The 111,949-nt window shown below is 72.5% G+C and carries 104 protein-coding genes (2 of these 104 cut by a window edge); 52 read left to right on the forward strand and 52 right to left on the reverse strand.

All coding sequences use genetic code 11. The features are described 5' to 3' along the window. The 5 genes from FXF51_RS00805 to FXF51_RS00825 form a co-directional block, all read left to right on the forward strand. Nucleotides 1-756: the 3' portion of an ABC transporter ATP-binding protein gene (locus tag FXF51_RS00805; RefSeq protein ID WP_148432248.1), read on the forward strand. 18 nt of this gene lie to the left of the window's left edge; only the last 756 of its 774 coding nucleotides appear in the window; its start codon lies off the left edge, out of view; its stop codon occupies nucleotides 754-756. After that, the gene (locus FXF51_RS00810; RefSeq protein WP_148432249.1) at nucleotides 753-1,664 is read left to right on the forward strand and encodes an ABC transporter ATP-binding protein; all 912 of its coding nucleotides are present in this window, start codon (nucleotides 753-755) and stop codon (nucleotides 1,662-1,664) included. Before FXF51_RS00805 ends, FXF51_RS00810 begins: the two co-directional genes overlap by 4 nt. Then, a complete protein-coding gene (locus FXF51_RS00815) occupies nucleotides 1,661-2,680 on the forward strand; it encodes a M24 family metallopeptidase (RefSeq protein WP_262379230.1) in 1,020 nt (339 codons plus the stop codon). The genes FXF51_RS00810 and FXF51_RS00815 overlap by 4 nt, the downstream gene beginning before the upstream one ends. A gap of 172 nt (nucleotides 2,681-2,852) precedes the next feature. Continuing rightward, complete coding sequence (locus tag FXF51_RS00820; RefSeq protein WP_148432250.1) at nucleotides 2,853-4,136, forward strand: alpha/beta hydrolase family protein; 1,284 nt, start codon at nucleotides 2,853-2,855, stop codon at nucleotides 4,134-4,136. 98 nt (nucleotides 4,137-4,234) lie between these two features. Beyond that, nucleotides 4,235-4,591 carry a hypothetical protein gene (locus FXF51_RS00825; protein ID WP_148432251.1) on the forward strand — a complete coding sequence of 119 codons (357 nt, stop codon included), beginning with the start codon at nucleotides 4,235-4,237 and terminating at the stop codon, nucleotides 4,589-4,591. 115 nt (nucleotides 4,592-4,706) lie between these two features. Here FXF51_RS00825 and FXF51_RS00830 read toward each other — a convergent pair whose 3' ends face one another. The 4 genes from FXF51_RS00830 to FXF51_RS00845 are packed head-to-tail and all read right to left on the reverse strand — an operon-like array spanning nucleotide 4,707 to nucleotide 8,179. Further along, nucleotides 4,707-5,453 (reverse strand): amino acid ABC transporter ATP-binding protein, encoded by a 747-nt coding sequence (locus FXF51_RS00830; RefSeq protein WP_148432252.1) that lies wholly within the window; start codon nucleotides 5,451-5,453, stop codon nucleotides 4,707-4,709. Then, nucleotides 5,450-6,538 (reverse strand): amino acid ABC transporter permease, encoded by a 1,089-nt coding sequence (locus FXF51_RS00835; protein ID WP_187414083.1) that lies wholly within the window; start codon nucleotides 6,536-6,538, stop codon nucleotides 5,450-5,452. Before FXF51_RS00835 ends, FXF51_RS00830 begins: the two co-directional genes overlap by 4 nt. Further along, a complete protein-coding gene (locus FXF51_RS00840) occupies nucleotides 6,523-7,407 on the reverse strand; it encodes an ABC transporter substrate-binding protein (RefSeq protein ID WP_148432254.1) in 885 nt (294 codons plus the stop codon). The genes FXF51_RS00835 and FXF51_RS00840 overlap by 16 nt, the downstream gene beginning before the upstream one ends. A gap of 31 nt (nucleotides 7,408-7,438) precedes the next feature. Next, a complete protein-coding gene (locus FXF51_RS00845; protein WP_187414084.1) occupies nucleotides 7,439-8,179 on the reverse strand; it encodes an acetoacetate decarboxylase family protein in 741 nt (246 codons plus the stop codon). 170 nt (nucleotides 8,180-8,349) lie between these two features. On the opposite strand from FXF51_RS00845, the gene FXF51_RS00850 reads away from it, so the two are divergent. Continuing rightward, nucleotides 8,350-8,994 carry a TetR/AcrR family transcriptional regulator gene (locus FXF51_RS00850; protein ID WP_148432256.1) on the forward strand — a complete coding sequence of 215 codons (645 nt, stop codon included), beginning with the start codon at nucleotides 8,350-8,352 and terminating at the stop codon, nucleotides 8,992-8,994. A gap of 5 nt (nucleotides 8,995-8,999) precedes the next feature. On the opposite strand, the gene FXF51_RS00855 is transcribed toward FXF51_RS00850, so the two are convergent. Then, nucleotides 9,000-10,982, reverse strand: coding sequence for a SpoIIE family protein phosphatase (locus FXF51_RS00855; protein ID WP_148432257.1), 1,983 nt, complete (start codon nucleotides 10,980-10,982; stop codon nucleotides 9,000-9,002). A gap of 93 nt (nucleotides 10,983-11,075) precedes the next feature. Here FXF51_RS00855 and FXF51_RS00860 point away from each other — a divergent pair, with 93 nt between their 5' ends. The 8 genes from FXF51_RS00860 (at nucleotide 11,076) to FXF51_RS00895 (ending at nucleotide 19,920) form a co-directional block, all read left to right on the forward strand. Beyond that, nucleotides 11,076-11,630 (forward strand): hydantoinase B/oxoprolinase family protein, encoded by a 555-nt coding sequence (locus FXF51_RS00860; protein ID WP_187414085.1) that lies wholly within the window; start codon nucleotides 11,076-11,078, stop codon nucleotides 11,628-11,630. Then, the gene (locus FXF51_RS00865) at nucleotides 11,584-12,834 is read left to right on the forward strand and encodes an amidohydrolase (RefSeq protein WP_148432259.1); all 1,251 of its coding nucleotides are present in this window, start codon (nucleotides 11,584-11,586) and stop codon (nucleotides 12,832-12,834) included. The genes FXF51_RS00860 and FXF51_RS00865 overlap by 47 nt, the downstream gene beginning before the upstream one ends. A 221-nt stretch (nucleotides 12,835-13,055) precedes the next feature. After that, nucleotides 13,056-13,271 (forward strand): MbtH family protein, encoded by a 216-nt coding sequence (locus tag FXF51_RS00870; protein ID WP_148432260.1) that lies wholly within the window; start codon nucleotides 13,056-13,058, stop codon nucleotides 13,269-13,271. A 35-nt stretch (nucleotides 13,272-13,306) separates the two neighbouring features. After that, complete coding sequence (locus tag FXF51_RS00875; RefSeq protein ID WP_148432261.1) at nucleotides 13,307-14,674, forward strand: cation:proton antiporter; 1,368 nt, start codon at nucleotides 13,307-13,309, stop codon at nucleotides 14,672-14,674. A gap of 100 nt (nucleotides 14,675-14,774) precedes the next feature. Beyond that, nucleotides 14,775-15,863 (forward strand): class I SAM-dependent methyltransferase, encoded by a 1,089-nt coding sequence (locus FXF51_RS00880; protein ID WP_148432262.1) that lies wholly within the window; start codon nucleotides 14,775-14,777, stop codon nucleotides 15,861-15,863. A gap of 281 nt (nucleotides 15,864-16,144) precedes the next feature. Further along, on the forward strand, nucleotides 16,145-17,395 hold the full coding sequence (locus tag FXF51_RS00885) for a cytochrome P450 (protein ID WP_187414086.1): 1,251 nt from the start codon (nucleotides 16,145-16,147) through the stop codon (nucleotides 17,393-17,395). 31 nt (nucleotides 17,396-17,426) lie between these two features. Continuing rightward, nucleotides 17,427-18,593 carry a tryptophan 7-halogenase gene (locus tag FXF51_RS00890; protein WP_148432264.1) on the forward strand — a complete coding sequence of 389 codons (1,167 nt, stop codon included), beginning with the start codon at nucleotides 17,427-17,429 and terminating at the stop codon, nucleotides 18,591-18,593. A gap of 214 nt (nucleotides 18,594-18,807) precedes the next feature. Then, complete coding sequence (locus FXF51_RS00895) at nucleotides 18,808-19,920, forward strand: acyl-CoA dehydrogenase family protein (RefSeq protein WP_148432265.1); 1,113 nt, start codon at nucleotides 18,808-18,810, stop codon at nucleotides 19,918-19,920. Nucleotides 19,921-20,074: 154 nt separating this feature from the next. Here the strand turns inward: FXF51_RS00895 and FXF51_RS00900 are convergent, their stop codons facing one another. After that, complete coding sequence (locus tag FXF51_RS00900) at nucleotides 20,075-20,761, reverse strand: cytidylate kinase family protein (protein WP_148432266.1); 687 nt, start codon at nucleotides 20,759-20,761, stop codon at nucleotides 20,075-20,077. Between the two features lie 248 nt (nucleotides 20,762-21,009). On the opposite strand from FXF51_RS00900, the gene FXF51_RS00905 reads away from it, so the two are divergent. Further along, nucleotides 21,010-21,633: a hypothetical protein gene (locus FXF51_RS00905; protein ID WP_148432267.1), complete on the forward strand. Its 624-nt coding sequence runs from the start codon at nucleotides 21,010-21,012 to the stop codon at nucleotides 21,631-21,633. Nucleotides 21,634-21,752: 119 nt separating this feature from the next. Here the strand turns inward: FXF51_RS00905 and FXF51_RS60340 are convergent, their stop codons facing one another. Then, a complete protein-coding gene (locus tag FXF51_RS60340) occupies nucleotides 21,753-21,929 on the reverse strand; it encodes a hypothetical protein (protein WP_187414087.1) in 177 nt (58 codons plus the stop codon). Nucleotides 21,930-22,093: 164 nt separating this feature from the next. Beyond that, complete coding sequence (locus tag FXF51_RS00910; protein ID WP_148432268.1) at nucleotides 22,094-22,402, reverse strand: hypothetical protein; 309 nt, start codon at nucleotides 22,400-22,402, stop codon at nucleotides 22,094-22,096. 292 nt (nucleotides 22,403-22,694) lie between these two features. Between FXF51_RS00910 and FXF51_RS63635 the strand changes: the two genes are divergently transcribed. After that, entirely contained in the window at nucleotides 22,695-23,117 is a 423-nt protein-coding gene (locus tag FXF51_RS63635) for a hypothetical protein (protein ID WP_187414088.1), read from the forward strand. Here the strand turns inward: FXF51_RS63635 and FXF51_RS00920 are convergent. Continuing rightward, entirely contained in the window at nucleotides 23,088-23,399 is a 312-nt protein-coding gene (locus FXF51_RS00920) for a hypothetical protein (protein ID WP_148432269.1), read from the reverse strand. The genes FXF51_RS63635 and FXF51_RS00920 overlap by 30 nt on opposite strands. A gap of 190 nt (nucleotides 23,400-23,589) precedes the next feature. On the opposite strand from FXF51_RS00920, the gene FXF51_RS60350 reads away from it, so the two are divergent. Further along, the gene (locus FXF51_RS60350) at nucleotides 23,590-23,742 is read left to right on the forward strand and encodes a hypothetical protein (RefSeq protein ID WP_187414089.1); all 153 of its coding nucleotides are present in this window, start codon (nucleotides 23,590-23,592) and stop codon (nucleotides 23,740-23,742) included. 104 nt (nucleotides 23,743-23,846) lie between these two features. Beyond that, nucleotides 23,847-26,837: a BTAD domain-containing putative transcriptional regulator gene (locus tag FXF51_RS00925; RefSeq protein WP_187414090.1), complete on the forward strand. Its 2,991-nt coding sequence runs from the start codon at nucleotides 23,847-23,849 to the stop codon at nucleotides 26,835-26,837. A 210-nt stretch (nucleotides 26,838-27,047) separates the two neighbouring features. On the opposite strand, the gene FXF51_RS00930 is transcribed toward FXF51_RS00925, so the two are convergent. From FXF51_RS00930 to FXF51_RS00955, 6 genes are all read right to left on the reverse strand, one after another. Next, nucleotides 27,048-28,172 (reverse strand): hypothetical protein, encoded by a 1,125-nt coding sequence (locus tag FXF51_RS00930; RefSeq protein WP_148432271.1) that lies wholly within the window; start codon nucleotides 28,170-28,172, stop codon nucleotides 27,048-27,050. 73 nt (nucleotides 28,173-28,245) lie between these two features. Continuing rightward, nucleotides 28,246-29,175: a glycoside hydrolase gene (locus FXF51_RS00935; RefSeq protein WP_148432272.1), complete on the reverse strand. Its 930-nt coding sequence runs from the start codon at nucleotides 29,173-29,175 to the stop codon at nucleotides 28,246-28,248. 178 nt (nucleotides 29,176-29,353) lie between these two features. Then, entirely contained in the window at nucleotides 29,354-32,578 is a 3,225-nt protein-coding gene (locus FXF51_RS00940) for an AfsR/SARP family transcriptional regulator (protein WP_148432273.1), read from the reverse strand. A gap of 331 nt (nucleotides 32,579-32,909) precedes the next feature. Then, nucleotides 32,910-33,386 (reverse strand): hypothetical protein, encoded by a 477-nt coding sequence (locus FXF51_RS00945; RefSeq protein WP_148432274.1) that lies wholly within the window; start codon nucleotides 33,384-33,386, stop codon nucleotides 32,910-32,912. A 26-nt stretch (nucleotides 33,387-33,412) separates the two neighbouring features. Continuing rightward, nucleotides 33,413-33,622, reverse strand: a complete 210-nt coding sequence (locus tag FXF51_RS00950) for a hypothetical protein (protein ID WP_148432275.1) — start codon at nucleotides 33,620-33,622, stop codon at nucleotides 33,413-33,415. A gap of 43 nt (nucleotides 33,623-33,665) precedes the next feature. Continuing rightward, a complete protein-coding gene (locus tag FXF51_RS00955) occupies nucleotides 33,666-34,301 on the reverse strand; it encodes a TetR/AcrR family transcriptional regulator (protein WP_262379231.1) in 636 nt (211 codons plus the stop codon). A gap of 71 nt (nucleotides 34,302-34,372) precedes the next feature. Here FXF51_RS00955 and FXF51_RS00960 point away from each other — a divergent pair, with 71 nt between their 5' ends. Further along, nucleotides 34,373-35,197, forward strand: a complete 825-nt coding sequence (locus FXF51_RS00960; RefSeq protein WP_148432277.1) for an SDR family oxidoreductase — start codon at nucleotides 34,373-34,375, stop codon at nucleotides 35,195-35,197. Nucleotides 35,198-35,398: 201 nt separating this feature from the next. Further along, nucleotides 35,399-36,064 carry a maleylpyruvate isomerase family mycothiol-dependent enzyme gene (locus tag FXF51_RS00965; RefSeq protein ID WP_148432278.1) on the forward strand — a complete coding sequence of 222 codons (666 nt, stop codon included), beginning with the start codon at nucleotides 35,399-35,401 and terminating at the stop codon, nucleotides 36,062-36,064. Nucleotides 36,065-36,188: 124 nt separating this feature from the next. Here the strand turns inward: FXF51_RS00965 and FXF51_RS00970 are convergent, their stop codons facing one another. Next, on the reverse strand, nucleotides 36,189-37,076 hold the full coding sequence (locus tag FXF51_RS00970; RefSeq protein WP_148432279.1) for a sigma-70 family RNA polymerase sigma factor: 888 nt from the start codon (nucleotides 37,074-37,076) through the stop codon (nucleotides 36,189-36,191). Between the two features lie 137 nt (nucleotides 37,077-37,213). Here FXF51_RS00970 and FXF51_RS61725 point away from each other — a divergent pair, with 137 nt between their 5' ends. From FXF51_RS61725 to FXF51_RS60355, 5 genes are all read left to right on the forward strand, one after another. Continuing rightward, a complete protein-coding gene (locus FXF51_RS61725) occupies nucleotides 37,214-37,552 on the forward strand; it encodes a serine hydrolase domain-containing protein (RefSeq protein WP_222871062.1) in 339 nt (112 codons plus the stop codon). 9 nt (nucleotides 37,553-37,561) lie between these two features. Beyond that, nucleotides 37,562-38,266, forward strand: a complete 705-nt coding sequence (locus FXF51_RS00975; RefSeq protein WP_222871063.1) for a serine hydrolase — start codon at nucleotides 37,562-37,564, stop codon at nucleotides 38,264-38,266. 11 nt (nucleotides 38,267-38,277) lie between these two features. Next, nucleotides 38,278-39,252 (forward strand): MFS transporter, encoded by a 975-nt coding sequence (locus FXF51_RS00980; protein WP_148432280.1) that lies wholly within the window; start codon nucleotides 38,278-38,280, stop codon nucleotides 39,250-39,252. Nucleotides 39,253-39,499: 247 nt separating this feature from the next. After that, nucleotides 39,500-40,705, forward strand: a complete 1,206-nt coding sequence (locus FXF51_RS00985) for a cytochrome P450 (protein WP_148432281.1) — start codon at nucleotides 39,500-39,502, stop codon at nucleotides 40,703-40,705. A 916-nt stretch (nucleotides 40,706-41,621) separates the two neighbouring features. Then, nucleotides 41,622-41,771 (forward strand): hypothetical protein, encoded by a 150-nt coding sequence (locus tag FXF51_RS60355; RefSeq protein WP_187414092.1) that lies wholly within the window; start codon nucleotides 41,622-41,624, stop codon nucleotides 41,769-41,771. Nucleotides 41,772-41,872: 101 nt separating this feature from the next. On the opposite strand, the gene FXF51_RS00990 is transcribed toward FXF51_RS60355, so the two are convergent. Next, nucleotides 41,873-42,970, reverse strand: a complete 1,098-nt coding sequence (locus FXF51_RS00990; protein WP_148432282.1) for a hypothetical protein — start codon at nucleotides 42,968-42,970, stop codon at nucleotides 41,873-41,875. 636 nt (nucleotides 42,971-43,606) lie between these two features. Here FXF51_RS00990 and FXF51_RS01000 point away from each other — a divergent pair. Genes FXF51_RS01000 through FXF51_RS01015 form a run of 4 tightly spaced genes read left to right on the forward strand, consistent with a single transcriptional unit; the run spans nucleotide 43,607 to nucleotide 45,482 of the window. Further along, nucleotides 43,607-43,984 (forward strand): DUF2089 domain-containing protein, encoded by a 378-nt coding sequence (locus FXF51_RS01000; protein ID WP_222871064.1) that lies wholly within the window; start codon nucleotides 43,607-43,609, stop codon nucleotides 43,982-43,984. After that, nucleotides 43,981-44,241 carry a hypothetical protein gene (locus FXF51_RS01005; protein ID WP_148432283.1) on the forward strand — a complete coding sequence of 87 codons (261 nt, stop codon included), beginning with the start codon at nucleotides 43,981-43,983 and terminating at the stop codon, nucleotides 44,239-44,241. Before FXF51_RS01000 ends, FXF51_RS01005 begins: the two co-directional genes overlap by 4 nt. A gap of 11 nt (nucleotides 44,242-44,252) precedes the next feature. Then, the gene (locus FXF51_RS01010; protein ID WP_148432284.1) at nucleotides 44,253-44,675 is read left to right on the forward strand and encodes an SHOCT-like domain-containing protein; all 423 of its coding nucleotides are present in this window, start codon (nucleotides 44,253-44,255) and stop codon (nucleotides 44,673-44,675) included. Between the two features lie 9 nt (nucleotides 44,676-44,684). Then, a complete protein-coding gene (locus FXF51_RS01015) occupies nucleotides 44,685-45,482 on the forward strand; it encodes an alpha/beta fold hydrolase (protein ID WP_148432285.1) in 798 nt (265 codons plus the stop codon). Between the two features lie 144 nt (nucleotides 45,483-45,626). Here the strand turns inward: FXF51_RS01015 and FXF51_RS01020 are convergent, their stop codons facing one another. Then, nucleotides 45,627-46,430 (reverse strand): DUF899 family protein, encoded by an 804-nt coding sequence (locus FXF51_RS01020; RefSeq protein ID WP_148432286.1) that lies wholly within the window; start codon nucleotides 46,428-46,430, stop codon nucleotides 45,627-45,629. Beyond that, a complete protein-coding gene (locus tag FXF51_RS01025; RefSeq protein WP_222871065.1) occupies nucleotides 46,427-47,845 on the reverse strand; it encodes an FAD-binding oxidoreductase in 1,419 nt (472 codons plus the stop codon). The genes FXF51_RS01020 and FXF51_RS01025 overlap by 4 nt, the downstream gene beginning before the upstream one ends. 90 nt (nucleotides 47,846-47,935) lie before the next feature. Between FXF51_RS01025 and FXF51_RS01030 the strand changes: the two genes are divergently transcribed. Then, complete coding sequence (locus FXF51_RS01030) at nucleotides 47,936-48,469, forward strand: Lrp/AsnC family transcriptional regulator (protein WP_148432288.1); 534 nt, start codon at nucleotides 47,936-47,938, stop codon at nucleotides 48,467-48,469. 49 nt (nucleotides 48,470-48,518) lie between these two features. On the opposite strand, the gene FXF51_RS01035 is transcribed toward FXF51_RS01030, so the two are convergent. The 3 genes from FXF51_RS01035 to FXF51_RS01045 form a co-directional block, all read right to left on the reverse strand. Further along, a complete protein-coding gene (locus tag FXF51_RS01035; RefSeq protein WP_148432289.1) occupies nucleotides 48,519-52,040 on the reverse strand; it encodes a serine/threonine-protein kinase in 3,522 nt (1,173 codons plus the stop codon). A 315-nt stretch (nucleotides 52,041-52,355) separates the two neighbouring features. Then, the gene (locus tag FXF51_RS01040; protein ID WP_148432290.1) at nucleotides 52,356-53,003 is read right to left on the reverse strand and encodes a carboxymuconolactone decarboxylase family protein; all 648 of its coding nucleotides are present in this window, start codon (nucleotides 53,001-53,003) and stop codon (nucleotides 52,356-52,358) included. A gap of 15 nt (nucleotides 53,004-53,018) precedes the next feature. After that, complete coding sequence (locus FXF51_RS01045; RefSeq protein ID WP_148432291.1) at nucleotides 53,019-53,837, reverse strand: SDR family oxidoreductase; 819 nt, start codon at nucleotides 53,835-53,837, stop codon at nucleotides 53,019-53,021. A 279-nt stretch (nucleotides 53,838-54,116) separates the two neighbouring features. Between FXF51_RS01045 and FXF51_RS60360 the strand changes: the two genes are divergently transcribed. After that, on the forward strand, nucleotides 54,117-54,260 hold the full coding sequence (locus FXF51_RS60360; RefSeq protein WP_187414093.1) for a hypothetical protein: 144 nt from the start codon (nucleotides 54,117-54,119) through the stop codon (nucleotides 54,258-54,260). A gap of 162 nt (nucleotides 54,261-54,422) precedes the next feature. Here FXF51_RS60360 and FXF51_RS01055 read toward each other — a convergent pair whose 3' ends face one another. Further along, entirely contained in the window at nucleotides 54,423-54,923 is a 501-nt protein-coding gene (locus tag FXF51_RS01055) for a cupin domain-containing protein (RefSeq protein ID WP_148432293.1), read from the reverse strand. Continuing rightward, nucleotides 54,923-55,822, reverse strand: coding sequence for a LysR family transcriptional regulator (locus FXF51_RS01060; protein ID WP_148432294.1), 900 nt, complete (start codon nucleotides 55,820-55,822; stop codon nucleotides 54,923-54,925). Before FXF51_RS01060 ends, FXF51_RS01055 begins: the two co-directional genes overlap by 1 nt. A 235-nt stretch (nucleotides 55,823-56,057) precedes the next feature. On the opposite strand from FXF51_RS01060, the gene FXF51_RS01065 reads away from it, so the two are divergent. The 7 genes from FXF51_RS01065 to FXF51_RS01095 are packed head-to-tail and all read left to right on the forward strand — an operon-like array spanning nucleotide 56,058 to nucleotide 63,190. Continuing rightward, the gene (locus FXF51_RS01065; RefSeq protein WP_187414094.1) at nucleotides 56,058-57,164 is read left to right on the forward strand and encodes an LLM class flavin-dependent oxidoreductase; all 1,107 of its coding nucleotides are present in this window, start codon (nucleotides 56,058-56,060) and stop codon (nucleotides 57,162-57,164) included. A gap of 2 nt (nucleotides 57,165-57,166) precedes the next feature. Continuing rightward, entirely contained in the window at nucleotides 57,167-58,684 is a 1,518-nt protein-coding gene (locus FXF51_RS01070) for an ABC transporter substrate-binding protein (RefSeq protein WP_187414095.1), read from the forward strand. Beyond that, a complete protein-coding gene (locus FXF51_RS01075) occupies nucleotides 58,681-59,682 on the forward strand; it encodes an ABC transporter permease (RefSeq protein WP_148432296.1) in 1,002 nt (333 codons plus the stop codon). The genes FXF51_RS01070 and FXF51_RS01075 overlap by 4 nt, the downstream gene beginning before the upstream one ends. After that, nucleotides 59,679-60,545, forward strand: a complete 867-nt coding sequence (locus tag FXF51_RS01080; RefSeq protein ID WP_148432297.1) for an ABC transporter permease — start codon at nucleotides 59,679-59,681, stop codon at nucleotides 60,543-60,545. The genes FXF51_RS01075 and FXF51_RS01080 overlap by 4 nt, the downstream gene beginning before the upstream one ends. Further along, nucleotides 60,529-61,395: an ABC transporter ATP-binding protein gene (locus FXF51_RS01085; RefSeq protein ID WP_262379232.1), complete on the forward strand. Its 867-nt coding sequence runs from the start codon at nucleotides 60,529-60,531 to the stop codon at nucleotides 61,393-61,395. Before FXF51_RS01080 ends, FXF51_RS01085 begins: the two co-directional genes overlap by 17 nt. Next, nucleotides 61,392-62,300, forward strand: a complete 909-nt coding sequence (locus tag FXF51_RS01090; protein WP_148432298.1) for an ABC transporter ATP-binding protein — start codon at nucleotides 61,392-61,394, stop codon at nucleotides 62,298-62,300. The genes FXF51_RS01085 and FXF51_RS01090 overlap by 4 nt, the downstream gene beginning before the upstream one ends. After that, complete coding sequence (locus FXF51_RS01095; RefSeq protein WP_148432299.1) at nucleotides 62,297-63,190, forward strand: serine aminopeptidase domain-containing protein; 894 nt, start codon at nucleotides 62,297-62,299, stop codon at nucleotides 63,188-63,190. The genes FXF51_RS01090 and FXF51_RS01095 overlap by 4 nt, the downstream gene beginning before the upstream one ends. Before the next feature lie 333 nt (nucleotides 63,191-63,523). On the opposite strand, the gene FXF51_RS01100 is transcribed toward FXF51_RS01095, so the two are convergent. Continuing rightward, a complete protein-coding gene (locus FXF51_RS01100; protein ID WP_148432300.1) occupies nucleotides 63,524-64,111 on the reverse strand; it encodes a TetR/AcrR family transcriptional regulator in 588 nt (195 codons plus the stop codon). A 55-nt stretch (nucleotides 64,112-64,166) separates the two neighbouring features. On the opposite strand from FXF51_RS01100, the gene FXF51_RS01105 reads away from it, so the two are divergent. Then, complete coding sequence (locus FXF51_RS01105; RefSeq protein WP_222871066.1) at nucleotides 64,167-65,390, forward strand: glycosyltransferase; 1,224 nt, start codon at nucleotides 64,167-64,169, stop codon at nucleotides 65,388-65,390. 27 nt (nucleotides 65,391-65,417) lie between these two features. Here FXF51_RS01105 and FXF51_RS01110 read toward each other — a convergent pair whose 3' ends face one another. The 3 genes from FXF51_RS01110 to FXF51_RS01120 all read right to left on the reverse strand — a co-directional run bounded on the left by FXF51_RS01110 (nucleotide 65,418) and on the right by FXF51_RS01120 (nucleotide 70,650). After that, the gene (locus FXF51_RS01110; protein WP_148432301.1) at nucleotides 65,418-66,968 is read right to left on the reverse strand and encodes an ABC transporter permease; all 1,551 of its coding nucleotides are present in this window, start codon (nucleotides 66,966-66,968) and stop codon (nucleotides 65,418-65,420) included. 50 nt (nucleotides 66,969-67,018) lie between these two features. Continuing rightward, complete coding sequence (locus FXF51_RS01115; protein ID WP_148432302.1) at nucleotides 67,019-67,915, reverse strand: ABC transporter ATP-binding protein; 897 nt, start codon at nucleotides 67,913-67,915, stop codon at nucleotides 67,019-67,021. A gap of 77 nt (nucleotides 67,916-67,992) precedes the next feature. After that, nucleotides 67,993-70,650 (reverse strand): helix-turn-helix transcriptional regulator, encoded by a 2,658-nt coding sequence (locus FXF51_RS01120; RefSeq protein WP_148432303.1) that lies wholly within the window; start codon nucleotides 70,648-70,650, stop codon nucleotides 67,993-67,995. Nucleotides 70,651-70,799: 149 nt separating this feature from the next. Between FXF51_RS01120 and FXF51_RS01125 the strand changes: the two genes are divergently transcribed. Next, nucleotides 70,800-71,063, forward strand: coding sequence for an SAV_915 family protein (locus tag FXF51_RS01125; protein ID WP_148432304.1), 264 nt, complete (start codon nucleotides 70,800-70,802; stop codon nucleotides 71,061-71,063). Nucleotides 71,064-71,113: 50 nt separating this feature from the next. Here the strand turns inward: FXF51_RS01125 and FXF51_RS01130 are convergent, their stop codons facing one another. The 3 genes from FXF51_RS01130 to FXF51_RS01140 form a co-directional block, all read right to left on the reverse strand. Then, nucleotides 71,114-71,836 (reverse strand): VOC family protein, encoded by a 723-nt coding sequence (locus FXF51_RS01130; RefSeq protein WP_148432305.1) that lies wholly within the window; start codon nucleotides 71,834-71,836, stop codon nucleotides 71,114-71,116. A gap of 11 nt (nucleotides 71,837-71,847) precedes the next feature. After that, on the reverse strand, nucleotides 71,848-72,423 hold the full coding sequence (locus tag FXF51_RS01135; protein ID WP_148432306.1) for a PadR family transcriptional regulator: 576 nt from the start codon (nucleotides 72,421-72,423) through the stop codon (nucleotides 71,848-71,850). A gap of 74 nt (nucleotides 72,424-72,497) precedes the next feature. Then, nucleotides 72,498-73,541 carry a helix-turn-helix domain-containing protein gene (locus FXF51_RS01140; protein WP_222871067.1) on the reverse strand — a complete coding sequence of 348 codons (1,044 nt, stop codon included), beginning with the start codon at nucleotides 73,539-73,541 and terminating at the stop codon, nucleotides 72,498-72,500. 211 nt (nucleotides 73,542-73,752) lie between these two features. Here FXF51_RS01140 and FXF51_RS01145 point away from each other — a divergent pair, with 211 nt between their 5' ends. After that, entirely contained in the window at nucleotides 73,753-73,944 is a 192-nt protein-coding gene (locus FXF51_RS01145; protein ID WP_148432307.1) for a hypothetical protein, read from the forward strand. Here FXF51_RS01145 and FXF51_RS01150 read toward each other — a convergent pair. Both FXF51_RS01150 and FXF51_RS01155 read right to left on the reverse strand, forming a co-directional pair. Beyond that, nucleotides 73,941-75,182: a hypothetical protein gene (locus FXF51_RS01150; protein WP_148432308.1), complete on the reverse strand. Its 1,242-nt coding sequence runs from the start codon at nucleotides 75,180-75,182 to the stop codon at nucleotides 73,941-73,943. The two genes, FXF51_RS01145 and FXF51_RS01150, sit on opposite strands and share 4 nt — an antisense overlap. Continuing rightward, nucleotides 75,182-76,279, reverse strand: coding sequence for a HesA/MoeB/ThiF family protein (locus tag FXF51_RS01155; protein WP_148432309.1), 1,098 nt, complete (start codon nucleotides 76,277-76,279; stop codon nucleotides 75,182-75,184). The genes FXF51_RS01150 and FXF51_RS01155 overlap by 1 nt, the downstream gene beginning before the upstream one ends. Before the next feature lie 333 nt (nucleotides 76,280-76,612). Between FXF51_RS01155 and FXF51_RS01160 the strand changes: the two genes are divergently transcribed. Together FXF51_RS01160 and FXF51_RS01165 are read left to right on the forward strand one after the other, a co-directional pair. After that, on the forward strand, nucleotides 76,613-79,423 hold the full coding sequence (locus tag FXF51_RS01160; RefSeq protein WP_148432310.1) for an AfsR/SARP family transcriptional regulator: 2,811 nt from the start codon (nucleotides 76,613-76,615) through the stop codon (nucleotides 79,421-79,423). A 101-nt stretch (nucleotides 79,424-79,524) separates the two neighbouring features. Beyond that, nucleotides 79,525-81,060, forward strand: a complete 1,536-nt coding sequence (locus FXF51_RS01165) for an FAD-dependent monooxygenase (RefSeq protein ID WP_148432311.1) — start codon at nucleotides 79,525-79,527, stop codon at nucleotides 81,058-81,060. Between the two features lie 60 nt (nucleotides 81,061-81,120). Here the strand turns inward: FXF51_RS01165 and FXF51_RS01170 are convergent, their stop codons facing one another. Next, nucleotides 81,121-81,540, reverse strand: a complete 420-nt coding sequence (locus tag FXF51_RS01170; protein ID WP_148432312.1) for a DUF1048 domain-containing protein — start codon at nucleotides 81,538-81,540, stop codon at nucleotides 81,121-81,123. A 150-nt stretch (nucleotides 81,541-81,690) separates the two neighbouring features. On the opposite strand from FXF51_RS01170, the gene FXF51_RS01175 reads away from it, so the two are divergent. The 3 genes from FXF51_RS01175 to FXF51_RS01185 all read left to right on the forward strand — a co-directional run bounded on the left by FXF51_RS01175 (nucleotide 81,691) and on the right by FXF51_RS01185 (nucleotide 84,654). Further along, nucleotides 81,691-83,118, forward strand: coding sequence for a serine hydrolase domain-containing protein (locus tag FXF51_RS01175; protein WP_148432313.1), 1,428 nt, complete (start codon nucleotides 81,691-81,693; stop codon nucleotides 83,116-83,118). Nucleotides 83,119-83,142: 24 nt separating this feature from the next. Further along, nucleotides 83,143-83,883, forward strand: a complete 741-nt coding sequence (locus FXF51_RS01180) for a MerR family transcriptional regulator (RefSeq protein ID WP_148432314.1) — start codon at nucleotides 83,143-83,145, stop codon at nucleotides 83,881-83,883. 183 nt (nucleotides 83,884-84,066) lie between these two features. Then, complete coding sequence (locus FXF51_RS01185; protein WP_187414096.1) at nucleotides 84,067-84,654, forward strand: class I SAM-dependent methyltransferase; 588 nt, start codon at nucleotides 84,067-84,069, stop codon at nucleotides 84,652-84,654. A gap of 17 nt (nucleotides 84,655-84,671) precedes the next feature. Here the strand turns inward: FXF51_RS01185 and FXF51_RS01190 are convergent, their stop codons facing one another. Beyond that, nucleotides 84,672-85,808: a serine hydrolase domain-containing protein gene (locus FXF51_RS01190; protein ID WP_148432316.1), complete on the reverse strand. Its 1,137-nt coding sequence runs from the start codon at nucleotides 85,806-85,808 to the stop codon at nucleotides 84,672-84,674. A 177-nt stretch (nucleotides 85,809-85,985) separates the two neighbouring features. On the opposite strand from FXF51_RS01190, the gene FXF51_RS01195 reads away from it, so the two are divergent. Then, nucleotides 85,986-86,396: an Imm7 family immunity protein gene (locus tag FXF51_RS01195; protein ID WP_148432317.1), complete on the forward strand. Its 411-nt coding sequence runs from the start codon at nucleotides 85,986-85,988 to the stop codon at nucleotides 86,394-86,396. Nucleotides 86,397-86,405: 9 nt separating this feature from the next. Here the strand turns inward: FXF51_RS01195 and FXF51_RS01200 are convergent, their stop codons facing one another. From FXF51_RS01200 to FXF51_RS01210, 3 genes are all read right to left on the reverse strand, one after another. Continuing rightward, on the reverse strand, nucleotides 86,406-88,355 hold the full coding sequence (locus tag FXF51_RS01200) for an endo-1,3-alpha-glucanase family glycosylhydrolase (RefSeq protein WP_148432318.1): 1,950 nt from the start codon (nucleotides 88,353-88,355) through the stop codon (nucleotides 86,406-86,408). Between the two features lie 122 nt (nucleotides 88,356-88,477). After that, the gene (locus tag FXF51_RS01205; RefSeq protein ID WP_148432319.1) at nucleotides 88,478-88,900 is read right to left on the reverse strand and encodes a tautomerase family protein; all 423 of its coding nucleotides are present in this window, start codon (nucleotides 88,898-88,900) and stop codon (nucleotides 88,478-88,480) included. An 11-nt stretch (nucleotides 88,901-88,911) separates the two neighbouring features. Continuing rightward, nucleotides 88,912-89,607: an SDR family oxidoreductase gene (locus tag FXF51_RS01210; RefSeq protein WP_148432320.1), complete on the reverse strand. Its 696-nt coding sequence runs from the start codon at nucleotides 89,605-89,607 to the stop codon at nucleotides 88,912-88,914. 64 nt (nucleotides 89,608-89,671) lie between these two features. Between FXF51_RS01210 and FXF51_RS01215 the strand changes: the two genes are divergently transcribed. After that, nucleotides 89,672-90,256 carry a TetR/AcrR family transcriptional regulator gene (locus tag FXF51_RS01215; protein ID WP_148432321.1) on the forward strand — a complete coding sequence of 195 codons (585 nt, stop codon included), beginning with the start codon at nucleotides 89,672-89,674 and terminating at the stop codon, nucleotides 90,254-90,256. 70 nt (nucleotides 90,257-90,326) lie between these two features. Then, nucleotides 90,327-92,372, forward strand: coding sequence for a SpoIIE family protein phosphatase (locus FXF51_RS01220; protein ID WP_148432322.1), 2,046 nt, complete (start codon nucleotides 90,327-90,329; stop codon nucleotides 92,370-92,372). 5 nt (nucleotides 92,373-92,377) lie between these two features. On the opposite strand, the gene FXF51_RS01225 is transcribed toward FXF51_RS01220, so the two are convergent. Further along, nucleotides 92,378-93,331 (reverse strand): TetR/AcrR family transcriptional regulator, encoded by a 954-nt coding sequence (locus tag FXF51_RS01225; RefSeq protein ID WP_148432323.1) that lies wholly within the window; start codon nucleotides 93,329-93,331, stop codon nucleotides 92,378-92,380. Between FXF51_RS01225 and FXF51_RS01230 the strand changes: the two genes are divergently transcribed. After that, nucleotides 93,330-93,800, forward strand: coding sequence for an FAD-dependent oxidoreductase (locus FXF51_RS01230; protein WP_148432324.1), 471 nt, complete (start codon nucleotides 93,330-93,332; stop codon nucleotides 93,798-93,800). The genes FXF51_RS01225 and FXF51_RS01230 overlap by 2 nt on opposite strands. Nucleotides 93,801-93,858: 58 nt before the next feature. On the opposite strand, the gene FXF51_RS01235 is transcribed toward FXF51_RS01230, so the two are convergent. Genes FXF51_RS01235 through FXF51_RS01255 form a run of 5 tightly spaced genes read right to left on the reverse strand, consistent with a single transcriptional unit; the run spans nucleotide 93,859 to nucleotide 101,679 of the window. Then, nucleotides 93,859-96,054 carry a beta-glucosidase gene (locus FXF51_RS01235; protein ID WP_148432325.1) on the reverse strand — a complete coding sequence of 732 codons (2,196 nt, stop codon included), beginning with the start codon at nucleotides 96,052-96,054 and terminating at the stop codon, nucleotides 93,859-93,861. A 12-nt stretch (nucleotides 96,055-96,066) separates the two neighbouring features. Then, nucleotides 96,067-98,631, reverse strand: coding sequence for a glycoside hydrolase family 78 protein (locus FXF51_RS01240; RefSeq protein WP_148432326.1), 2,565 nt, complete (start codon nucleotides 98,629-98,631; stop codon nucleotides 96,067-96,069). Between the two features lie 8 nt (nucleotides 98,632-98,639). Next, nucleotides 98,640-99,467, reverse strand: a complete 828-nt coding sequence (locus FXF51_RS01245) for a carbohydrate ABC transporter permease (RefSeq protein WP_148432327.1) — start codon at nucleotides 99,465-99,467, stop codon at nucleotides 98,640-98,642. After that, the gene (locus FXF51_RS01250) at nucleotides 99,464-100,390 is read right to left on the reverse strand and encodes a carbohydrate ABC transporter permease (RefSeq protein ID WP_222871068.1); all 927 of its coding nucleotides are present in this window, start codon (nucleotides 100,388-100,390) and stop codon (nucleotides 99,464-99,466) included. Before FXF51_RS01250 ends, FXF51_RS01245 begins: the two co-directional genes overlap by 4 nt. Next, entirely contained in the window at nucleotides 100,387-101,679 is a 1,293-nt protein-coding gene (locus FXF51_RS01255; RefSeq protein ID WP_148432328.1) for an ABC transporter substrate-binding protein, read from the reverse strand. Before FXF51_RS01255 ends, FXF51_RS01250 begins: the two co-directional genes overlap by 4 nt. Nucleotides 101,680-101,928: 249 nt before the next feature. Between FXF51_RS01255 and FXF51_RS01260 the strand changes: the two genes are divergently transcribed. Continuing rightward, on the forward strand, nucleotides 101,929-102,963 hold the full coding sequence (locus tag FXF51_RS01260; protein WP_148432329.1) for a LacI family DNA-binding transcriptional regulator: 1,035 nt from the start codon (nucleotides 101,929-101,931) through the stop codon (nucleotides 102,961-102,963). A gap of 27 nt (nucleotides 102,964-102,990) precedes the next feature. Here the strand turns inward: FXF51_RS01260 and FXF51_RS01265 are convergent, their stop codons facing one another. The 7 genes from FXF51_RS01265 to FXF51_RS01295 form a co-directional block, all read right to left on the reverse strand. Beyond that, on the reverse strand, nucleotides 102,991-103,761 hold the full coding sequence (locus tag FXF51_RS01265; RefSeq protein WP_148432330.1) for an SDR family NAD(P)-dependent oxidoreductase: 771 nt from the start codon (nucleotides 103,759-103,761) through the stop codon (nucleotides 102,991-102,993). 58 nt (nucleotides 103,762-103,819) lie between these two features. Beyond that, nucleotides 103,820-105,022, reverse strand: a complete 1,203-nt coding sequence (locus FXF51_RS01270; protein WP_148432331.1) for a cytochrome P450 — start codon at nucleotides 105,020-105,022, stop codon at nucleotides 103,820-103,822. Nucleotides 105,023-105,107: 85 nt separating this feature from the next. Further along, entirely contained in the window at nucleotides 105,108-105,812 is a 705-nt protein-coding gene (locus FXF51_RS01275) for an ABC transporter ATP-binding protein (RefSeq protein WP_222871069.1), read from the reverse strand. Then, on the reverse strand, nucleotides 105,812-106,600 hold the full coding sequence (locus tag FXF51_RS01280) for an ABC transporter ATP-binding protein (protein ID WP_148432332.1): 789 nt from the start codon (nucleotides 106,598-106,600) through the stop codon (nucleotides 105,812-105,814). Before FXF51_RS01280 ends, FXF51_RS01275 begins: the two co-directional genes overlap by 1 nt. Continuing rightward, nucleotides 106,597-107,607, reverse strand: a complete 1,011-nt coding sequence (locus tag FXF51_RS01285; RefSeq protein ID WP_148432333.1) for a branched-chain amino acid ABC transporter permease — start codon at nucleotides 107,605-107,607, stop codon at nucleotides 106,597-106,599. The genes FXF51_RS01280 and FXF51_RS01285 overlap by 4 nt, the downstream gene beginning before the upstream one ends. 13 nt (nucleotides 107,608-107,620) lie before the next feature. Further along, on the reverse strand, nucleotides 107,621-108,493 hold the full coding sequence (locus FXF51_RS01290; protein WP_148432334.1) for a branched-chain amino acid ABC transporter permease: 873 nt from the start codon (nucleotides 108,491-108,493) through the stop codon (nucleotides 107,621-107,623). Continuing rightward, the gene (locus FXF51_RS01295; RefSeq protein WP_148432335.1) at nucleotides 108,493-109,662 is read right to left on the reverse strand and encodes an ABC transporter substrate-binding protein; all 1,170 of its coding nucleotides are present in this window, start codon (nucleotides 109,660-109,662) and stop codon (nucleotides 108,493-108,495) included. The genes FXF51_RS01290 and FXF51_RS01295 overlap by 1 nt, the downstream gene beginning before the upstream one ends. Before the next feature lie 190 nt (nucleotides 109,663-109,852). Between FXF51_RS01295 and boxB the strand changes: the two genes are divergently transcribed. Then, nucleotides 109,853-111,337: a benzoyl-CoA 2,3-epoxidase subunit BoxB gene (gene boxB, locus FXF51_RS01300; RefSeq protein ID WP_222871070.1), complete on the forward strand. Its 1,485-nt coding sequence runs from the start codon at nucleotides 109,853-109,855 to the stop codon at nucleotides 111,335-111,337. On the opposite strand, the gene FXF51_RS01305 is transcribed toward boxB, so the two are convergent. Next, nucleotides 111,334-111,949 carry the 3' portion of a PaaX family transcriptional regulator C-terminal domain-containing protein gene (locus tag FXF51_RS01305; protein WP_148432336.1) on the reverse strand. The gene runs 230 nt beyond the window's last position, so only the last 616 of its 846 coding nucleotides appear in the window; the start codon falls outside the window, past its right edge — the gene reads right to left on this strand; it ends in the stop codon at nucleotides 111,334-111,336. The genes boxB and FXF51_RS01305 overlap by 4 nt on opposite strands.

The raw sequence follows: 111,949 nt of genomic DNA on the forward strand, positions 1-111,949 counted from the left end.
GGCCTGCACGTCTCCATCGGCGGCAAGGAGATCCTGCGCGGCGTGGACCTGCGGCTGGCGGCCGGCCGCGTGCACGGCCTGGCCGGCGAGAGCGGGTCGGGCAAGACGATGACCGGCCTGGCCGCGCTCGGGCTGCTGCCGCACGGCGCCCGCGTGACCGGCTCGATCCGGCTCGGCGAGCGCGAGCTGCTGACGCTGCCGCCCAAGGAGCTGAACCGGGTGCGCGGCGGCGAGATCGCCATGGTCTTCCAGGACCCGGCCACCAGCCTGCACCCCATGCTGACCATCGGCAAGCAGCTCACCGAGCACATGCGCCACCACCTCCGGCTGGGCAAGGCCGAGGCGACGGCGCGGGCCGTGCAACTGCTGGCCAAGGTCCGCATCCCCGGGCCGGAGGAGGCGTACGGGCGCTACCCGCATCAGTTCTCCGGCGGCATGCGGCAGCGGATCGCCATCGCCATCGCGCTGGCCTGCTCGCCGAAGGTGCTCATCGCCGACGAGCCCACGACGGCGCTGGACGTGACCGTGCAGGCCGGCGTGCTGCGGCTGCTGCGCGGCCTGTGCGACGAGCTGGGCCTGGCGGTGCTGCTGGTCACGCACGACCTGGGCGTCATGTCGGCGGTGGCCGACGAGGTGAGCGTGATGAAGGACGGCCTGGTGGTGGAGTCGGGGCCGCGCGGCCGGGTGCTGCGCGAGCCCGGGCATGCCTACACGCGCGCCCTGCTGGACTCCCTGCCCGATGCGGAGCTGCGATGAACGACCTGCTCACCATCGACGACCTGGTCGTCGAGCACCGCTCCCCAGGACGTCCCGTCGTGCGGGCCGTGGCCGGGGCCAGCCTCAGCGTGCGGCCAGGCGAGGTCGTCGGGCTCGTCGGCGAGTCCGGATGCGGCAAGTCGACGCTGGCCCGCGCGGTCTGCGGGCTGAACCCGATCACCGCCGGCTCCATCGACTTCGACGGGCAGCCGGTCACGCCGCTCGGGCTGCGCCGCCGCAGGCTCACCGGGATCCAGATGGTGTTCCAGGACCCGTACGCGTCGCTGAACCCGCGCCGGCGCGTCGGCGACCAGATCGCCGACGGCCTGCGCACCGCGGGCGACACCGCCGCGTCCCCCGCCGACCTGCTGGAACGCGTCGGGCTGCCGCGCGACTTCGCCGGACGGCACCCGCACGAGTTCTCCGGCGGGCAGCGGCAGCGCATCGCCATCGCGCGGGCGCTGGCGGCGCGGCCCCGGCTGCTGATCGGCGACGAGCCGATCTCCGCGCTGGACGCCTCAGCGCAGGCCCAGGTGGCGCGGCTGATGCGGGACCTCGCGGTCGAGTCGGGGGCCGGGCTGCTGTTCATCAGCCACGACCTGTCGGTGGTGCGGCTGATCGCGGACCGGATCGCGGTCATGTACCTCGGCAAGATCGTCGAAGTGGGCGACACGGCGGAGGTGTGGGCGAACCCCCGGCACCCGTACACCAGGGCGCTGCTGGCGGCCATCCCGCAGCCGGACGGGCTCGGGGTGCTGCCGGAGGAACTGCCCGGCGACGTGCCGGACCCGGCCAGCCCGCCGTCCGGCTGCCGGTTCAGCCCGCGCTGCCCGCTGGTGATGGACGTGTGCCGCGACAAGGAACCGGACTTCGGGCCGGTCGCCTGCTGGCTGCACGAGCCGCAGTGAACCCCCGGCCCCCCGCCACCCCCGACCCGGCGTTCGCGCCCGGGGCGGTGGCTGCGGCGCGGGTCGCGGGGGCGCGGGCGGCCATGGTGGAGGCCGGGATCGACGCGCTCGTGCTGCGGCCGTCGCCCGACTTCCGCTTCCTCGGCGGCGCGCAAGGGCCGTTCCTCGTCCTCACCCAGGACGGCCTGGCCGAGACCGCGGACCCGGCCGCGCTGGTGCCGCAGGAGGCGCGGCGGGTCGGGGTGGACCCCGAGATGCGGGTGCGCGAGCTGTTCGGGCTGGCGATCGAGGCCGAGCTGGTCCCCGCCACCCCCGTGCTCGCCCCGCTGCGCCTGCGCAAGGAACCGTACGAGGTCGAGGCACTGCGGCGCGCCGTCGCGGCGGCGGAAGGCGTGCTGGAACGGGTGCCGGAGCTGGCCTGGTTCGGGGAGAGCGAGCGGGCGATGGCCGCGCGGCTGCGCCCGCTGCTGCTGGAGTCCGGGTGCGAGGAGCTGCTGTCGCTGCGCGTCGCCGCCGGCGAGCACACCGCGCGGCCCGCGCACCTGCCCACGCGACGCGTGATCAACCCGGGGGACGCGCTGGGCGTGTCGGTGTGCGGCCGGTGGGACGGCTACTGCGCGGAGGCGGCCCGCGTCTTCGTGGTGGCCGAGCCGCCGGAGGACTTCGAGGCCATGTACTCGGTGGTGCTCGCCGCCCACCGGGCGGGCCTGGCGGCGCTGCGGCCCGGCGTCCCGGCCGGCGAGGTCGCCAGGGCGGTGGCCGAGGTGATCGACGGCAGCGGGTACGGGCGGTTCGCCGCGGCGCGCACCGGCCGGGGCGTCGGCCTCGGGCCGGACGAAGGGCCTCGGCCGGGCGAGGACACGCCGCTGGAGCCCGGGATGACGTTCTGCCTGGAGCCCGCCATCCACGTGCCGGACCTGTTCGGGGCCAGGGTGGCGGACGTCGTGCTGTGCGCGGAGGACGGCGCGCTGCCGCTCGGCACGGCCCCGCACACCCTGCACGTCCTCGACCGCTGAGCGCCACCTCGCCGGGCACACGGATGATCATGGTCTGCCGGGACGTGCGCGCCGTACCCCTCAGGGGTGAGTGCGCGGCTCCATCCAGGGGGTGATGCGTGTGGCGGCGGGCCGCTGTCAGAGTCGGGGGCAGGCGGTCGCCGGGCCGCCCCGATCCGGAAGGACTCCAGCAGTGTCATCGAGACACAGCAGGGTGGTGCGGGGTTCGGCGGTGATCGCGGGCCTCGCGCTCGCGAGCGGGCTCACCGCCACCGCTCCCGCCGTTGCGGCGGATCAGGCCAAGCTCACCGCGCCGCCCCTGACCGGCCAGTACGACGTCGGCACCACCGACCTCCACCTCATCGACCAGTCCCGCCCCGACCCGTGGAAACCGGAACGGCGCAGGGAAGTCATGGTCACCGTCACCTACCCGGCCGGCCGGTCCGCGGCAGGCCCGCGGGCGCCGTGGCTCACCCCCGGCATGAGCGCCGTCGTCGACCAGGCGCTGGCGGGCGACGACTACCTCGCTCTCCCGCCCGGCTCCATCGACTGGGCGTCGGCGAAGCGCAGGGCCGCGACCGGCGTCCCCGTGGCGCACGGCGCGCCGAAGCCGGTCGCGCTCTTCTCTCCCGGCTTCGGCTTCCCGCGCGAGATGTACACGGCGATCATCGACGACCTGGCGAGCCACGGCTACGTGGTCGCCTCGCTCTCGCACACCTACGAGAGCGCGGCGGTCGAGTTCCCCGGCGGGCGGCTCGAACTCGCGGTGTCCGAGGGTGAAGGCCCCGAGCTGGCGAAGGCGCTCGACGCCCGGGTCGCCGACACCCGGTTCGTCCTCGACCAGCTCACGAAGCTGACCAGGGGCGAGAACCCCGACGCGGGGAAGCGTCCGCTGCCCCGCGGGCTCGGCCGGTCGCTCGACCTGTCCAGGGTGGGCGCCTACGGGCACTCCTCCGGCGGGTTCACCGCGGGCGAGACGATGGTCCACGACCGCCGCGTCGACGCCGGGGTCAACCTGGACGGCGCGATGGCCACCGCGATCGGCTACCCGCCGGGCACCCCCTACGTCCCGGGCGAGGTCACGAAGCGCGGCCTGGACAGGCCGTTCCTCCTGATGGGCGCCGAAGGCGTGGACGCGAACGGGAACCTGCTCGAGCACACGCACCGCAACCCCGCGTTCGACCGGAGCTGGGCGGACTTCTGGGCCGTCCAGCGAGGCTGGAAGCGGGATCTGTTCCTGCGCGGCGGCAGCACCCACCTGGCCTACAGCGACCTGCAGATCATCGTGCCGCAACTCGGCGCGCGGGTGGCGCGGGACAAGCGTGAGGCGCTCATCGGCACCATCGATCCCCGTCGCTCGCTGGCCGCGCAACGGGACTACCTCGGCGCGTTCTTCGACCTGCACCTCCGCGGCCGGGACCGGCACCTGTTCGACGGCGAGTCCCCGCGGCACCCGGACATCGACTTCATCGACTAGCGGCTCCCCGGGTCCCCGGCGGGAGGTCGCGGCCGTGTCAGCGGCCGCGTCAGCCCGACATGGGCCGGGCATCAGAGCGGTCCGCGATCGTAACGGCCATGAACGGACCAGTGATCGCGGCCACGGCGTCGCGGAAGGCGTACGCGGACAAGATCGTCCTGGATGGCCTCGGCCTCCGCCACCCGATGCGGAGCGCGCCGGCCCAGTTCAACGCCCTGCTCGGCGGCCTGATCGCCATCGGCCTCGTCATCGGGCTCGTGCCGGCGGGGCGGAAGGGCCCGGAGGTGCGGCAGCTGACGCGGAACCAGTCGCTCACCCCGCTCATCGAGACCCTGCGCGGCCTGCTGACCGGCCCGCCGTCGGCGGGCCCTGTCATCATGGCGATCGCCGGGTGCGCGGTGCTCTCGGTGATCGGCTACCTGTGGGTCCGCGGGCTGTTCACGAAGCGGGGATGAGCTCGGCCGGGTTGGTGCTCCGGGGCCGGATCATGGCGGACCTGTACTCCTGACTGTGAAGGAGCAGCCGGTCGCGGGCCGGGGCGACGCACCGGCCCAGCCGAACGCCCCGCCGTCACAGGCGTCCGGCTTGGGATACCTTGCGCAGGAAGTCGCGGGTGCGCTGCTCGGCGGGGTCGTCGAAGATCTGAGCCGGCGGCCCCTGCTCCAGAATGCCGCCGCCGTGCAGGAAGCACACCCGGCCGGAGATCTCGCGGGCGAACCCCATCTCGTGGGTGGTGAGCAGCATGGTCATCCCGCTCTCCGCGAGGTCCTGGACGATATTGAGCACCTCGATGACCAGCTCGGGGTCGAGCGCGGAGGTGATCTCGTCCAGCAGGAGGATCCGGGGGCTCATCAGCATCGTCCGGGCGATCGCCGCACGCTGCTGCTGGCCGCCGGACATCTGGTCGGGGTAGGAGCCGGCCTTGTCGGCCAGCCCGACCCTGCCGAGCATGGCCATGGCCCGCTCCCGGGCCTCCTCCTTGGTGCACAGACCGGTCTTCACCGGTGCGAGGACGGCGTTCTGCAGGACGGTCATGTGCGGGAAGAGGTTGTAGGACTGGAAGACCATGCCGACCTGCCGCCGGAGCCGGACCAGGTCGACGCCGGGCCCGGACACCACATCGCCGTCCACGGCGATCTCGCCGCCGTCGATGCTCTCCAGGCCGTTGACGCACCGCAGCAGCGTGGACTTGCCGCACCCGGAGGCACCGATCAGGCTGATCACCTCGTGCGCCGCGACGTCCAGGTCGATGCCGCGCAGCACCGTGTGGTCGCCGTAGGACTTGGTGACGCCGCGCAACTCGATGAGAGGGCTCATGAGGACTTCCTCTCGCCGCGGGCCAGCAGGTAGTCCACGAGCCGGGTCTGCGGGACGGTGATGACCACGAACAGCAGGCAGACGACGGTGACCGAGGACAGGTTGTAGTAGTTGGAGGAGTAGATCTTGGCCTGGGCGAAGGCGTCGATGATGCCGACGACGTTCACCAGGGCAGTGTCCTTCTGCAGCGCGACGAACGCGCCGAGCAGCGGAGGGACGATCCGCCGCACCGCCTGCGGCAGGATCACGTACCGCAGGGTGTGCGCGCGGGACAGGCCGAGCGACAGCGCGGCCGACTCCTGGCTGGGGTGGATCGACTCGATCGCCGAGCGGTACAGCTCGGCGTTGTAGGCGCTGTAGGTGAGGGTCAGCGCCACGATGGCGTAGACGACAGGGGGAGCGTCGCTGATCACCGGGATCCCGGCCAGCGGGACGCCGAAGCCGACGAGGTAGATCACCACGATGGCGGGCAGGCCGCGGAACAGGTCGATGTAGGCGATGGCCAGCAGGCGCAGCGGGCGCCCGCCCCGGCCGGGCGCGAGCCGGGCGAGCGCCAGCAGCAGGCCGATGACCAGCACCAGCGCCTGGGTGACGAGGGCGATGAGCACGTTGTGCCACAGCGCCTTGCCGGTCTCGGCGAAGCTCGTCCTCATCAGGTCCCAGCGCAGGAACGTCTCGCGGACGATCCCGTCGCTGATGGTGAGGAAGAGGACCAGCGCCATGAGGCACAGGCAGAACCCGGCGACGCCCAGCGCCGTCCAGGACGACTCGCGGGAGGCCGCGGCGTCGCGGCGCGCGTCGGTGATCGCCCCGCGCGAGAGCGCCCGGGCGGACGCGGCGGAGCCGCGCAGCCCCTTCCAGGCGGGGATCCCGACGAGGACGGCCGCCACCACGGCGACCGCCAGGACGATCACGGATCCGGCGGACAGCCGGTGGACGGCGTTGGCCACCACCGCCGCCGTGACCGCGACCGTCAGTGCCACGCCGGTCCAGGCCGCGACGTTCAGCGGCCGGGAGCGCGGTGGCGGCACGGGCTCTTTGGCGCCGGTCGGCGCCTCGACGGCGGCGGTCACGACACCGACCACTCGGGCAGGTCGTCGGGGTTCCCGCCGAGGAACGGCTGGAACTGCTCCTTGAAGACCCGGTCCAGGGTGCCGTCGGCCCTCATCTCGCCGACGATCGTGTTGACCCCGGCGGTGTTCGCCGAGCCCTTGGGCAGCATGATCGCCGCGTCACCGCCGACGGGGTACTGCCCGGCCACCTTGACCGCGTCACCGATCTGCCGGGCGTTCAGCATGACCAGGGTGGTGTCGAGGACGACGGCGTCGATCTGGCGGGCCCGCAGCGCGGTGATCATGTCGTTGATCGACTGGTACTGCCTGGCCTGCTGGGCGGGTTTGAGCTGCTCGTTGACGAACCTGTCCTGGACGGAGCCGAGCAGGATGCCGATCCTGGCGTCCTTGATCGTGGTGGCGTCCAGGGTGCTGTCGGACCGCACGAGCACGCCGCTCTTGACGTTGAGGTACGGGTCGGTGAAGTCGGCGACCTTCTCGCGCTCGGGCGTCTTGTAGAGCTGGTAGATCGTCAGGTCGTAGTCCTTGGTCCGGCCGCTGACCAGGGCGTCGAACGAGACGTTCGTCAGCTCCAGGCGCGGGATGCCGGCCCGGTGGGCGATCTCGGCGGCCAGGCAGTAGGAGTAGCCGCTCCGGACGTTCCGCGGGGTGTCGCCGTTGTAGTCGCCCGGGGCGGGCAGCGCGGCCTGGATGGTGAGGACGCCGGAGTCGACGGTCGTCAGCTTGTGGGCGCCGTAGGTGCCGCTGACCTTGCACTCGCCGTAGGACGGCGAGCCGTCGGCGGCCGTCCCGGCGTCCGAGCCGCCGCACGCGGTGAGCAGGCCGAGGCCCAGGGCCGTGACGCCGAGCAGGCCCGCGGCCCGGGAGGTGATGGCCGGCATGGTTGTTCTCCTGTGGCTGAGGGGGAGGGGATCAGATCCGCCGGGAGCCGACGACCTGGCCGAGGTCGAAGTCGAACTCCTGGGTGTCCAGACGGGCGGCGAGCACGCGGATGTCGCCGAGCGGGCCGAAGGGGTCGCGGGGGCCGTCCGTGAGCGTGAGTGTGCCTTCGGCGCGGAGGCTGCCGTGCAGGACGCTGTTGGGGTAGTCGACCCGGATGACCTGGGCGATCTCCGGTTCGGAGGCGTGATTTTGGGCCAGGAGCCGCACCTGGAGGTTGCACTGGCCCATGTCGGGGACGTTCAGCCCGGCGGGCCAGGCGCCGGCCGGCTCGCCGGTCACGGTGATCTCCGAGCGGACGAGGACGTCGCCGTGGCGGCGGCAGGCGAGGGTGAGGCCGTCAGGGGTCTGCTCCCAGGTGAACTCGCCGCCCTTCTTGGGCCACGGCCACATCTCGCGCCCGGCCGCCAGGCCCATGTCGATGTCGATGTACTCGAGCGAGCAGAACTTGCCGACGTGCTCCTCGAAGCGGCACGGCACGTTGAACGCGACGTTGTGGGAGCCCTGGTAGCCGTCCACGTCGCCGATGAGCAGCCAGCTCACCACGACGAAGTCGCCGATGGGCTCCAGCGGCTCGGGCAGCAGGCGCCGGGTGACGCCCTCGTCCACGCCGCAGAGCAGCATCACGCGGGTGCAGTCGCGGAAGTGGTGCGGCGCCGGATGGTAGAGCGGCGTGGACCAGTCGGGAATGGTGATGGCGGTGGGTGCGGGCACGGATGCGCCTCCGAAATCGAAATGGACTCTATTTTTATTTCGGTTAGTCTGTGGCATGACCGCTCCGGCCGTCAAGAGTCGTCTTCGCAGGTGGTCCGACACCCAAGATCGCGACGTGCCCGGCCCGCCATCTCGACCGCTAAGGTGGTCCGGACCTCGGAGGACAAGACGTGACCCGCAGCCCCTTGATCGACCTGGCGTCGGCGATGCGCCGCGCCCCGACCCAGGAGCGCAGCAAGGCCAAGGTCCGCGCCATCCTGGACGCCGCCGACGAGCTGCTCGGCGAGATCGGGTACGACGCGCTCGTGGCCACCCCGTGGCCGATCGTCGAGCGTGCGGGCGTCACGGTCGGCGTCTTCTACCACTACTTCGAAGGCGGCGAAGCGGTCCTGGAGGCCCTCGGGCTGCGTTACTTCGAGAGCGCGGGGGAGCTGGTCGACACCCTGGCGAGCCGCTCCTACCCCGGCTGGGAGTCGGTGGTGGACGCCGTCGTCGACACCTACGCAGGCTTCTACGGCCGCCCGTCCGTGCGCGAGCTGTGGCTGAACAACCGGCTGACCGCCGTGGCCAAGGAAGCCGGCCGCGAGGTCAACGACTACATCTACCGCACCATCACCGACCTGCTGGAACGTACCTCGGGCGGCACGCTGCGGCTGACCCCGATGGGCGCCCGCATCACCAACAGCATCGGCGACCAGTTGCTGCGCCTGGTCGAGGACGAGGCGGAGCCCGCCCGCGCCGAGATGATCGCCGAGGTCAAGATCGCCATGCGCAGCTACTGCCGGACCTTCCTCGGCGGCCCCGACCGCCCCTGACCTTCTTATGCGGCGAGGTCCCCGATGGGCTGCTCGGTCCAGATGGTCTTGCCGGCCTGCGTGTACCGGCTGCCCCAGCGGCTGGTCAGCTGGGCCACCAGGAACAGGCCCCGCCCGCCCTCGTCGGTCTCGCGAGCCCGGCGCAGCCGGGGCTGGGTGCTGCTGGAGTCGGACACCTCGCAGATGAGCACGTGGCGGTCGCGGATGAGCCGCAGCCCCACGGGCGCGCCGCCGTAGCGGATCGCGTTGGTGACCAGCTCGCTGACCACCAGCTCGGTCACCAGGGCCATCTCGTCCAGCCGCCAGGCGGCCAGCTGGCCGCTGGTCAGCTTGCGCGCGTCGCCGACGACGGCGGGGTCGGCGGGGAACTCCCAGCCGACGGTGTCGGTGGCGGGCATGGCGAAGGTACGGGCCAGCAGCAGGGCGATGTCGTCGACCGGCGGAGCGGCGGGCAGCTCCGCCACCAGATGGCGGCCGATCTCGGGCAGGGCGCGGCCGGGGCGGCACAGGACGTCCAGGCGCCGGCACAGCCGGTCCATGCCGTCGGAGAGATCGTGGTCGTCCCGCTCCACCAGCCCGTCCGTGTAGAGGGCGAGGACGCTGCCCTCCGGCAGGAGGATCTCGGCGGGCTCGAACGGCATGTTCCCGACGCCGAGCGGCGGGCCGGGGGAGAGGTCGACGAAGGCGGCGGCGGCGCCCGGCTGCACCAGGGCCGGGGGCGGATGGCCGGCGCTGGCCATCGCGCACCGGCGCGTCACGGGGTCGTAGGTCACGTACAGGCAGGTCGCCCCGATGCCCTCCCCGGACCCGCCGGACTCCTCGGCCAGCCGCAGCACGAGATCGTCCAGATGCGTCAGCAGCTCGTCCGGCGGCAGATCCAGGTCGGCGAGGGTCTGGATGGCGGTGCGCAGCCGTCCCATCGTGGCGGTGGCCTGCAAGCCGTGCCCGGTGATGTCGCCGACGACGAACGCCACGCGCAGCGACGACAGCGGGATGACGTCGAACCAGTCGCCGCCGACCTCGGCCCGGTCGCCGGCGGGCTGGTAGATCCCGGCCGTCTGCGCGGCGGTGAGGTCCACCGGCGCCTGCGGCAGGAGGCTGCGCTGCAGGGTCACGGCCGCGGTGTGCTCGCGGGTGTAGCGGCGGGCGTTGTCCACGCTCAGGGCCGCGCGGGAGACGATCTCTTGCAGGAACCGGACGTCTTCGTCGTCGAAGGCATCGGATCGGCCGGTACGCCAGGCCTCGACGCCGCCGAGCAGCAGGCCGCGCGCATACAGCGGCGCGACCAGCAGGGACCGGGCGTCAGCCGGCACCATGACCCGCGTGTGGCCGGCCAGCTCCTGAAGGATCCGGGAGCGGCTCGTCATGAGCACCGGTTCGCCACGTTCGAGGGTGCGCGCCGCGGGCAGGTCCGGCGGCAAGGGGATCGGGTCGCCCGCCTGGACCAGCCCGGCCGGCCAGGGTTCGCTGACCGCGACCCGCCGGAAATCCTTGCGGATGGGCCGCGGCGGCTCGTCGCCGGCCAGCACCGCATCCGAGAGGTTCACGGTCGCGTAGTCGGCGAACACCGGGACGATCACGTCCACGAGATCCTGAGCCGTGCGAGTGATGTCCAGGGACGCGCCGATGTTCGCCGCCGCCCGGTAGAGCAGATCCAGCCGCCGGCGCGCGGGCTGCCCCTCGTCCAGGTCGATCAGCACGGCCGCGGCTGGTTCCAGGGGGATCGCCGACACGGAGATCTCCCACTCCTGGCCCGGGCACTGCCTTCTGTGCAGCGGATATCGCCGGCCGGCGAGCGGCTCGCCCCTGGCCAGGGCCTCGTTCAGCCGCTCCTCGACCTGCCGTGCCTCCTCGGCCGTCAGCACGTTCGCCCGGTCGCCGTCAGGGGAGAGCAGGAGGCCACCGAGCAACTCGGGCGGCGTCCCTTGAGAGTCGCATCGACGCAGGATGAGCGCGAGGCCGGCAAGGGAGTCGTCCGCTGCAGCCATGGTCCGCCTCTCCATCGGTTCACGTCACGACCGGAGATCATCTCCAGCATCACACGAGGTCGGAAGGGGCGTCCAGCAGGGTGGCGGCTCATTTTGCCCGCCGCTTGGGGCCTTTTTGCCATCGCGGGCCACGCCGCCGGGGGGGAGGGCGTGCGCGGCGGCGGGCCTGGCGCGCCGACGGAGCTGATCGTCAACGCGGGCACGCCGCGTGAGCGCCGTCACGACAAGATCTACGCGCTGCCGCTGGAGCCGGGCGACGTCGTCACGCTGCTGACCTCGGGCGCGGGCGGTTACGGGGATCTGTTCACCAGGGATCCCGAGGCGGTGCCGCGCGACGTGGAACGCGGCGTGGTCACGGTGGAGGCGGCGGCCCGGGCGTACGGCGTGGTGCTCGCCGCGGGCCGGACGCTGGTCGTCGATGAGGAGGCCACGCGGGCGGCCCGCGCCGCGCGAGGCGACAGCGAGACGGGCGTTGGCCCGGAACGGCCGGCGTGGGAGTCGGTCTTCGCCGCCGCCGCCGTGGACCGCCCACGCCCGAGCAGGCCGAGACCGCTCGCCGTACACTCGCCGCAGAGATCACCGCACTGGAACGGGCATCCTGATGACCACTGGCAACGCCGCAGAAGACCTCGCCGACCTCTACCGTGACCTGCACCGCCACCCCGAGCTGCCCTTCCAGGAGACGCGGACGGCGGGCCTGGCCGCCGACCGGCTGCGCGCGGCCGGGTTCGAGGTGCACACCGGGATCGGCGGCACGGGCGTGGCGGGCGTCCTGCGCAACGGCGACGGCCCGACCGTGGCGCTGCGCGCCGACATGGACGCGCTGCCGGTGGCCGAGGCGACCGGCCTGCCGTACGCCAGCACCGCCACCGCCCGCGACGACCAGGGCCGCGACCTCCCGGTCATGCACGCCTGCGGCCACGACATGCACGTCACCTGCCTGGCGGGCGCCGCCGCGGAGCTGGCCGCCGGCCGCGAGGGGTGGCGGGGGACGCTGGTGGCGCTCTTCCAGCCGGCCGAGGAGATCGCGGGCGGCGCGCGGGCCATGGTGGACAACGGGCTACTCGACCTGTTCGACCGCCCGGCCGTCGTGCTCGGCCAGCACGTCTTCCCGAACCCGGCCGGCCAGGTGCTCATCAGCTCCGGCGAGGTGCTGGCCGCCGCCGACAGCATCGAGATCCGCCTGTTCGGCCGGGGCGGTCACGGCTCCCAGCCGGAGCGCACGGTGGACCCGGTGGTGCTGGCCGCCGCCACCGTCATGCGGCTGCAGACCGTCGTGTCGCGCGAGGTGTCGCCGTTCGAGCGCGCGGTGCTGACCGTGGCCCAGATCAACGCCGGCCACAAGGAGAACGTCATCGCCGACGAGGCCCGCATCACGATCAACCTGCGCTCGTTCTCCCCGCAGGTGCGGCGCACGCTGCTGGACGGGGTGGAGCGCGTGGTGCGGGCCGAGGCTCAGGCGTCCGGCGCGCCGCGCCCGCCCGAGCTGCGCACCCTGAACTCCTTCCCGCTCACCACCAACGACCCGGACGCCACCGCCCGCGTCCGGCGCGCCCTCATCGCCCGGCTCGGCGCCGGGCGGGTGACCGGCATGGCGCCGCTGATGGGCAGCGAGGACTTCGGCGTGTTCGGCTCGGCCGCCGGCGTCCCGTCGGTCTTCTGGGGGCTCGGGTCGGCCGACCCGGAGCGGTACGAGCGGGCGGAGCGGGAGGGGCGGCTGGTGGAGGACGTGCCGGGCAACCACTCGCCCGCCTTCGCCCCGGTGATCTTCCCTACCCTGCCCACCGGGGTCGAGGCCCTGGTCGCCGCTGCCCTGGCCTGGCTCGCGCCGCAGGGCTCGCAGGACAGCTAGCGGCCGCCCGTCCGGCGTGAGGATCGGTCTCATTCTGGACGGCGCCGAGCCTGCCCGGCAACCGGCGGACGGTGTGCGCCGCCGGGCCGGATAAAGCATGGAAATGCCCCGTGGAAATGCCGGGAACAGCGCGCCTTGCCGTGCACGGCGGCCGAGCCTAGCCTCGAATCAGTTCAAGCTCGGATAACCCGGATTAATATCCGGGGGAAGGGGATGTGCTGATGGACACCAATCCATTCGAGGACCCGGACGGCGTATTTCTGGTGCTCATCAACGACGAACACCAGTATTCGCTGTGGCCGGCTTTCGCGGACGTTCCGCAGGGCTGGACGGTCGCGCTCGAGGAAACGGACAGGAAAACCGCCCTGGATTACGTCGAGCAGCACTGGACCGACATGCGACCCAAAAGCCTGGCCGAGGCGATGCGTGACAACTGACGGGCAGGTGATTCCGGTCCCGCGGGAGGTCGTGGATGAGCACTGATCAAGGGGGCCTGGCGAGTGTCGCGGCACAGGCCGCCGATCCCAACCTCGCGCTGGTTCTCAAGGTCCTTCCCGCCCTGATCGTCATCCTGCTGGCCTCGTGGGTGTGCGGGCGGCTGGCCGTCATGGTGATGCAGCCACGCGTCGTCGGCGAGATGATCGCCGGCGTGCTGCTCGGCCCCACCCTGTTCGGCTGGCTGTTCCCGCAGGCCCAGGCGGCGCTCTTCCCCGCGGAGGTCAAACCGGTCCTGTACGTCGTGAGCACCATCGGGCTGACCCTGTACATGTTCCTCGTCGGCGCCGGGTTGCACCATGGCGCGCGGGTGCCGGGGGAGGGCCGCCGGTCGGCGGTGCTGGCGTTGTCGGGGCTCGTCCCGTCCCTGCTGCTGGGTTTCGCCGTCGGCCTGGCCCTGTGGGGCGCGCTCTCGCGGCCGGACGTCGGCCCGGTGCAGTTCGCCCTGTTCGTCGGGGGTGCCCTGTCGCTGACGGCGTTCCCGACGCTGTCGCGGATCCTGTACGAGCGGGGCATGCAGAACGCTCCGCTCGGGCGGCTCTGCCTGATCGCGGCGTCGATCGACGACGCGCTGGCGTGGTGCCTGCTCGCGGTGCTGACGGCGCTGCACCTGGGCACGGACCTGGACGGCGCGGCCCGCACCATCGTCATGTCCGCGGTGTTCGCGCTGGTCATGCTGCTGCTGGTGGCGCGGGCGCTGCGCCCGCTGGGCAGGAGCTTCGCGCAGCGCGGGGAGTTCAGCGGCGACGCGATGTACGTCATCATCCTGGTGCCGCTCGTCGCCGGCTGGATCACCGACGGGATCGGCGTCTACTCGGTCTTCGGCGGTTTCGTCGCGGGCCTGGTCATGCCGCGCGACCCCGCGTTCCGCCGGGCCCTGCACGACCGCATGATGGGCCTGGTCTCCACGCTGCTGCTGCCGGTCTTCTTCGCCTTCTCCGGGCTCAACACCGACCTCGGCGGGATCGCCGGCGGTGTCGCGCTGCTGGGGCTCGCCGGGATCGCGGCCGCCGCGTTCGGCGGGAAGTACCTGGGGTGCGCGCTGGCGATGCGGGCTCTGGGGTTCGGCTGGCGGGAGTCGTACGCGGTGGGTGCGCTCATGAACGCGCGCGGACTGATGATCCTCATCTTCGTCAACATAGGCCTGGCCCAGGGCATGATCAGCCAGCAGCTCTTCTCCATGCTGGTGCTCGTCGCCGTCGTCACCACCGCGAGCGCCCTGCCGCTGTACAAGCTGAGCCTGCCTGACCGGCTCGAACGCGTGCAGCTCGCCACGCTGGAGGGCGGGCTCCGCGGCGCCGGCGGCCGGGCCGGGCTGGATCCGCGCGAATCAGCGGCCACCTGACCTCCTGAGACCGCCCGGCCTGTCGTCCGACCACCTCATCTGGACACTCCATCCCGAGAACGGAATGACTGTGGACCTTTCAGCACGCAGGGAAGACCCGATGCGGCGGGACACGCTCGCCCTGGTCGACCGGCGGCTCCTGCCCGACGTGGGAGCAGGTCACGAGACCGTCGCCGCCGCGCACCACGTCTACGAGCACCTGATCGCGCTGTGGGCCCCCGGCGCGATCGAGGCCGCCTTCGACCTGGGCGTGTTCGCCGCGCTCGCGGACGGCCCGGCCACCGCCGAGGCGCTGGCGGGCCGCCTGGAGGTGGATCAGCGCGGGATGCGGGTCCTGCTGGACGCGCTGTCGGCCTACGACCTGATCGACCGCGGCTCCTCGGCGGGCGGCGTGCGTTACGGCCTGCGGGCGGGGCTGCGCGAATGCCTGCTGCCCGACGGGCTGTACAGCCTCGCGGGGAAGGTGCGCTACGACCGGATGCTGGCCTGGACCGCCTGGCGGAACCTGGCGCAGGCCGTCCGGGGCGACGGCAGCGCCGTCCCCCAGCACAACCAGATCTCCACCACCGAGTACGAGTCCCTGGTGCGCGGCATCAACTTCTGGGCGCCGCCGATCGTGTCGATCCTGGCCGGCGCCCTGCGCGACCGGGGCTGGCCCGCTGGGCCCGCCGCGCCGGCGATGCTGGACGTCGGCTGCGGCACCGGGCTCTACAGCCAGTTGCTGCTGCAGCAGTTCCCCGAGCTGACGGGCGTCGGGTTCGACGTGGAGCGGATCGTGTCCATCGCGCGGGCGCAGAGCGAGCGGATGGACGTGGGCGACAGGTTCCAGCCGCTGGCCATCGACTTCTGGCAGCGGGACTGGGGGACCGGTTTCGACCTGGTGCTCTTCGCCAACATCTTCCACCTGCAGACCCCTGACTCCGCCAGGGAGCTCAGCATCCGGGCCAGCAAGGCGCTGGCCGGCGGCGGCGTGGTGGCCATCATCGACCAGATCGTGGACGACAGGGCGGACGCCGACAGCGTCCAGGACAGGTTCTTCCGGCTCTTCGCCGCGTCCATGCTCGCCACCGGGGGCGGGGACGCCTATCCGCTGAGCGACTACGACGAGTGGCTGAGCGTCGCGGGGCTGCGCAGGGCGGCGCTGGTGGACACGCCCATGCACCGCATCCTGCTCGCCACGCACGCCTGACCCGGCTTTTCAGTCACAGGCGCAGAGCTGAATCGGTCAGCCGTAAACGTTCGACTGGTGCGGGTCCGCGGTCGAACACCCGCGCTGCCATTCAGCGGGCAGAAGCCTTTCGTTGCGGACACAAAACAGGTCCAGTACCTTGCGCAGCAGTGTCATGAATGAATTCGCCGGAGCGCGGCCATGCCCTGATACGGCGTCGCTGGATAAGCATTCGGCAAGGCCGCGGAGAACGAGAGAACGTGGCAGCCCAGCATCAGCCCGCCGACCGGGAGCGGAATTGCATGAGAATCATTGAGCCGCAGGCCGACATTCTGGCGGGGCACGCCGGCGTGAATCTGGCCGACCCCGATTTCTACGCGACGGGAAACGCCCATCTCGCCTGGCGGTCCATGCGAACGACAGAACCGCTGCTCTGGCACGACCACCCGCGCGAAGGATTCTGGGTGGTGACGCGGCGCGCCGACGTACGGCGGGTGCTCGGCGAGCACGAGACCTTCAGCTCGCAACACGGCACCAGCATCGCGATGCTCGGCGCTCCCGACCCGGGGGCCGGTCTCATGATGCAGGCCACCGATCCGCCCCGGCACCAGCGCTTCCGCGAGCAGCTCGGCCGGCCGCTGTCGGCGCACGCGGTGTCGGCGTACGAGGAGGACATCCGCTCGATCGTGCGCAGGACCGTCGCGCCGGCCCGGGACGGCGGCGTCTGGGACGCGGCGGCCGCGATCAAACGCATCCCGATGGCGGTCGCGGCCCACCTCATGCGGCTGCCGGACGCCGACGTGGACCCGCTCATGCGCCTGGCCTACGCCACGCTCGCGCCACGCGATCCGCTCTATCGCATCGGCGGCGAGGAGGAGACCCTGGCCAGGGCGCACTACGAGATCTCGCACTACTTCTCCGGCCGTCTCGCGGAGCGCCGCAGGCAACCCTCGTCGGACCTGCTCAGCTACCTGATGTCGATCGAGGTGGAAGGGCGCAGGCTGAACGAGCGGGAGTTGCTGCTCAACTGCCTGAGCATGATCGTCGGCGCGGTGGTCACCACCTCGCACGCCGTCTCCGCCACCCTCATGGCGCTGGCGGACGCGCACGGCGGGGAGGGCCGATGGCCGTCCCACCTCCGCATGGACTCCTTCGTCGAGGAGGCCCTGCGCTGGTCGTCCCCCATCACGCACTTCATGCGCCGCGCCCGCAAGGACGTCGAGCTGCACGGCAGGACCATCGCGGCGGGGCAGGCGGTGACGTCCTGGATCGCCTCCGCCAACCGTGACGAGAACGTGTTCGACCACCCCTACGCCTTCGACCACTGCCGCCGGCCCAACCGGCACGTCGCCTTCGGGAGCGGGCCGCACCGCTGCGTCGGCGCACCGCTGGCGCGCCTGATGCTGAAGCTGATCTTCGAGGAGCTCCGCGCGGACATCGAGTGCTTCGAGCCGGTGGGCGAACCGGCGCACGTGGTGTCCAACCAGGTGGCCGGGGTGAACAACCTGCCGCTGCGGGTCAAGGCGCGTCAGCGGGACTCCGTAACCCAGTAACCAACGCAGCCCATCGATCGAAGGGGCGAGAATGACTGCTCAAGACGCCGGAGTTCAGGAAGTCGACGTCATCGTCGTCGGCGGCGGGCCCTCGGGGTCGACCCTGGCCTCCCTGGTGGCCATGCAAGACCATCGGGTGCTGCTGCTGGAGAAGGAGACCTTCCCCCGCTACCAGATCGGCGAGTCGCTGCTGCCGTCGACCGTTCACGGCGTGTGCCGGCTGATCGGCGTGACCGACGAGCTGGCCCGCGCGGGCTTCACGGTGAAGCGCGGCGGAACCCTGCGCTGGGGCGCCAACCCGAAGCCGTGGACGTTCCTGTTCTCGGTCTCACCCAAGATGGCCGGCTCCACCTCGTTCGCGTACCAGGTGGAACGGATGAAGTTCGACAAGATCCTCCTCGACCGGGCCCGCGAGCTCGGCGTGCGGGTCCGCGAGCAGTGCTCGGTCACCGACGTGCTCACGGCCCCCGACGGGCGGGTCCACGGCGTCCGCTACACCGGTCCCGACGGCGCCGAGACCGAGGTCCACGCCAAGTACGTGGTGGACGCGTCGGGCAACAGGAGCCGGATCCACAACAAGGTCGGCGGCACCAGGAAGTACTCCGAGTTCTTCCGCAGCCTGGCCCTCTTCGGCTACTTCGAGGGCGGCAAGCGGCTGCCGGCGCCGAACTCGGGCAACATCCTGTCCGCGGCGTTCGAGAGCGGCTGGTTCTGGTACATCCCGCTGAGCGACACGCTGACGAGCGTCGGCGCCGTGGTCGCCCGCGACATGGCGCACAGGATCCAGGGCGACCCGGAGAACGCGCTCAAGACCCTCATCCAGGAATGCCCTGAGGTCAGCGAACTGCTGGACGGCGCGACGCGCGTGACGACGGGGGAGTACGGCCAGATCAGGGTGCGCAAGGACTACTCCTACCACCAGACCCGCTTCTGGCGCCCCGGCATGGTCCTCGTCGGCGACGCCGCCTGCTTCGTGGACCCGGTCTTCTCCTCCGGCGTGCACCTGGCGACCTACAGCGCCCTGCTGGCGGCCAGGTCGATCAACAGCGTCCTGGCCGGCCGGATCGGGGAGCAGGCCGCATTCGACGAGTTCGAGCGGCGCTACCGCCGCGGGTACGGCCCCAGGGCCGGCGCCCCCGGCGGAAATCGGCCATCCGAAGCTGCGCCACCCCGCTTGCGCCGCCTTGAACACTCATGAGGAAATAGCGGATCACGGTGAGAGCGGCGCCCCTCGGGCGGGGCGTGCCGCCGCCGCCGGGGCCGGGGACGACGACGGCGTGAACGCACCGAACGTGCACTGTCCAAGGAGGCGCAGTGATGGAACGTTGCGAAATCACCGGCGAACCGCCGAGGTCCGTCCCGCTGACGCGGCCGTCTCGCTTGATCGTCACCGAGCAGGGGGTACTGCCACGATGACGCCCGATGCCGCCGCCTTCGCCGACGCGGTACGCGGCCGGGCCGCCGGCTGGGACCTGGAAGGCGAGCTGCCCTCCGACGTCAGGGCCGCCGCGGGTGTGGCCGGGCTCCTCGGCGTGGGCCTGCCCGCCCGGTACGGCGGATCGGGCGGCACCCCGCACGAACTCGGCGAGGTGTGCGCGTCCCTCGGCGGGGTGTGCAGCGCGCTGCGCGGGCTGGTCACCGTCCAGGGCATGGTCACGGCCGCGCTGCTGCGCTGGGGGAGCGGCGAGCAGCGCGGGCGGTGGCTGCCCGAGCTGGCGCGGGGAGCGCGGATCGCCGGGTTCGCCGCCACCGAGCAGGGCGCCGGGTCGGACCTGACCGGGGTGAAAACGCGCATCGACGAGGACGACGACGGCTCACTGACCGTCCGCGGCGCCAAGAAGTGGGTGACCTTCGGGCAGGTGGCCGACGTCTTCCTGGTGCTGGGCCGGACCGGCGGACGCCCGGCGTGCGCGCTCGTCGAGGCGGACCGGCCCGGCGTCGAGCTGGAGCCGGTCGAGGGCCAGCTCGGCATGCGCGCCGCGCAGATCGCCCACGTGCGGTTCGACGGCGTCCGGGTGCCGCTCGCCAACCAGGTCGCGCCGCCGGGCTTCGGGCTCTCGCACGTGGCCGCCACCGCGCTCGACCACGGGCGCTTCACCGCCGCCTGGGGCTGCGTCGGGATGGCCGACGCGTGCGTACGGCTCGCCGCGGCGCACGTCACCCGCAGGACCCAGCGCGGCGTGCCGCTCGCCGAACACCAGCTGGTCCGATCGGCGCTGGCCAAGGCCGCCGTGGACGCGGCCGCCGCCCGGGCCCTGTGCGCACGCGCCTCCCGCCTGCGCTCGGACGGCGATCCCGAGGCCCCCGCCGCGACCATGATCGCCAAGTACGCCGCCGCGCGGGCGGCGGCCACGGTGAGCCGCGGCACGGTGCAGCTCCTCGGATCCGCCGGGTGCGAACGGGACAGCCTGGCCGCCCGCTTCTTCAGGGACGCCAAGGTCATGGAGATCACCGAGGGCGCCGCGGAGGTCGCCGAGATGAACATCGCCGCACACGTTCTGCGCGGCAGCGGCGCGAACCCCTGACCCGCCTCGCGTCCGGGCATCAGCGCCGGCCCACGGGCCGGGCAGGAGGGTCATCGCCGCCTTCAACGCCCGCGCGGCACGCTTCTCGGCGGGTGTGCAGGCTGGACGCGTGCCACGCCCTGAGCCGGCAGATGCGGCCGTTTCGCAGGTCGATTCACGCCCGCGGCGGCCGGACCTCCCACGCCGGCCGCTGAAGCTGATCGTTGTACACGACGACGTCGGCGTGCTCGGCCGGGCGGGCCGTGGCGAAGTAGAGCCGCTGGGAGGGAATGTAGCGGTCACGCCAGGACCGCTCGATGTCGGCGGAGGACCCGGCCAGGGCAGCCGCGCCCCGGACCTGGGCGCGGTCGATCGTCCGCTCGAAGGGGACGGACACGAAGACGCGCAGGTCCCACCGGTCGATCAGCTCCGGGCGCAGGAGGAAGACGCCGTCGAAGAGCAGCACGGCGTCCGCGGACGCGGTCGCGGCCGGCGGGGACGACGGGGTGTCGGTCTCCGCGTCGTAAACCGACACCTGGAACCTGCGGTCTCCGCCCGGGCCCAGCGGATCGAGCAGGACCCGGCACAGCGCGGCGCGGTCGTGGGCGTCGAAGTAGCAGCCCTCGGCCGAGTACCGGCCGCGCCGGTAGCGCTGGGCGCGGGGGACGAGGAAGTCGTCGATGGTCGCGCGGATGACGTCGCGGTCCTGCGCGCGCAGGACGGCGGCGAGCTCGTCGGCCAGCGTGGTCTTGCCGGCGGCGGGCGGGCCGTCGATCGCGACCCGCAGCGGGTGCGCGGCCGTAACCGACCTGATCGTCTCGGCCAGCCGGGTGACCAGCTCGCCGCGGGTGCCTTGCTCCATCGTTGCCTTCAATGTATCGATGCCGTTCGCCGGGCGTACTTCACACGATCAACGCCCACCTCGAAGCGGTGCACCGCAAGCCCGCCACCACCGGCCGCGAGGAGCTGACCGCCGCCCTCATGGGCTGAGCCCCGCACGGCGTGACCCGCACTGTCAATCCCTGACATCAGTGATGTCGCCGCCCCACCGCCCGAAGGCACAGTCGGAGCAGACCACGAAGGCACCCCCGATCCATGGAGGAGAACCTCATGATCAACAAAGCCGATCGCCCGGCCTCCCTCGCCGGACTGCCCGGCCGGACCCGCTTGTCTCGCGTCCAGCGCAGGACCCCGAGGCGGGGCGCGAAGAAGTTCCTCACCCTGACGGCGGTCGTCGGGCTGGTGTTCGCCGGCCTGCCCGCCGCCATCGCGCAAGCGGCCCCCTCCCGGTTCGCCGACGGCTTCGAGGGCAACCCCGCGCAGCGCTGGGAGCCGCTGACGAGCGGGGACGGCAGGGCCGACTTCGACCTCGCCCAAGGCCTCGCCAGGTCCGGCGCCGACAACGGCTGGCTGTACGCCGGTCAGGGGTGGGCGGCCCAACGCATCGCGGTGCCGGTCGGCGGCTGGCCGGAGCGATCGAGCTGCGTGGCGGAGATCTACGCGCAACCGGTGGGCGGCGGCGCTCAGGTCGCCCTGGAGATCTGGGACCCCAACGGCTGGCACAAGCTGACCAGCACGGCGCCCTTCCTGCCGGGCTCCGGTTATCAGCGCATCAGGACCAGCCGGATCGACCTGCGCCGCCTGGACACGGTCTACGTCCAGGCGATCTTCGGCAAGGACGACGGAGCCAGGCAGTTCGTCCGGCTGGACGACGTCAGCCTGCGGTGCTCCTGACGGGGGTCCTCCCTCGACCACTCGCTGCTTGACCTCTGCGCGGGTCGGCGGCGACAGATGGCCGGGTGCGCGCCCCGGCCATCTGCCCTCCACCCCCAGGACCTCACCGGCGACGCACGTCAGCCGGGAAGGCGCCAATTGCAGCGGCCCTCGGCGCAGAGCTCGGCGGTCGTCCCGCGAGGATCCGGCGCCTTGATCGACGCCTTGCCGCCCCACTGCTCGTAGCGGGTGTCCACGTGGACGGTCTTCGCCGCCAGCCCGTCGAGGACGTCGGCGAACGTGAACGTGCTCCGCACCCTGCTGACCAGGCCTGACGAGCTCAGCGTGACGGTGTAGGCGAGCCTGGCGCCCTCTTCCCACCCGGTGTGGGCCGCGTGCTCCGCCCAGCGGGAGACCTGCTTCAGCCTGTCGAACGTGATCGCGCCCGTGACGGTGTCGCCGCTCCGCCGGCCGTGCTGTATCAGGGCGGCCAGGGTCGTGGGCTCGGCCGATTGACGAGCTGCTCGTCGTAGCCGAGCAGCTCGGTGTGCCAGAGGTGCGACTGGTGGCGGTCCTTCCACCAGATCTTGCCCTCGAAGGTCCCGGTACGCCGGCGTTCCGCCGGTTCGCCGGCGCCCAGAAGGGTGGTCGTCTCGGTGAAGCGCACACCGTCTCCGGATCCCAGGACGGCCTTCAGCGCCTGGACCGGGTCCTTGATCACTGCTTGTGCGGAAGCGACGCTCGTCAGCAGAGCGCCGCAAGTCACCAGAGTGGTGATCAGCCTCCTCACGATGGTGATCCTGCCGCGATCCGATCACGCCGGAGCACGGGCCGGTTGCGGCCTGCCCCCGGCACGATCTCCGGCCGCCGCGCCCCGGACGACGTCAGGACCGGGCGGCCCCCGCCGAAGAACAGGGCAAGGGGTGCTGCCAGGAGAAGCGGCCGGGCCCGACCCGGTAGGTGACGCCGCCCGGGAACCGCACCTCCCCCCGGCAACCTCGACCGAGATGCTCAACTGCCGATCCCGCGCCCGCCACCCGACCGCGATCCGGGGCGACGAGGTCGGAGGCGAGGGCGCGGACGTGGCTAGCCTGGGTGCCCGCCCTGGCGCGGCCCGGTCGGCCACCGGATCCAGAGCGGCCAGCCGGACGCGGCCGGAGTCGGGTCTGCGCAACCCCTCGGCGCACTCGACGGTCGTGGTCCTGCCCTGCGGCGGACACCGTCCTGACCGCCCCCGGATCCAGCCGGGCGGCACGCTGAGCGGCGAGTTGCGTCTGTCCGGCGGCGAGAGCGAGAACCGCGGCGTCCTGTTCTCGGTCCCGGTGTCCTCGGAGACGCCGATCAGCGAGATCTCCGGCCCGGCGACCGCCGATCTGCGGGCGGGCCACCTGGACGGGTGCGCCAGGACCTGCCGTTTCTCGGCCGGCCATGACGACGCGCCGCGTACCGACCGGCCCGGTGAGATCGACCGCTGGCTAGGGGCCCTCACCTGCGGTGACTCGTGACGGGCCGGGCGACGAGGGCCCGCTGACCGAGCCGCAGCACTCGATCAGCGGGCGGCCCAAGGGGTCGTCGGCGATCCGTTCGCCGCTGACCAGTGCGGCGAAAAAGATCCTCCCACAGCGGCGCGCCTGCTTTCCCCTGCGCCCGCCGCCGGGGACGTCGTGACGCGGCTGCATCCGCGACGCCGCCACCCCCGTCGAGCGGGCCCGCCAGGCCCTGGCCGCCTCCGGCCGCTCCAGGTCACCGGTGATCCGCGGCAACGCGCTGGACGACACCGTCGGCATCGCCAACCTGCGCGCGACCTGCTCACCGACGAAAGCGCCGTCACCGCCGCCGACGTCGCCCGCCCGCCGCTCCTGCTGCCCGACAGCCTGCCGGAGAGCCTGCCGGAAAGCCTGCTCGACAGGCTGCCCGACAGCCTGCCGGAAAGCCTGCCGGAAAGCCTGCCCGACAGGCCTGCTCGACAGCCTGCCCGTGGCCGCCGCGCTGCGCCGCTTCGAGAGCGAACGCCGCCAGTCCGCCCTCGTCATCCACGAGCACCGCGTGACCGACGGCATCGTCACCCCGGAGAACCTGCTCGAAGAGGTCGTCAGCGAGATCGCCACGCCATCACCCAGGTCCGGATGATCCAGCAGCCCGCACCGTCGCTTCGATCATTCAGCCGACGGGGCCGAGGGCGGGTTCGTTAGACTCCTGCCCCTTCGCAGGACGACGGAATGGGACAGCTCTGCATGAGCATGGAGATCAACCTGCTCGGGCCGCTGGAGGTCACGGTGGACGGCGTCCCGGTGCGGCTGGCCGGCGCGCGGCGGGTGGGGGTGCTGGCCCGGCTGGCACTGAGCGCTGGGCAGGTGGTCTCCTCCGAGCGGATGGCGGCCGACGTGTGGGGCGGCAGCCCCGTGTCCACCGTGGGCAAGCAGTTGCACATCGTGATCTCCAAACTGCGTGAGGCGCTGCCGGGCCAGGTCATCGCCACCGTGCCGGGCGGGTACCGGCTGGACCTGCCGCTGGAGCACCTGGACGTGCACCGCTTCTCCCAGCTCACCCGGCGGGCCCGCGCCACCCGGGACGCCGCCGCCGCGACCGGCCTGTACGAGCGGGCGCTGGCGCTGTGGCGCGGCGAGGCGCTGCACGGCATGGGCGAGGTGTGGGCGCGGATCGAGGCGGCGCGGCTGGAGCAGGAACGGCTCACGGCGCTGGAGGACTGCGTCGACCTGCGCCTGTCCATCGGTGATCACCACGCCGTGCTGAGCGAGCTGACCGCGCACGTGGAGGCCCACCCCTTACGCGAACGTCCCCGGGCGCAGCTCATGCTGGCGCTGTACCGGGCGGCCAGGCCCGCCGAGGCGCTGGCGCTCTACCAGGAGACGCGCCGGGCGATGGCCGACGAACTGGGCATCGAGCCGGGGGCCGAGCTGCGCAGGCTGCAGCGGGCGGTGCTGGCCGGGGACCCTGCGCTCGACCTGGCCCCCGACCTCGGCCCCGATCCCGATTCCGGCCCCGGGTCCGGGTCCGGGTCCGCCGGCGTACGCGTCGTGCCCGCCGAGCTTCCCGCTGACACGCCCGCCTTCACCGCGCGGACGGCCGAGATCACCTGGCTCGACAAGGTGCTCGCCGACGCCGCGCCCGGCTCCCCGGCGCCTGCCGACGTTGCGCCCGGCTTCGCGGCGCCTGCCGACGTTGCGCCCGGCTTCGCGGCGCCCGCCGACGCCGCGCCAGGCTCGTCGGCGCTTGCCAACTCCGTGCCAGGTTCGTCGGCGCTCGCCCGCGCCACGCCCCGCTCGCCGGTGATCGCCGCGATCGACGGTCCCGGCGGCATCGGGAAGTCCGCCCTGGCGATCCACGCCGCGCACGCCGCCATGGACCGGTTCCCCGGCGGCGTGCTCTACGTCGACCTGCACGGCGCCACGGCAGGCCTGCCGCCGGCGGATCCGCTCCAGGTACTCGGACGGCTGCTGCGGTCGCTCGGCGTCGACGGCGCAGCCGTCCCCTCCACCATGGAGGAGGCGACCGCCAACTACCGCTCCATCACCGCCACCAGGCAAGTGCTGGTCCTCCTCGACAACGCCCTGGACGCGAGCCAGGTGCGCCCCCTCGTCCCCGCCGGGCCCGGCTGCGCCGTCATCGTCACCAGCCGCCGGCGCCTGGCCTCCCTGGACGGCGCGGAACACCTCCACCTGACCGGCCTCGACGACCACGACGCCACCGCGCTGCTGGCACGCGTCACCGGCGGCCGACGCGTCCAGGCCGAACCGGCGGAGGCCGACCGGATCGCCGCCCTCTGCGGCGGCCTGCCGCTCGCCCTGCGCATCTTGGCCGCCCGGCTGGCCGCACGCCCCGACTGGACCCTCTCCTACCTCGCCGGACGGCTCGCGGACGCCACCAGCCGCCTGGACGTCCTGAGCCACGCCGACCTGGCGGTCCGCACCGCCATCGCCGTCAGCCACCATCACCTGCGGGAGGAACCGGCAGGACAGGACGCCGCCCGGCTGTTCACGCTCCTCGGGCTGCTGGACACGCCCACCCACACCACGGCGGCCACCGCCGCCCTGACCGACTGGCCCGCCCACCGGGCGGAAGCGGCCCTGGACCGCCTGCTGGACGCCCGCCTCCTGGAACCGGCCGGCCTCGACCGCCACCGGATGCACGACCTCATCCGCCTCTACGCCCGCGAGCAGGCCGCCCTCGACCACCCGGAGCCCGAACGCCGCGCCGCCGTCCGCCGGGCGTTCCACCACTACCTGGCCGGCGCCAAGAGCGCCAGCCTGCTGCTCGACCCCTCCTCGGCCCACGCCCTGGCCGACTACGACGGCGACCGTCCGGGCGTGGCGCTCGCCACCGCACAGGAAGCCGACCACTGGACGGACCAGGAGAGCGACAACCTGCTCGCCGCCGCCTACCAGGCCGCCTCCGTCCAGGACGACCCCCGGACCGCGATCGGCCTGGCCTGCGCTCTCTACTGGCCCTTCGCCCGCAGATGCCTGGACCGGGAACTGATCGACCTGCACACCCGCACCCTGGAGATCGCCGTGGCGAGCGGCGACCTCGCCGCCCAAGGGCTGGAGCATCACCTCCTCGGCGACCGCAACCAGGCGATGGGCCGCTTCTCCGTCTCGGCCGAACACCTGGAGCAGGCCCTGGTCTGCTGGGAACGGGCCGACCGGCCACGGCGCATGATGTCCACCTACAACGGCCTCGGCATCACCTACGCCCAACTGCGGCGATACGACGACGCCCTCGCCGCCATGGAGAACGGCCAGGCCCTCGCCGAAGCCGGCGCGCTCCCGGACCTGCAAGCCATCTTCCTCAGCAACCGCGCGGTGATCTACGACAAGCTGGGCCGGTTGGACGAGGCGATCGCGACCGCGCGAGCCAGCCTGGCCATCTGGCAGGAACTCGACAACCCGGCCAGGAAGGGGCTCGCCCACGACACGCTGGCCCACGCCCATCGCAGCGCGGGGCAGCTCGGCGAGGCGGAGTCGGCCTACCGGCAGGCCATCGCGCTCCAGGAGGAGGGCGGCCATCACTTCGGGGTGGCCACCTCCGCATGGGGGCTCGGCCAGACCTGCCACGACCTGGGACGCCACGACGAGGCGTGGCAGTGGTGGCGGCGGTCGCTCGACATCCTGCACGACGTCGGGCTGCTCACCCGGGAGCAGGTGGATCAGCACCTGGCGCAGACCGTGCCCGACACACCCGCCCCGATCCTCAACGTCCTGTGAGCCGCCTGACCGTCACCGCCCGCCCACGCTGAGCCGCCTGGTGTGCTCCGAGGCGGGCTCAGCCCGACCTCGCCGGTGCCGCTGGTGACGAAGGTGCGCCTGCCGTCCAGGCGCACCTTCTCGGAACCCGGCCGTCGCGCCGGCGCCGCGGGCGAGCAGCGCACGCGGGGCCGGCGCGACGGCGGTTCGGGCGCCGGACGCGGGGGTGGGTCAGCCGGTGTAGTCGGTGGTGCTGGTGGTGCCGGACGGCCACAGGTACTTGCCGTGGTCGGCCGTCGAGAAGCTGGTGTTGCCGTCGCCGGGCCTTGCCTGGATCAGGTTGCCGCGCCAGGTGGAGCCGCGAGCGCTGCCGCCCCAGAGGTTGCCGTACAGGAAGCCGTAGAGCTGGTGGAGCTCGGCCGAGAACACGTTCCCTGTCACGGTGATGTTCTCGGCGTTGTCGAGGTCTCCGACGTGCAGGGCGTAGCCCCATCCGGAGACGTAGTTGTCCGTGATGGTGACGTTCCTGTAGACGCCCGGTCCTTGCAGGGCGAGCGCGTTGGTGTTGCCCAGGGAGGCCAGGGTGTTGTGGTGCACGATCATGTTGCCGCCGTCGCCCTCGCTCTGCGGCCCGATGCCGTCGTGGTGATAGACGTCGTGTGCGGTGTCGGCCATGTCATGGATGTAGTTGTTCGTCCAGGTAGAGGGGCGATCGGGGAACCCCGTCACCATGATCATCCCGGCGTTGCCCCAGATGTCGTTGTGGTCCATGACGGCGACGGCTTCCTTCATCGTCGTCACGAGCTGCCAGGAGTCCTCGAACGGCGTGCCCGGCTCGGTGGGCGAGGACGACACCGTGCCGTCGTTGCCGGGCGGCAGCTCGTAGGAGCTGGGCTTGAACGTCGAGTACAGGAACTTGACGTTGGTGTCGGAGTAGATCTGCACCAGGTTGTCGTTGGGGTTCGTGCCCTCGAACAGGCAGCCCACGAAGGTGAGGTTGTCGCCGTAGATGATCGTCTTCAGGGCGGTGAAGCGGGTGAAGGCGATCACGCTGTTGTCCGGGAACTCGACGCGTAGCGGCTTGTCCGGGCTCATGCCGGCCGCGTAGTCGGTGAGCTGCCCCGGGTAGGCGCCCAGCCCGAGGCCGCCCGCGTCGGCGGGGGTGTTGGCGTAGCCGGTGTTGGAGAAGTCCGGCCAGTAGCCGGAGCCGTCGTTGGGGCGCGCGTCAACGGCGGCGACGGGAGCCGCGTCGTGGACGGCGGCCTGGCCCGTCCGTGTGCCTGGCCCGGCGACCAGGATCGAGGCGACGAGGACCGCGGCGGCGCAGACGCCGCCCCATCTGATCAGGCGGCTCACCGGCGAACGGCGTGGCTGGAGAGAGTGCTGGAATGACATTCTCGTTTGGCTCCCCGAGCGATGGTCGTGCCGATCAGACGACGGTGCGGCCGAACCACACGTTGCGCGCGCGGAAGCGGGTGTCGCCCATGGGCGCGGGCAACTGGTCCTCCCACCCGGGGTCTCCTTCCTCGCTCAGGCCGCTGGCGTAGGAGCCCATCTGCAGGTTGAGGATGAGGTACATGGGCTGGTCGACCCAGCCCACGGCCTTATGGGTCGCCACCCAGCCGTCGTCGCCGTCGCCGACGTAGTAGTCGAGCAGGACGTCGTTGCCCTCCTTGGTCATCCAGACCCGGTATCTCCGGAACGGGCCCGGGTCGGAGACGGGCACCTCTGTCCGCGTGACCCACTTGGCGTCGTCCTCCTTCTCTCCCGGCTGCCCGGTTTTGGTGCTGTTCCAGGTGTTGCAGAGGTTGACGGGCCCTTCGTCGGAGGAGAGCCCCACGTACTCCAGGATGTCGGTCTCCGGCGGCCAGGCGTTGACCCCGGTGGTCCAGAAGGCAGGCCAGACGCCCACCCCGGGCTCGACGGAGAACTCACCTGAGATGTCGTACTCGGGATACTGGTCGTTGACGATGATCTGCTGCTTGGCGTGAATGGCCCCCGACTTGTACCAGATGGGGCATTCAGGCGGGCTCGGGCTGGTCATCTCGGATTTGGGGAGCCTGGTCGCCGTCATGGTCAGCACGCCCCCCGAGAGTGAGAGCTGGCCGGCGTCCATCATGGCGGCGCCGTTGTGGTATTTGCCCCAGGGGTAATTGACCTCCCACTGCGTGTTGAAGGCCGTCCAGCTGTCGAAGGACGACGTGTCCGCCAGGTTCTCCCAGGTGTCAGCGCTGCGGGCGGCGCGGCGCGCGGACGCGGCCTGCGCGAGGCCGGGGACGGCGGCCAGCCCCAGGGAAAGGCCGCCCAGGGCCGCGGCCGAGGTCAGCAGGCGACGCCGATTGATGCCTTGTTCCGACATGACTCCCTTTCTTGCCGTACGTGATGCTCGGTGCGAGACCACACGGGAATGATCTTCCGCTGCGCCATACATCCGCCATAGAGACGGCATTCTCATCCGTGCAGCCCGCACATCACTCGCGCGCATTCACTACGGCGCCGTCCGCGAACACGGAAATGCCAGGAGAGATCCCTGGCCGTCACATCAGCGTTCGCGGAGCCTGTTTCTCACCGGCGGAGTACCGCTCGATCAGGGTGGCGACCTCGGCCGACTCCGGCGAGGAGGTCGCGTCGAGCAGCTCCAGCGCGCTCCGCCACGCGTCAAGGGCGGCGGACGTGTCGCCGACGTCATGATGGACGTCCCCCAGAGCGCGCAGCGCGAGGCCGTGGCGGCGCGGCACGCCGATGGCCTGGCAGATCGCCACCACGTCCGCCAGCATCGCGGCGGCCTCCCGGTCACGGCCCAGCCGGCGCAGCACGCCGGCCTGCTCGAACAGGACCCGGGCCTCGCCATGGTGATCGCCCAGCTCGCGGTTGACGGCCAGCGCCTGCCCGAGCAGGTCCTGCGCGGCGGCGAGGTCCTGCTGCTCGCGCCGCGCCATGGCCAGCCCCAAGGTCGCGTACGCCGTGCCGCGCGGGAAGCCGATCGCGTCGAAGCGCTGCTTGGCCAGCCGGAAACAGGTCTCCGCCGCCGCGTGACGGCCGCGCGCCAGCTCGATCTCACCCAGCACGATCCGGCTGAACTCGCACGCCCGCCCCTTGTCGAGGGTGCAGGCCGTCTGCATGGCCCGCCGGATGTACCGGTCGGCCAGCTCCAGCCGTCCGTGCGAGAAGTGAACGCGCCCGATCCCGCGCAGCACGGTCACCTCGGTGCCCCGGTCGCCGGCTTGCGCCAGCGGCCCCGCCGCCTGCTCGTAGCAGACCATCGCCTCCTCGCCCCGCCCCTGCATGCGGTACAGCTCGGCCAGGTTGACCAGGGCCAGCGCCCGCCCGTGCCGATCACCGGCCCGCTCGAACAACGCCGCCGCCTCCTCGAACGCCTCCCGGCAGCGGCCCACCTCGTCCTGGGCGAGATACAGCCTGCCGAGCCCGTTGAGCAGCACCGCCTGGCCGCGCACGTCGCCTGCCGCCTGGACGTGGCGTAACGCGATGTCGTGGGTGGTGCGCCACTCGTCGTGCAGGCAGCGGGTCTCGAACAGGTGCGCGGCGGTGGAGGCCAGCTCCCAGCACAGCTCCCCGGCGCCCATGACGGCACTCTGGCGTACGGCGGCCACGATGCCCGCCCGCTCGGCGTCGGCCCAGCCGAGCGGATCCCCGCCGACGTGGTCGTCCAGAACCGATTCCGCCGGCGACCAGAGCGGGCCTGGGCCGCGCGAGCGGCGGTAGTCGCCGCCGCACAGGTTGACGTGCGCCCGGCGGGTCAGCGCCAGCCAGACGTGCATGGCGCGACGCAGCGCGGCGTCCCGCTCGTCGCCGGGCTCCTCGGCCTCGGCGCGCTCGCGGGCGTAGACACGGGTCAGGTCGTGGAAGCGGTAGCGGACGCGGCCGGTGGGGTCGTCCCTGGTCACGTCCAGCAGCCGGACGTCCACGAGCTGCTCCACGACGTCCTCCGCCTCCGTGTAAGGACGGTCGAGCAGCGCGGCGGCCACCCAGGCCGCGAAGTCGGGCACCTCCAGCAAGCCCAGGAGCCGGAACAGCCGTCGCGCCGGGCCGGTCAGCCCCTGGTAGCCGACCGCGAGGCTGGCGCGTACCCCTTGGGAGCCGTGCGAGAGCTGGCCCAGCAGGTCGCGGCTGTCGCTCAGCCGCGTCACCAGCTGGGACACCGCCCAGTGCGGACGCGCCGCCAGCCGGGCGCCCGCGATGCGCATCGCCAGCGGCAGCCCGCCGCACAGGCGGATGAGCCGGTCGGTGTCCTCAGGCGCCTCGGCGGCCCGCTCGGCGCCGATCAGGTGCCGCAGCAGGTCGAGCGAGTCGGCGGGCGGCATCACGGGCAGGTCGATCAGGGCGGCGGCGGGCAGTGCGGTCAGCCGGTGGCGCGCGGTGACCAGCACCCCGCACTCCGGCGTGCCCGGCAGCAACGGCCTGACCTGCCCCTCGTCGGCGGCGTCGTCGAGCACCACGAGGTAACGGCCGCCCGCGAGGATGCTACGGTACAGCTCGGCCCGCTCGTCCAGCCCCGCCGGAACCGCCGCGCTGTCCACCCCGAGCGCCCGCAGCGACCGGCCCAGCGCCTCCTCCGGATCGATTGGATGGACACTGCCGCCGCGCAGGTTCACGTACAGCTGCCCGTCGGGGAATTCGTCCCGCATCCGATGAGCGACATGTACGGCGAGAGCGGACTTCCCGACACCTCCCTGCCCGGAGATCACGCACAGCGCCAGGGCGGCGGCAGCGCTCCCGGGACGCAGCGCATCCACCGCCGCCGTCAGCGCGCCCTGCCGTCCGACGAAGTCGGCGATGTCCGGCGGCAACTGGCAGACGCCACCCCCTCGCCCCGCCCGGGCGAGCAACTCGGCTGTCCCGCCCTGGCCCGGCCCGTCCTCCGCGTACCGCTCCTCCTGCACGGACTGGACGGAGGCGCCGCCCTCACCCAGAGCACGTTGCCGGCGCTGCGCGCGTCGCGAGGCGGGCTCGCTCTCCCCGGCGTCATCGTCCGGATGGGCCCGCCGCGCGAGCGACGCGGGATCGAGCACCGGCACGGTGCCGCCCAGCACGGCGGCGTTGAGCTGCTGAAGCTCCTCGGCCGGCTCCACCCCCAACTCGTCGACCAGCACCGATCGGGCCCGCCGGAAACACTCGAGCGCCTTGTCGCGCTGCCCCGACCGCGCGTACGCCAGCATCAGCAGCCGCCAGCCGCGCTCGTTCAACGGCTGCTCGGCGATGAAGACCCGCAGGTCCTCGATCACCTCCTTGGGCCGGCCGAGGGCGAGCTTCGTCTCCGCCCAGTCGAGCCTCGCGACGGCGAGCCGCTCGTTCAGCTCGCTCACCTGGGCGAGCAGTGGCCCCGCCAGCCAGGTGCCCTCCGCGGGCTTCCCCCGCCACAACCCCAGCGCCCTGCGGAACTGCAGGTCAGCGGCCTGCAACTGCTCCTGCCGGGTGTGCCCGCGGGCCGCGCCCAGCGCCTCCTCGAACTGCAGGAGATCCACTTCCTCGACGCCGGCCTCCAGGAGGTACCCGACCTCCTTGGTGAGCAGCCGCGCCCCGACCGGCAGCGTCCTGCGCAGTTGGGTGATGTAGCTGTGCAGGTTCTTCACGGCCGACAGGGGCGGGTCGTCCCACAGCGCCTCCACCAGCCGTTCCCTGGAGACCAAGGTGTTGACGTTGAAGGTCAGGGCGGCCAGCAGCGCGCGTAACTTGCCGCTGAGCCGCACCGGCCGCCCGTCGATGCCGCACAGCTGTATCGGCCCCAGGACCCTGACCATCATGTCCACTACACGCGGTTCCTCTCCAGCGGATCACTTGTGGGTGCGTCCTCGGGACGGTTGTCGTTCGTGAGGTGGTCACCGACTTTCCTCGGGCACCGGCGAGACCGTATCGGACAAGATCGCTGGGGAGGTCGCATTCCCGGTAAGTGAGATCAAGTACGCCGTACCGTCTCCACCGGGAGTCGGCCCCATGGCGAGATACGCGTGGAAGGACCTGCCGGCTCGCTTCGGCAGGGCCCCGGGGTGTGGCCGCGGCGCTCATCCGGACCGGCCGTTCTTGTCAATGCGATCCGTAGGGTGACGGATGGCGACGCGCCGGGGCCGGGCCGGTTCACCAGCAGCGGCCGTCCAGGATGCCGCCCGAGTAGGTGCCGTCCACGTCGATGATCACCGGGCCGGTCGCGGTGCTCTCGTCCGTCCGGTCGCCCGGCTCGCCGACCAGCGTCCACGCCCTGACGGAGAAGTCGCCGGCCTCTCCGTCAGGGTCTTCGATCCTGGCCTGCCGGTAGTGGCTGAGCACCTCGTGGACGGGCCGGTCGGTGGAGATCGGGACGCGGATGGTGTACCAGCAGTCGCCGGAGTCGCCGCCGCTCGTCTCGGCTTGCGGGGCGAAGGAGCCGAACTCCGCACCGGCCGGCAGGGGATAGTCCTGGATGCGTTCCACCATGAGCGCCAGCCGATGGTCGTTGTACCACGCGGGAGCCATGACGATCGCGCCGAGCAGCACGAACGGCACCATCGCCCAGGCCAGGCAGCCGATCCGGCGGGCTCGTGGTGAACGTGCGGGCTCGTGTTGGGGGGCCGACATGGACTACATGATCGCGTACCGCCCGGTCATCCTGCTGTGCCGCAGCGGTCTCCCTTGCAGTAGCCGTTGCTGAGGATCAGCTGACCGCGCAGCACCGTGTAGGCTCCCGCGTCCACGCCGACGACCACCCCCTGGCAGGTGGGGCAGGTCAGGGAGCCGGCTCCCTGGGGAGCGCTCCTGGCGCGATCGTCCGCCTCGGTGGGCGGGTCTTGCAGTTCGGCGGGAGAGTTACTCATGCGACCACTGTGCCGCACGCCACCGACAATTCCGGTGGCGGTCCTACGCCGGTCCGGCGGGCGGGACCGCCCCGGCGGCGCCTCGGAGCAGGGGCCAGATCGCGGCGCTCATCTGCGCGGGCGGGCAAGGGCATCCGCGCCGCAGCCAGTCGAGAACGGCCCCCAGCAGCGCACCCGCGAAGAAGGCAGCCTCCGGGCTGTGGGCGATCGCTGACGGGTCGTCGGCATGGGTCCGGCTGTCGTCGTGGCGGTCGCGGTGGAAGTTGACGTGGATGGCGATGGCGAGCCGGTCCTGCATGTGGTTCATGACGTGGGCGCTGCCGTGGTCGCCGGCCAGGGCGCGGTAGAGGCGGGCGTGCCCGGCGACGTGCGTGAAGATCGCCGTCAGGGCGGCGGCGGCGCGTTCCTCCTCCTCGTCGCCGGTGGCCTGAGGGCGTCCGCCCAGCACGGGCGCGGCGGTGATCAGTTCGTCGAACAGGGCCGCGCACGCGCCGGCCGCCAGGTCTCCGACGCTGTCGTAGTGCTCGTAGAACGTCGAGCGGTTGACGCCGGCGCGCCGGGTGAGGTCGAGCACCGAGACGCGGGCCAGTTCGTGGTCCTGGAGCAGTTCGAGCAGCGCCGCCTCCAGGGCGGAGCGGGAGCGGTGGACGCGAGGGTCGGACGTCTGCGGAACCGGCACCCGCCTACTGTAGTATCCCCGACACATGTCGGAAAACCGTCATGTGTCGGATTAGTAGAGAGGTGTGGGGCATGGCGCGAGACGTGGTCGTGGTCATCGGCGTCGGCGGCATGGGGCAGGCCATCGCCCGCCGGCAGGGCGTCGGAGCCCACGTCCTGGCCGCCGACTTCAACGAGGCGCTGCTGGAGGCCACGGCCGGTGAGCTGCGCGGCGAAGGCTACGAGGTGACCTCGCAGGAGGTGGACGTCTCCTCCGCCGACTCCGTCGCCGCGCTCGCCGAGCGGGCCGCCGCCCTCGGCGAGGTGCGCGCCGTGGTGCACACCGCCGGGTTGTCGCCCGTGCAGGCCCAGATCCCCGCCATCCTCGGGGTGGACCTGCTGGGCGTCGCCCTGGTGCTGGAGGAGTTCGGGAAGGTCGTCGCGCGTGGCGGGGCCGGGCTGGTCATCGCCAGCATGGCCGGGCACTCGCATCCCGCGCTGCCCGCCGAGGACGCCCGGCTCCTGGCCACCGTTCCGGCCCGCGAGCTGCTGTCCCTGCCGATCGCCGCCGCCGGCCGGTTCGCCGACGCCGGGCACGCCTACGCCTTCGCCAAGCACGCCAACCTGCTGCGCGTCCAGGCCGCCAGCAAGCCGTGGGGGGCCAGGGGCGCCCGGGTCAACTCGATCAGCCCCGGGGTCATCGCCACGCCCATGGGTCAGGCCGAGCTCGACGGCGACCACGGGGCCGTCATGCGGGCGATGATCGACGCCTCCAACGCCGGGCGCGTCGGCACCCCCGCCGACATCGCCGCCGCCGCCGAGTTCCTGCTCGGGCCGGGGGCGGGCTTCATCTCCGGCACCGACCTGCTGGTGGACGGCGGGGTCACGGCGGTGATCCGCGCCGGGCAGCTCGGCTGACGTCGTGGCGCCGGTGCGCGCCCGTAGGCTGCTTACGGGTCGCGGGCGGGGCGTGCGAAGGGTCCGGGCGGGTGCGCGGAGTGCGAGGGTTCCGGGGGCGAAGGTTCGGGCGGGTGCTCGTGGATCAGCGATGATTTTGCCCGCCGGCGGAAGTCTCCACCCCCGACCTGATGCCTGAGTGAGCAGGAAAGGCTGTCTGACATGAGCGATCCAGCGCCGGAGACGCGCGGTGGCCGCGCGGCCGATCTGTGGCCGCTGGTGCACGTCGAGCGAGCGGCCCTGGCCGACGACCTGGCGGAGCTGACCGGCGAGCAGTGGGCGACGCCGTCGCTGTGCGCCGGGCTGAGCGTGCGGGAGGTGCTGGCGCACCTCACCGCGGGCGCGAGCCTCAACGGGGTGCGGTGGCTGGCGGGGGTGATCCGCTGCCGGTTCGACTTCGACAAGCAGGTCGCCATGCAGCTGGCCGCCCAGCTCGGCGCGACCCCTGCTGAGACGTACGACAGGTTCCGCAACGTCGTCGCGAGCACCGGCAAACCGCCGCTCCCTGTCTTGGCGATGCTGGGAGAGACGATCGTGCACGCCGAGGACATCCGGCGACCGCTGGGCGTCCGCCACGACTACCCGATCGGCACCGTCACCCGGGTCGCCGAGTACTACCAGGGCTCGGACCTGGTCGTCGCCGCCAAGAGGCGGATCGCCGGCCTGCGGCTCGCCGCCACCGACGGCCCCTTCGCGACGGGATCCGGCCCGCTGGTGTCCGGCACGACCGTGGCGCTGGTGATGGCCATGACCGGGCGTTCGGTCTACTGCGATGAGCTGGACGGTGACGGCGTCGCGATCCTGCGCGATCGGCGCGACATGAGGTGACGCGGGTGCTCGGCGCCTGGCCCGAGGGCCCGTGACCCCATCGAGGAGGAGCTGGGAGCGCGGACCGTCCAAAGATAGCGGCCCGGAGCCGGACCGAGCGGCGCGCGGGCGTCGCAATCGGGGGTCACGCCTCCAGGCGGGTGAGGTTGAGCCGGGTCAGCCGATCGGGGTCGGACAGGATGTCGATCGAGGCGATCCTGCCGCCGGAGACGGTGAAGCTCATGACCGAGATGACCCGTCCCTCGATGCTGTTGACCAGCCCCGCGAGCCCGTTGACCAGCGCCGGGTGGGTGGCGGCGCTGGTGGCCATGCGCTGGAAGACGTCGAGCCGTCCGGCCACGGCCGCGACGCCGCGCAAAACCGTCATGCCGCCCGCGAGCGCACCGCCGTCGGCGCGCAGCACCACGTCCGGGTCGAGGATGGACACCAGCGCGGCGAAGTCGCCGCCGCGGGCGGCGGCGAGGAAGGCGTCCACCATCCGGCGCTGACCGGCCGGGTCGGGGTCGGGGTTCGGGGTCGCGCCGCGGACCCGCTGACGCGCCCGGCTGGCGAGCTTCTTGGCCGCCGCCGGCGTGCGGTCCACGATGGGCGCGATCTGCTCGAACGGCAGGCCGAACATGTCATGCAGGACGAACGCCAGCCGTTCGGCCGGGCTCAGGGACTCCAGCACCACCAGCAGCGCCAGCCCGACCGAGTCGGCCAGCAGCGCCTCCTGCTCCGGGTCGCGAGCGTCCGCGCGGCTGATCACCACGTCCGGCAGGCGGTCGTCCAGCGACTCCTCGCGTCGCGACTTGCGGGCGCGCAGCATGTCCAGGCACACCCGGCCGACCACGGTGGTCAGCCAGCCGCCCAGATTGCCGATCTCACCGGAGTCCGAGCGCGCCAGCCGCAGCCACGCCTCCTGCACCGCGTCCTCGGCCTCGCTCAGCGACCCGAGCATGCGGTAGGCGACCGCCTTCAGGTGGGGGCGGTGCCCCTGGAACCGGTCGGCCAGGAAGTCATGGGGCGTCACGATCGCATTCCTCTCCATCAATGAACGTCATATCGATGACGCGGCGAACCTCGCAAAGGTGACCGCGTCACCTTTGCGAGGGACCGTCCCGTCATGCCGGCGACCGGCACACACGCACTGACGAGGGGTTGCCGACGATGGGCAGGACGGATGTTCACGGGACGGTCGCGGACGGCTTCGAGCAGGTACGCGAGGAGTTCGCCGCGGCTCAGGCGGACCAGGCAGGGGCGCAACTGGCGGTCTACGCGCACGGCCGGCTGGTGGTCGATCCGTGGGCCGGGGACGAGGTGCGCGGCGACACGCTGACCGGCGTCTACTCCTCCACCAAGGAGGCCGCGACGCTGGTGGCCGCGCTGCTGGTGCAGGAAGGGGCGCTCGGGCTCGACGAGCCGGTGGCGCGGCACTGGCCGGAGTTCGCCGCCGCGGGCAAGGGCGGGATCACGCTGCGGGACGTGCTGACCCACCGCTCCGGGTGATCGGGATGGATGGTGTACGAGGAGCGCGTCCGGGCCCCGTACGGGCTGGATCTCTTCATGGGGTTGCCCGAGGGGGAGGAGGGCCGGTTCCGGCCGGTCCAGTGGTGGGCGGCCACCCCGGAGCAGGAGGCCGCGTTCTGGTCGGACCTGCCCGGCGCGCACAGCATCCTCGGCATCGGGTACGGCCTCAACAGCACGCCGCCGCTCGATCAGGTGGCCTTCGCCAACACCCGCGCCGTCCGCGCGAACGGCCAGGCGTCGGCCGGCGGGGTGGGCAGCGCGCGCGGGCTGGCCGGGCTGTACGCGGCGGCCGTCTGGGGCCTGGACGGGCGGCCCCCGCTGCTCAAGCCGGACACCGTCGCCGAGTTCGCCCAGCTGCACTCCACCGGAGGCGACCTGGTCTGCGGCGACCAGGGCGACTACGCGCTCGGCTTCCAGGCCAAGGGGCTGCGGTACGGGTTCCTGAGCGCGAACGCCTTCGGGCACGACGGGTCGGCGGGTTCGGAGGCGTTCGCCGACCCGCGCGGCGGCATCGCCTTCGGCTACACCCGGCGCCGCTTCGGCTTCGGCTGGTCCTACCCGGAACACGACCGCCTGGCCGCCGCCGCCCACCGCGCCACCGTTCAGCGCGCCGCCCTCCACCCGGCTGCCGTCCACCCGGCTGCCGTCCACCCGGCTGCCGTCCACCCCGCCGCCGACCACCGCGCCGTCTGAGGAGCCGCACCATGACCACGCACACCGCTCCCCGTCCAGGGAGAAGCGGCCTCCTGCTCGCCGACACCTTCCCCGCCGGCCCCGCGCGCAACAGGGCGCTCGGCGTGTACGGCGCGATGGGCGGCCTGGGCTCGGTCGCCGGGCTGTTGCTGGGCGGCGCGCTCACCGAGTACGCGGGCTGGCGGTGGATCATGTTCGTCAACATCCCCATCGCGCTCCTGGTCCTGGCCGGAACGTTCGCCCCGGTGCCCGGCACCTGGGAGCGGGGCGGGCTCGACCTGCCGGGCGCGGTCACGGTGACGCTGGCCCTCGGCTCGCTGGTGTACGCGATCAATAGCCTCTCCCTGACCTTCGGCGCGGTCGCCGTCGCGCTGCTGGTGGCGTTCGCGTTCATCCAGCGCGGCGCGCGCAGCCCGATGCTGCCGCCGGGGGTGCTGGCCGACCGCGGCCGGGCCGGCGCCAACCTGGTCATGCTGCTGATGGGCGCCGGGCAACTGGCCACCTTCTACTTCCTCACCCTCTACATGCAGTCGATCGAGCAGTACTCGCCCATGACCACCGGCCCGGCGTACCTGCCGTTCGCCGTCGGCATCGGCATCGGCTCCGGCGTCATCGGGCCTCGGCTGCAGGCCCGTGCCTCCACCCGGATCGTCCTGGTGACGGGGATGGCGGTGGCCGCCGCGGCGATGGGCTGGTTCAGCCTGCTGACCCCTGGCCAGAACCCCCTCCTCGTGCTGCTGCCCGCCCAGCTCGCCGGCGGCATCGGCCTGGGCATCGGCTTCGTCGCGGCCACCATCGGCGGCGTGCGGGGCGCGCGCCGCACCACTCCGGCATCGCCTCCGGGCTGGTCAACATCAGCCAGCAGATCGGCGGCGCCCTCGGCCTGGCCGTCCTGGCCGGCATCGCCGTCGAGGCCACCGCGAGCCGACCGGCGGGCACGCCGCTGCCAGACGCGCTCACCAGCGGCTACACCGGCGGCATGCTAGGCGCGGGCGGCTTCTACCTGGCCGCGATCCTCACCGCCGTCCTCCTCCTGCGGCCCCGGGCAGATCGCGGCAGCACGCCGTCCCGCACACCGGCAAGACGCTGACCCAAATCCGGCGACGTGCGAATCTTCACCGCGAAGCTGACCGATATTCACGGAGACAGTAGAGCGTTACTTTTCTGACGCTCGATGCCGGAAGAGGCTGAAGCGCACGCATCACGTAAGTGAGAATCCCGCAGGAGGATGGCGTGGCGACACCCGCAGCCCCGAACGTCCCGTTCCTCGACGTCCTGGACCCCGCGTTCGACTTCGAGGCCCCGGAGGTCTACGCAGCGCAGGCGGAGAGCTGGTACGCCAACAGCCCCTTCGGCCTGCTCGTGCTCCGCTACGAAGAGGCCAACGACCTGTTGCGCGACCGCAGGCTCACCCACGACGGCCGCCGCTACATGGAGACGCACGGCATCACCGGCGGCCCGATCTACGACTGGTTCGTGCCGATGATCGTCAACCATGACGGCGTAGAGCACCGCCGCCTGCGCGGCCTGATGAACAAGGCGTTCACCGCCCGCCGGATGGCCCTGCTTCGGCCGTTCATCCACGAGCAGGCCGAGCGGCTCACCGGCCGCCTGGACGACGGCGGCACGCACGACTTCGTCGCCGAGTTCGGCATCCGGCTGCCGCTCGCCGTCATGTGCCGGCTGCTCGGCGTGCGGCCCGAGGACTACGACCACTTCGGCACCTGGACCGCCGACCTCGGCCTGGTCTTCAGCCTGTCGGGCGGCGACGACATCGTGGCCAGGCTGGAGGCCGCGGTCAACGGCCTGAACGACTACGCCGACCACCTGATCGACGACAAGATCGCGCACCCGGCCGACGACCTCAGCTCCGACCTGGTCGAGGCGTACCAGGCGGGCGACGGCCAGGTCAGCCGGGACGAGCTGCGCAACCTCCTGGTCACCCTCGTGTTCGCCGCCCACGACACGACCCGCCACCAGCTCGCCAACGCCATGATCGCCTTCTCGCGGCACCCTGACCAGTGGACGCTCCTCAGCCGGCAGCCGGAGCTGGCGCCGCAGGCCGTCGAAGAGGTGATGCGCTGGCAGCCGTCGTCGGGCAGCGTCTACCGGTTCGCGGCCGAGAGCTTCGACTACAAGGGGCTCGCGGTGGAGAAGGGGATGTACCTCACGATGTGCGTGAAGGCCGCGCAGCGGGATCCGCGGGCGTACAAGAACGCGGGGCGGTTCGACATCACCGAGGTCAGGGACGCGCCGCCGCTGCAGTTCGGCGCGGGGCCGCACCACTGCCTGGGGGCCGCGCTGGCGCGTGTCGAGGTGGGGGAGGCGTTGTCCGTCCTCGCCGCGCGGCTGGGGCCGCCGTCGGTGGCGGGGCCGGTGACCTGGCCGGGGCCGCTCGGGATCCAGGGCCCGGAGAAGCTGCTGCTGCGCTTCGGCTAGATGGGAGTTACCGGGTCGGCTGATCGGAGACCTCCCAGACGCGCGCCGCCTCGTCCGCGGCGCGCAGCGGGGCGTACATCCGCTGCCCGGCGGGCCGCGGACGTTTCCGCAGGGCGGCGGTGCCGGCTCCTGCGATTGGACGCCCTGCCGGATGAGGGCGGCCAGGCCTTCGAGGTAGTCGATCCGGCCAGCGCGGGATGTCCCAGGCGCAGGAGACCTGCGGGGAGCGCTTCATCGCAGGTGTCAGCAGGGGAGAAATCTATCTTCGGACACCAGTAAATATTGGTGTTAAGGATGAAAGGCAGCACTGATCACCACATGCCGCCTTTATCCCCCCAGACTGCACCCATCAGTGCGCATCCTGGTCGGAGTGGTGGACGTGATCAGTGTGCGTTCGCGTGTCCTATCAGCGGTTACTTGTCTCGTCACGGGCGGCGTGTCGGCCATCACGCACACAGCGTCCGCGGAGACGGCCCCGCTCGACTGCATTCCCAGCACACCGTAGGCGGAGCCGAGTCCGACGACATCGCCCACGGGTTCCGGCCCCGAGCCTGGCGGGCCGGACCAAAACCGTGGAGCGAACGACCCGGGACCCGAAGCGCGAGCCCCTCCTTCGCCCGTTCCGGACCGTTGAATGACCATTTCAAGCGGGTTCCCATCGATCAGTTGGAGCGCGATCCTCAGGTGAGAGAGCTCCAGAACGCGTGGCGGGCGATGAACACGGCGATCATCGCCATTCGCGAGTTCTCCGGATACTCCGCGAGAGCCGACGAGGATGAACGGGAAGGGGGGCTCCTCGTCACCGAATCCCGGTCCGGGTGATCAGTGCGGCTGGACGATCCGCCGTGCTCCTTCGCCTGGCCTGTCCGACCGTCACGAACGCCCATGCCGCGCCGCGGTCCTCGGCTCGGCGGAGGTGCAGACCTCCAGCGGGCCCTCACGCGTCGTGCACGGCCTGAACCAGGCCGCTGTCACCGCCCGACGCACCCTGCCCTGGAGCAACGGCCCCATGTGCACCATGAAGACGGCCGGGCCGACCTCGATCCACTCCGCCGACGAGTCCTGATCACGACAAGATCGAGCGCCACAGCCCAGCAACTTGCCGCTCAGCACCCGAGCCTTCTCGCGCGCGAGCCCATCGCGGCGTGGCCGCCGACTGCGGCCGGGCTAAGCGATCAAGGTGTACCAGCCCTGGCCGGTACCGACGTACTGGATGTCGGAATCCACCCAGGTATGGAAGACGACTGCGCCATCGGCCAGCTGCGTGACGATGTCCACCGCGGGCATGCCGGCGATCTCGGTGATGCGGTTGTCGGCGGACAAGTAGACCGCCTTCTGCTCAAGCACACCGGCGATCTGCCCATCGTCCCGCACGACCGCGGAACCCATCTGACGATGACCATACATCCCGGGAAACTTCACCCATCGCTCACCGTCGAGCCGCCACTGCGTTATGTGATGGCTGATGATGGCCCTCGAACCGTCAGGCGACAACTGGAGGCTGCCGATGGTCGTCGGCGGCAGATCCTTCCAGGACTTACCGCCGTCTGCGCTCACGGAGGTGCGCATCTCGTTCTCGCCGGTGGTGCGGGTCAGCCAGATCCGTCCGTCGCCGCCCTGCTGGACGATGGCAGGGCGCCCAGGAAACGGTGGTCGCGGCGAAACCGGGCCGGTGCCCAGCCGAATCAGCGTGAACTCGCAGTTCTCGTCCGGACGCTCGAGCATGCCGGTGTCCGGGCACGCATAGGCATGGTCGCCCAGCCGGGTTCCGAAGTTGTCACCCAGATTCGCTGCGAGCTGGGTCTCCAGTGGAGGCTCGCTCAAGGGGTACCTGGACCAGGTGTCCCCCTGATCGCGCGTCAGGTGGATCTCATCGCGGGTGACAAGGGAGACGGTGGTGGCGTTGAGCGGCAACCATCGAGGGGAGTCGTCGAGCCCGGTGTTGTACTCCATCTCGCTTGTTCGCCCGGGCATGGTCACCCGCTCCCAGGTCTTGCCTCCGTCCGCCGTGACACCCAGAGCGGACCGGCAGGACTCCTTCAGCGGATAGGTCTCCGGGCACGCGTCGACGTACGCCCACGCATGATGCGCATCGATGAGTATCACCCTTTTGTCCAGAGCGAAGTCGACGCCCGGGATGGCGACCTCACGGGCGGCCCGATCCCAGGTGTTCGGGATCGGGCCACGCGGACCTGACGCCTCGAGATCCGGCGCGCACGCCGAAAGGACGGCGGCTGACATCGCCGCCGCAACGATACGTGCCATCGGTTTGACCACAGGAGAAGTATCGAGCAGCGGAGCGGTCCAGCGTCTCCGTACGATGGCTCAACAGCCCATGAGTGGCCTACTCAGGTACTTCTTCAGGGACCATCCGATCCTTCTTGCCGTTGACGGTCATGGAGGCGTAGGCGCCGGGGCCCATGTCACTGGTGGCGGATTCGACCAGGGCCGTTGAGCCGGGCCCGGGCCCGGGCCGGGGCGCGCAGGGTGTCGTGGACCGCGGATGCCACGCCGGTGCCGATCAGCAGCTCGACGGGGTCGATGCCGAGTTCGTGGGCGAGTTCGTCGAGGGCGCTTTCGAGGGAAGGTGGCGGTGGAGTAGCCGGGGCCGCGCATCGGGGTGGGCGGCGATCACGGTGTGCGGCCGGTAGCGGGCGGCGTTGCCGGACGCGCCGCCGGCGAACGGCGAGATGACGCGCCCGTCGGTGGCGGGGATGCCGAAGACGGTGGCGAGCTCGTCGCGGGTGCCCGAAGTTCGCGCGTACCGCGTCGGCGCGAGAACTGGCGGAGGCGTCCACTCCGTCGGCAGTAGAGGTGGAGTGGGCGACGAGGCTCAATCACCTCAAAAAAATTAAGATCAACATCATAAAAGTTAACGCCGCATCGGATATAACTTCAAGTATGACGGAAGAGACGATGGACTGGCAGGAACTCACCAGCCTGACCCGGGGCCGGCCGTTCGTCGTCGAGCGGGTGCGCCTGGCAGACAGCGGCGTCGCGATCGAGGGCGAGTTCGAGCTGCCGCAACTGGCGCAGCTCAGCGTCGAGGATCAGGTCTTCGTCACGGCGTTCGTACGGTGCCACGGTTCCATCAAGGAGATGGAACGCATCTTCGGGGTGAGCTACCCGACGATCAAGGGACGGCTGAAGCGGATCTCGGAGACGCTCGACTTCGTCGAGACCGATCCGTCCCCATCGCGGGCCGACATCATCGATCGGCTGCGCCGTGGCGAGATCACCGCACAGCAGGCCCTGTCCGAGTTGGAGGGCCGGTCATGATGCCGCAGTTGGTGACCGTACGGGTCGAACGCCCAGACCAGCGGGCCATCCGGATCTGGGTGCCGGTCCTGCCCGTGGTGCTCGTCCTCTCACCGGTCATGGTCCTGGCCGTTCTGGGCGCGGCCGTGGCCTGCCTCGTGTTCAGCATCAGCTTGGTGCGCGCGCTCGGCACCGGCTGGCGCGTCGTCTCGGCGTTGCCCGGCACCCGGGTCGACGCCGAATACAGCCGTACGGCGGTGCTCGTATCCATCCGGTAGGAGAGGTTTCGATGAACGAACAGCGCAAGGACGTCCTCGACATGCTGGTCGAGGAGAAGATCACTGCCGAGGAGGCGGAGCGGCTCCTCGTCGCGCTCGAACGGGACCAGTCGCCGGCGGCTTCGCGCATCGAGCCCCGGCCGAAGGGCAGGGCGAAGTACCTGCGGCTGGAGATGGAGTTTCTCGAGGACGGTGAGTCAGGGCGGCTCAACGTGCGGGTGCCGCTGCAACTGCTGCGAGCCGGTGTACGGCTCGTCGCCCTGATCCCGCCGCGGGCGCTGGATCGGGCCAACGCCGAGCTGGTCAAGGCGGGCGTGCCGATCGACCTGACCCAGCTCAAGCCCGCACAGCTGGAGGCGCTCGTGGAGCACCTCGACGAGACGATCGTGGAGATGGAGGCGCCCGATGGCCACCTGCGCGTCTTCTGCGAGTGAGGAGAGACCATGACCAGCCAGCGATCCCACAGGACCGGCATGGTCCCCGTGGACGATACGGCCTTAGCCGTCACTGACACCGGCGGCGACGGTGTCCCCGTGATCTACCTCAACGGCCACGCCGCCGTTCAGCGGCAGTGGCGGCGGGTCCTCGCCGAGTTGGGGCCGGATTGGCGGCATGTCACCTACGACATGCGGGGGCGTGGTAAGTCGCGGCGTTCGGCCGACTATTCGTTCGAGACGAACATCCGCGATGTCGATGCTGTCCTCGCAGCCCAGGGTGTGGTCCGGGCGGTGGTGGTGGGCTGGTCCTATGGAGCGTTCGTCGCGGCGCACTGGGCCAGCAGGAATCCGGCTCGTACCGTGGGCGCGGTCCTGGTGGAGGGCGCGCAGCCCTATGACTGGTTCGACGAGTCCATGGAACCGGGGATGCGCAAGATATGGAAGCGGATCTGGTGGCCCATGCAGCTGCTGCGCCCGTTCGGCATGGCTCCACGGATGACCGGCGACCAGCTGGCAGACAGCAACATCGAGGTCGGCAAGATCGCCCGCGAGCGTGACCTGGGCCCTGTGCTGGACGCCATCACCGTCCCGGCGCGCTACGTGGTCGCTTCCGGGGAGTCCTTCGGGAGCCAAGGCGGGCACGAACAGGTACGCGCCAGCCTCCCCGCTGTGACTGCCCGCAATCCGAACATCCAGATCAGCGCGAAAGTCGCCAGCAACCACGGTTCGATCCTGCGTAAGGACTATCGCGCCATCGCCGAGGCCGTACGCGAGGTCGCCGCCCTCGACCACGAGGGGAATTGAAGACGCCACCGTCACGGCGAATCTCGCACGGGAGACCCTTCCTGGCCATGTGACCGCCCCGCGAGGTCGCCGGCCCACTGGGCCACGGCCTCGCCGTCGCGTCCTGGGCGTGTGCTGCCGGCGATGACCGCCATGGTGCCGCGGTCAGTCGTGCAGCGGGCAGGTGCATCTGGTCGGCCCGTCCGGCAGCGGGCCGAGGTCGTCGTCGCGCCCTGCCCGCAGGCGCGGCTGCTGCGCCATCGGACGGCCGTCGGCCGACCGGAACTGGCCGCCTTTGGAGCCCCAGCGCTGCGGCCAGCCCTTCGGCGAGTCCTCCCAGTTCTCCTGGCGGCCGTAGACGGTGCGATCCAGCAGTCCGTACGAGGGCGCCATCGCCTCGTTGCCGCGGCCGGAGGTCCAGTAGGTCTCACACACCTGGTCACCGTCGCGCAGGTAGCAGACCAGGATGCCGAAGTACCGGCCGGCGATCAGCCGGTCCACCGACTCCCGCGGCACCGAGTACCAGGGAACGGTGTAGCCCATGAAGTCGCGGTATCGGGAGCTCTCCTCGTACGAGCCCTCGGACAGGACCGCGTAGCTGACGTCGCGGGAGTGCAGGTAGGCCAGCTCGTTGACGTGGGAGGTGTTGAAGGTGCAGCCCTCGCACTGCTGGGCGGCGGGCCGGCCGGGGTGCCACATGTGAAAGTAGGCGATCAGCTGGGACCGGCCGTCGAACAATTCGATCAACGGCACCGGCCCCTTCGGCCCGGTCAGCGGTGTCCGTGGATCGACCGCGACCATCGGCAGGCGGCGCCGGGCGGCGGCGAGTGCGTCACCCTCACGGGTGTGGGCCTTCTCCCGGATACGAAGCCGGTCCAGCTCGGCCTGGAACACGGCCCGGTCGGTGATCGGGGGCTTGGGCGCGTCGCCGATCGGTGAGGCGTCGGGCTGGACGGGCCGGTCGCTCATGGTGAATCCTCTCGAAGGTGCAGGCCTGGCAGGATGCCGTGCGGGTCGTGAGCCGCTTTCACCCGCTCCAGCCTGGCAAGGTTGCCGCCCCAGTAGGAGCGTCCAGGATCGGCGAGAGTGGGATCGGGGAAGTTGGGGTACACGCCGCCGCTGGACCAGGGCTGGACTGTCTGCCAGGAGCGCCGCAGCCAATCACTTTCCGGCGGGACGGCGCCGGGCGGTGCCGGCCGCAGCGTGGCGGTGTGTTTGAGCAGAAAGCGCTCGCTCCGATGCGGGAACGCTGTGGCATGCGACGGGACGCGGTTGTAGGCGCCACCCCACGGCGTGAGGTCGAGTTCGCGGGACTCGCCGGCCCGCCGGTCGGCCACCAGCTGATCGACCAGGACGTCGAGCGGTCCCGGCGGTATGTCCTGCCGGAAGAAGCCGGACCTGCTGAACAGGTGCCCGCCATCACCGCCGGGCACGCGCGCGGCAAGCGTGGCTTGCGTGTCCGTCCACGACGCCTGCCGGCGCCACCGGCTCCTCGGGCGTGCCCCGGCCGTGGCGATGAGGTCGTCGAGCAGGTCGTCGGTGTGCGCGGGCGACAACCCGGCGGACACTCCGAACAGGCTCACCCGCGCCCGCCCGTGCTGCTCGGCCGGGACGGTGAGCAGCAAGCTCACGGCGAGTTCGTCCGGTGCGTCCGGGCTCCACCTCTGCCAGGCATCGATGACCTGGGCGGCGTGCCGGTAGTCCCACCGCAGCTCCACCGCGGTGCACCGCGGGGAGGAAACCGGCGCGAACGTCAGCTCCGTGACGACGCCGACCCCCGCGGCACCACCGCCTCTGAGGGCCCAGAACAGGTCGGCCTCCTCACGCTCGTCGCAGTGGGCGAGGCTGCCGTCCGCGCGGACGACACGCGCGCCGACGAGCCGATCACAGGTCAGCCCCCAGACACGGCCGAGGAAGCCGAGACCGCCGCCGAGGGTCAGCCCGGCGATGCCGACGGAAGGGCCGCTCCCGGCGGGCAGGGTGCGGGCGTGCCGGTCGAGGCGCCCGTACACGTCGGCGAGCCGCGTACCTGCGCCGATGTGCACATTCCCGTCTTCGAGGGAGACTCCGGTGAGCTCGCCGAGGTCAATGAGCAGTCCGGTGGTGGTGGAGCGCCCGGCGAAATCGTGTCCGCCGCTGCGTACCGCCACCGGCAGGCCGTTGTGCTTGGCGAAATCGAGCGCGACCACGACGTCGGAGGCCGCCAGGCAACGCACCACCGCCTGCGGGCGAACCTCACCGAAGCGCTGCCCGGCCGGTCTGAACGCCGCGTCGTAGCCGGCGGAACCGTCGATCAGCACGACGCCGGTGACCCGCCGCGCCAAGTCCCGCCAGGCCCGGGCCGGCAGCACGTCGGCTCCGCTCGGTTGCCCGTCTCTGATCACGGGTTTCACCCTAGGCAGCCAGGAGCTCACAGGACATGGCCATCGAGGCGTACCCAGGTGATCGTTGGACGCGATTGTAAAGTGAGCGGCGTGCATTCCTTTCGATCGGAAAGTGACCTGGACGACCTCGACTGGAAGCTCATAGAGGAGTTGCAGGCCGACGCCCGGCTGTCCTACAACGAACTGGCCCGGCGGGTGCATCTGTCCGCGCCGGCCGTCGCCGAACGGATCCGCCGCCTGGAACGACGCGGCGTGATCGTCGGCTATCAGGCACAGATCGACCCCGTCGCGGCCGGCTTCCCCATCCAGGCCTACATCGAACTGCGCTGCGCTCCGAGCTCCTGCCTGCTGAAGAGCTCAGCCGCCGAGGACTACCCGGAGGTGGTCGAGATCGACAAGCTGAGCGGGCAGCACTGCTCGATGCTCAAGGTCAGGGCCTCGTCGCTGGCGCATCTCGAAGGCGTGCTGGAGCAGATCGGCAAGCACGGCCAGATGGACACCCACATCGTCCTGTCCACGCAGTACCACGACCCGCGCGTGCGCCGGAACCATCCCGACCGGCCCGTGACCGCCTCCGCGGGGTGGACGCGCCGCACTGCGGGAACCGCGAACTCGTCGGACTGAACGCCTGCCGGGCGGAGCCCCGAATGACCTGATCAGCGTGACGATGGTGTCAGCAGACCTTCCGGTACGGGAGCTCCGGCACGTAACGCGACCAGTCGGCCGCCGGCGGGGAACCGCCGACGCGGGCGCACAGCAGGGCCGCCGCCCGTTCCGCGTCGGTGGTATGGGCGAACAGCACGCCGTCGCTCGTCAGAGCGTGGAGCGTGGCCCCGTCGGCGGAGAAGGCGAGGGCCAGCACGGGACCGGCGCCCCCCGGGAAAGGCAGGTCGGCGGCCTGCCCCGTGGACGTGTCCCGCACGCGGACCCGCTGGGCGCTGTCCACCGTGGCCAGCGTGCGCCCGTCGGGCGAGGACGCGGCCAGCTCGACGCCGGAGTCGCCGATCAGTGGCGGCTCGACGAGGCGGCCGGTCGTCAGATCGGCGAGGTAGAGGGCGTTGACGCCGGTCAGGGCGTAGCGGGGATCGGGCGCGAGACCGTCCAGGGCGATGCCGATGTCGCCGGTGCCGACGCGCCGGACGATCTTGCCCGACCCTGCGTCGACGAGCACGAGCCCGTCGTCGTCGAGCACCACCAGCCGCCGCCCGTCGGGGAGGAAGGCGAACGGCCCGCGGGCGGGTGAGGTCGTGTGCGCGAGCCGCCATGAGGGCGCGGCGGTCCAGAGCTGGACGACGGGCTCGCGCCGGCAGGTGCCCGCCGCGGAGTAGGTGGCGCTGACGGCGATCGTCTTCCCGTCGGGGCCGAACCCGACGCCGCTGACCTCCCACAGGTCGCCGCGCCGGCGAGGCGGGCGTTTCAGGAGACGGGCCAGTTCGCGGCCGGTGGCGACGTCGCTCACGCGGACCGCCCCGTCCGGCGTGACGGCCGCGAGGCGGGTCCCGTCCGGGCTGAGGCTCACCCCCTGGAACACGTGTTCGGGCAGCTCGGCGCAGGGCGACGGCTCGTTCACGGCGCCGGGCGAGGGGGCGGCGAAGACGATGGCCGGGCCCACCTGGCGGCGAGTGGCGAGATCCCACGCCCTGACGCCGTCCGGTCCGTACGTGGCCGCACGCCCGGCCCGCACCGCGAGCGCCGCGTGCGTGGCCTCCTCGCCCAGCCCCGACAGCCGTGGCGGCGCCGTGTAGGACGACAGGTCCGCGTAGCGCACCCCTCCGGGCCGCACCGTGTAGGCCAGGCCGCGCGCGTCCCCCGTGAACGCCAGCTCCTCCACCTGCGACGGCAGGCTGAAGACCACGGTCGCCTGCCTGCTCGTGCGCAGGTCCAGCAGCCGGATCGCGTCGTCCGCCACGCTCGCCAGCCACCGCCCGCCCGCATCCAGGGCGAAGTCGTCCACGCGCTGCCCCGCGCCCGGGTGGCCGGTGCGCTCGGCGCCGGTGCCCGCGTCCCAGAACCGCAGCTCGGCGTCGTGCGTGAGGAGCGTCCTGCCGTCCGGGGTGAACCGCAGTGCCGACACCTGGCCGTGGTACGGCTCCTGCTCGCCTGCGGGGAGCGGGACGTCGATCGTACGCGTGGCACGGCCCGACGCGAGGTCCACCAGCTCGACGCGGTGGCGCACGTCGGCGAGCGCGAGCGTGCCGCCGTCGGGGCTCAGGGCGACCGCCGTGACGTTCTGCTTGTTCAGGGAGGCCACCAGGGCGCCGTCCGGCAGATCGATGACCGAGACGGGCCTGTCGGACTGATGGGTGAGGATCACCGCCCGGTCACCGCGGGCGTTGAAGACCGCGTCGTTTCCTCCTAGATCGAGTTCACGGCGCAGCCCGCCCCCGCGGACGTCGAACAGGCGCGTGGTGAACTGCGTGGAGTCGAGAGCCACCAGGAGGGACGCGTCCGGGGAGAGGAAACTGCCGGCGCAGCAGCGGGGCGACCGTACCCGGCCCAGGGTCTCGCGACTCGCGGGATCCCGCACCGTCGCGCCGTCGCCGTTCCAGGTCAGGACGTGGCCGCCCGGCACGGCGACGTACTCGCCGTCGATGCCCGTGCTCACGTCGGCCTGCCCCAGCGAGGCCAGCAGGCCGACCCGCGCCTCGGGCACCGGCGAGACGCGCCAGGCGGCGACGCTGAGCGACAACGCCGTGGAGGGGGCGTGCAGGCGCAGCTCCGGCACCCGCGCCGCCAGCCTGCGGGCGATCGCCTCGTCGCGCTGCGCGGTGACGACGCGGCGCTGCGTCTCGGCCACCGTGCCCAGGACGGCCGTCACCGCGAGCAGCACGGCCAGCGTGATCAGCGACAGCCGCCTGCGACGCCGGCGGCGGCCCGCCAGCGCGGCGGACGCGGCCAGGAACTCCCGCTCGAGCCCGTTGAGCCGCAGGTTCCGCCTGGCCTGCCCTGCCCACCGGTTGTCGCGTTCGAGTGCCGAGCCCTGGTGCAGGTCGGCGTCCTTACGTCCGTGGGCGGCCCAGGCCCGTGCCGCGTCGCGCAGGCGTTCGTGATCGGCCAGCCCCGGCCGCTCCTCGGCCAGCCAGCCGCGCAGCCGCGGCCACGCGACGGGCAGCGCGGGAGCGGCGATCCGGATCTCGGTCCCGGCCCCCGTTCCGCTGCTGGTGCCGGTCGCGGTCAGGAACGAGGCCCGGCACAGTGCCTCGACGGCGGCCGGCACCGCAGGGTCGTCGCCCAGCTCGTCCAGGGCGGCGGATCTGAGCTGGTCGCCCGGCCCGGCGAGCCGTACCAGGATTCCCGGCACGGCGGCCTGCACCGGCTCGGGCAGCGCCGCGAACACCAGCTCGGCGCGCTCGCCCAGCGGCGGCTCCACCGGGTCGTCGCGCGACCCGACGGCACCGGCCGCGCGGTTGCCCGCCTCCGCCAGATCTTGCCGGTCCGCCCGGCGTTCGAGCAGGCTCAGCAGGAGGTCTCGCGCCGTCGGCCGGTCCTCGGGACGTTCGGCCAGCCCGGCGGGCACGAGCGAGCGAAGCGGCTCGGGGAACTCCACGGTGTGCGCCTGCGCCCGGTACGGCGGGCGGCCTGACGCGGCGTAGAGCAGCACGGCCGCCCAGCCGTAGACGTCGGCCTCCGGCCCCGCGGGGACCCCGCGTAACACCTCGGGCGCCATGTACAGCGGGGTCCCCACGGCGCCGCGGGTGCCGGAGGTCACCGAGCCGGTCAGCAGCCGGGCGATGCCGAAGTCGATCACCCGCGGCCCGTCCGGGCCCAGCAGCACGTTGTCCGGCTTGAGGTCGCGGTGCACCACGCCCGCACGGTGCACGGCCACCAGGGCCGTGGCCACCCCCACCGCGAGCCGGTGCAACTGGTCGCCCCGCAGCGGCCCGTGCCGCTGGACGGCGGCGCGCAGGCTCGGCCCGGGCACGAACTCGCTGACGATGTACGGCCGCTCGGCCGCGAGATCGAAGTCCACGATCCGGGCGGTGCAGAACGGTGCCACCCGCGACAACGCGGCCACCTCGCCGTCCGGCGGACGCAGCCCGGCGGACGCGGCGTGCAGCACCTTGACGGCCACCCGCTCGCCCGAGGGCCCGTACGCCTCGTAGACGACCCCCTGCCCGCCCGCGCCCAGCCGGCCCGCCAGGGCGTAGGCGCCGACACGCGCGGGATCGCCCGCCACGAGTGCGCTCGATGTCATGATCCATTGTGCGCGGGAACCCTCGGTCCGGGGAAGGCTGGGGAAGAGTCATGTCCCCGGAGAAGAGAGCCGCAGAATCCGCCGCCCCGAAGCGTGGACGACGCCGTCGCGTGGTGATCGTCTGATCCTTCCCTCGGCTACTTCGGCCCCGCTCGGCTGCGAGAACCAGCGCACCGCTGGAGTGCTGCTCGCCGCGTTCATGGTCGCTGTCGCCGACGAACTCAAGACCCTCGGGCTTCTTCGGTCTCGCCAACCGCATCGTCCTGGTCGTTCGTCTCGCTGTGAGGGGAAGGCCCGCCCTTGTCCCCTATGCGGCTAAAGGTGCAGGGCTCGGGCGGCGGCCCAGGCTCTCGGGAGGCCGAATTCGGCGACGCCGCGGAGCAGGTCGCGCAGGGTGTCGTCGGTGGCGCCCGCCGCTTTGGCGAGCTCGGCGTGCAGGCGCAGGGATTCCCCGAGCGTCTGGTAGAAGACGTCCACCACCAGGCAGGCGATGGCCCGCTCCCGGACGCTGAGGTGCGGACGCGCCCAGCGCTGGGCCAGCTGGTCCTCGGTGAAAGCGGCCAGGCCAGGATCCACGTTCTCCAGGGCGTGTACGGCTCGCGCGAGCGGCCCGGCGAGCGGCGTCGGCTCGACGGGCTTGTCGTCCCGCGCCTCCGGCAGGCCGAGTTCGGTCAGGCGCTGGAACGCGGTGACCAGGATCGGATAGCCGGCATAGGGCGCCAGATGCCGGTACAGCTCCCGGATCGCCTCGGCGTCGGCCCCGTGGTCCAGGGCCATCCGCAGGTGCATGGCCAGGGGCTGGCCGAGGTGGGGATGGCACAGGTCGGCGGTGAGGCAGACGAACGCCTTCTCGCGCATGGTCAGGTGGGGCAGGCCCCAGAGGTTGTGGCCCGCGCTCACGGCGCACTGGGCGAAGACGGGGTCGAGGGCGGTCAGGGCTTCGGCGCCGGAGAGCTGGGTCATGATGGTGGGCTCCGTTCAGGACAGGCCGAGCACGCGCATGCGTACGGCGTCGAGGGTGTATTGGGGAACGATGCGCCCCATGGTGCTCATCAGGCGGGATTTCTTTCCGACGGGGTAGCGGGAGCGAGGCTTGCGCGCGGTGAGGGCGTGCAGGACGGCGCGGGCGACGACGTCGGGGCTGGATCCGGTGCGCTCTTCCTTGAGGCCGGCGGTGGTCATGGTGCGGTACGCCTGGCCGTACAGCCGCCGCCCTTCCTCACCGAGCGAGGCCAGGCGGGGCTTGACTTCGTCCTCGAGCTTGTCGACGGCGTCGGTGTGGATGGAGCCGGGTTCGATGAGGACGGCCGCCACGCCGTACGGCTTGAGCTCCATGCGCAGGGCGTCGTTGAGTGAGCGGATGGCATGCTTGGACGAGCAGAGCGGGCCGCCGAAGGGCAGGGTGATCCAGCTCCCGACCGAGCCGACCGTGACGACCCGGCCGCGCGAGGCGCGCAACATCGGCAGCATGGCCTGGGTGACGGCGATCTGGCCGAAGACGTTGACCTCGTATTGCCGGCGCAGCGCGTCCAGGGGGACGAATTCGAGGGGGCCGGTGACGCCGATGCCGGCGTTGTTGACCAGGGCGTCGAGGTGGCCGAGCCGCTGGACGGCGTCGGCGATCTGCCCGGCGTCGGTGACGTCGAGCTTGATCGGGGTGACGGTGGGGCCGAGCGCCTGGCCGTCGGCGTCCTTGCGCACCCCCGCGTGGACGGTGAAGCCCTCACGGGCCAGCAGCAGGGCGGTGGCCCGGCCGATTCCGGTGGAGGCGCCGGTCACCAGCACGTTCTTCGACATGGTGTGATCCTTTCCGCTGTGATCCTGGCCGCGAGCGCTTCGCGAGCGCGGCCGCCCGTACGCGCGAGATCTTCGGCACCCGGCTCGCACCGCCCCTCGCGGGGACCGGGCCGCCACCGCCAGGGCGACGCTCGTGGCCGCTACCTGACCGCCGGCGGGTTCAGGTCGCTTGGTCATGCCCGCACCCTACGAAGATCGCGATGACGGCCGCCTCCGTCGCGTGACTGATGTTCGCTTCGCGGTCGCACCAGTCATGCGACGGAGGCGCTACGCAGGGCCGTGGTCACCAGCCAGCACGGTGCCGTCTTCCGGCACGTGCACCCGTCACGGACCGCGCCGGGCATGCTGCCGGTACGGCTGAGCCTGCCGCGACCGGGCCGCTGCCTCGCCCACGCCGAGATCGAGCGGGCGCCCTGGAGCTGACCTGCCAGCGGCTGGCGGACCCGGCCCAGGCGCACTCGCTGCTCGTCCACACCGGTGAGAGCTACGAGAAGCTGCGGGTGCTGTCCGTCATCGGCGCCCAGACGCTGCGCTGGCCACCCGGAAGGGCCCGCCCCGTTCGAGCTCGACGCCGGCGCTGACGGGTCAGAGCCTGACCGCGGACCAGTCGAGGCCGTCGAGGTTCACCACGATCGCCTCCTGGGTCGTGCGGGCGATGACGACGACGGCCTCGGAGTCCGGGTCGGGGTTCTCCTCGCGGTGCGGGACGAACGGCGGCACGAAGACGTAGTCGCCGGGGCCGGTCCGGATCCGGTGCACCACCGGCTCGTCGCCCTCCACGTCCAGGAAGACGAAGACGGGGTTGCCGGACACCACGTAGATCGCGGTCTCGGACGCCCCGTGGTGGTGGTCGCCCGACGACGTCGAGGCGGCGACATGCGTCTGGCCCATCCACAGGTTCCGCGCGCCGACGGTCTTGCCGCTGACGGCTTCGAGCCGTTTCATCCCCGAGGTCTGCGAGGTCTGGCCGATCAGGCCGCCCGGGGCGACGTGGTGCAGGGTCCGGTGGAACGGGTCGATGTCGCCGGGCACGAGCACGCCGCTGGGCGTGCGGACGAAGCCTCCGTCGGACGGCTGAACAGGCATCAAGCTCCTTTGGCGAGGGATGGCACCCCGATCGGTACCGGGGTCAGTACCGGGGTCGTCAGAAGGCGGCGGAGCACCTGCGACACGCGCCCGGCGACGGTCGGCGCGACGCCCTGGCGGGCCCACAGCGCCAGCGGCAGGGGCTTCGGCCGGGGCAGATCGTCGCGCGGCGCGAGGCCCTCCGGCGTCTGCCCGAGCGTGGCCAGCAGCGCCACGCCCGCGCCGGCGCTGACGGCGGCGTGCACGCCGGCGAGCTGGTTGGCCTCGGCGGCGATGGAGACCGGGATCGAGTGGTGCGACAGGGTCACCAGGGCGCGGTCGCGCAGCGCGCAGGGGTTGTCGAAGGCGACGACGGGTAGCGGCTCGCCGCGCCGGGGCGGCGTCCAGCCGGGGGCGGAGTACCAGGTGAGGGCCAGGTCGCCGACCGGGGTGGCGCGCGGGTCGTCGGTGGGCCCGATGAGCAGGGCCAGGTCGATGGTCCCCGTCGCGAAGCTCTCGCGCAGCTTGGTCCCGCGGTCGATCCTGAACTTGACGCCGTAGCGGGGCGCGGCCCCGTCGAGGGTGGCCGCCAGGTGCGGCAGCAGCTGGGCCGCCGCGTGCTCGGTCGAGCCGATGACGACGGTGCCGCGCGCCTCGTGGTCGAAGCCGCGCAGTGCCTCGTCGTGCAGCGTCAGGATGCCGCGCGCCAGGCTCAGCAGCTTCTCGCCGTCGGCGGTGAAGCGGGAACCGCGGCCGCGCCGCTCCACCAGCGGGCGGCCGATCGCGGTCTCCAGCCGGCGCACGTGCTGGCTGACCGCCCCCTGGCTGAGGTGCAGGGCGTCGGCGGCGCGCTGGAAGCCGCCGGCGTCGGCGACAGCGACGAAGCTGCGCAACGGAGCGATGTCCAGCGTACGGTTCATGCCCGCCACAATACCCATTATTCCTACCAAATGTAAAGGTTTATTAGCCGTCGTGATCGGTGGTGATGAGGAATCGTCGTTGGACACCCCGGCGGACATGACCGCAGGCTGAGGGGCGTGAACCAGCCAGCCACCCTGACCCAGCAGACACGATGTCGCCGGCGAGGCAGCGCCTGCCGTCGCGCCGTTCGCCCCAGCTGAGCGGCTCAGTCCACACGTTCGAAAGGTTCGCACTTTGTCGATCCAGATCCTGGGAATGGTCTCGACCACCTACGGCTCCGAGAGCGCCGGTTGGCGGGGACCCGTCGTCGACCCCGGTTACCTCGCCGACTTCGCCCGCGCCCACGAGGAGGCCGGCTTCGACCGCGCGCTCGTCGCCCACAGCGCCAGCTCGCCCGAGGGCTTCGCCGCGGCCGCCCACGTGCTCTACAACACCGAACGGCTGGGCGTCCTCATCGCCCAGCGGCCCGGCTTCATCCAGCCCACCCTCACCGCGCGCAAGCTCGCGACGCTGGACAACCTCACCGGCGCGGGCCGCGTCGCCATCCACCACATCACCGGCGGCAGCGACACCGACCAGCGGCGCGACGGCGACTTCGCGGGCAAGCAGGCCCGCTACCGGCGCACCGCCGAGTTCATCGAGGTGCTGCGGCGCACCCTCACCTCCGGCGAGCCCTTCGACCACGAGGGGGAGTTCTACCGCTACGAGGGCGCGTTCAGCTCGGTCAAGCCGCAGGGGGAGGTGCCGATCTACTTCGGCGGGCAGTCCGACGACGCGATCCGGGTGGGCGGCCGGTGGGCCGACGTCTACGCCCTGTGGGGCGAGCCCCTGGCGCAGACGCGCGAGCGCGTCGACCTGATCCGCGCCGAGGCCGCGCGGCACGGCCGCGAGATCGGCTTCTCCCTGTCCGTACGCCCGATCGTCGCCGAGACGGAGGACGCGGCCTGGGAGAAGGCCGCCCGGATCCGCCGCGCCTTCGAGGACGAACTCGCCCGCGACGGCGGCGGGACGTGGCGGATCGGCCGCGGCGAGAACACGGCGGTCGGCGCCCAGCGGCTGAAGGACGAGGCGGACGAGAAGCTCGTGCACGACGAGCGGCTCTGGTTCGGCGTCACCCGGCTCACCGACGGCGGCGGCAACTCCACCGCCCTGGTCGGCACGCCCCAGCAGGTCGCCGACGCCCTGCTCAAGTACTACGACCTGGGCATCCGCAACTTCCTGATCCGCGGCTTCGACCCGCTGCGTGACGTGCGCGACTGGGGCGAGGAGCTGGTCCCGCTGCTGCGCGCCGGCGCCGCGGCCCGCGAGGAAGCCCTCATCGCCGCAGGTCAAGGGGGATGAGCGTGAGAAAGGCGATCATCGCCGCCGTCGCGGTGCTCGCGCTCACCGGCTGCGCCTCCCGCGCGGCCGGCAGCGACGGCGTCACCGCGTCCGCGGGCGGCCAGCGCGGCGACACCCTCACCTGGGGCTGGTCGCTGCCCTCCACCTGGGACCCGGTGACCTCCGCGGTCGGCAACGACGTCCACGCGCTGACCCTCGTCTACGAGGGGATCACCGAGGTGAACGCCAAGGGCGAGGCCGTCCCCGGGCTCGCGCACTCGTGGACCTACGCCGAGGACGGCCGCTCGGTCACCTTCCACCTCCGGCCGGGCCTGACCTTCTCCGACGGCACGAAGCTCGACGCGGCCGCCGTCAAGGCCAGCCTGGAACGCGGCAAGACCGCGAAGGACTCGACGATCGCGCCGCAACTGGCCACCGTCGAGAGCGTCACCGCCGACAGCGCCACCGACGTGACGCTGCACCTGACCCAGGTGGACTACCAGATCCCGCTGCTGCTGTCCGGCAAGACCGGGCAGATCGTCAGCCCGGCGGCGTCGCAGGACGCCACGAAGCTGGCCACCCAGCCGGTCGGCGCCGGGCCCTTCATCCTGAAGAGCTACGTGCCCGGGTCGCAGGCCACGCTGGTGAAGAACCCCGCGTTCTGGAACGCGGACCAGATCCTCGTCACGAACTTCGTGCTCAAGCCGACGCCCGACCCGTCCGTGGCGGTCGCGGGGCTCCAGTCGGGCCAGTTCGACGTCGCCGACCTCACCGCCTCGCAGGTCGGCGGGGTCAAGGCCGCCGGATTCCCGGTCGAGACGACCGACGTGCTGCCGGTTCGCGTCCTCGACGTGAACAACACGGTCAAGCCGTTCGACAACCCCAAGGTCGTCCAGGCGATCAGCACGGCCATCGACCGGCAGGCGCTGGTCGAGACGGCCAACTTCGGCTACGGCCAGCCGGTCTGGCAGCCGTTCCCCAAGGGGTACGTCGCCCACGACCCGCGGCTCGACAACCTCTACCCGCACGACGTGGCCAAGGCCAGGCGGCTGCTCGCCGAGGCGGGACACCCGGACGGCATCGACGTCCAGCTCGCGCTGGGCAAGGCCGACGACCCCGTCGGCGAGCTGATCCAGCAGCAGCTGAACGCCGCCGGCATCCGCACCACGCTCACCGTGCAGACGCCGGGCGTCAACAACTACATCACCCGCAGGTACCCGTTCGTGCTCGACCAGTTCAACGCCCGCCAGTCGCCGGTGCAGGCGCTGCAGGTGCTGTTCGGGCCGCAGGGGCTGATGAATCTCGGCAAGACCACCCCCGACCGGCTGCCCGAGGCGGTCGCGAAGGCGAGCGGCCACGACCTGAAGGACCCCGCCTACCCGGCGGCGATCCAGGAGGCCACCAAGATCGCGGTGACGAACATGCCGAACGTGTTCCTGTTCACGGTGACGCGCTTCACCGCGCACACCCCCAAGGTGCACGGCCTGCGGCACTGGGTGGACATCCAGCGCTTCGAGGGCGTCTGGGTGGAGAAACGATGACCGCGCTGAACGGAGTGCGGCTCGTCACGGCGCCCGCGGCCGCCGGGCGGACCGCCGCCGCCCTCGGCCGCGCCCTGCTGATCGCGGTCCCCGTGCTGCTCGTGTCCACCTTCATCACGTTCATGCTCGGCGGGCTGACGGAACAGGACCCCGCGTCGGTCGTGCTCGGCGACTCCGCCACGCCCGCCGACGTGGCCAGGATGCGCGAGGCGTTCGGGCTCGACCAGCCGCTGCCGGTGCGCTACGCGCTGTGGCTGTGGGGCGCCCTGCACGGCGACCTCGGCGCCTCGTGGTTCACGAAGATCCCCGTCGCGCAGAGCATCGCCGAGCGGCTGCCGGTCAGTCTGTCCGTGGCCGCCGGGGCGCTGCTCATCGCCGTCGTGCTCGGCGGCGTGTCCGGCGTCCTCGCCGCCGTCCGGCAGGGCGGCCGGCTGGACCGCGCCGTCACCGTCGTCACCTCCGTGCTGGCCACCGTCCCCGGGTTCGTCGCCGCGATCGCGCTCATCACGGTGTTCTCGCTGCTCATTCCCGTGCTGCCGTCCGGCGGCTGGGCGCCGCCGTCCGAGGGGCTGCTGACCTGGGCTACCTTCCTCCTGCTGCCGAGCGTGGCACTGAGCCTGGACGCCGCCGCGGACGTCGCCCGCCAGCTGCGCACCGGCCTGGCCGACACGCTGCACGAGAACTACATCGTGGGCGCGCGGGTGCGCGGGCTGCCGGGATGGCGCGTCGTGCTCGTGCACGCGCTGCGCAACGGCGCGGGCCCCGCGGTCGCCGTGCTCGGCATGCACGTGCCGCGGCTCGTCGGCGGCGCCGTCATCGTCGAGACCGTGTTCGCGCTGCCGGGCATCGGCGAGCTGACCAAGACCGCGGCGCTCGGCGGCGACGTGCCCGTCGTGCAGGGCGCCCTGCTCGTGACGATCGCCGTCGTGCTCATCTCGTCCGCGCTCGTCAACGTCCTGCTGGTCAAGCTGCGCCCCGCCGCCAGGAGGGAGATATGAGGACCGTCACCGACGCCCTGCGCACCCGCGCGGGCGCCCTCGCGGCGATCGTGCTGGTGGCCGTGCTGCTGCTCACGGTGATCGGGCCCTTCGCGGCGCCGTACGACCCGCTGCGCAACAGCCCCGGCATCCTCCAGCCGCCGAGCGCCGCCCACTGGTTCGGCACCGACTACCTCGGCCGCGACGTGCTGAGCCGGGTTCTGGCCGGCGCGCCGGGGTCGGTGTTCACCGCGTTCGAGGCGGTCGCCATCGGGCTGGTCATCGGCGTCGTGCCCGGCATCACCTCTGTGTACCTCGGGCGCGTCTACGAGTGGATCACCCTGCGGGTCATGGACGGGCTCATCGCCCTGCCCTTCCTGATCTTCGCCATCGCGGTGGCCGCGCTCCTCGGCAACGCCGTCCACCAGGCGATGATCGCCGTCGGCATCCTGCTCGCGCCGTCGTTCTACCGCATCACCAGGGCCGCCGCGCTCAGCCACGCCAACGCGCAGTACGTGACGGCCGCGCAGCTCTTCGGAGCCTCGACGTGGCGGGTGCTGCGCACGCACGTGTGGTCGAAGATCCTGCCGACGCTCGTCGTGGCCACCGCGAACGCCACCGCGGGCGGCCTGCTGATCGTCTCGTCGCTGACCTTCCTCGGCATCGGCGTCGTGCCGCCAGAACCCACCTGGGGCGGCATCGTCGCCAGCGACCTCGGCTACCTGACGCAGCGGCCGTACGGTCCGGTGTTCCCCTCCCTGTTCATCATGGCGACCGTCGGCGCGCTCAACCTGCTCGCCGACGCGATCAGGGACACCAGCGGCGACCACGGGCGTGCGCGGACGCTGATGAGGAGGGGAACGCGCCGTGTCCATCTCGCCTGACTCCGCCACCGCCGTCCGCCCGGTCGCCGACGCGGGGCGCGAGACGCTGCTGTCCGTACGCGGGCTGCGCGTCGGCGTCGCCGACGGCACCGAGGTCGTGCACGGCGTGGACCTCGACATCCCGCGTGGCTCGGCCGTCGGGCTGGTCGGCGAGTCCGGCAGCGGCAAGACCCTGACCTGCCGCGCCATCCTCGGGCTGCTGCCCGCCGGCGTCGAGGTCACCGGGGGAGAGATCACCCTGCGGGGCGCCGAGCTGACCGCCCTGCCCGCCGCCGAGCGGGCGCGCCTGCGCGGCACCCACCTCGCCGCCGTCTTCCAGGACCCGGCCTCGTACCTCAACCCGTCGATCACCGTCGGCGCCCAGCTCGCCGAGGTGCTGCGGGTCAAGGTGGGGCTGGCCCGCCGGGCCGCGCGGCAGCGGGCCGTCGAGCTGCTGCACGCCATGGGGCTGCGCCGCCCCGAGCACGTCTACGCGCAGTACCCCTTCGAGCTGTCGGGCGGGATGCTGCAACGCGTGCTCATCGCGATGTCGATCACCGCTGACCCCGAGCTGCTGATCGCCGACGAGGCGACCACCGCGCTCGACGTGACCGTGCAGGCCGAGGTGCTCGAACTGCTCACGGAGCTGCGCCGCGACCGGGGGCTCACCCTCGTCGTCGTCTCCCACGACCTGGCCGTCGTCTCGCAGCTGTGCGACACCGTCCACGTCTTCCGCGACGGTGGCGTCGTCGAGTCGGGGCCCACCCGGCAGGTGCTGCGCGCCCCGGCCCATCCGTACACGCGCGAGCTGATCGACGACCACGAGCGCTTCGGCATCGACCGGGTGCGTGAGCAAGGGAGCCGCCGATGACCGCACTGCTCGACGTCTCCGGGCTGCACGTCGCGCTCGGCCGCGGACGCAAGCGCACCGAGATCCTGCACGGCGTCGATCTCACGGTGGCGCCCGGCGAGATCGTCGGGCTGATCGGGGAGACCGGCTCCGGCAAGACCACGCTCGCCCGCGCCGTCCTCGGCCTCGCGCAGGCCCGCAGCGGCACCGTCTCGGTGGACGGGCGCGAGGTCGGCGGGCTGCGCGGCGGCGCGTTGCGGGCGTTCCGCCGCAGCGGGGCCGTGCAGTACGTCTTCCAGGACCCGCTGCGCAGCCTCGACCCCGACCGCACCGTCTTCGACACCCTGGTCGAGGGGCTCGCCGTGCGCGGCGGGCACCGGCGCGGCGCGTTGGGGAACGCCGCGCGCCGCGGGCACAGTCGCGCCGAGTTGCGGGAGGCGGCGCAACGCGTCGCGCGGCTCGTCTCGCTGCCGATCGACCTGCTGGACAGGCACCCCGGCGAGCTGTCCGGCGGCCAGCGGCAGCGCGTCGCGATCGCCCGCGCCGTCGCCGTCGATCCGCGGCTGCTGATCTGCGACGAGCCGGTCAGCGCCCTCGACGCCTCGACGCGCATCACGGTCCTCGAACTCCTGACGCGGCTGCGCGAGACCCGCGACATCGGCGTCCTGCTGATCACGCACGACCTCGGCTCGCTCGGCGGCGTCGCGGACCGCGTCGTCGTGCTCTACCACGGGCAGGTGGTGGAGACGGGCACCACGGAGGAGATCCTTCTGGCCCCACGGCACCCGTACACCCGCCTGCTCGTGACGTCCGTGCCGTCGATCCGCGACGAGCGGCCGCCGGATCCCGGGCTGCGGCGGGCGCTGCGCGCGGAAGTGCGCGCCCTCGCCACCCCCCTCCCCATGACCGATCGGAGTTGGACATGACGCAGAACACCGACTTCCACGCCCCCGGCGGGCTGCGGACCAGAGGCACGGTCATCGTCGTGCCGGGACGCGGCGAGACCCGCGCGACGTACGCGCGGTTCGGGGCGCGGCTCGCCTTCGACGCCTACCGGGTGCGGGTCGTGGATTTGCCGGACGGTGACCCTTCCGAGGTCGCGCCCTTCCTGGACGCGCTCGCCCGGCGGCTGTCGGAGGCCGTCGAGGGCCTCGCGGCCGAGGGGGCGGACGGCCTGCCACGGCCGCTGGTCCTGGTGGGCGCCGACCTGGGCGCCACCGCCCTCGCCGCCCTGCTCACCAGAGCCTCCTCGGCGTCGGCGTCGGCGTCGGCGGGGGCGGGCGCGGGCGCGGCTTTCGGCTCGGCGGTGGGCTCGGCGGTGGGCTCGGCGGTGGGCGCGGGGGCGGGCGCGGGGGCGGGCGCGGCGGCGGGCGCGGCGGTCTGGTGGCCGGATGCGGTCGTGCTCGCGGGGCTGCCCGGCAGCGGCTCGCGGGCCGACGGCGGCTGGGCGGACGAGCTCGACGTCCGCACCCACTGCCCCACCCACCGCGGCGTCCTGACCGGCGACGCGTCCGTGCGGCGGGGCGCACTGTCCGGCGCCGTGCCCCAGGACCTCCTCACCACGGCGTACGAGAGCACGGCGCCCATCCCGCACCTCCTGCTCGTCGGCGACGCCGACCCGCTGGCCGACCGCGACACGATCACCCGCACCGCCAAGACCCTGCCCAACGCACGGCTCGCCGTGGTCCGCGGCGCCCACCACGACGTACTCAACGACCTGCAGCACCGCGCGGTCGCCGCCGAGGTCGTCACGTTCCTGGAGACGCTGCGCGACGACCTGGTCCCGGCCGTCACCGTGGAGACGAGCGCCTGGTGAGCCCGCGCTTCCTCGCGAGCACCCCGCTGTCCGCCGATCCGGCGTGGTCGCTGCCCGGCGAGACCGAGCACGACCGGCTGCGCGCCGCCGTGGACCTGGCCGGGTGGGCCGAGCGGATCGGCTACTACGGCTTCGGCGTGGGGGCGCGTGTGGCACGGCTCGGCCGCCAGCAGGCGCACCACGGCCACGACCCGGCGCGGATCCCCCTCGGGCTGGGCGCCCACTCGCCGGTGATCGCCACCCGCTCCCAGGACGCCTACGAGCCGGCCCGCCCGGCGTTCCAAGGATCGACTGGCCGGGGAGCTCGAGGTGCTGCCGGGCGCCGATCGGGCGTCAGGCGCGCAGCCGAGCCAGGTGGTAGTCGAGCGCCGCCACGACCTCCTCCGGTGAGTAGTGGCCGACCAGGGTGGCGTTCACGATGCCCTGCGCGAAGGCGTACAGGATGCTCGCCTCCTTGCCGGGATCCAGGTGCGCGGCGAGCTGCCCGGCGGCCTGGGCGGCGCTGATCTGCTCGGCGAAGAAGGACAGCAGGTGCGGCAGCCCGAGCCGCATCGCCGCCGCCTGGTCGGCGGCCACCACCGAGCTCGCCTGGAACGCCAGCCCGACGCGGTTCAGGTAGCGGCGCTCGTCGTCCAGCGGCAGCAGTTCCAGCACGGTGTCCCGCAGCAGGCCGAGCGGCTCGGACCGGCGCGCGGCCACGGCCGCCACCCTGGTCCCGATCCAGACTCTGAAGTGCTCCAGCGCCAGCAGCAGCATCTGGTCCTTGGTCGTGACGTAGTACTGCACCGTCCCCATGGGCATCCCGGCCGCGGCGGCCACCTCCCTCAGGCTGACGCTCTCCATGCCCTTGTCGTGGATGACGCGGTGCACGGCCTCGGCGATGTGCCGCCGCCGGGCGTCATGGTCGACGATCTTCGGCATCTACCCCGTTACTTTCTCGTGCGAGTGCATGAAAAAAGGTTTATCATGCGAGTGCATGATAAACGGGGATGGGGTGGCGGGGATGCGGGTTCTGATCGTCGGCGCCGGTACGCGAGGGGACGTGGCGCCGTACACGGGGCTGGGAGCACGTTTACGCGAAGCCGGGCACGAAGTGGCCGTCGCCGCGCACCAGCCGTACGCGGAGCTGGTGACCGGCGCGGGCCTGGAGCACCTGCCGCTTCCCGGCGACCCCCTCACCGCGCTGACCGGCCGCTTCTCCGTCCGCGCGTTCGAGGAGTACGGCAGGCGGCTCATGGACGGCCTCGCCGGGCTCGCCGAGCAGGACGCCGACCTGCTGCTGCTCGGCGTGGCGGGAGCGCCGGGCCGTCACGTCGCCGAGGCGATGGGCGTGCCGAGCATGGGGGTGCACCTGCAGCCGATCGAACCCACCGGGGACTTCCCGCCGGTCATGAGCCTGTTCCGCCGCTCGCTCGGACGGTGGGGGAACCGCCGGGCGGCCCGGCTCTGGTTCGAGTCGCCGCTGCTCGCCGGGGCGAACACGAAGCTGCGGGCCAGGCTCGGGCTGCCACCGATGAGCCCGCGCGACCTCTACCGGCGCAGGGAGGACACCCGCTGGCCGGTCTTCCACGGGGTCAGCCCGCTGGTGCTGCCCCGCCCCGCCGACTGGCGGCCCGGGCTGGAGGTCACCGGTTACTGGTGGCCGTTCCTGGCGCGGGCCTGGGAGCCGGATCCGGTGCTGCGTGACTTCCTGGCCTCCGGGCCCGCGCCGGTCTTCGTCGGGTTCGGCAGCCTGGCGGGCGCGCGGACCGGGCGGTACACGGAGCTGGCCGTGGGGGCGCTGCGGCGGGCCGGGCTGCGCGGCGTGCTGCAGACCGGCCCGCGCGGACCGCTCTCGGACGACGTGCTCGCGGTCGGTGACGTGCCGCACGACTGGCTGTTCCCCCGGATGGCCGCCGTCGCCCACCACTGCGGCAGCGGCACCACCGGGAGCGGGGTGCGGGCCGGGGTGCCTGCCGTGGCCGTGCCGGTCATGAACGACCAGCCGCTGTGGGCGTCCAGACTGGCGGCGCTCGGCGTGGCTCCGGCCGCGATCCCGTTCCGCCGCCTCACGTCCGGACGGCTGGCCGCCGCGCTCGGCACCGCCGTCGGCGATCCGGCGTTCCGGTGGCGGGCGCGGGCGCTCGCGGCCCAGGTCTCGGCGGAGGACGGTGCGGCGCCCGTCGTCGAGGCGGTGAACCGGCTCCAGGCGGCCCGATGACCGCGCCCCCGTGCGGCGAGGCGTCGTTCAGCCGACCGCTCTGCGTCTGACGGCGGTCAGGCCGGCCGTGATGAGGGCCGCGGTGATGCCTGTCATGACCGCGATCGCGGTGATCGTGAAGGGCTCGCCGGAGACGAGCATGGGCAGGTTGGGGTAGGGGACGGCGTACTTGGCGATCCAGTAGTCGATGCCGAGGATCGGGCCGAGTACCTCGCCGAAGAGGTTGACGAACAGGAAGGCCGCCCAGGAGATCGCGGCTGCGGCGCGGGGGAGCAGGCCGAAGGCCAGCACGCCGACTCCCGCCAGGATCCAGGTGGCGGGCACCTGCACCAGGGCGCCGGCGAGGACCTTGCCGGGCTCTCCGGCCACCAGGCCCATGGTCAGGCCGGCGGCGGTGAGGATCAGGGCGGTCCCGGCCAGGGCGAACAGCAGGTGGCCTGCGACCCAGCGCAGCCGGGAGACCGGGGTGGACAGCAGGAGTTCGGCGCGGCCGGAGGTTTCCTCGTTGCGCAGCCGCAGCAGGGCCAGCAGCGGGTAGAGGGCCGAGACGTAGCCGAGGCTGAGCACGATGAGCCACAGGTAGGCGTCGGTCATGGTGGCCTCGGGCGAGGCGGTGTAGCGGTGGAAGAACTCCTGCACGGCGGCGCCCTCCCGGGCGACCTCTTCGATGGAGGTGGCCAGGGCGCCCAGGACCAGCCCGGCGACCGCGTACCCGGCGGTCCAGCCGAGGAGCAGGCCCTTGTGCAGCCGCCAGGTCAGGCGCAGCCGGTCGGAGGTGGCGGGGCCGGGGCGTTCGGGGATCAGGCCGTGGCCGAGGTCGCGCCGGGTGCGCAGCCGGTAGGCCAGGGCGAGGGCTGCCGCGGTGAAGGCGAGGCTGAGCAGCAGCACGGCCACGTCGTTGGCGCCGTACGGGCGGACCAGGTGCGACCAGCCCTGCGGCGAGAGCCACTTCAGTGCGGTCAGGCCGCTGCCGTCGGCCAGGAAGCGCAGCAGGTAGCCGGCGCCGAGGCCGAGGGCGGCCACGCCGACGGCGGTGCGGGCGGTCTGGGTGAGCTGGGCGGCCACCGCGCCGATGGCGGCGAAGACCAGCCCGGCGGCGGCGATCGCGGCGCCGAAGGCCAGTGACCCGGCAGGGTCGCCGCTGACGGAGGTCATCGCGGCGGCGGTGAGCAGCCCGGCCAGCACGGCCGAGCCGCAGGTGACGATGAGCGCGGCGGTCAGCGGCGCCAGGCGGCCGACCACGCCGGCGCCCACCAGCTCGGCGCGGCCGGACTCCTCCTCGCCGCGGCTGTGCCGGACGACCGTGAGGATCATGATCAGGCCGAGAATGGTGTAGATGGCGTCGGCGTTCTTCCAGACCGCCATGCCGGCCAGGGTGGCGGAGTGCACCTCGCCGGCGAACGCGGTCAGCGCCCGGTTGGCGGCCATCTCGCGGGCGAACGCGGCGATGTCGGGGATGCCGGTGGCGTAGCGCTGGACCTGCCCGGCCGCGAGCGCGACGAGCAGCAGCAGCCAGAGCGGGACGATGAAGCGCTCCCGCCTGAGCGCCAGCTTGGTCAGGATCCAGGTGCCGTTCATGACTCCGCCTTCGCGCTCTCGTCGGGGCGCGGTAACAGGTGCTCCGCCGTTCATCGCTCCGCCTTCGCACTCTCGTAGTGGCGCAGGAACAGGGACTCCAGCGAGGGCGGGGTGCAGGTCAGGTCGTGCACGCCGACCCGGATCAGCTCGGCCAGAGCCGCGTCCAGCCGGCTGCGGTCCACCTCGAAGGAGATCCGCTTGCCGTCCACGCGCACCTGGTGCAGGTCCGGCATGCGGGTCAGTCCGTTGGGCGGGGAGGCCAGCTCGGCGCTGACCCGGCTGCGGGCCAGGCCACGCAGCCGGCTCAGGGGGCCGGCCTCGACGGTGCGGCCGTTGCGAATGATCGTGACGTGGTCGCACAACGCCTCGACCTCCGACAGGATGTGGCTGGACAGCAGCACGGTCCGGCCGCGCCGCTTCTCCTCGGCCACGCACTGCTGGAAGACGGCCTCCATCAGCGGGTCCAGGCCGGAGGTGGGCTCGTCCAGGATGAGCAGCTCGGCGTCGGAGGCGAACGCGGCCACCAGGGCGACCTTCTGCCGGTTGCCCTTGGAGTAGGTTCTGGCCTTCTTGCGCGGGTCCAGCTCGAAGCGCTCCAGCAGCTCCGCCCGGCGGGCTCGGTCCAGGCCGCCGCGTAGCCGGCCGAGCAGGTCGATGACCTCGCCGCCGGTCAGGCCGGGCCACAGGCTCACGTCGCCCGGCACGTACGCCAGCCGCCGGTGCAGCGCGGCCGACTGGCGCCAGGGGTCGCCGCCCAGCAGCACGGCCCGGCCGGAGTCGGCGCGCAGCAGGCCCAGCAGGGTTCTGATGGTGGTTGACTTGCCGGCGCCGTTCGGGCCGAGGAAGCCGTGCACCTCCCCGGTTCGTACGCTCAGGTCCAGCCCGTCCAGGGCCCGGGCCCGGCCGAAGGACTTGACCAGCCCTTCCACTTCGATGGCCAGTTCCATGGCTGCCACTCTCCTCATCTTGTTCCTGGTCAAGACGGTAGAAGCGGCGATCATCCGACGGTATCGGGCATGTGCCCCTATTCCAGGCTGAGGCGGGCCAGCTCGGTCCGGGTGGAGACGCCCAGCTTGGGAAAGGCGCGGTAGAGGTGATGGCCGACGGTCTTGGGGCTGAGGAACAGCCGCGCGGCGATCTCCTTGTTCGTCGCGCCGGTCGCCGCCAGCCGCACCACCTGAAGCTCCTGCGGGGTGAGCTGGGCCAGCGCGTCCGCCGCGGCAGGGGTCGAGCTCTCGCCGGCCGCGCGCAGCTCGGCGCGCGCGTGCTCGGCCCAGGGCACGGCACCGAGCCGTTCGAACCGCTCCAGCGCCTCGCGCAGGTGCGTGCGGGCCTCGGCCTTGTGCCGTTCGCGGCGCAGCCACTCCCCGTACAGCAGCTCGGTGCGGGCCCGCTCGAACGGCCGGGCCTCGCCCTGCAGCTCCAGCGCCCGCGCGTACAGCGCGCCGTCGCCGGTCGCCAGCGCGCGGCAGCGCAGCACGAGCCCGTCCTCCCAGGGCAGCCGGGCGGCGGCGGCCCACTGCTCCAGCCGGGCCAGCGGCTCGGCGGCGCGCTCGGGCAGGCCGAGCCGGACGGCGGCCTCCACCTGGTCGGCCGCGAAGTGCACGCCCAGCCCCACGTGCCGGATCGGGCCGCGGGTGGCCGTCTCCAGCCGGTCCAGCGCCGCCTCGTAGCGGCCCCGGCCGAGGTCGAGCAGCGCCAGCGCCCACTCGCACCACGCCGCGACCAGCGCGTTGGCGTGCGCGGGGAAACGCCGCAGGCTCCGCTCGGCGGGACGCGTGCCCGGCTCGTCGCCGCGGATGGCGGCCACGTACGCCAGCAGCGCCTCGGCGTGGGCCACCCGGCTGGGCTGGCCGATGTCCTCGGCGATGCGCAGCGCCTCGCTCGCCGACTGGACCGCGTCGCGATGGCGGCCGAGGTTGATCTCGGCGGTCGCCAGCGTGCACAGCACCATCGGCAGCCAGCCGATGGCCCCGCTCGTGCGGCTCTCCTCCGCCAGGCCGGCCATGATGTCGCGGGTGTCGTCGTAGTCGCCGGTCAGCAGCGCCTGCGAGGCCACGTTGAGCCGCAGCCCCGGCGGCCCGTTCCTGCCCTGCGCGATGTGCTCGCGCAGCAGCGCCACCCCGTCGGCCGCCTCGGTCGCATCGTCGGAGTACAGCTGCAGCGCCCCGCCGATGGAGGCGACGAGCTTGTTCCTGACCGCGTCCGGCGGCAGCTCCGCGAGGATGCGGTGGGCCTGCGCCACCCGCTGCGGCTCGCCGGCCGACCAGGACGCCCGAGACGCGTCCGCCAGCATGGACGCGGCGGTGTCCGCGTCGAGCGGCGCGACCTGCCGCGCCGCCGTGACCAGCACCTCGTGCACGGTACGCAGCGAGCCGTGCTCCGACTCCACCCTGGCCCGCACGACCGCCACGTGCGCCAGCACCCGGGGGTCCTCGGTGAGCCGGAGCGCCTGACCGGCCAGGTGCCTGGCACGGTCGGGCAGCCCCGCGTCCACGGCGACCTCCGCGGCCAGCGCCAGCCGCCGCGCCCGCTCCTGCTCCCCGGCGGTGAGCCGGGCGGCCCGTTCCAGCGCCGCGACGGCCGTGGCGTGCCCGGAACGCCGCCGGGCCCGCAGAGCGGCCGCCTCCAGGTCCGCCGCCACCTGCTCGTCCGGCCCCGTGACCGCCGCCGCCCGGTGCCAGGCCGCCCGGTCGGGGTCGCCTGCCAGCGCGTCCGCGAGCGCGGCGTGCGCGGCCAGCCGGTCGGTGAACGGCGCGCCCCGGTAGGCGGCCGTACGGATGAGCGGGTGCCGGAAGGCGACCGTCTGCTCGTCCACGGCGATCAGCCCCTCGCTCTCGGCCGCCGCCAGCGCGTCCGCCTCCAGCCCCAGGCCGGCCATGGCGCGCAGCGTGGCCGTCAGCGCGCCGCTCTCCTCCGCCGCCGCCACCAGCAGCGCCGTACGGGCCGGCGCGGGCAGCTTGGCGATGCGCCGCTGGTAGGCGTCCTGGAGGCGGTGGGGAAGCGGGCCGGGGGCGCCGTCCTCGGTCCTGGGCAGTTCGAGCAGGGCCAGCGGGTTGCCGTCGGCCTCGGCCAGCACCCGGTCGCGTACATGGGCGGGCAGGCCGGGCGCGTGCTCGGCCAGCAGCGCCCGCGCGGCCACCGGGTCCAGCCGCTTGAGCGTCAACTCGGGCACGCCCGGCAGGGATGTGCCCTCGCGCGCCGCGAACAGCAGGAACACCTTCTCGGCCGCCAGCCGCCTGGCGGCGAACGCCAGCGCCTCGGCCGACGGCCGGTCCAGCCATTGGGCGTCGTCCACCAGGCACAGCACGGGCCCGTCCGCGGACAGCTCCGCCAGCAGCGACACCGTCGCCAGGCCGACCAGGAACCGGTTGTCGCCCCCGGGCGCGGCCAGCCCCAGCGCCGCCCGCAACGCCTCCGCCTGCGGGCCGGGGATGCCGGGCAGCTGCTCCATCGCGCCGGACAGCAGGGACTGCAGCGCCGCGAACGGCAGCTCCGCCTCGCTCTCCACACCCGTGCAGCCCAGCACCCGTAACTCCTGACCGGAGCCCGCCCACCGCAGCAGCGCCGACTTGCCGCCGCCCGGCTCGCCCAGGACCAGCATCGCGCCGCCCCTGCCGGAGGCCGTCTCGGCCAGGAGCCGGCCGAGCTCCCGCTGCTCCCGCTCTCGCCCGTACAACATCAGGCAATCCTCGCATCGACCGGGTCGGCCGCCGTCAACGTCGCGTCAGAATCTCCGGGGTTGAGCATCCGGATTGCGTAGCGATTGCGAAACACGCCTTGAAACGGTTCTAGCGTCCCTCATGTACGACCTTCGCAGGAGGGAAACAGATGTCAGAGCCCCGATTGTTCGTCCCCGTCAGCACGGGCAGGTTCGCCTCGGCCCTGCGGCTGTTCCGCACCGCCGCGGGCAAGCGGGCGGCGGTCGCGTTCACCTCGCGGCTCAAGCTCAGCCAGGTGCTCGGACCGGACCAGCAGTGGGCGGTGCTCACCGAGCCGGCGCTGCGCGGCATGCTCGCCGAGCTGGACGTCGCCGGCATCGTCATCGACCCGGCGGGCACGATGTCCCGCCCGGCCGCCAGGCGGGTGGCCTGATGCGCGCCGCCCCGTCGTGATCTCTGAGGCGTCGTCCACGAGCGAACGGGTCAGGGGGCGGGCCGGAGCGCGGCCTCCACGTCGTCGAGGGCGGCCAGCGTCCCGGCGAGCCTGTCACGCTCGGCGCCGGACAGCGGAAGCGCGCGGGCACGGGCGAGCGCGTCGCCGGCCGCCGCCGGATCCTCGGCCCGCAGCGCCAGCTCGGCCCGGTAGGCCAGCGCTTCGAGCTGCTCGGCCGCCGTCGCGGTGTCCCTGTCCCGGTCGAGGGCCGCGTCCAGGATCTGGGCCGCCCGTACGTGCTTGCCGTGGGAGTCGCCCATCACGACCGCCCTGTGCAGGGTCGTGGTGAGCTTGCCCGTGGCCGTCTCCTCCTCGGGCACGGGGGCGGCGGCCATGATCCTGATCCAGTTGCCGCCCGGGTCGATGACGGTGAACCCGGACACGTTGTCGGCGTTCTTCCGCTTGCGCGGCCGGGTCATCCGGGGGATGCCGGTCACCAGGAGCTTGCCGTGCACCCGGCGCATGCCCGCGGCGAACGCCTCGAACAGCTCGCCGGTGTCGGGCACGAGGACCACGCAGGTGCCGTACGACTCCTCGGGATCGAAGCCGGGCATGCCGAAGAAGTCCAGCCGCAGGTCCTCTCGCCGCAGCGACACGTACGGGTTCGGGCGGGTCTGGTAGTAGGTGCGGGCGAAGCCCAGCATCGTGTAGAAGCCGACCATCTCGTCGATGGACCGGCAGGGGAGCAGCGGTACGGTGATCTCGTTGGCCATGATGTCTCCGGCTATCGGGGTGCGGGGCTCTCGCCGGCCATGGTGAAGGCGCCTTCCTCAAGGCGGCGGATGAGCCGGTCGGTCCAGCGGGCGCCGGTGTCGGACGTGGTCAGCCACAGGGACAGCACCTCGCCGATCGGCCCCCACGTCTCCAGGTCGGTGCCCGCGGGCAGGTGGGCGGTGATGCCCGCGCGCCACTCGCGCATGGCGTGCGCCCGCTCGCGCAGCATGCGCAGGGCGTGCTCCCGCGGCAGGTCCTCGATCAGGCCGACGGCGGCGCCCAGCACGTCCAGGTCGGGCGTGCGGTCGGCGAGGGCCCGGCTGAGGAGGGTCAGGTACTCCTGCTCGCCGTCGCCCGTCAGCTCGTACTCGATCCGGGACGGGCCGCCGGCCTGCGAGGGCGCCTGCCCGTGCGCCACCAGCAGGCCTTGACCGGCCATGCTCTTGAGCGCGTGGTACACCGAGCCCGACGTGGCCGTGGCCCACTCGTGGGCGCCCCACGACTCGAGATCCGCGCGCACCTGATAGCCGTGCGCGCGGCCCCGCCTGCGCAACGCTCCCAGCACCAGCAGCCGTACCGAACTCATGAGACCCCTCACCGGCCGACTAGCCAAATTTGGCTAGCTTGAGGGACAAGTATCACCACCGCGGGCGCGGCAGGTCAACTGTTCAGCGCGTGCTGCCGATGGTCGCGGGGGCTCATGCCGTACGCGTTGCGGAAGGCCCGGCTGAACTCGGCGGCCGTCCTGAACCCCCACCGCAGCCCGACCTCGCCGATCGGCTGATCGCGCAGCCGCGGGTCGGCGAGGTCGGCGCGGGCGCGTTCGAGGCGGCGCCGCCGGACGGTGGCGCTCACGGTCTCGGCGCGATCCTGGAAGAGCAGGTGCAGCGTCCGCACGGAGATGTGGTGACGTGCGGCGATGGCCGCCGGATCGAGGTCGGGGTCGCCGAGGTGGCGGTCGATGAAGGCGTCGATGCGGGCGGCCAGGGTGCGGCGGCGGGTCTCGGGCGTGAGCAGGTTCGCGGTGCCGAGGCGGCCGGCGAGGAAGGTGGCGGCCAGGTCGAGGCCGATGGCGCCCAGGCGGGGGAGGTCGGCGGGGTCGCAGCCGGCGGCGTGCTCGTGCAGGCCGGTGAGGTAGCGGGCGAGGATCGCCCCGGTGCCGGTCCTGGCGGGAAGCTGGTGCGCCAGGAGACGTTCCAGGGTGCCGCGGGGCAGGGGGAGCGCCTCGCCCGGCAGGAACAGGATGGTCAGCCGGGTGAGGGCGCCGATGTCGGCGAAGGTGGTGAAGTACGGGTGAGAGGTGCTGAACAGGGAGAAGTCACCGGCCTCCAGGACGGAGTCGGTGCGCCGCTGCTCCAGCCGCACGGGGCCGTCGTGCACCAGGAAGAGCTGGTAGACGTCGGGGTCGTGCCGCCTGATGTGGGTGGGGGTGCGCGTGCCGGTCACCGGTGACATCGCGAACTCGGCCACCCGCACGCCCGCCAGGTCGACGGAGCGCGTCCGGCCCTGGAAGTCGTCGGCGTGCGAGCTGGACAGCGCCGTGGGCGCGATCTCGTGCGCGGACATGTGCGCCCACCAGGCCAGGCGGTCCTGGCGCGGCACGGCGTCGGTCGACACGCTGACCACGGGGCTCCGCTGGGCCGTGTGATGGATCCACGAGTTTCCGTACGGGTGGTCGCACACCCCGTCCACGCTCTCGGGCACCGTCCAAGGGTGCACATCCCCGGCCCGCCGCGCAAGACCGTCAGGTGCCCGGCAGGCTCACCGCAGGAACGGGCGGTATGTCGCGAGTATGTCCATCAATACCGCTCGCGTGCGGTCCGTCGTTTCCCTGTCGGACCAGCTGCGGGCCATGAAACCGGCAAGACCCGTTGTCGCCCCGGGAGTCCCGGCCACGCTGATCTACGCTGCCCGCATGGCTTTTCTCATCCCGGAGATCAAGGTCGGCCTGGCCGAGCTCGGCGGCGGGCCTTCCGCCTTCTGCGCGAAGTGCGGCAAGCGGGCGACTCTGTACTACGTCGAGCCGGCGACAGGAAGCTGCACCTACGTCTGCACCGCCGACGCGGGCACCGAGGTGGAGGCGATGCTGCTGAGGTCCGCCGACTAGCTCGCGCGCGCCGCGCGCCGGGCCGTGAGGCGGCCCGCGTACTCCTTGACGGCCAGGACCAGCGCCAGGGTCTCGGGCCCCAGGAGCAGGGTGACGCAGAGCAGGCGGTACCAGAACGCGGCCGTCAGCGGCCCCTCGGCGAGCCCCTCGGCGGCCCAGCTCAGCGTCTCGGCGAAGACCGGCAGCAGCAGGACGCAGAACCAGACGATCACGCCGGCGAAGCCCGCCAGCCACACCCACCGGAACCAGCGGCCCACCCGCAGGTCGGTGCTGGTCGCGTCCGCCAGCTCCGCCGCCTCCCCGGCCGTCAGCCTGGACAGGGCCCGCTTGAGCATCAGCGTCTTCACCCGCCACAGGTTGCGGCAGCCCAGGGCGTTGACCAGCACCGCGTACAGGTCGGTGCGCAGGAAGACCAGGCTCTGCCAGAGCATCTGCATGACCTTGATGAACACCCACGCGGCCAGCAGCTTCCCGGCCAGCTCCGGCGCCCGCCACACCCCGGTGTCGATCAGCAGCCGCCCGGTGAGCAGCGCGGCCAGCAGGACGCAGTCCACGGCCAGGCCCGCCAGCAGGGGGCCGTACCGCTGACGGCGGGGCAGCGTCCAGAGCTGGGTGAGGTCCGTCTCGAAGACCAGCATCCACAGGCGGCGGTCGACGCCGAAGCGCGTCTGGATGCCGAGGGCCCGCGCGCCCAGCCAGTGGCCGCACTCGTGGCTGGCCGCCGCGAACCACACGAACGGCAGCCAGGCCAGCGCGCTCAGCCCGACGTCCGCGAACGGGAACGCGTCCACCGCCGGGTCGGGCAGCAGGCCGGGCCGCAGCGCGAAGACGGCCAGCGCGTACAGCAGGCAGGCGGCGTAGCAGGCCCAGGCCACCCGGCCGAAGAACGGGCGGACCAGCTCGGGGCGGACGCTGGTCATCCAGCGGCGGGCCTGGATGGGCGCGGTCCGGACGGGGTCCGCGGCGTCCCCGTCTTCCTCGGTGGCCAGGAAGCCCAGCTCACCGAGGACCTCCACGAAGGACGGGACGTTGACCGGCTCCCCGGCGAACGCCTCGGCCTCGGCCGCCGCCTCCTCGACGCTCGCGCCGCGCTGGAGAGCGGCGATCACCACCCCGCCCACCGCCGGGATCGTCACGAACGTCCCGCTGGCGGGGTCGCCCACCAGGACCTCGTCGTCGCCCTCCGGCACGACGCTGAGCGGCTTGAGCCTGACCGGGGCGGTGCCGGAGGCGCTCATCAGCGCTCGCTCCCGCGAGCCGGGGCCAGGGCGCAGACCTGGCAGCCGGGGTTCCTGGGCAGCGGCTGCCACTCGGGCACCAGGCCGGTGCGCAGGTCCAGGGTGACGCGGTGACCGGCCGCGCGCGGCGGTTCGTACCCGGTGAGGTAGCGCTGCGCCTCCAGCGCGAGCAGCGAGCCGACCTGCATCGCCATCGGCCCGGTGAGCGGGTTGCTCAGCTTCATGTTCTCCACGATCCGGTACGCGGCCGCGTCCGGGCCGTCCCCGACCGGCCGGTCGGCGTAGTCGCAGGCCAGGCAGGCCGTGCGGCCGGGGTCCACGGACAGGTACATGAGCTGGCTGCGGTTGGCCCCGCCCAGCACGTACGGGACGCCGTTGCGCACCGCGGCCTCGTTCGCCCAGAGGTTGGCGTGCGGATGCCCGTCGAGCCCGCCCGCGACGAGGTCCACGCCCTGGATCAGGTCCTCCAGATCCTCCGGGGCGGACACCCAGCGGTCGGCGGCGCGCACCTTGATGCGCGGGTCGTAGTCGCGCACCCACGCGGCGGCCCGCTCGGCCTTCGACAGCCCGATGTCGGCGTGGTGGTAGAGGAACTGCCGGGCGAAGTTGCGGGACTCGACGCGGTCCTGGTCGACCAGGGTCAGCTCGCCGACGCCGAGGCCGGCCAGGCACTGGACGAGGGAGGAACCGCCGCCGCCGACCCCGAGCACCAGCACGTGAGCCTCGCTCAGCGGCCGGTGGAACCCGGCGCGCCGCCGCTCCAGACCGGCGTAGGTGCCGTAGAAGCTGAGGTTGGAGAAGTGCCGCTCGTCCTCGTCGGGGTCGCCGAGTGTGCGGCCGTCGGCGTCCTCCACCAGGCCCAGCGAGTCGAGGCCGGTCAGGCCGCCGCTGACGTCCTCCTCCGAGAGCGGGATGCCGCGCCGCTGGAGCGAGACGCTCAGCTCGGCCGCGGTCTGCGGCGCCCGGCGCAGCTCGGCCAGCAGCGCGGCCACGTGCCCTTCAGGGTCGTCCAGGGTGATCGCCTCGCGAGCGTCGAAGACCACCAGCAGATCCGCGCCGATCGTCTCCCACTCGCATTCCTTCAACGCCACACGCATCGCGCCTCCCGCGCCGGCCAAGTACGCATGCCAGGGCCCGCGGGGAGGAGCGTGCCGCCCCTCCCCGCGGGTAAGATCGTCAGGCGGTGTCAGCGCCTCACGTGGCGGGGTTCTGAGTAGCCTTGACGGACTCGACCTTCTTGACCTTGATCTCCATGATGTGCCTCCTCATGGTTCGTGTGGCGCTGGATGCCAACTGTGACCACAGTGCGATGAGGTACTGAAATAGCGCTGATTTTCTGCTGAACGCGCAGTTAGGCTGCCCTCGGTGATCAATTACGGCGATCACCGGGGAAGCGGCTGGAGGCTTGGGACGACGTGACCGTCGAGGGCGTGGAGTTCCGTCTGCTGGGGCCGGTGGGAGCGTGGCACGCCGGGCGGCGCCTGGGCCCGTCCACTGCGCAGCACCGGACCGTTCTGGCGATGTTGCTGCTCGAACCCGGGCGTCCGGTGCCCGTGGCCCGGCTGCAGACCGCGCTGTGGGGGAGCGAACCGCCCGAGTCGTCCCGCAACGCCGTCCAGGGGCACATCTCCCGGCTGCGCCGCCTGCTCGCCCCGTTCCCCGAGGCGGCGCTGACGACCTCGGCGCGCGGCTACTGCCTCACCGCCGGACGCGACCGCGTCGACCTGCACCGCTTCCGCGACCTGGTGCGCGACGCCGGCGGCGAGCCGGACCCGGGACGCGCCGCCGACCTGCTGCGCGCCGCCCTGACGCTCTGGCAGGGGCCGCCGCTGGCGGACGTGGCGGGTCGGTGGCTGCCCGACGTCGTGGTGCCCGGCTTGGAGGAGGAACGGCTGGCGGCTCTCGAACGACGGGTCGAGCTCGACCTGCGGCAGGGGCGGCACCAGGAGGTGGCCGCCGAGCTGACGCCGCTGGTGGGGGAGCACCCGCTGCGGGAACGGCTGGCGTCCCTGCTGATGACGGCGTTGTCGAGGGGAGACCACCGGACGGAGGCGCTGGCGGTCTTCCGCGGGGTCAGGCGGCGCTTCGCCGAGGAGCTCGGGATCGAGCCGGGGGAGGAGCTGCAACGCCTGCACCAGGCGATCCTGGCCGGTCGTGACAGAACGGCGGCACACGGCGGTTCGCCTCCCGCCCCGGCGCAGAACCCCGCCGTCCCCCGCCACCTCCCCCCGGACACCGAGCCGTTCACCGCCCGCCAGGACGAGCTGGCCGCCCTGGACCGGCTGACCGCTCCAGGACCGGACCAGGCCCTCGCCCCGTGCGTCGTCACCGGCACCGGAGGCGTCGGCAAGACCACCCTGGCCGTGCACTGGGCACACCGCGCCCGCGACCGCTTCCCCGACGGCCAGCTCTACGTCAACCTCCAGGGCTACGGCCCCACGCACGCCGCCCGATCCCCCGCCGAGGCGGTACGCCTGTTCCTGGACGCCCTGCAAGTGCCGCCCGAACTGATCCCCGCCACCCTCGACGCGCAGGCGGGGCTCTACCGCAGCCTGCTGGCCGGCCGCCGCATGCTCATCCTGCTCGACAACGCCCTCGACGCCGACCAGGTCCGCCCGCTGCTGCCCAGCGCGACCGGCTGCCTGGCGCTGATCACCAGCCGGGCCGAGCTGACCGGCCTGGTCGCGGCGGAGGGGGCCCGCACCCTGTCGCTGCGGTCGTTCTCGCCCGCCGAGTCCCGCGAGCTGCTGGCGCGCCGGCTCGGCAAGGACAAGGTGGGCGCCGAGCCGCAGGCCGTGGACGACATCGTCTCCCGGTGCGCCGGGCTGCCGCTGGCCCTGTCCATCGTGGCCGCCCGCGCCCACACCCGCCCGGCGTTCCCGCTGCACGCGCTGATCACGGGGCTGGAGGAGGCGGACGGCCCCGACGAGCCGGGCAGCCTCGACGTCTTCGACGGCGGCGACACCGGAACGAACCTCCGTACCGTCTTCTCCTGGTCCTACCGCGCCCTCAGCCCGGACGCCGCCCGCCTGTTCCGCCTGAAGGGCCTGTTACCGGCGCCGGAGATCTCCACGTCGGCCGCCGCCAGCCTGGCCGGGATCACCGTCCGCGACGCCCGCCGCCTGCTGACCGAGCTGACCCGCGCGAACCTGGCCGCCGAACCCTCACCCGGCCGGTACGGCTGGCACGACCTGCTCCGCGCGTACGCCGAGGAGCTGACGCTCCTGCACGACTCGGACGGCGAGCGCCGCGAGGCCCTGCACCGGCTGCTGGACCACTACCTGCACAGCGCCCACCTCGGCGACGGGCTGCTGGAGATGCTGCACCGGGTGCCCCTGACCCTGCCGGGGCCGGGGCCGGACGTGGTCGTGGCCCGCATCACCGACCGCGCCCAGAGCCTGGCCTGGTTCGGCCGCGAGCACCGGACGCTGCTGGCGGCCATCAGGCATGCCGCGCGCGCCGGGTTCGACGCGCACGCCTGGCAGCTCGCCTGCGCCTGCTGGGGCTTCCTGTCGCAGGAGGGCCGCTCGGACGACCAGGTGGCCATGTACCGGACCGCGCTGGAGGCCGCCCTGCGGCTGGCCGATCCGGCCGCGCAGGCGCACGTCCGCGTCGGGCTCGCCCAGGCGCTCATCCGCCTCGGCCAGGACGGGACGAGCGGCGCCCACCTGCGCCAGGCCCTCACCCTGTTCCGCACGCTGCGCGACCCGGTCGGGCAGGGCGTCTGCCTCACCTACCTGAGCGTGCTGGAGGACCGCCAGGGCCGCTACGCGGAAGGCCTCGCCCTGTGCGAGGAGGCGCTGCGGCTGCACCGGTCGGCGGGCGACCGCGCGGGCGAGGGGCGGGTGCTCAACAACGTCGGCTGGTTCCACGCCCGGCTCGGCGCGTACGGGGAGGCGCTGCGCCGCTGCGAGGAGGCCCTGCTCATCCACCGCGAGCTGGACGACCAGCCGGGCGAGTCGGCCACCCTCGACAGCATGGGCTACATCCACCACCTGCTCGGCCAGTACGAGGAGGCCATCGCCTACTACCTGCGGTCACTGTCGTGGCGGGGCGGCAACCGCGCGCTGGGCGCCAGGACGTTGCAGCGGCTCGGCGAGGCGCAGGTGGCGGCGGGCCGCGTGGCGGAGGGGCGGCAGACCCTGGGACGCGCCCTCGACCTCGTCGCCGAGCTGGCCCCGGGCGACGCCGGCGCCCTGCGCGCCCGGATCGACGGGCTCGCCGGCCACCCACCGCGATAAGTCCGGTGCTGCGTCTTCTGCACTACTATGCGACCCCGAGATGAGATCGCCCCGCGAAGCTCCGAACGCGCTTGACAGCACCGAACCAAGGAAACACCTGAATGACTGACGTGATCATTGTGGGCGCCGGCCCGACCGGCCTGATGCTGGCCGCCGAACTCAGCCTGGCCGGCGTGCGCCCGCTGGTCCTGGAGCGCAAGGCGCAACGCCGCGACACGCCGAAGGCGGGCGGCCTCGGCGGGCAGATCCTGGAACTGCTGCGCTACCGCGGCCTGCTGGACCGGTTCCAGGCGGCCTGCACCGACCCCGTCCCGCCGCCCATCTTCCCCTTCGGCGGCGTGCACGTGGACCTCACCAAACTGCCGCAAACCCCGATGCACGCCCTGCCGCTCCCGCAGCAGTCGCTGGAACGCGTCCTCGACGAGTACGCCGCCGAACTGGGCCTCGACGTCCGCCGCGGGCACGAGGTCACCGCGGTCAGCCAGGACGACACCGCGGTCACCGTGGACGTGCGCGGCCCCGACGGCACCTACCAGCTCACCGCCCGCTACCTGGTCGGCTGCGACGGCGCCCGCAGCCGGGTACGCGACTGGGCCGGCATCGGCTTCCCCGGCGTCACCTACCCGGAGGTCAACCGGCTCGCCCAGGTCACCCTGCCCGACACGGTCACCGTGCTCGGCAACGGCGACCTCGACGTCCCCGGCTCCGGCACCGTCAGCGCCGGCTTCACCCGCACCGACCACGGCCTGTTCGGGCTGGGCTCCTCGCCGGACTCCCGGCGCGTCTCCCTCTACACGATCGAGGACGAGACCACCGAGTACGACGACGACGTCCCGATGACCGTCGACGAGCTCCAGGACAGCCTGCATCGCGTGCTCGGCCTGCGCCTGCCGGTGGGGGAGGCGCACCGGCTGTCGCGCTTCACCTTCAAGGCCCGCCAGGCCGAACGCTACCGGCAGGGGCGCGTCCTGGTGGCCGGCGACGCGGCGCACCTGTTCCCGGCCACCGGCGTGGCGATCAACGCCGGCATGCTGGACGCCGTCAACCTCGCCTGGAAGCTGGCCGCCGACCTGAACGGCCGGGCCCCGGCCGGCCTGCTCGACACCTACCACGACGAACGCCACCTCGCCGGCGCCCGCACCATGCTGCACACCCGCGCCCAGGTGGCGCTGCGGCGCGGGCACGACCCGGCCGCCGAGGCGCTGCGGGCCGTCTTCCAGGAACTGCTGTCCGACGAGCAGCCGCTGCGCCGCATGGGCGCGCTCATCGCCGGGGCCGACATCCGCTACCCGATGCCGGGCGCCGACGGCCACCCGCTGACCGGCGCGTTCGCCCCCGACCTGGCCCTGCACACCGACCAGGGCGTCACCAGCGTCGCCGAGCTCATGCGCGCCGCCCGGCCCGTCCTGCTCGATCTCGCCGGACGCCCGGAGCTGCGCCAGGTCGCCCAGGAGTGGGAGGGGCGCGTCGACGTCCACACCGCCAAGACCGGCGAGCGGCCCGCCGACGCCCTGCTGATCCGCCCGGACGCCCACATCGCCTGGGCGGCGCCACTCGACGAGCCCGCCGGCACCGCCGCGCAGGCGTTGCGGGAAGCGCTCACCGGCTGGTTCGGGCAGCCGGCGTCTGGAACGTGATGCGTCACGACTGACGTTCGAGGGTGGATGCCCGCTGGTTCGTCGTGGGGTGTCCGGCGGTCATGAAAGGTCGTCGCCGCGGGAGGAGGCGGGCTCCTCCCCGGCGGCGCGGGCGATGGCGTCGGTGAAGCGGCGGCGTTCCCGCCTGCGGTACTGGCCGAGCGGGTAGTTGGCCATGAACGCCTCGACGAACTCGACCGGGTCCTGGCCGAACACGTCCCGGATCGGCGTGCCGTCCGCGGCGCTGCGTTCGAGCAGCTCGGCGAGGTCGTCGTACATCTGCATGGCGCCGCTGCCGTCGGCGGGCCCGAAGTGCATGAGGTAGCGCTCCAGCGCCTCGGCGGCGACGCGGTAGTGGCCGGGCAGCCGCTTGACGCGCGCCCTGTACTGCCGGAAGCGCTTCTTGTCCTCCAGCGGCCCGGTGACGACCTCCAGGTAGTGCAGGTAGCGGCTCTTCGGCTCATTCGGCTCGGTGGCCATGTCCAGGTCCCCCCGTAGGCGCATAGCTAATCGGTGTCGCTGACTACCGGTAGAAAGTATCACTCACTACCGGTACTGAGCAACGCCGGATAGCTCGGTCGGGAATCACGCTTGACCTTGCCCCAGGGGCAAGGTTGCACGATCTGACGCATGGAGAACAACGCACTCGAAACCACCCTCGAAGCCCAGATCCGCGAGCAGGTCGCGGCCTACTGCGAGACCGGCCACGTCCCCGGGTTCGTCGCCGGCGTCCACCACGCGGGCGAGCAGGTCATCGTCGCCCACGGCACCGCGAACGCCGCCACCGGCGCGCCCATGCTCGCCGGCACCGGCTTCCTCTTCGGCTCCGTCACCAAGGTCCTGACCACCACGCTGGTCCTGCAGCAGGTCGAGCGGGGCCGGCTGGACCTCGACGCGCCGGTCGTCGCGTACCTGCCCGAGTTCGCCCTGGCCGTGCCGGGCGCGGCGGACAAGATCCTGGTCCGGCACCTGATCTCGCACACCAACGGCATCGACGCCGACCTGTTCTTCCCCGACGCCAAGGGCCGCGAGGCGCTGAAGACGTACGTCGCCGGGCTCGCGAGCGACTGCGGCACCCTGTTCGAGCCGGGCGAGCGGCTCAGCTACTCCAACGGCGGCATGATCGTCGCCGGTCGGCTGCTGGAAGTGGTCACCGGCACGCCGTTCCCCGAGCTGCTCGAACGGGAGGTCTACGCGCCCGCCGGCATGAAGGACTCCAGCACCTCGGCCGAGCAGGCCATCCTGCGCAGCACGGCGGTCGGCCACTTCCCGGACCCCGAGACCATGGAGGCCAGGGTCACGGGCATGTTCACGCTGCCCGACACCTGGGGCCCGGCCGGCGGCACCCCGATCGGCACCATCGCCGACCTGCTCGCCTTCGGGCGCACCCACCTCGCGGGCGGCGTGTCGCCCACCGGCGAGCGGGTCCTGTCCGCCGAGTCGGTCGCGCTCATGCAGCGGGTCTCGTACGACATGGACAGCCCGAACACCCCGCCGATGGGCCTGGGCTGGGTGCTGTACCCGTTCGGCGGCACGACCGTGCTGGCCATGTCGGGCGCCTCGCCCGGCGGCGTGTCGATCCTGTGCGTCGTGCCCGAGCACGACCTGGTCTTCACCGCGTTCGGCAACACCCCGGGCGCGCTCATGCTGCAGGACCAGCTCCTGCAGTGGCTGCTGCGCGACCATCTCGGCGTCCCGATCCCCACGCTGATCACCGAGGTGCAGCAGGACGTCGACCTGACCCCGTACGTCGGCACGTACCGATCGAACCAGCTCCGCATCGACGTCAGCGTCGTGGACGGCGAGCTGGAGGAGCGGACCACCTACGAGCCGGCGGACGCCTCGCAGGAGCGGATCTTCACGGAGTTCGCCGGCGGCACGACCTCCGCCCCGCCGCAGCGGTACGTGCCGATCAGGCCCGGCCTGTTCGCGCCCGCCGGTTACCCGCTGGAGACGTTCGACGGGTACCTGCGGCTGCTGCTGGTCTCCTACCACGACGTGCGCGACGGACGGGCGCGCTTCCGCAACGGGGGCGGCCGCCTGGCCGGGCGCGCCTGACGGCGGGGTGGAAGGATGTCCGGCATGCTCACGATCGGCCAGCTCGCGGACTACGCCGCAGTGACCACCAAGGCCATCCGCCACTACCACGAGCGCGGCCTGCTCGCCGAGCCCGGCCGCGACTCCTCCGGCTATCGCCGCTACACCGCCGAGCACGCCGTCCTCCTCGTGAAGATCAGGACGCTGGCGCAGGCGGGCGTGCCGCTGGCCCGCATCAAGGACCTGCTCGACGCCGACCAGGAGACGCTCACGGCGGCCATCGCCGAGGTCGACCAGGACCTCGAAGAGCGCATCGAGCAGTTGCGGCGTACCCGCGAGCAGCTCGCCCAATTGCACGGCGGCGACCGGCTGTTCGTCTCGCCGCAGGTCGCCGACTACCTCGACGACCTGCGGCGGCTCGGCGTCAGCGAGCGGCAGAGGCGGCTGGAACGCGACGGCTGGATCCTCATGCAGACGGCCTCGCCCGAGGACGCCTCCATCTGGATCGCCGAGAAGGCCGAACTGCTGGCCGACCCCGAGTTCCGCGACCTGTACCTGGAGCACGACGCCGCCTACGACTGGTCGCCGGACGACGACCGCCTGCCCGGCCTGGCCGAGCGCACCCGCGACTGGTTCGGCCGGCACCACAGCCGGTCCGAGGGGCGGCCGGTCAACAACCCGGCCATCGCCAGGCTGGCCGCCCAGTCCCAGGCCGGCGCCTCGTCCCCGGCCTGGGATCGCCTCGCCCGGCTCATGAACGACCGGCCTGGCATCAAGGGCGCGTAGGAATCCCGGCCGAATCCGTCAGGATTACGTAGCGACCCCGCCCCTCCTGAGCCTTCCGGCCCGATAGTGGAAATGCGGATCTCAGGAGGAGACATGACCGTGCACACGGGCGGCCGGGCGGCCCCGCCCTTCTTGAGGCAGAGCCTCGCTGAGGGCTTCTTGAGGCAGAGCCTCGCTGAGGGCATGGAACAGTTCCATCACCCGCGCGGGGTGCGGAACGGGGTCACGCCGACCCCGCAGCGCGGGCGTCTCCTCGCCGGGCTGCGCGGGCGCGTCCTGGAGCTGGGGGCGGGCGACGGGGTGAAGCTGAGCTGCTACCCGGCGGACGTGACGGAGATCGTCCTGGTGGAGCCCGACCCGTTCCTGCGGGCGGCGGCCAGAAGCGTCGCCGACCGGCTGGCGAGGCCGGTGCGGATCCTGGACGGGAGCCTGCTGGCCCTGCCCGTCGCCGACGGCTCCTGCGACGCCGTGGTCTGCTCGCTGGTGCTGTGCTGCTCCGCCCGGGTGCGGGAGACGCTGGCCGAGGTGCGGCGGGTGCTGGCACCCGGGGGTGAGCTGCGTTTCTATGAGCATCAGCGCTCGGGCAACCCGCTGGTGACGCTGGCGGAGCGGCTGGTGACGCCGGTCTGGGCGCTGGCGGCCGGAGGCTGCCACCCGGCGCGCGACACGCTGGCCGCCATCCGGCAGGCGGGGTTCACCGTCGAGAACGCGGAACGGTTCGCCTTCCGGCACTTCGGGCACGTCATCGGGGTCGCCAGACCGGTCGGCTGAACCGCGGGGTCGGGGGCTCAGCCGCCGAACACCTCGTCGAGCAGCCGGTGCTGGGCGGAGGCGAAGGCCGCCGCGACGGTCAGGTCGGCGTCGTCCACGCAGTTGATCGCGGCCGTCAGGGTCCTGCCGCCGCCGGGCGTGCCGTACATCAGCGCGGCGTGACCGACGCTGGCGCCGTTGTGCGAGATGACGGTGCCGCCACCGGCCGTGGTCAGCACGAACACGCCGAGCCCGTAGTCCATGTTCGGGATGCCCGTCGGGTACGGCGTGCACATCTCGGCCAGCAGCTCGGCGGGCAGCAGCCGGCCGCCCAGCAGAGCGGAGATGAACGTCTGCAGGTCCCGGGTGGTGGAGATCAGGTCGCCGCCGCTGGAGACCCAGGAGGGGTTCTGCCGGGTGACGTCCACCGTCCGCGTCTGGCCGTCCTCCTCGTAGCGGTAGTAGGCGTGGGCGTGCGGCTCGGGGATCTCCGGCGAGTCGTCCGGCATGACGGTGCCGGTCAGCCCGAGCGGCCCGGAGATCAGCCGCCGCATCTCCTCGGCGACCGGACGGCCGGTGACCTGCTCGATCAGCAGCCTGGCCAGCACGTAGTTGGTGTTGGAGTAGCTCCATCCGGCGCCCGGCTCGAACCGCGCAGGCTTGGACAGCGCCAGCTCGACCAGCTCCTGCGGCCGGTAGGTCCTGAACCGGTCGTCCACCCACTCCTTGCCCGTGGCGCCGTAGGGGATGGGGATGCCGTGCACGATCGTGCCGTCCTCGTACACCTCGCCGCTGAAGTTGAACAGGCCGCTGGTCTGCCGCAGCAACATCCGTACCGTGATCCGCCCGTCCAGCGCGAACCCGGGCAGGTACCGCGTGACCGGAGCGTCGAGGTCGATCCTGCCCTCGGCCACCAGCCGCAGCACCAGGGTGGCGATGAACGTCTTGACGTTGCTGCCGGCCCGTACGTGCCCGTCGATCGGCGGCGCGGTGGCGCCGCCGAGCTCGGCGACCCCGGCGCTGCCGGTCCACTCGCCGCGCTCGTCGCGCACGCGCAGCGACATCCCGAGGAAGCCGGAGCCGACGAGCTCCTCCATCGTCCTGCGCAGCTCGGGGCGGTCCGGCCCGGTGGTGTCGGTGCGCGAGGTGCTCTTGTCCTGGCCGGTGAGGGTCATGGTGGTTCCGTTCCTTCGGAGTTTCTCGGGTCCGGCCCGCTTCCGGGCCGGTGCGCCGAGCTTCCACCCTGACCTAAGGTCAACCACAACGGTGATCTGGCTCACACGGAGGAGGTCTCGTGGTGTCCATCGCCGCCCTGCTGCCGCTGTCGCGGGGGCATCGGTAGCGTGGCCGGGATGTTCGAGTATCACGGCTGGCTGACCATCCGCGAGAGCGCGGGCCCGGACGACGATCCGGCGCTGCTGCGCAGGCAGGTCGAGGAGGTCCGGGAGCGCCTGGCCACGCTCGGCGACTACGGGCTGGCCGACCTGCGGTGGATGAACGGCGTGCCGTTCGTCCACCTGGCCGGCAACCCCAACCGCGGCGGCACGTGGGGTGCGGCGGTCATCGGCCTGTTCGCCGAGGTCGGCCGGATCGCTCCCGGCTCCTACGGCCTCCTGTACGTGTGGGACGGCGAGGGCGGCCCGCACGCGAACGAGTTCCGCGTCTTCCGGCTCGTCAGGGGCGAGGTGACCGAGCACGCGGACGGGTTGCTGTCCCCGGCGGTCCCGATCCTGGAAGATCCATGGGACGCGGGCACGGGATGACCTGGATCGTCAGCGGTCGCTGGAGGCGGCGCGGTAGTGCAGATCCTGCACGTACGGCGTCGCCGTGACCGGGTACGGCGACGTCACCTTCGCCACGGTGGCGGAGCTCCTGGTCACGGTGGCCGAGGCGGTGCCCGCCCTGAGCGGGAACGTCTTGGCGGACACGCCGGCGGGCGCGTCGTAGGTCTGCGTGGTGCCGCCGACCGTGACCGACACCTTGCCGGCCGCGGTGAGCATGCTGAGCACCTCCACGGTGTCACGGGCGGCGGTGCTGCCGGCGCGCAGCTTCATCAGCTTGGTCTGCGCGTACGACGGCGTGGCCGCGACCGGCTGCACCCGGTGGGTGAGGTAGGCGACGTCGTTGGTGATCTTCGGGCAGCCGAGCTTGTAGCAGGTCAGGTAGTAGGCGTTGATGTCCAGGTAGGTCCACCCGGCGTTCCTGGACGGGGCGAACTGGGTGTTCTCCGAGTAGTCGTTCCAGGTGGTGAGCTGGACCCAGTCGGCCTTGCCGTCGATGGCGCCCTTCCAGGAGGCGCGCAGGTTCTCGGTGTTGCCGGCCTCGTCGAAGATGCCCTGGTTGGGGCGCTCGTCCTGGACCGACACCGGCTGCATCCAGATCTTGCCCAGGTTGTGCGCGGTGGTGATGTTGGTGGTGAGGTTGGCGTTGGCCGCGGGGCTGCGGCTGCCCCAGTTGGAGAAGCCGTGGCTGATGGAGGCGAAGGCGTCGCGGTTCTTGCCGAAGTCGACGAAGCAGGGCACCAGGGCGACCTTGATGCCGTACGTCGTCTCCATGGTCTTCATCCAGTCGGCCCACCAGGCGGCGGTCCTGCCCTCTGCCTTGAACGGGGCGACGACCAGGCGGTCGTCGGCGAGCCGGTAGACCGAATCGGACGCGGCGAGCCCGGCGATGGCCTTGGCCAGGGTGGCGCTGTCCACGGAGGCCAGCCCGTTGGTGTCGGGCATGAGCACGATCTTGAAGCCGGGATCGACGGCCTCGGCGGCCTTGACGAGGTTCTGCACCCGCGTCCAGTTGGCGCTGGTCACCGAGAGTATGTCCACGGTGAACCCGTCGAGGCCGGCGGCGATGGCCTGCTTGACCTCGGTCTTCAGGTCGGCGAGCGCGTAGTCGCCGGTGATGGGGGAGCGGCCGGGCGGGCGGTCGCGCAGCAGCCCGCCGTAGGCGGCGTGCTTGCCGCTCTCTCCTTCGGGCTTGAGGTAGTTGCGGGCGTAGTAATCGTTTTCCGTAGCGGCGTTGTCGAAGGAGATCGGGTAGGGCGGGAAGTAGTGCGCGAACACCTTCTTGCCCGTGGCCCGCAGCGCCGAGGTGCTCGCCAGGGTGAACGGCAGCGGCCCGGCGGTCTGCTCCTCGCCCGTCCCTGGCGTGTAGGTGACGGTGAGCTTCGGCCCGCGCTCGCCGGTCTCGCGCGAGGACATCAGGACGGTCGTGGTGTCGGACGTCCCGGTGAGGGCGAAGGCGTAGGTGCCGTCACCGTCGATCGCGGAGGAGACGTCCAGCTTGGCGGTCGCGCCGGTGGTGAACCCGGTGTGCGTGGCGACGGCGCTCCCGCTGACGGCCGGGCGGGTGTTCCAGGTGGTGGCGGCCTCGGTCCAGGAGCCCGTCACGGGTAAGGCGGAGACGGTGGTGGCGGTCGTCCTGGCCGAGACGACGTCCAGGGTGACCTTGACGTCCTCGGCGTCGTCCGGGATGCCGGTGACCTTGAAGCGGGTCAGCGCCAGGCGCTGCCCGGTGGCGGTCCCGCCGCAGCCGGAGCCGCAGACGCTCAGCCACGTCGCGGTGGCGAAGCTCTTGGCGGGCTCCGCCTGGCTGACGAACACGTCCTCCGTGGCCGCGAACGACACGCTGACCGGGGCCGCCGCGGACGCCTGGGCGGGGGCGACGGCTCCCAGGGCGGCCAGGGCCGTCGCGACCGTCAGCAGCGCCCCATATCGGTTGACCATGAAACTCCCATCGATGATCGGCGCGGGCTCCGTAAGAGGGGGAGCCCGCTCTGCGGACCAAGGATGGGGCAAAGATCAACGCGTTGTTCAGGCTTCGCCATAAATACCCTTTTGGAACGTCATCAGTAGGGCACAGGCTTGTTCTCGCGTGCCCAGAGCTGCTCCTCCTCGCTGCCCGTGGGCGGCGGCGCCAGCCCGTCGATCATCCACAGGTCTCGCGGCGTCTCGTCCACGTGGAACTCGCAGTGCAGCCCCCGCTCCTGCGTGTGCCTGGCCAGCAGGCGGCCCAGCGCCCCGGCCATGCGCTCGCGCAGCCCCTGGTCGTCGGCGTGGCGGGCGATGTGCTCGATCACGACCCGCACGGTGTCGCCCGACGGCACGCCGCCGACCAGGAACGACTCCCGCGGGACCGGATGGAAGAGCGTCACGACGTAGAACCTGGGCAGCCCGAACCGGGCGTAGAAGCCGGTGACCTCCTCGGCGAACTCGCGCTTGTGCTGCTCGGAGAAGGCATCGGCGGGATGGTAGACGTGCCACAGCGGCATGTTCGCTCCAATCAGATGGACACGGTGAGACCTTCGACGGGGCCGGCCAGCGCCGCCTTCATCCGCCTGGTGTAGTCGTCGACGAGGACCTCGCTGTCCCCGTTCTCCAGGCCGTCCAGCACCGCCGCGGCGACCTCGGCGGGGGAGACCTTGGGGGCCGTGATGGCCGCCACCATGTCGGTGTCGGCGAAGCCCAGGTGTACGCCGACGACCTGCGTGCCCTGCGGCGCGAGCTCGATGCGCAGGGAGTTCGTGATCGACCAGAGGGCGGCCTTCGAGGCGCCGTAGGCGGCGGCGCCGGCGCCCCAGGACAACACGGAGTGCAGGTCGGCCAGGGCTCCGCCGCCGTTGGCCGCCAGGATCGGGGCGAAGGCGCGCGCCACGCGCAGGGCGCCGAACACGTTGGTGTCGAACGTCGCGAGCACGTCCGCCATGTCCGCCTTCAGGAGCGGGGCGGGGAGCAGGACGCCCGCGTTGTTCACCACGATGTTAACGTCGCGGGCCGTCTCGGCCAGGGCCGAGACGGCGTCCTGGTCGGTGACGTCGAGGGGCACGGGGTGGACGCGCGGATCTGCGTCGGGGGCGGGCTTGCGGGCGGTCACGTAGACCTTGGCCGCCCCGCGCTCCAGGAGCGCTTCGGCGATCGCCTTGCCCAGACCTCGCTGACCGCCGGTCACCAGCGCCACCGCGTTCTTGATCGCGACCATGGGGCCTCCTTCCGGTAGAATAGATTATGAGCATCATCTATATCACGAGGGAAGTGCGGACGACATGCCCAGAGCATCCAGGGCCGACGCGGAGCGGCACCGCGAGCAGGTGATCGAGGCCGCGGCGAAGCTGGTACGCGCGTACGGCGCGGGGAACGTGAGCGTCCCGCAGGCGATGGCGGCGGCGGGGCTCACCCACGGCGGCTTCTACCGCCACTTCGCCTCCAAGGACGACCTGATCGCGCGGGCCTGCTCGGCCGCCTTCGCCGAACGGGTCAAGGCCCTGGACGACCTGACCGAGGGCGGCGACCCCGAGACCCCCGCCAGGGCCGCCTTCCTGGACGGCTACCTGTCCGTGCTGCACCGCGACAACGCCGCGCTCGGCTGCCCCGGCGCGGCCCTGGCGGTGGACGCGGGCCGCGCGGAGCCCGGCGACCCGCTCAGGCAGGCGTTCACCGACGGCCTGCGCGACCTGGTCGAGGCGATGCGGCAGCTCGACGGGGCCGACGAGGAGACGGTGCTCGCCGAGCTGTCCGCGATGGTCGGGGCGCTGATGTTGTCGCGGGCCTGCGCCGGCGAGGCCCTGTCGGAGCGGATCCTCGACGCGGTGCGCAGCCGCCTGCTGGACGGCGGCCATCGTACGGGCTGAGCAAAAAGCGTTCTCACCTGCCCATGACCGGGTAGAGCCTTGGTGTTCGTGGCCCTCGGGGGAGGTCACCATGGGTGCGGTTGGCGACGACGGGGACAGCGGTCTGGCGTTCGAGACGCTGGACCTCGCGCCGGTGGGGATCGCGGTGACGCGCGGCCCCGGCCACCGGCTGGTCTACACCAACGCCATGTACCGGTCGCAGTTCAGCGACCCGCGCGGCGAGGTGCCGCTCGACGAGGCGTTCGCCGGCTTCGTACGGCGCCACTACCGTCGCCAGTTCGACCGCGTCTACAGCACCGGCGAGCCGGTCGTCACCACCGCGGAGCCCGAGCCGTCCAGGCCGGGGCAGCCGGAGACCCGGGAACGCTTCTTCACCCGCAGCCTGTCACAGGTCGTGTTCGGGCCCGGCGACCACGGCGTGCTCGCCGTGGTGATGGAGGTGACCGAGCAGACCACGGCCGCCCGCCAGGTCACGGACCTGGCCGAGCAGCGCCGCCACATCCTGCGCCGCTACGAGAGCCTGATGCGGGTCAGCGCGGACATCTTCTGGGTGACCAGCAGGGACGGGTACGTGTCCGAGCCCAGCCCGAGCTGGGAGCGGGTGACCGGCCAGCGGTGGGAGGACTACCGCGGCCGGCGCTGGCTGCGCACGGTGCACCCCGACGACCGCCCGGCCACCGTGGAGTCCTGGCTGCGGGCCGTCGGCCGGGCCACCGAGCTGTGGGAGCACGTCTACCGGCTGCGCACCGTCGTGGGCTACCGGCACTTCCAGCTCCGCGCGGTGCCGATCTGCGAGGACGGGCAGGTCGTGGAGTGGGTGGGCTCGTCCATCGACGTCGAGCAGCAGTGGCAGGAGCAGCGGCGCCAGCGCCTGCTGGACCGCGCGGTCATCGCCACGGCGCAACTGCGGAGCCTGGAGGAGATGCTCGGCGCGCTGGCCGACGTGATCGTGCCTGAGCTGGCCGACGGCTGCGGCGTCTACCTCGTCACCGACCTGATCGGCCAGCGGGACGGCGCCGACCTGTTCGTCGTCGAGCGGCTGGCCACCGCGGCGCGTCCTGGGCTGGTGCGGCTGCCGCCGTACAGTGAGGAGCGCCTGGCGGCGAGCAACACCTTCGCCCAGGTCATCCGGCAGCGGCGGCCCCTGCTCAAGACCTTTCCCGCCGGTTCGCCGCCGCCCGGCCTGGTGCCCCAGGGCACGCGGCCGTGGCTGGAGGCGAACGACGCCAACGGCGTGGTGGTGCTCCCGGTCATCGTCGACGGGGCGGTGTCGGCGCTGGTCTGCGCGGTGACGTGCGGGAACCGCCCGGCGATCAGGCGCGCCGACATCTCCCTGCTGAACCGCATGTTCGTCAACGCCCACGACGCGCTGAGCAGGGCCATCCGCTTCCAGCGCGCCCAGCAGATCGCGCTGGCCCTGCAGTACAGCCTGCTCGCCGAGCCGCCCCAGGTGCCCGGCATGCAGATCATCGCCCGCTACCGCGCCAGCCCGGCCGCGGCGGAGGTGGGCGGCGACTGGTACGACTCGTTCCTGCTGCCCGACGGCGTGCCGGCGCTGGTGATCGGGGACGTGGCCGGCCACGACCTGAGCGCCGCCGTGGCGATGAGCCAGTTGCGCAACATGCTGCGCGCGCTGGCGATGGACCGCCGTGAGCCGCCGGGGGAGATCCTCACCCGGCTCAACATCGCGATGGAGTCGCTGTCGGGCGACATCACCGCCACCTGCGTGTACGCCAGGGTGGAGGAGTGCGGTGACGGCCACCGGCTGCGGTACGCCACGGCCGGCCACCCGCCGCCGCTGCTGATCACCCAGGAGGGCCGGGGCCGCTACCTGGACGACGCCGTCAGCCCGCTGCTCGGCCTGCCCTCCCGCGAGGGCCGCGCCTCGCGGACCGCGCCGCTGCCGCCGGGCAGCACCCTCCTGCTCTACACCGACGGTCTCGTGGAGCATCCCGGCGAGCATCTCGACCGTGGGCTGGACCGGCTGCGGCGGATGGCGGAGCCGCTCGCGGGCCAGCCCGTGGACAAGCTCTGCGACCAGTTGCTCAGCGGGCTGCCCACCACCGGCCTGGACGACATCGCCGTCATCGCGCTGCGCCTGCCGGTCCAGGGCTGAGCCCGTCAGCGGGCACGCCGGCCGAGCGCGCGGATACCGTCCAGGATGAGATCGACGCCCGCCAGGAACTGCTCCCGGTCGTCGTGGTCGCGCAACTGGCCCGCCACGCCGCGGATGAACGGGTACTCGCCGGGATCGAGGCTCGCCCACGCGACCGACACCGTCGTGAGGAAGGCGGTCCGGTCCGCGCCGGGCTCCATGGCGCGGGCGTTCGCGGCGTTCAGCCCGCCGACGCCGAGGATGTAGTTGAGCAGCGCCGACGCCGCCGTGAACCCGGCGCCGGCGGGCACGCCGAGCGCCCGCACCTGCTGCCCGACGCACTCGAAGATGCGCAGCATCGCCGGTTGTGACGGGGTGCGGGAGAGCTGCGTGCCGACCCACGGGTGCGCGTCGATCGCGTCGAAGACGGCGAGCGCGAGGGCTCTGACCGGCTCCTCACCCGCGTCCGAGGAGCCGGCGGCGCCGGTCGTGGAGGCGAGGACGGTGCCGGTGGCGGCGGTGAGCAGCTCGCTCTTGTTCGCCACGTGGTGATAGATCGCGCCAGGGCCGGTCTTCAGGTGGGCGGCGAGCCGCCGGAAGGTCAGCCCGCTCTCGCCCCCGTCGTCGAGCAGCTCGATGGCCGCCTCGACAATGCGCTCCCGGGACAGAGCGTCCGCGCGTCGCTCGGCGGGCTGACGCTCGCCCGCGTCCTGCACGTCCACGGCATCCCCGCGACCGTCTACGAGGCCGAGTCCTCGCCGGAGGCCCGCGCGCAGGGCGGCATGCTCGACATCCACCGCCACGACGGGCAGCACGCCCTCAAGGACGCCGGCCTGTTCGAGGAGTTCACCGGCCTCGTCCACGAGGGCGGCGAGGCCATGCGGCTCCTCGACGAGCACGGCACCGTGCTCCTCGACCAGCCCGACGACGGCCAGGGCGGGCGGCCCGAGGTGCCGCGCGGCCGGCGGCGGGGGCTCCATGCTGGCGCTCGCACCGGGGAAGGGCATCGCCGCCCACCGCGAGCCGGGCGGCGTCCTGCACACCTACGTGCAGCTCAACAAGCCCAGGGAGTGGGCCGACGGCATCGGCCTCACCGACGCCGGCACGGCCAGGGCCCTGGTCGCGGAGGAGTTCGAGGGCTGGGCGCCGGAGCTGACCGCGCTCATCACCGACGGCGAGACCGCGCCGGTCGTGCGGCTCCTGCACGCCCTGCCCGACGGGCACCGGTGGCAGCACGTCCCGGGCGTGACGCTGCTCGGCGACGCCGCCCATCTGACGGTGCCGTCCGGCGATGGCGCGAACCTGGCCATGTATGACGGCGCCGAGCTGGGCAAGGCCGCCGCCGACGCGTCGCAGCTCCTTCCGAGGTACCTCGGCGACGGGGCCCCGCGGAGCGTCGTGGACATGTTCACCGGCGCAGGGGCGGATGACGTCCGGACGCGGCGATGAGGCGGCGGGCCATGCGCGTGCCCGCCACCCGCGCCGGGGCAGGTGGCGGGCGGTCGCCCTACGGCAGCCGTACGGCGGCGCTCAGCGGCAGGTCCCGCGACGACCGGCCGGCCTGCACCCGGTACGTGCCCGGCACGGTCGTCCAGCGCCCGGCCGCCGTGTCCCAGACCGACAGCGGATGGTCGGCCGCGTCCGCGCGCACCTTCACCTCGATCGTGCGTGACTGCCCCGGCCTGAGCGTGACCTGCTCGAACCCGGCCAGCCGCCTGCCCGGCTCGGCCGCGCGCCCCGGCAGCGTCACGTAGAGCTGGGCGGTCTCGGTGCCGGTCCTGGCGCCGGTGTTCCTGACGCGGAAGCGCGCGGTGAACCCGTCGCGGTGCCGGTCGAGCCGCAGGCCCTCGTAGGCGAACGAGGTGTACGACAGGCCGTGGCCGAACGGGAACAGCGGCTCGACGCCCTCGCTGTCGTACCACTTGTAGCCGACCTTGAGGCCCTCGGTGTAGTTGACCTGGCGGATGCTGGTGCGGTCGCCGGGCGGGCGGACGGTGCCGCCGTCGGCGAACACCCCCGGATACTGCTCGGGCGTGCGCGTCGGCAGGTCGGCCACGTCCTTCGGGAAGGTCATCGGCAGCCGGCCGGACGGGTTGTCGTCGCCCCAGAGCAGCCGGGCGATGGCGGTGCCCTGCTGGTCGCCCGGGTACCAGGCCTCCAGGACGGCCTTGACGCGGCCGAGCCAGGGCATCAGCACGGCGCTGCCCGTCTCCAGCACGACCACGGTCTCGGGGTTGGCCGCCGCGACCGCCTCGATCAGGGCGTCGCCGCCGTTGTCGAGGTTGAGGTTCGGCCGGTCGGCGCCCTCGCCCATGGTGTAGTAGCCGAACACGATCGCCACGTCGGCGTCCCTGGCCGTGGCGGCGGCGGAGGCCAGGTCGGCGCCGTTGTCGAAGGTGACCGTGGCGCCCTGGGCGGCGGCCCGCCGCGTGATCGCGTCGAGCGGCGCGACCGGCGTGATCTTGCAGTCGCCCGCGCCGAAGCCGCGCATCCCGCACACGGTGTTCGCGCTGACCCCGTTGGTGGGCGTGTTGGACGCGGTCGGCCCGATGACCGCGATCCGCCCGGCCCGCTTGGAGATCGGCAGGATCCGGGGATCGTTCTTCAGCAGCACCGACCCCTGGGCGGCGATCGCCTGGGAGACCGCCTTGTGCTCGGGCGTGGAGACGTCCTCGGCGGGGACGGCGGGCACCGGATGGTCGAACAGCCCGGCCTTGAGATAGGCGCGCACCACGCGGAACGCCGCCGCGTCGAGCTGCGCCTGGGAGATCTCGCCCGCCGCGATCGCCGCCTTGAGCAGGTCGGGCGTCAGGAAGCGCGGACGGTTCAGCTCCTGGTCCATCCCGGCCGCCACCGAGGGGCCGGTGGAGTGCACGGAGCCGAAGTCGGACATCACGTAGCCGTCGAATCCGTCCTTCAGCACCTCCTTCAGCATCGGGTTCTCGCACGCGTACACGCCGTTGACCTGGTTGTAGGAGCACATGACGGCGCCCGGCGAGCTGCCGCCCAGCGTCACCTCGAACGGCAGGTCGTAGACCTGGCGCAGGGTGCGCTCGTCCATGTTGGACGAGCTGAGCTGCCGGTCGAGCTCCTGCTCGTTGCCCAGGTAGTGCTTGAGCACCGCCATCACCGGCCGCTCAGGGTCGCCCTTCTGCAGCCCGTTGACGTGGGCGGCGGCCAGCGTGCCGCCGAGCAGGGCGTCCTCGCCCAGGTACTCGGGCGTGCGGCCGGACAGCGGGGTGCGCCCCGAGGCCAGGCCGGGACCGAGTACCACGTTCCTGCCCTTGCCGAACGCCTCCGCGCCCTGCGCCCGGCCCTTGGCGAAGGCCAGATCGGCGTTCCAGCTCGCCGCCAGGCCGATCTGCGCGGGGAACGTCGTCACGCCCGCCGGCCCGCGCACCGAGTCGGGGCCGTCGGTGTAGGTCACGTTCGGCGTGCACGGGACCTGCGGCGGGTAGGTCACGCCGCTGAACGTGGTGCCGGACGGCTGGTTGGCCGGATGCTCGACCAGCCAGCGCATCCGCTGCTCCGGCGTGCTCGCCGCGAGCAGCAGAGCCGCCCGCTCGCCGGCGCTCTTCCGGGTGTTCATCCAGGGACATTCGGCCGGGTACGGGTCGCGGGCCGCCGCCGCCAGGGCAGGCTGGAGCGGCGGCGCGACCACGGCGGCGAGTGCTACGGGCAGGAGCAGGCGTAACAGCCGCATGGGTGGCTCCTTCTACTGGGGGGTGGGGACGCAGTGGAAGACGTGCTGTCCGGGCCCGGCCTCGACCGCGGGCTCGCCCGGCAGGTCGACGACGGCGGTGGTGTTGTGCGGCACCCGGACGGTGACGGACAGCCGCTCGCCGTCGAGCCGCCACGCCACCTCGGCCTCGCCGTACGGGGTGAGGTGGGTGGCGCGGGCGTGCGTGAGCCCGCCGCCGGGCCGCGGCCGGACGAGGAGCTTGCGGTAGCCGGGCTCGGCCGGGGCCAGACCGGCGACCGTGCGGTGCATCCAGTCCGCGACGGCGCCGAGCGCGTAGTGGTTGAACGAGGTCATCTCGCCCGGGTTGACGGAGCCGTCGGGCAGCATGCTGTCCCAGCGCTCCCAGATCGTGGTGGCGCCCATGGTCACCGGGTACAGCCAGGACGGGCAGGCGCGCTGGGTGAGCAGCTTGTAGGCGGTGTCGTACGCGCCGACCGAGCAGAGGGCGTCGCAGATGAGCGGGGTGCCGACGAAGCCGGTGCCGATGCGGTGGTCGTCGGCGGCGACCAGTTCGACCAGCCGGCGCCCGGCCCGCTCACGCTGCTCGGGCCCGTCCAGCAGGTCCACGGTCAGGGCCAGGGCGTAGGCGGTCTGGGTGTCGCAGGCCAGCCGTCCCGACGGGGTGACGAACTCGCGGCGGAACGCCCCCCGCACCCGCTCGGCCAGCTCCGCGTACCGGGCGGCGTCGGCGTCGTGGCCGAGCAGCGCCGCCGTCTCGGCCACGACGCGGGCCGTCCAGGCGTGGTAGGCGGTGGCGACGAGCGCGTGGTCGGTGCGGGCCTTGCCGGGGTCGTCCGGGGGAGCGGCCGGGTCGAGCCAGTCGCCGAACTGGAAGCCCCTGTCCCACAGGTGGCCGCGGGTGAGCGCGCCGACCTGGTCGACCCACGCGGTCATGCTGGCGTACTGCGAGCCCAGCAGGCCGAGGTCGCCGGTGCGCTGGTAGAGCACCCACGGGACGAGCACGGCGGCGTCGCCCCAGGCGGCGGTGGGGGAGACGTCGAACACCAGCGGCACCCACGGCACGTAGTGCGGCACCGTGCCCACCTCGGCCTGCTCGGCCGCGAGGTCCGCCAGCCACGACGACAGCGGTCCCGCGCAGTCGTAGAGGAAGGCGGCGGCGGGGGCGAAGACCTGGATGTCGCCGGTCCAGCCGAGCCGCTCGTCGCGCTGGGGGCAGTCGGTGGGCAGGTCGACGTAGTTGCCGCGCATGCTCCACACGACGTTGTCGTGCAGCCGGTTGAGCAGCGGGTCGGAGCACTCGAACGTGCCGATCGGCCGCATGTCGGTGTGGCAGACCACCGCCACCACGTCCGCCGGGTCGAAGGCGCCGGGCCAGCCGTCGAGCTGGGCGTAGCGGAAGCCGTGCGTGGTGAAGCGCGGCTCGTAGACCTCAGGCTCGGCGTCGCCGCGCAGGGTGTACTGGTCGAGCGCGGCGGCGTCACGCAGCGGGCGGATGGCCAGGGCGCCGTTCTCCAGCACCTCGGCGTGGCGCAGGGTGACGGTGTGGCCGGCCGGGCCCTGGACGCGGATGCGCAGGCGGCCGACGAGGTTCTGGCCGAAATCCAGGATCGTCTCGCCGGACGGGCCGGTCAGCACCTCGACCGGGGACACCGTCCCGGTGCGGCGCACAGGCGGGCCGGTCGGCGCGACCAGCAGCGCCGGGTCGTGGGCGAGGGCTTCGGCCGGCAGCCAGGCCGAGTCGTCGAAGCCCGGCTGCGACCAGCCCGCCGGGTGCAGGCGGGCGTCGTGCTTCTCGCCGTCGTACAGGCCGGCCGAGGTGACCGGGCCGGTGGCGCAGCGCCAGTGCTCGTCGGTGGCGATCAGGTCGCGGGTGCCGTCCTCGTAGGTGATCTCCAGCTGGGCGATCAGCGCCGTACGGTCGCCGTAGATGTCGGTCTTGCCGCCGAGGAAGCCGATCCTGCCCCGGTACCAGCCGTCCGCGAGGGTCGCGCCGAGGGTGTTGGCGCCCTCGCGCAGCAGCCCGGTGACGTCGTGGGTGCGGTAGCGCAGGCGGTTGCGGTAGCTGGTCCAGCCGGGCGCGAGCACCTCGTCGCCGACGACCCGGCCGTTGAGCTCCGCCTCGAAGACGCCGTGCGCGGTGACGTACAGGCGGGCCTTGGCGAGAGGGCCGCGCAGGGGGAAGTCGCGGCGCAGCAGCAGCGCGGGGCCGTCGGGGACGCCGAGCAGCTCCAGCGACGGGGCGGCGGCCGAGGCCCGCCAGTCGGCCGGGTCCAGCAGCCCGGTCTCCACGTGCGACCACGGGCTCCAGTCGCTGACCGAGCCGTCGGCGCCGTGCACCCGCACCCGGGCGCCGCGCCGCTCGCGCGAGCCCAGCGGCGCGCCCGGCCAGGGGACGAGCACCGACTCCGCCGACTCGACCAGGCCGGTGGCCGTGCCGTCGCCGAGCTCGATCTCGTAGCCGGCCTGGGCCCAGCCGGCGGTGTCGGTGGTGACGGTCCAGGACAGGCGGGGCGCGCTTTCGCCGACGCCGAGCGGGTCGGTGTGGTGCTCGAAGGCGGGCGCGGTGACGTTAAGCAAGGTGCTCCTTAGCCCTTGACGGCGCCGGCGGTCATCCCGGCGACGATCTTGCGGTTGAAGAAGACGAACAGCACCAGCGGCGGGATCGTGATCAGGACGATGTCCATGAACAGCAGGTTCCACTGGGTGTTGTACTGGCTCTGGAAGTTGTAGAGCGTGACCTGCACGGTGGCGTTGTCGTCGCCGGGCAGCAGGTAGAGCGGGTTGACGAAGTCGTTGAAGATGTTGACCGAGCTGACCAGGATGACCGTGATGGTGACCGGCCGCAGCAGCGGGAAGATCACCCGGAAGAACAGCCGCATGCCGCTGCAGCCGTCGATCTGGGCGGCCTCGTCCAGCTCGCGCGGGATGGCCGCGATGAACGCGCGGAACAGCAGCATCGCGAACGACAGGTTGAAGGCGACCTCGGCCAGGATCATCCCGGGCAGCGTCTTGAACAGGCCGAGAGCCTGCAGCAGCCAGATGGTCGGCACCACCGCGGGCGGGATGATCAGCCCTGACAGCACCAGGAAGTCGGCCAGCCTGGCGACCTTGCCGGGGCGGCGCTGCAGCACGAACGCGGCCATGGCGGCGAAGACGACCAGCAGCGCCACCGAGGCGACGGTGATGATCGTGCTGTTGACGTAGGCGCGCAGCAGCACGTAGTCGCGGGCCTCGATGACGGCCATGAAGTTCTCCACCACCGGCCAGCTCGTCGGCCAGGCGAAGTCCAGGTCGATGGCCTGCTGCGGGTCCTTCACGGCGGTCAGCAGCATGAGCGCGAACGGCACCAGGAAGATCGCGGTGGCCAGGACCAGGGTGATCGTCTCGGCGCTGAGTCTCTTGAGCGTTCTCATGCGGCGACCTGCCTCTTGCCGAGCCAGTAGTTGAGCGGGACGGCGATGGCCGTGACGACGATGAACAGGATCACGTTGCCGGCGGTGGACAGGCCGAAGAAGCCGGCCTGGTACTGCTTGTAGATGATCGAGGCGATGGTGTCGCTGGTGAAGCCGGGGCCGCCGCGCGTCATCGTCCAGATGAGGTCGAAGGAGCGCAGGCCGCCGATGAACGACAGGATGATCACCGAGTAGGTGGCCGGCCACGACAGCGGCAGCGTCACGTGGCGGAAGCGGTGCCAGGCACCGCCGCCGTCCACCGCGACGGCCTGGTAGTACTCGGTCGGGATCGACATGATGCCCGCGATGTAGATCACGGTGGCCAGGCCGACGCCCTTCCACACGTCCACCAGCGCCACCGACAGCAGCGCCGTGGCGGCGTCGCCGAGCCAGTCGCGGCCGTCCACGCCGACCAGCGCGAGGGCCTGGTTGACCAGGCCGGTCTGCGGCTTGAGCAGCATGGCGAAGGTGATGCCGACCGCGACCGTGGACACCAGCGTCGGGAAGAACACGACCGAGCGCAGGAAGCCGCGCAGCCGCAGCCTGCTGGTGAGCAGCACGCCGAGCAGCAGCCCGAGCACCACCTTCAGCCCGGACGTGACGACCGCGTAGATGATCGTGTTGGCGAAGCCGATGCGCAGGTTCTGCTCGGCCAGGAAGTCACGGAAGTTGTCCAGGCCGACGAAGGTGCTGTCGAACAGGGTCCAGCGGGTCAGCGCGAAGTAGAACGCCATCACCGTCGGCACCAGGAAGATCACCAGGAAGACGATCCCGGCCGGCAGGTACAGCGCGTACGGGTAGGCCGACTTGCGCCTGACGTTCGCGCGGGCGTGCCCGGATGCCGGGCCGGGCCCCGTGCGGGGCCCGGCGTCCTGCTTCGTCACCACCCCGCGAGCCCCAGCTGCTTGGCCTGCTTCTCCACGTCCTTGTCGTACTGGGCCGCCCCCTCTGCGGCCGGGGTCAGGCCGGAGCCGACGGCGACGGTGATCTGCTCCAGCGACGGGCCCTTGACCGGGGAGACGAACTCCAGCGCCGGCGCCGTGCGGCCCTCGTCCACGTACACCTGGAGGTCCTTGGCCACCTGGATGGCGTCGTCGGGCAGCTTGGCGCCCTGGATGCGGTACGGGCCCGCCGGCTGGACGACCTTGTTGGTCGCCTCGGCGCCCGCCGGGGAGGCGACGAACGCCAGGAACTTCTTGGCGGCGTCCACGTGCTCGGACGTCTTGGCGATGTAGATGCCCGCCGGCTCCCAGATGGTCGCGCCGTTCTTGGCCGCGTCGGTGCCAGGGATGCCGAAGAAGCCCACGTCGGTGGCGGCCTGCGGCAGGCTCGCCACCAGCGGCGGGAGCTGGGCGCTGAGCATCGGGTAGTGCGCGCCCTTGCCATCGACCAGCAGCTTCAGGCCCTGGTCGGCGGTGGCCGAGCCGAAGCCCTCCTGCATGAGGTTCTTGGAGTGCACCTCGGCCAGGTGGTCGAAGCCCGCCTGGGCGGCCGGGGTGGTGGCGAACTTGGCCTGGTTGGCCGTGTAGTTCTTGGCGAAGTCCGGCACGGCGGCCTGCACGTTGTAGTAGTCGCCGAGGACGAAGAGCTGCGAGGTCCAGGTGTCCTTGAAGGTGCCGATCACCGGGGCGACGCCGGCCGCCTTGATCTTGTCGTTGTTGGCCATGAAGTCGGCCCAGGTCTTCGGCACCTCCAGCTTGAGCTGCTCGTACACCTTGCGGTTGTAGAGGATGCCGCCGCCCATGGCGGTGCCGCCCGGCACGCCGTACGCCTTGCCGTCCTGGCTCACCACGGGCAGGAAGTCCTTCTGCACGTTGGCCAGCACCGGGTCGCCGGTCAGGTCCACCATGGTCTGGGCCGGATTGAGCGCCTGCAGCAGCGAGCCGGAGTTGTACCAGAACACATCCGACATGTCGCCCGTGGACAGCCGGGTCTTGATGATGTTGTCGCCCTCGCTGCCGCCCGGCCGCGTCTCCGTTTCGATCTTGATGGTCGGATTGGCCTTCATGAAGGCGTCGGTGAGCGCCTTGGCGGTGTCCACCGTGGCCTGGCTGTTGTCAATGAGGAACTGCAAGGTGACGGCGCCGGCGTCGCCGCCGGACTCGGTGCCGGAGCCCGAACCGCACGAGCTCAGGGCCGCCATCGCGAGAACGGCCAGGACCGCTCCCGTCATTCGGTGCGAGGTGTTCACGACGCCCCTCCGGTTCGTTGAAACGTTTTAAGCGTCCCCCGATGCGAGTTAACGTAGGCGTTACCTAGCGGAGCGTCAAGAGGCCGATTGGGGAACGGTTTCCAATCGTGACTAATGTCAAGAGGCGGCTTGCTCAAGTGGGGACGGCAAGTCTGGATAACGTTACCCATCGCGTACGATGCGGCTGGCTCGTACAATCGGGCGACGTCGGGGTCCGAGGAAAGGCGGCACATGGCGACACGAGGCCGGCAGGCGAGAGTGACCATCACCGACGTGGCCCGCCATGCCCAGGTGTCCACCACGGCGGTGTCGAAGGTGCTGCGCAACGCCTACGGCGTCAGCGACGCCATGCGCGAGAAGGTCCGCGCCGCCATCGACGAGCTCGGCTACCGCCCGCACAACGCGGCACGCGCCATGCGCGGGCGCACCTTCACCATCGGCGTGCAGCTACCGCACATCAGGAACCCGTTCTTCTCCGACATCGTCGACGGCCTCACGGACGAGATCTCCGGCAGCGGCTACCAGGCGATCATGGTGCAGAGCGGCGACCTCGACGCCGACGCAGAACGCCGCGCCATCGACGCCCTGATGGACCGCCAGGTCGACGGCATCCTCTCCGTCGCCCCCGTCTGCTCCAGGGCGCAGCTCGAAGAGGTCGCCAGGAACACGCCCCTCGTCGTGCTCGGCCGCCACGACCGGTCGGCGCTCTACGACTGCGTCCTCGACGACGACGAACTCGGCGCCCAGCTCATGGTCGAACACCTCATCGCCCTCGGGCACCGCCGCATCGCGCACATCACCCAGCGCGACACCGCGACCCGCCGCTCCGCCGTCCTGCTCCAAGCCATCAGAGCCAGGACGTACGAGCAGGTCATGACCGAACACGGGCTGGCCGAACACCTCGCGATCGCGGCCACCTCCTACACCGAGGAAGGCGGCTACGACGGGGCCCGCGAACTCCTCGCCCGCCACCCGCGGCCCACCGCCATCTTCGCCGGCGCAGACCAGGCCGCCTTCGGCGTGCTGGCGGCCATCCACGAGGCGGGGCTCACGGTGCCCGGCGACATCTCCGTGGCGGGGTACGACAACGCCCGCATGAGCCGCCTCGCCCACATCTCGCTCACCACCGTGGACCAGGACGGCGCCATCATGGGCACGACGGCGGGGCGGCTGCTGCTCGAACGCATCGGGGGGCGGGCGGCGGCCGTCCGCTTCTCGGTCACCCCCACCCTGGTCGCCCGCCGCTCCACCGCCCCACCCGCCTGACCTGCCGGGCGGGGCGGCGGGTGGGCGTCAGTCGTGCAGGGAGCCGCCGCCGTCGATCGACCACGTCTGCCCGTTGACCCAGGCGGCGTCGTCCGACAGCAGGAAGGCGGCCGCCGCGGCCAGGTCGGACGGCTTGCCCAGGCGCGGCGTGCGGATGGCCCCCAGCACGGCGGCCTTGAACTCCTCGCTCATCGTCGCCAGCCCCGTCTCCGACAGCACCAGCCCCGGCGACACCCCGTTGCAGCGGATCCCTTCCTTGCCCCACCGCGAGGCGACGTGCCGGGTGAGGGCGTTCACCCCGGCCTTGGCGGCGGCGTAGGCGGGACGGAGCGGCTCGCCCACGAAGGCGGCGCTGGAGGAGGTGTTGACGATCGCGCCGCCCCCGCTCTCCAGCAGGTACGGGATGACGGTGCGGCAGGTGTGGGCGTAGCCGATGAGATCGACCTCCAGCGTCCGCCGCCAGACCGCCACGTCCATCCCCGACAGGTCGGCGTCGCGCCCGATGGTGTCCGGCGACAGGTCGGCGCCCACGTTGAACAGCCCGTCCACGCCGCCGAGCTCGGCCGCCGCCCGTTCGAACAGCGCCTTCACCGACTCCTCGTCGGCCAGGTCGAACGCGGCGGCGACAGCGGTCCCGCCGGCCGCGGTGATGCGCCCGGCGGTGGCCTCGGCGCCGGCCAGGTTGAGGTCGCCGATCAGGACGCGGCAGCCCTCCTCGGCCAGTCGTTCGGCGGTGGCGGCGCCGATGCCGGTGGCTCCGCCCGCCACGACGATCCTCTTGCCGTTCAGTCCTCGCATCACAGGCTCCGTTCTCGCTCGCAGGGGGTGGGGGTGCGGACCGAAACACGTGCCCAGGTCACCACTGGACGGGGACCCGCTCCAGCCCGCCGACGATCAGGCCCTCGCGGCGCTTCAGCTCCCCGGCCGGGACCGCCAGCTCCAGCGTGGGCAGCTTGTCCAGCAGCACCTTGAGCACGGTCTGCAGCTCGGTGCGGGCCAGTGACTGGCCCAGGCAGGAGTGGGGGCCGACGCCGAAGGCCACGTGCGGGTTCGGCGAGCGGTCCAGCCGCATCTCGCCGGCCTGCTCGAACTGCCGCTCGTCCCGGTTGGCGGCGGCCATGCTGCAGATGACGGTGGTGCCGCCCGGCAGTTTCTCGCCGCCGACCTCGACCTCCTCGCTGAGGTAGCGCGGCATGCCGAAGCCGGGGTTGGCGTCGAAGCGCAGCGCCTCCTCCACCGCCGGGCGGATCAGCGCGCGGTCGGCCAGCAGCGCCTCCCACCGCGTGCGGTCGGCCAGCAGCATCGACACCATCTTGCCGATCATGTTCGCGGTGGTCTCGTGCCCGGCGACCAGCAGCCCCTTGGCGGTGCCCAGCATGAGCTGCTCGGTCAGCCGCCCGTCGAGGCCCTCGACCATCGCCAGCAGCTCGCTGACCAGGTCGTCGCCCGGCTCGGCCTTCTTGCCCTCGACGAGCGCGACGAGGTAGCCGTCGAACTCGGCCTGGGCGGTGTCGATCTCCTCCTGGGCGAACCTGGTCATGCTGAGCATGGTGTCCGACCAGTACGCGAACTTCTCCCGGTCGGAGTCGGGCACCCCGAGCAGGTCGCAGATGGCCCACACCGGCAGCGGGAAGCCCACCTGGCCGACCAGGTCGGCGGGCGCGCCCTCGGCGACCATCCGCTCGACGAGCCGCACCGTCATGGCCTCGATCCTGGGCTGCATCGCCATGACGCGCTTGGCGGTGAACGCCTTGCCGACGAGCTGCCGCCAGGCGCGGTGCTCATCGCCGCTCATGCTGCTGCCGCCGCTGCCGAACACGCCGCCCGACTCGTTGGCGGTCACCCTGGCGGCGCCCGGGGCGTCGAGCTGCCGGGTGAAGCGCGGGTCGGACAGCACCTGCTTGACGTCGTCGTAGCGGGTGAGCAGCAGCGCCTGGTCGCCACTGGCCAGCCTGACGGGCGCGATCGGGCAGCCGCCGCGCAGTTCGGCCCACTCCTGTGGCGGCTCGAGTGCGGTGGGGTTGGCGAACGGGTAGTGCGGAACCTGCTCGACGGTCACGTGCCCTCCAGAGACGTAGACGGTGCCGATCTAAGTCAATCAGCTTAACGGCGGTGCCGCCTCATCTCCCGAAAGGGAATTCCGATCAGCCGACGCCGAGCAGGGCGTGCGCGCGGGCCCGATCGGCCCGGAACTCGGCGGTCGGGCTCCGGTGCACGATCCGGCCCTTGCGCATGACCGCCACCTCGTCCGCCAGGCGGAAGGCCAGGTGCAGGTCCTGCTCCACCAGCACGGCCGCGATGCCCGCGCCGCGCAGCCCCTCCAGCACGACGGCGACCTGCTCGACGACGGCGGGCGCGAGGCCGTCGGACGGCTCGTCCAGCAGGAGCAGCCGCGGATCGCGCAGCAGCGCCCGGCCGATGGCGAGCATCTGCTGCTCGCCGCCGGAGAGCTGGTCGCCGCGGTGGGCGCGGCGCTCGGCGAGGCCCGGCATCAGCTCGTAGACCCGCTCCACCGTCCAGCTCGGGCTCCTGCGGCCGGACGCGAGGGCCAGCGTCTCCGCCACGGTGAGCGGCGCGAACACGCGGCGGCCCTGCGGCACGATCGCGACGCCCGCGCGGGCCACCGTGTGCGCCGCGGCTCCGGCGAGCTCCCTGTCTCCGACGCGGACGCTGCCGGAGTACGGCTTGAGCAGGCCCATCACGGTGTGCACGAAGGTGGACTTGCCCGCGCCGTTGCGGCCGAGCAGCGCCACGACCGCGCCGGCGGGCACGGTGAGATCGACGCCGTCGAGCACCGTGGTGCCCGCGTAGCCCGCGCGCAGGTCCCGCACGGTCAGCAGGTCCGCCATCAGAGGTCTCCGGTGAGGGGGTCGTCGGTGAACAGGTCGTCGGTCCTGGCCGAGCCGAGGTAGGCGGCCCGCACCGCGTCGTCGGCCCTGATCTGCTCGGGCGTCCCGGACGCCAGGACCCGCCCCAGATGCAGGACGGTGACGCGGCCGGCCAGGCGGAACACCACGTCCAGGTCGTGCTCGACGATGAGCAGGGTGAGGCTGTCCGGCAGCCGTTCGATCAGGCCCGCGAACCGTTCCGTCTCGGCGGCGGACATGCCGGCGGTCGGCTCGTCGAACATGACCAGCGCGGGCTCGGCGGCCAGCACCATCGCCACTTCGAGCTGCCTGCGCTCGCCGTGCGACAGCGCGGCGGCCCGGTCGCCCGCCCGCCCGGCCAGCCCGACGGACTCCAGGTGGCGGCTCGCCTCGGCCTCGGTACGGCGGAAACGCCACGCCGCCCGGTCGAGCCGGTGGGCCACCCGGTGCACCCGCTGGACGGCGAGCGCCACGTTGTCCAGCACCGAGCAGTCCAGGAAGAGGCTGGAGTGCTGGTACGTGCGCAGCAGCCCGCGCCGGGCCCGTTCCGACTCGGGGAGACCGGTGATGTCGTGGCCGTCGAACAGCACGGTGCCGCTGGTGGCGGGCAGGGTTCCGGCCACGGTGGCGAACAGGGTGGACTTGCCGGCGCCGTTCGGGCCGATGAGGGCGTGCCGCTCGCCCGGCAGGACCGGCAGGTCCACGCCGTCCACGGCCTTCAGTGAGCCGTAGGCGCGGGTCAGGCCGCGCAGCTCCAGCAGGGGAGTCATGGCCGCCGCCCCCTCCGGCGCTCGGCACCGGCCCGGCGGCGGAGGCCGGCGATGCCGCGCGGCAGCAGGAAGACCACGGCCACGAACACCAGCCCCAGCACCAGCGGCCCGTGCCCGCCGATGGACGCCGACAGGTAGTCGCGCACCAGCAGCACCAGCGCCGCGCCCAGGCAGGGCCCCCACAGCGTGCCGCCACCGCCGATGACCACGCTGAGCAGGGCGAGCGCCGCCACCTCGAAGCCGAGATCGCCGGAGGAGACGAACCTGGCGTGCGCCGCCCACAGCGCCCCGCCCGCCCCCGCGACGGCCCCGGCCAGGCAGAACACGCCGTACCTGGCGAGCGCGGGCCGGTAACCGAGCGCCCGCATGCGCGGCTCGTTGTCGCGGATGCCGCGCAGCGTCCTGCCGTACGGCGAGCGGACGACCAGCGTCATCGCGGCGAACACGGCGACCGCCACCGCCAGCACCCACCAGTAGACGTATCCGGCGGCCAGCAGGGCAGGGCCGCCGAACAGGGTGATCGGCGGCATGCCGGCCAGGCCGTTGCCCGCGCCGACGGCGTTCCAGGTGCCGGCCACCTGGTGTGCCGTCTCGCCGATGGCCAAGGTGAGCATGAGGAAGACGATGCCGCGCGCCCGCACGGCGACCCAGCCGGTGAGCGCGGCGGTGACCAGACCGGCGGCCAGGCCGGCCAGCGCCTGCACGCCCGCGTCCGGGGTGAGGTGGATGCCGACGAGCGCGGCGGTGTAGGCGCCCGCGCCGAAGTAGGCGGCCTGCCCGAGGGTGGGCAGGCCGGTGACGCCGGTCAGCAGGTCGACGCTGAGCACCAGGACGGCGAAGGCCAGGATCCGGGTCATGGCCGAGATCGGGTAGGCGCTCAGGACCAGGGGTGCGGCGGCGAGGAGCAGGAGCACCGCCGCGGCCACGAGGGGCTTGGCCACGCCGCGCCGGGGCCTCGCCGGTGTGGGCTCGGCCTCGGACGCGCCGGTCTCGTGGGCCACTTTCATACGCGCGCCGCCGTCATGCGGGCACCGCCGTCCGCGCAGGCAGGAGCCCCGCCGGGCGCAGCAGGAGCACCAGCCCCATCGCCCCGAAGACGAGGAACGACGCGTACTCCGGCAGCAACGCCGTCCCCAGCGCCTGCACCTGCCCGATCAGCACAGCCCCCAGCAACGCCCCGCGCACCGACCCCAGCCCGCCCACGACCACCACGACCAGCGCCAGCAGCAGCACCTTCTCGTCCAGCCCTGGCGCGGCCCCCAGGATCGGCCCGGCCAGCACCCCGCCGACCGCCGCCAGCCCCGCGCCCGCCGCGAAGACCCCGGCGAGCACCTTGCCGGTGTCGATGCCCAGCGCCGCCACCATGCCCCGGTCGGCGACGACGGCCCGGATCAGCGACCCGAGCCGGCTCCGCTCGACCAGCACGTGCACGCCCACCGCCAGCAGAACGCCGAACCCGATCACCAGCAGCCGGTAGACGGGATAGGTCTGGCCGAACACGGCGACGCCGCCCGCCACCGGCGCGGGCGCGGCGACGGAGTGCACGTCGTCGCCGAACACCATGGACAGCACCTCGGCCACGACGAGGGAGACGCCGAGGGTGAGCAGCGCCTGGTCGAGGTGGCGGGGCGTGGCCCTGGTCAGCCCCGCGAGCACGCCGCCGAGCGCGGCGCCCACGGCGGCGGCGACCAGCACGGCCGCGACGAAGGCCGCCAGGCTCGCGTTCCCGGGGACGAGCGCCACGGCGACGTACGCGCCCGCGAGGTAGACGGCGCCGTGCGCCAGGTTGAGCACGTCCATCATGCCGAACACCAGCGACAGCCCCAGCGCGATGGCGAACAGCAACGCGCCCATCGCCAGCCCGTTGAGCACGCTGACCAGGTACGTGGCCATCAGCCCAGCTCGCTGACGACGGCGTTGACCATGGCGCCGCTGCTGGAGCGGACCTCCCGCAGGTAGTACTTCTGCTGGGCGTCCTGGTCGGCGCCGAAGCTCCACTCGCCGCGCGGGCTGTCGACGGTTCCCACGGAGCCCAGCGCCTTGATCACCTCGTCGCCGGTGCCGCCAGGGGCGGCGGCCAGGGCCTTGTCCAGGACGGCTCCGGCGTCGTAGGCCTGCACCGCGTACACGGTGGGCGCCTCGTTGTAAGCCTTGCGGTAGGCGTCCGTGAACTCCTTGTTGCGCGGGGTGTCCAGCTCGGCGGAGTAGTGCAGCGACGTCTTCACCCCGGCGGCGGCCTCGCCCTGGGCGTCGAGCACGCCGCCCTCGGTCAGGAAGCCGGTGCCGTACAGCGGGATGTCGCCGGCCAGCCCGAACTGCTTGTACTGCTTGACGAAGCTGACGGCCTCGGCGCCCGCGTAGAAGGCGTAGACGGCCTTGGCGCCGGAGCCGCGGATCGCCGACAGGAACGGCTGGAAGTCCTGGGTCTTGCCGAACGGGGTGTACTTCTCGCCGGCCACCTTGCCGCCCGCCGCCTCGAACGTCTTGCGGAACCCGGCGATCATCTCCCGGCCGGCGGCGTAGTCGGCGGCGATGAGGTAGACGCCGCCGTCCACCTCCTCGGCGACGGCGGGGCCGAGCGGGGCCGCGACCTTGCCGTTGGCGAAGCTGGTGCGCCACACGTACGGGGACTTGCGCGCCCCGGTGATGTCGTCGGCGCCGGCGTTGGCGACCAGGAGCGGCTTCTTCGACTCGTCGAAGAAGTCCCGCAGGCCCAGCGCGGTGGCGGAGTTGACGACGCCGACCACCGCGGTGGCCTGGTCCTGGGTGACGAGCTTCTGCGCGGCGGGCACGCCCGTCTGCGGGCCTTCGCCCTCGTCGGCGCTGACCACCTCGGCGGTGCGGCCGCCCAGTTTGCCGCCGTGCTGGTCGAGGTAGAGCTGGAAGCCGTTGCGCATGTCCTCGCCCAGCGGCGCGTACACGCCCGACAGCGGCACCAGCAGGCCGATCTTCACCGTTCCGCCGGTCGGGCCGCCGCCGGACTGGTCGAGGCTGGAGCCGGCGCACCCCGCGAGTGCGAGGGCCAGGGCGAGGGCGGCAGCGCTGTTCCGTAAGACGTGCATGGTGACACTCCTGGGGGTGGGCTCGGCGCCCCCGCGCTGAGTCGGTTGGCTCAGGATCTACAGACAAGTGTCGTGACGTCAATGCCTTGCGGCACGAACGTGCCCCGGTGCCGAAAGAGGCCGGAACGGGCCGACATAACTTGCTACATCGCTCTTTCGTCTCGCAAGAATCCTGTGGCATGTTGAGGAGGTGGACACGACTCCTGATCCCCGTACGGGTGCGGCGCCCGCCCCCACCGGCCCGCTGAGCCGCGTGGACTACGGCGAGCGCATCCCCAACAACGTCGACCTGGCGAGCGACCGCCGCCTGCAGCGCGCGCTGGAGAGCTGGCAGCCGAAGTTCCTGGACTGGTGGAAAACACTCGGCCCGGCCCTGCCGACCAAGGACGTCTACCTGCGCACCGCGGTCGCCGTCGGCCGCGACGGCTGGGCGCACTTCGAGCACGTCCCGATGGAGGAGTACCGCTGGGGCATCTTCCTGGCCGAGCGCGACCCCGGCCGCAAGGTGGGCTTCGGCAAGCACAAGGGGGAGCCCGCCTGGCAGGAGGTGCCCGGCGAGCACCGAGCCGACCTGATGCGGCTGATCGTCATCCAGGGCGACACCGAGCCCGCCTCGGTCGAGCAGCAGCGCGTCCTGGGCAACACCGCGCCCAGCATCTACGACCTGCGCAACCTCTTCCAGGTCAACGTCGAGGAGGGCCGCCACCTGTGGGCCATGGTCTACCTGCTGCACGCCTACTTCGGCAGGCAGGGCCGCGAGGAGGCCGAGCAGCTGCTCAAGCGCAACTCCGGCGACCTCGACGCGCCACGCATCCTCGGCGCGTTCAACGAGGCGACCACCGACTGGCTGCAGTTCTTCATGTTCACCTACTTCACCGACCGCGACGGCAAGTACCAGCTCGGCACGCTGAAGGAGTCGGCCTTCGACCCGCTCGCGCGCACCTGCCAGTTCATGCTCAAGGAGGAGGCCCACCACATGTTCGTGGGCACCACCGGAGTGCAGCGCACCCTGGAGCGCACGGCCGAGCTGATGGCGCGGCACGGCACCGCCGACATCCTCCCGCACGGCGGGATCCCCCTGGACGTCATCCAGAGGTACCTGAACTTCCAGTTCTCCGTCTCGCTCGACCTGTTCGGCTCCGAGCAGTCCACCAACGCCGGCAACTACTACACCTCAGGCCTGAAGGGCCGCTGGATGGAGACCCGCCGCAAGGACGACCACGTCCTGCTGGAGGACACCCGCGAGCTGCGCTACGTCCAGGACGGGCAGATCAGGACCAGAACCGTGCCCATGCTCAGCGCGCTCAACCTCGACCTGCGCGACGAGTACGTGGCCGACTGCTCCCACGGCGTGCGCCGCTGGAACCAGGCCCTGGCGGACGCCGGCCTGGAGGAGCGGCTGTACCTGCCGCACGAGGGCTTCAACCGCAAGGTCGGCGTCTACGCGGGCCACCACGTCACCCCGCACGGCGAGGTCGTGGACGAGGCCGACTGGCAGGCCCGCGCCCGCGACTGGCTGCCCACCGGCGAGGACCGCGAGCAGGTGGCCTCGCTCATGGTCCCCGAGTACGAGTACGGCGAATTCGCCGGCTGGATCGCCCCGCCGAAGACCGGCATCAACGACCAGCCGGTCGAGTTCGACTACGTGCACCTCGCGGAAGAGGGGCTGCTCTAGTGCCGCGTGGCCGCGCTCTCCGCCATCCGCTCCCACTCGGCCTGGGCGCGCCGGTGCCACCGGTTGTGCAGGTCGTGGAAGACGGCCGCCGCGCGGGGGCCGGGCCAGTCGTGGTCGAGCAGCTCGGCGGGCAGGTCGGGGTCGAGGAACGGGAAACGCCGCCACTCCTGGATGAGCAGCACCTGGCTGACGAACGCCTCCCGGTCCGCGCGGACGGGGAGGCCTTCGAAGCGTTCGATGAAGGCCACGTAGCGTTTCTCGACGTCGTCGAGGTCCCACGCCGCTGTGATGATCTTTGTGGTGTCGCCGATGCCCGCCGACGGTCCCGTCCAGGCGTAGGCGCGGTCGTCGAGGTCGAGCTCACGGACGACCTCGCGGACCGCGGCCTCCTTCGACGCGTCGGGCACCACCCACAGGCCCGGGGCGGGCGAGCCGAGCCCCAGCCAGGTGAGCTTGGTGCGCAGCCGGTGCCGGAGCTGCCGCTGGCTCTCGGGCACGCCCGCGGTGAGCACGAGCCAGCGCCCGTCCCACGCGTGCGGCCCGCGCATGAACGTGTAGATGCGCCCGGCGCCCTCGCGCAGCAGCCGGTCGCCCGCGTCGGTGAGCTTCCAC

Origin of the sequence: Nonomuraea sp. PA05 (assembly GCF_008086045.1) — a bacterium.
GTDB classification, from domain to species: Bacteria; Actinomycetota; Actinomycetes; order Streptosporangiales; family Streptosporangiaceae; genus Nonomuraea; species Nonomuraea monospora.

Coding starts and splice junctions, on each gene's coding strand:
- FXF51_RS01190 (WP_148432316.1), bottom strand. CDS start 85,808: ATGACCCTCACCGGCCAGGACAAGAGCACCTCGCGCACCGACACCACC.
- FXF51_RS01165 (WP_148432311.1), top strand. CDS start 79,525: ATGACTGACGTGATCATTGTGGGCGCCGGCCCGACCGGCCTGATGCTG.
- FXF51_RS01045 (WP_148432291.1), bottom strand. CDS start 53,837: ATGTCGAAGAACGTGCTGGTGACCGGCGCCTCCACCGGAATCGGCCGG.
- FXF51_RS00975 (WP_222871063.1), top strand. CDS start 37,562: ATGGTGTACGAGGAGCGCGTCCGGGCCCCGTACGGGCTGGATCTCTTC.
- FXF51_RS00895 (WP_148432265.1), top strand. CDS start 18,808: ATGACGCCCGATGCCGCCGCCTTCGCCGACGCGGTACGCGGCCGGGCC.
- FXF51_RS01245 (WP_148432327.1), bottom strand. CDS start 99,467: ATGAGAACGCTCAAGAGACTCAGCGCCGAGACGATCACCCTGGTCCTG.
- FXF51_RS01115 (WP_148432302.1), bottom strand. CDS start 67,915: ATGGAACTGGCCATCGAAGTGGAAGGGCTGGTCAAGTCCTTCGGCCGG.
- FXF51_RS00840 (WP_148432254.1), bottom strand. CDS start 7,407: ATGCCGGCCATCACCTCCCGGGCCGCGGGCCTGCTCGGCGTCACGGCC.
- FXF51_RS01210 (WP_148432320.1), bottom strand. CDS start 89,607: ATGGTCGCGATCAAGAACGCGGTGGCGCTGGTGACCGGCGGTCAGCGA.
- FXF51_RS01145 (WP_148432307.1), top strand. CDS start 73,753: ATGGCTTTTCTCATCCCGGAGATCAAGGTCGGCCTGGCCGAGCTCGGC.
- FXF51_RS01265 (WP_148432330.1), bottom strand. CDS start 103,761: ATGCGAGGACTGAACGGCAAGAGGATCGTCGTGGCGGGCGGAGCCACC.
- FXF51_RS01195 (WP_148432317.1), top strand. CDS start 85,986: ATGTTCGAGTATCACGGCTGGCTGACCATCCGCGAGAGCGCGGGCCCG.
- FXF51_RS00885 (WP_187414086.1), top strand. CDS start 16,145: ATGAGAATCATTGAGCCGCAGGCCGACATTCTGGCGGGGCACGCCGGC.
- FXF51_RS01060 (WP_148432294.1), bottom strand. CDS start 55,822: ATGAACCGTACGCTGGACATCGCTCCGTTGCGCAGCTTCGTCGCTGTC.
- FXF51_RS01275 (WP_222871069.1), bottom strand. CDS start 105,812: ATGGCGGACCTGCTGACCGTGCGGGACCTGCGCGCGGGCTACGCGGGC.
- FXF51_RS01055 (WP_148432293.1), bottom strand. CDS start 54,923: ATGCCTGTTCAGCCGTCCGACGGAGGCTTCGTCCGCACGCCCAGCGGC.
- FXF51_RS01230 (WP_148432324.1), top strand. CDS start 93,330: ATGCTGGCGCTCGCACCGGGGAAGGGCATCGCCGCCCACCGCGAGCCG.
- FXF51_RS01255 (WP_148432328.1), bottom strand. CDS start 101,679: ATGACGGGAGCGGTCCTGGCCGTTCTCGCGATGGCGGCCCTGAGCTCG.
- FXF51_RS00900 (WP_148432266.1), bottom strand. CDS start 20,761: ATGGAGCAAGGCACCCGCGGCGAGCTGGTCACCCGGCTGGCCGAGACG.
- FXF51_RS01090 (WP_148432298.1), top strand. CDS start 61,392: ATGACCGCACTGCTCGACGTCTCCGGGCTGCACGTCGCGCTCGGCCGC.
- FXF51_RS01105 (WP_222871066.1), top strand. CDS start 64,167: ATGATAAACGGGGATGGGGTGGCGGGGATGCGGGTTCTGATCGTCGGC.
- FXF51_RS00990 (WP_148432282.1), bottom strand. CDS start 42,970: ATGGCACGTATCGTTGCGGCGGCGATGTCAGCCGCCGTCCTTTCGGCG.
- FXF51_RS00950 (WP_148432275.1), bottom strand. CDS start 33,622: ATGAGTAACTCTCCCGCCGAACTGCAAGACCCGCCCACCGAGGCGGAC.
- FXF51_RS01015 (WP_148432285.1), top strand. CDS start 44,685: ATGACCAGCCAGCGATCCCACAGGACCGGCATGGTCCCCGTGGACGAT.
- FXF51_RS00825 (WP_148432251.1), top strand. CDS start 4,235: ATGAACGGACCAGTGATCGCGGCCACGGCGTCGCGGAAGGCGTACGCG.
- FXF51_RS00830 (WP_148432252.1), bottom strand. CDS start 5,453: ATGAGCCCTCTCATCGAGTTGCGCGGCGTCACCAAGTCCTACGGCGAC.
- FXF51_RS01095 (WP_148432299.1), top strand. CDS start 62,297: ATGACGCAGAACACCGACTTCCACGCCCCCGGCGGGCTGCGGACCAGA.
- FXF51_RS01130 (WP_148432305.1), bottom strand. CDS start 71,836: ATGGCCAACGAGATCACCGTACCGCTGCTCCCCTGCCGGTCCATCGAC.
- FXF51_RS00945 (WP_148432274.1), bottom strand. CDS start 33,386: ATGTCGGCCCCCCAACACGAGCCCGCACGTTCACCACGAGCCCGCCGG.
- FXF51_RS01215 (WP_148432321.1), top strand. CDS start 89,672: ATGCCCAGAGCATCCAGGGCCGACGCGGAGCGGCACCGCGAGCAGGTG.
- FXF51_RS01125 (WP_148432304.1), top strand. CDS start 70,800: ATGTCAGAGCCCCGATTGTTCGTCCCCGTCAGCACGGGCAGGTTCGCC.
- FXF51_RS01170 (WP_148432312.1), bottom strand. CDS start 81,540: ATGGCCACCGAGCCGAATGAGCCGAAGAGCCGCTACCTGCACTACCTG.
- FXF51_RS00865 (WP_148432259.1), top strand. CDS start 11,584: ATGACCACTGGCAACGCCGCAGAAGACCTCGCCGACCTCTACCGTGAC.
- FXF51_RS01080 (WP_148432297.1), top strand. CDS start 59,679: ATGAGGACCGTCACCGACGCCCTGCGCACCCGCGCGGGCGCCCTCGCG.
- FXF51_RS01180 (WP_148432314.1), top strand. CDS start 83,143: ATGCTCACGATCGGCCAGCTCGCGGACTACGCCGCAGTGACCACCAAG.
- FXF51_RS00905 (WP_148432267.1), top strand. CDS start 21,010: ATGATCAACAAAGCCGATCGCCCGGCCTCCCTCGCCGGACTGCCCGGC.
- FXF51_RS01285 (WP_148432333.1), bottom strand. CDS start 107,607: ATGAAAGTGGCCCACGAGACCGGCGCGTCCGAGGCCGAGCCCACACCG.
- FXF51_RS01175 (WP_148432313.1), top strand. CDS start 81,691: ATGGAGAACAACGCACTCGAAACCACCCTCGAAGCCCAGATCCGCGAG.
- FXF51_RS01225 (WP_148432323.1), bottom strand. CDS start 93,331: ATGGAGCCCCCGCCGCCGGCCGCGCGGCACCTCGGGCCGCCCGCCCTG.
- FXF51_RS01205 (WP_148432319.1), bottom strand. CDS start 88,900: ATGCCGCTGTGGCACGTCTACCATCCCGCCGATGCCTTCTCCGAGCAG.
- FXF51_RS01150 (WP_148432308.1), bottom strand. CDS start 75,182: ATGAGCGCCTCCGGCACCGCCCCGGTCAGGCTCAAGCCGCTCAGCGTC.
- FXF51_RS00880 (WP_148432262.1), top strand. CDS start 14,775: ATGCGGCGGGACACGCTCGCCCTGGTCGACCGGCGGCTCCTGCCCGAC.
- FXF51_RS61725 (WP_222871062.1), top strand. CDS start 37,214: ATGGGCAGGACGGATGTTCACGGGACGGTCGCGGACGGCTTCGAGCAG.
- FXF51_RS01185 (WP_187414096.1), top strand. CDS start 84,067: ATGGAACAGTTCCATCACCCGCGCGGGGTGCGGAACGGGGTCACGCCG.
- FXF51_RS01200 (WP_148432318.1), bottom strand. CDS start 88,355: ATGGTCAACCGATATGGGGCGCTGCTGACGGTCGCGACGGCCCTGGCC.
- FXF51_RS01135 (WP_148432306.1), bottom strand. CDS start 72,423: ATGAGTTCGGTACGGCTGCTGGTGCTGGGAGCGTTGCGCAGGCGGGGC.
- FXF51_RS01235 (WP_148432325.1), bottom strand. CDS start 96,054: ATGCGGCTGTTACGCCTGCTCCTGCCCGTAGCACTCGCCGCCGTGGTC.
- FXF51_RS00935 (WP_148432272.1), bottom strand. CDS start 29,175: ATGTCGGAACAAGGCATCAATCGGCGTCGCCTGCTGACCTCGGCCGCG.
- FXF51_RS00890 (WP_148432264.1), top strand. CDS start 17,427: ATGACTGCTCAAGACGCCGGAGTTCAGGAAGTCGACGTCATCGTCGTC.
- FXF51_RS01100 (WP_148432300.1), bottom strand. CDS start 64,111: ATGCCGAAGATCGTCGACCATGACGCCCGGCGGCGGCACATCGCCGAG.
- FXF51_RS00940 (WP_148432273.1), bottom strand. CDS start 32,578: ATGATGGTCAGGGTCCTGGGGCCGATACAGCTGTGCGGCATCGACGGG.
- FXF51_RS01110 (WP_148432301.1), bottom strand. CDS start 66,968: ATGAACGGCACCTGGATCCTGACCAAGCTGGCGCTCAGGCGGGAGCGC.
- FXF51_RS01010 (WP_148432284.1), top strand. CDS start 44,253: ATGAACGAACAGCGCAAGGACGTCCTCGACATGCTGGTCGAGGAGAAG.
- FXF51_RS01040 (WP_148432290.1), bottom strand. CDS start 53,003: ATGACCCAGCTCTCCGGCGCCGAAGCCCTGACCGCCCTCGACCCCGTC.
- FXF51_RS01220 (WP_148432322.1), top strand. CDS start 90,327: ATGGGTGCGGTTGGCGACGACGGGGACAGCGGTCTGGCGTTCGAGACG.
- FXF51_RS01155 (WP_148432309.1), bottom strand. CDS start 76,279: ATGCGTGTGGCGTTGAAGGAATGCGAGTGGGAGACGATCGGCGCGGAT.
- FXF51_RS00855 (WP_148432257.1), bottom strand. CDS start 10,982: ATGGCTGCAGCGGACGACTCCCTTGCCGGCCTCGCGCTCATCCTGCGT.
- FXF51_RS01020 (WP_148432286.1), bottom strand. CDS start 46,430: ATGAGCGACCGGCCCGTCCAGCCCGACGCCTCACCGATCGGCGACGCG.
- FXF51_RS00875 (WP_148432261.1), top strand. CDS start 13,307: ATGAGCACTGATCAAGGGGGCCTGGCGAGTGTCGCGGCACAGGCCGCC.
- FXF51_RS01005 (WP_148432283.1), top strand. CDS start 43,981: ATGATGCCGCAGTTGGTGACCGTACGGGTCGAACGCCCAGACCAGCGG.
- FXF51_RS00870 (WP_148432260.1), top strand. CDS start 13,056: ATGGACACCAATCCATTCGAGGACCCGGACGGCGTATTTCTGGTGCTC.
- FXF51_RS01000 (WP_222871064.1), top strand. CDS start 43,607: ATGACGGAAGAGACGATGGACTGGCAGGAACTCACCAGCCTGACCCGG.
- FXF51_RS01295 (WP_148432335.1), bottom strand. CDS start 109,662: ATGCACGTCTTACGGAACAGCGCTGCCGCCCTCGCCCTGGCCCTCGCA.
- FXF51_RS01075 (WP_148432296.1), top strand. CDS start 58,681: ATGACCGCGCTGAACGGAGTGCGGCTCGTCACGGCGCCCGCGGCCGCC.
- FXF51_RS00960 (WP_148432277.1), top strand. CDS start 34,373: ATGGCGCGAGACGTGGTCGTGGTCATCGGCGTCGGCGGCATGGGGCAG.
- FXF51_RS00810 (WP_148432249.1), top strand. CDS start 753: ATGAACGACCTGCTCACCATCGACGACCTGGTCGTCGAGCACCGCTCC.
- FXF51_RS00925 (WP_187414090.1), top strand. CDS start 23,847: ATGAGCATGGAGATCAACCTGCTCGGGCCGCTGGAGGTCACGGTGGAC.
- FXF51_RS01035 (WP_148432289.1), bottom strand. CDS start 52,040: ATGACATCGAGCGCACTCGTGGCGGGCGATCCCGCGCGTGTCGGCGCC.
- FXF51_RS01280 (WP_148432332.1), bottom strand. CDS start 106,600: ATGACTCCCCTGCTGGAGCTGCGCGGCCTGACCCGCGCCTACGGCTCA.
- FXF51_RS01290 (WP_148432334.1), bottom strand. CDS start 108,493: ATGGCCACGTACCTGGTCAGCGTGCTCAACGGGCTGGCGATGGGCGCG.
- FXF51_RS01120 (WP_148432303.1), bottom strand. CDS start 70,650: ATGTTGTACGGGCGAGAGCGGGAGCAGCGGGAGCTCGGCCGGCTCCTG.
- FXF51_RS00980 (WP_148432280.1), top strand. CDS start 38,278: ATGACCACGCACACCGCTCCCCGTCCAGGGAGAAGCGGCCTCCTGCTC.
- FXF51_RS01260 (WP_148432329.1), top strand. CDS start 101,929: ATGGCGACACGAGGCCGGCAGGCGAGAGTGACCATCACCGACGTGGCC.
- FXF51_RS00920 (WP_148432269.1), bottom strand. CDS start 23,399: ATGCCGACGGTGTCGTCCAGCGCGTTGCCGCGGATCACCGGTGACCTG.
- FXF51_RS00965 (WP_148432278.1), top strand. CDS start 35,399: ATGAGCGATCCAGCGCCGGAGACGCGCGGTGGCCGCGCGGCCGATCTG.